This window comes from Tissierella sp. (assembly GCF_032104385.1).
GTDB lineage: Bacteria > Bacillota > Clostridia > Tissierellales > Tissierellaceae > Tissierella.
This window is the reverse complement of sequence record NZ_DAMCHJ010000001.1, coordinates 294,130-407,217: the sequence shown is the minus strand read 5'-3', so window position 1 is coordinate 407,217 and position 113,088 is coordinate 294,130. Positions and strand designations below refer to the sequence as shown.

The following is a 113,088-nucleotide window of genomic DNA, read 5'->3' as shown; positions in this document are numbered from 1 at the left end:
GGCTACATAAAATTAATAAAAAGCTCTATTACGTTGGTCGTAGTAGGGCTTTTTTTATGACCTATAAACTATGTTATATTTTAAATAAAGTTAGATTTATATAATATAATGGTATAATTATATTAGAATATAAATAGGAGTGGGCAATAATGTCTAAGAACGGGGTAAATTTATATAATCTAGCTAATTCTTTTAAAATAGGAATTTTAGTAGTAGATAAATATTGTAATATAAGTTTTTTTAATAATGAAGTTTTAAATATATTAGAATTATTTGATGAAAACAATCTAAACAGAAACCTATCTAATGTCCTATCTAATTTTAATATTAAATCCTTTTTAAATTCTAATAAAAAACATGAATCCCAGAAATTAAAATATAATGGCAAAGATATTATTGTAATAAAAAAGGCAATTTCTAACGATGATACTAAAGAAGGAGCTTATATAATTTTTCAGAAATTAGATACTTATAAAAAAATTATTAGACAGTTTGATGATGAGATAGAAGCATATTCTTTATTAAATACGGTGATGGAAGCTACAAATGATGCTATAGTATATGTAAATAAAGATGGATATATAGAAATGTTGAGTAATCCTTATGCAGAGTTTTTAGGAGTAGACAGAAAAAAAGCAATAGGAAAACATGTAAGGGAAGTTATAGAAAATACTAGGATGGATATTGTAATAAAAACAGGAATATCAGAAATAGCACAAGTTCAAGAAATAAAAGGTAGAAAAATGATAGCTACAAGAATCCCAGTGTTTGTAAATGGTAAAGTAATAGGTGCTGTAGGTAAAGTTTTATTTAAAGATGTAGATGAATTAAATTCATTATATATGAAAATAAATAAAATTGAGAAAGAATTAAATTTATATAAAGATGAATTTAAAAAAGTAAACAAAGCTAAATATGCTTTAGATAGTATTATAAGCATAAGCAAGCCGATGGAAAGTTTGAAAAATCTTACAAAGAGAGCAGCAAAGACTAACTCTAATATATTGATTTTAGGTGAATCAGGAACAGGAAAAGAACTATTTGCTCATGCAATTCATAATAACAGTAGACGTATAGATTCACCTTTTATAAAAGTAAATTGTGGTGCAATTCCTTATGAATTATTAGAATCAGAATTATTTGGTTATGAAGAAGGAGCCTTTACAGGTGCTAAAAAAGGTGGGAAGATTGGTAAGTTTAAGGCAGCAGATGGAGGAACTATATTCTTAGATGAAATTGGGGATTTACCTATGAATATGCAAGTAAAATTATTGAGGGTACTTCAAGATAAAGAAATAGAAAGAATAGGTTCTAATTTTTCAGAAAAAATTGATGTTAGAGTCATAGCAGCAACTAATAAGGATTTAGAAAAAATGGTATCTGAAGGTATGTTTAGATTAGATTTGTATTATAGATTAAATGTGGTTAGCATAAAAATTCCTCCCCTAAGAGAGAGAAAAGAAGATATACCCATTCTTTCTAGATATTTAGTAGATAAGATATCTAAAAGTGAAAATATAAGAGTAGATAATATATTAGATAATACATTAGAGTATTTAAAGAACTATGATTGGCCTGGTAATGTAAGGGAATTAGAAAATATTTTAGAAAGAGCTATAAATTTTCTAGAAGAAGAAACTATAATAAAACCAGAACATTTACCTTCTAAGATTACAGGGATGACACGAAATAAGCAGATGAAAAGCTTAAAGTCTATTTTAGAAGAAGTAGAAAAGCAATCTATCATAGATAGTTTAATAATTTCTAATGGAAATAAAACACTAGCTGCAAATGCTCTAGATATCAGCAGGACAAGTCTATATGAAAAGATTTCTAAATATAACATAGACATGTAATGTTATTTTTCTGACAATTCTTATAATTATCGGAAAAATTTACATCCAGATTAGATATAATAAAATAGTGTAAGGAAATATTTACACTTCATTAATTTAAAGTAAATTAATGTAAACGTAATCTTACATTAATCTAAAAAATTATAAATAAAAATAAAAGATTATCTAAAAACAAGTATATTATGATGGCAAATATACTTGTTTTTTTGTTTTAATCCAGATATTTAGATAAAAATCTAACATTAAAGTTAAATTCTAGTGGCACGAATTTTGCTATATTAATTATCGAATAAATTAAATTGAGGAGGTATAAAAATGTTAGGAAATAAAATATGTATCATAACAGGGGCGGCTAGTGGAATTGGATTAGCAGTTGCAGAAGCTTTTTCTAAAGATGGTGCTAAGGTAGTTATGGCTGATATTAATGAAGAAAGATTAAAAAATGAATCAGAAAGAATAAACGCAGATTATTTTAAGGTAGATTTAAGTACAAGACAAGGTTGTAAGAGTTTAGTTGATTATACTTTAGATAAATATTCAAAAGTAGATATTCTTATAAATGTTGCGGGAATTCAAACAGTATCTCCAATAGAAGATTTTCCAGAGGATAAATGGGATTTTATGATTAATTTGATGCTAACTGCTCCGTTTCTATTAACTAAATATGTATGGAATTCAATGAAGGAGCAAGGTTGGGGAAGAATAATAAATTTAAACTCAATTCATGGATTAGTAGCATCAGAATTCAAAGTAGCTTATGTTTCAGCAAAACATGGTCTTTCAGGACTAACAAAAACTGCTGCATTAGAGGGAGGCTCTTATGGAATAACTGTAAATTCAATTTGTCCTGCATATGTTAGAACCCCTTTAGTAGATAATCAAATTGATGCTCAGGCAGCATCCCATGGAATATCAAGGGAAGAAGTTATTGAAAAAGTAATGTTACAAAAAGCAGCAGTTAAAAAACTAATAGAGCCTGAAACTATTGCAGATGTGGCTAAATTCTTGTGTTCAAATGCAGGAGAACACATTACAGGATCAACCCTTACAATAGATGGTGGCTGGACAGCTGGCTAGAAATACTTTAGTTTAATAGAAAAACAAAAGATTAAATTATTAAAAACAAAAGATTAATAGAATATTGAGTAAAAGAAAAGGGGGAAATAAATTATGCTAGGTATTATTATTGGATTAGTGTTATTGATGTTCTTAGCTTACAGAGGATACTCTATAATCTGGGTAGCTCCACTATGTGCATTAGTAGTAGCTTTAACAGGTAAACTTGAGTTACTTCCAGCATATAAGGATACTTATATGACTGGTTTTGTAGGTTTTACAAAATCTTGGTTTCCTGTATTTATGTTAGGAGCAATATTTGGTCATTTAATGGATTATACTGGTGCTGCTAGATCCATAGCTCAATGGTTAACTAAAGTATTTGGTGCAAAAAGAGCAATTTTAGGCGTGGTTATTGGTTGTGCAGTATTAACCTATGGAGGTATTAGTTTGTTTGTAGTTGTATTTGCAATGTATCCTTTAGCAGTAGCTTTATTTAGAGAAGCTAACATTTCTAGAAAACTTATACCTGGAGCAATAGCTCTTGGATCTTTTACTTTTACTATGACGGCAGTACCTGGAACACCTCAAATACAAAACCTTATTCCAATGGATTATTTTCATACAACACCTACTGCAGCCCCTATAATGGGAACTGTAGCAGCTTTATTTATGTTTGGATTAGGTTATTCATATCTTATATGGAGAGAGAAAAAACTTTTCACAAAAGGTGATGTATTTACTGAACCCCCAAAAAAACAAGAAAATAATGAAGAGGTATTAGTGAATTTACCAAATCCATTTATATCAGTTTTACCTTTGCTTTCAGTAATATTGACACTAAACTTATTAAATTGGGATATTGTTCTTGCATTAATTTCAGGTATAATACTATCAATGCTAACTAATGTTAAACTTTATAAAGGATTTACTAAAACCATTAGTGCTGGGGCAACAGGCTCTATTACAGCTATTATCAATACATCTGCTGCAGTTGGTTTTGGTGCAATAGTAAGAGCAGTACCTGGTTTTCAAACTTTAACTGATTTAGTTCTTGGAATCAAAGGTAGTCCACTTATTTCTGAAGCTGTAGCAGTTAATATTTTAGCTGGAGCAACTGGCTCAGCTTCAGGAGGAATGGGAATAGCATTAGCAGCCTTAGGAGATAAATACTATCAATTAGCATTAGAAACAGGGATAAGTCCTCAGGCTTTTCATAGAATAGCATCTTTAGCATCTGGAGGTCTTGATACCCTTCCTCATAATGGTGCAGTATTAACACTATTAGCTATAACTGGTATGACTCATAAAGAATCTTATATAGATATTTTTATTACTTCTCTAGTATTACCTGTACTATCATCTATACCAGCTATAATTATTGCAAATTTAGGAATTTATTAAAAGATAAATAAGAGATAATTCCCTTCCTAATCTTTATAAGGTAGGAGTTATTAATCAAAGGAGGGTATAAAATGAATTTGGAAAAGATTAAAAAAATAGGTATAGCAGGAGCAGGTACTATGGGTTCTGGTATAGCTCAGATATTTGCACGAAAGGGATATGAAGTAGTAGTAACTGATGTTAAAGAAGAATTTCTAGAAAACTCTAAAAAATTAGTATCTATATTTAATAGAAGTCTAATTGAAGAAGGACTTATGGGAGAGTCAGAAGTTAAAAATACAATAAAAAATATAAAATATAATGTAGATAAAAAAGTATTTTCAGATTGCGATTTAATAATTGAAGCTATCATAGAAAAAATGGATATAAAACAGGATTTTTGGAAGGAAGTTGAAGGAATAGCTAGGGCTGATGTTATATTTGCAACAAATACATCTGGCCTTAGTATTACAGAAATATCTGAGAAGGTAGAGAATAAAGGTAGATTTATAGGAATGCATTTTTGGAATCCACCTCATATTATACCATTAGTTGAATTAATTAAAGGAGATGGAACTAAGGATGAAATTATAAATATACTATTGGAATTATTAAAGAAAATAGATAAGGAACCAGTAGTAGTTCAAAAAGATGTCCCAGGATTTATAGGTAATAGAATACAATTTGCTGTATTTAGAGAGGCATTAAATATAGTGGAAAAAGGAATAGCTACATTTGAAGATGTAGATAGAGCTATGAAATATGGTCCTGGTTTTAGATATCCAATAATAGGACCTTTAGAAACAGCAGATTTAGGCGGATTAGATACATTTTACTATATATCTTCATATCTATTTAATGATTTATCTGATGTAAAAGAACCACAAGAAATATTGAAAAAATTAATGAATAACAAAGAATTAGGTGTTAAATCAAAGAAAGGTTTCTATGATTATTCATACGGTAAAGATGAGGAAGCAATAAAGAGAAGAGATAAAATGTTCTTCAAGATGTTAAAACATATACACAATGTATAAAAGAAGTTCTACTCTTAATTAAGAGTAGAACTTCTTTTATACTAAATTGTTATAGGATAAGCCCTATTCTAATATTATTAAATATTGGAAGGGGGAAGATGATGAAAAAGATCAATAATAGATGGATGAAAATAGCATCAATATATGTAGGTACAGTTATAGGGGCAGGTTTTGCTTCAGGGAGAGAAATTATAGAATTTTTTGGAGTATATGGGGTAAAGGGAATTTTTGGTATAATCATATCAGGAATATTATTTTCTTTAATAGGAGGATTACTCCTTTTAAAGATATACAATAATAGAATAAATGGATTTGAAGAATTAATATGTAAATTATTTGGAAAAAAATTTGGATTAATATTAAATGGTGTAATGACAATTTTCTTATATACAGGATTTAGTGTTATGGTTGCAGGTAGTGGTGCAATATTTAAGGAAGAATTAGATATATCCTTTGACTTTGGGATTATTGTAATGTTAGTTATGTCATTTATAGTATTTTTATTTAGTTTGGAAGGACTTTCTTTTATTAACTCCTTGTTAGTACCTTTACTTGTTATAGGCATTATATTTACATCTATATATCTAAATATAAAAGAGGGATATCATTTATCTAATATAAATGGAGTAGATTTAACGCTGAAAGGAAATTTTTTGACATCTTCTCTTTTATATCTAGGTTCTAACTCACTAATTATTATTACAGTATTTTCTTCTTTATTACCATTGATAGATAGCAAAAAAACAGCTATTCTAGGAGGTATATCAGGAGGAATAATATTACTTATTCTTGGTTTATCTATATTAAGTTCCATGCTTGTTTATTATGATGAAGTGGCTGTTTTAGATATTCCAATGTTGAGAATATGCAATTATATAGGAAATGGATATAGAAAATTTTATTCAATTATATTATGGGTTGCAATGTTTACCACTGCATTGGCTAATGGTTTTAGTTTTATGAATAAAGTATCTAAAAATAAGTATAAGAATCTTATAATAACTTTATTCTGTTTGTTATCTATTCCTCTAGCCAAATTTGGATTTTCTAATTTAGTAGCAATATTATATCCAATTTCTGGAGTAATAGGATTTGTCATTTTACTTTTTATTTTGATAGTCTTATAAATGTAGAACATGGTCTTTAAAATTCCTTAAATGATATATAATTATTAATGAAAAGCAATTAGGATGTGATATTTATGAGTTTCTTTATTACAAGTGATAATGTAAATATATATTATGAAATTAAAGGAGAAGGTTTTCCAATAATTTTTATTCATGGATTTACAGAAAATCATAATTGTTTTAGGATACAGCAAAGAGTATTATCTAAGAAATACAAAGTGATTACTTATGATTTAAGAGGTCATGGTATATCAGAAAAGGTAGACTACGGATTAAATCTAGAAAGATTTGCATTAGATTTAAGAGAACTTATAGACTATCTAGAATTAGAAGGAGTAATGTTAGTTGGCTGGTCTATGGGAGTATCTATTATATTTGAATATATAAATTTATTTGATTTAGAAAATATATCTAAAATATGTATTATTGATAAAAGTCCTAAGGTTATAAATGATAGTAATTGGAATTTAGGTTTATATCATGGAAGATATAGTATGGAAGATGCTTTAAAGGATTTAAAACTAATAAAAAACAATTGGATGGATTTTGCAGAAAACTTTATAAAGATAATGGTTCCATATTTGAATGAAAATCAGTTTAATATTGCAATGGATAAGATGAATAAAAATTCACCTCATGTAATGTACTCTATGTGGAAATCAATGATAGAAAAAGATTATAGAGCTATTTTAGCCAAAATAAATGTACCAACTTTAATAATATTTGGTGAAAAAAGTACTTTTTATTCAATTGATACTGCGAGTTATATTTGCTCAAATATATGCAAATCTAAAATTGTAGTCTTTGAAAATTGTACTCATTTGCTAGTAAATGAAAATCCTATTAAGTTCAATAGTATCATTGAAGAATTCATTCAACATGGAATTGATAAATCTTAGATTTAAGTCAAATGAGGGATTTATCAATAGAAAAAACTCCTTATTTAAGGAGTTTTTTAATAATAAAAATCATATTCTTTAATTAAAAATCTTTCTACTATGGATTTAATATAATCCATAGTATTATTTCTTGCGTCATCATAGGAAATTTTGTTCATTAATACTCTTTTTAGCATACCTTCAAAGATTAAAAGTGTCATATCATTTAATTTATTTGCATCTTCGGGACGAATATAACCTTCATCTACACATCCAATTACAGTGGTTTCACCTCTTTTATTAATATCCCTTTTTAAGAGCATAGTAGAAATATTTTCATCACTACTAACCATATCTTCGGGAAAAAGCTTATAATACTCAGCCACATAATCTTCGAAAGGTTTTTCCAAATTAGGGAAGAAAATGGCATTATATATTTCTGGCTTATCATAGGCATAGTCACAAAAACATTCCCAGACCTTTAAAAAGACATCCATTGAATTTTTTGCATCAATTAAATATGTATTTAAAGCAAGAGCATAGTCCTTTATATTTCTCATAGCCGCATAGAAAAGTAAGTGATCTAAATTTTCAAAATAATTATATAAAGTTGCACTATTATAGCCAGCTCTGTCAGCCACTTTTCTTAAAGTTATTCCATTGATTCCTTCTTCGTATATTAATTCATCAGTTGCGTTAATAAAATATGACATCATTCTTTTTCTTTGTATTTCTTTATTTGTCATTATATCACCAAATTTAATTATTTTTCTAAAGATATATTAGCATAAAAAAGGATATTGTACAAATTAATTATAACTATTAACTTAATATAAGTATTTAAAATAAAAGATATATAAATAACTCTATGAAGGAACATACTAGTTAAGTATTAAGTTTATCTATATTATTAAAAATATTTTAAAAATTATCTATAATTATGATTGAAATATAATCATGATTATGATAACATGATGTTTAACAAACATAATCATGATTAATTTAAAAGGAGTGAAGAGATGAAACTAGAAATTGGTAATTTCCAAGTAAAAGATGTTGTTTTTGGAGAGAAAACCATGTTTAATAATGGAATTCTTTCCATAAATAAGGAAGAAGCTATGGCTTTTATCAAAGAAGATGAACACATTATAGATCTCGACATAGTAATAGCCAAGCCAGGTGAGAGTACAAGAATAGTTCCAGTTAAAGAGGCTGTAGAACCAAGAATTCGTCCAGATGGTAGACCAGTATTTCCCGGAGTTACAGGAGATGTTGAAGCCACAGGTAATGGAAGAGTACATGCATTGAAAGGATGCAGTGTTCTAGGCGTAGGCATGCACTATGGCAGCTTTGGTGATGGATTAATCGATATGGGTGGAGAAGGAGCTAAGTATACTCTATTTTCTGAGTTAATAAATATCTGTATAGTAGCGGACACAGATGAGGAGTTTGAAAGATTTGAGCAACAAAAGAAAAATAGAGCAATTAGATGGGCATCCCATAGATTTGCAGAATATTTAGGAAATACAGTGAAAGATTTAAAACCGGAAGAAATTGAAACATTTGAGTTAGAGCCAATAACTAAAAGATCAGAAGAAATAAACAAGCTTCCATCAGTTGTATTAGTGATGCAACCTCAATCTCAAATGGAGGAATTGGGATATAATGACTTAGTATATGGATGGGATATGAATAAATATGTTCCTTCTTTTATGAATCCAAACGAAGTATTAGATGGAGCATTGATATCTGGTAGTTTCATGCCAGCATCATCAAAATGGGCAACTTATGACTTCCAAAATTTCCCTACTATTAAAGAATTATATAAAGAACATGGAAAATCCATTAACTTCTTAGGTGTTATCATGTCAAACTTAAACGTATCCTTAGAACAAAAGAAACGTTCAGCTATATTTGTAGCTCAGATGGCAAAATCTTTAGGAGCTGATGGAGCTATAGTTACTGAAGAAGGATATGGAAATCCTGATGCAGATTATATTTTATGTCTTGCTGCATTAGAAGATGTAGGTGTAAAGACAGTAGGTATAAGTAATGAATGTACAGGTAGAGATGGAGCTTCCCAACCACTTGTTACATTAGATGAAAAAGCAAATGCACTGGTGTCTACAGGAAACGTTTCTCAATTAATTGAACTTCCTCCAGCTGATAAAGTAATAGGTGAATTACAAGCTTTAGCCAGAGATGGATTATCTGGAGGATGGGCATATGACGAAATATTAGGAGCTTCTGTTAGAGAAGATGGCTCAATTATTATGGAAAATAATGCAATGTTCTGTGGAGATAGAATAGCAGGTTGGTCAACTAAGACTATGAAAGAATTTTAGGAGGTGGAGAGATGAAAAAAGCAATTCATTATATAAATCAATTCTTTGCAGGTATTGGTGGAGAAGATACTGCTGATTATAAACCAGAGATTAGAGAAGGATTAGTAGGACCATCTCTTGCTCTAAATAGTATGCTTGAGGCAGAAGTTACTCATACTATTATCTGTGGAGATAACTTTATGGGTTCTAATACAGATGAAGCAGTTGAAACTATATTAGGATTTTTAGAAGGTAAAGAATTTGATATATTTGTTGCTGGTCCAGCATTTCAAGCAGGTAGATATGGAGTGGCATGTGGGACTATCTGTAAAGCTGTTAAAGAAAAATTTAATGTTCCAGTTGTCACATCTATGAATGAGGAAAATCCTGGAGTAGAGATGTTTAAAAAAGATATATATATATTCAAAGGTGGAAAATCAGCAGCAAAATTAAGAGATGATGTAAAGGTAATAGCTAACTTTGCAAATAAAATATTAAAAGGTGAGAAAACAGGCTCAGCCGATGAAGAAGGATTTTTCCCAAGGGGAATTAGAGCTCAAATGTGGTTGGAATCAGGGAAGACTGCTGCAGAAAGAGGCGTAGATATGTTGATTAAAAAATTAAACAATAAGCTTTTTGAAACAGAACTTCCAATACCAAAACAAGATAGAGTTCCTATAGCAGCACCAATTAAGGATTTATCTAAAGCAAATATTGCAATGGTAACAACTGGTGGAATAGTGCCAGTAGATAATCCAGATAGAATTCAATCTGCTTCCGCTACACGTTGGGGAAGATATGATATATCTAAGGATGAAAGATTAGAATCAGGAGTATATAAAACCATTCACGCTGGATTTGACCCTGCAGCAGCAGATGCAGATCCGAATGTTATAATGCCAATAGACGCAATGAGGACATATCTAAAGGAAGGAAAAATAGGTAAACTTCATGATTATTTCTATAGCACTGTAGGAACTGGAACGACTCAAGCTGAAGCAGCTAGAATGGGTAAAGAAATAGTTGAAAAATTAAAAGAAGATAATGTAGATGGAGTTATTATGACTTCAACCTGAGGTACTTGTACGCGTTGCGGTGCAACAATGGTAAAAGAAATTGAAAGAGCAGGTATACCAGTAGTTCAAATGTGTAACCTAATACCTGTAGCAACAACAGTAGGCTCAAATAAGATAGTACCTACAATATCTATTCCATATCCACTAGGAGACCCATCAACATCTAAAGAACAACAATGGAAATTAAGATACCATAGAGTTGGAGTAGCTTTAGATTCTTTAACTGAAGATATTAAAGAGCAAACAGTATTTAAGGTAAAAATTTAAATAAACAGTAGGGGTGTATAAACACCCCTATAAATTCACCTCTAGATTACTCTAAAATGGGAGGAATTATAATGAATAAAACAAAGCAAAAAGATAATACGGTTTTTTATATATCTCTTGCACTATCTATAGCTATAGTTTTATGGGGAATAGTTGCACAGGAGAATTTCTCAAATTTTGCAAACTCATTACTTAATTTCCTAACAACTAATTTTGGATGGTCTTATTTAATATCTATGTTTATCTTTGTTATATTTGCCATTATATTAGCATTTAGTAAATATGGAGACATTAAATTAGGACCAGATGATTCAAAGCCAGAATATAGTACGACTTCTTGGTTTGGAATGTTATTTGGAGCAGGGATGGGTATAGGTCTTGTATTTTGGGGTGTAGCTGAACCTATATCACATTTTGTAAATCCGGCTCCAGGAATTGAATCAGGAACCTTACAAGCAGCAAATTTTGCGATGAAATCATCCTTTATGCACTGGGGATTCCATCCTTGGGCTAATTACAGTATTATAGGTCTTGCCCTAGCATATTTTCAATTTAGAAAAAATAAGCCAGGTTTAATTAGTAGTATTTTTATACCACTATTGGGTGAAGAAAGAGTTAATGGTCCAATAGGTAAACTAATAGATATACTTGCAGTATTTGCAACAGTAGCAGGAGTAGCTACATCCCTTGGACTTGGAACTTTACAAATCAATAGTGGATTGAATTATCTATTTAATATTCCAGAGACTAAATTAGTTCAGATAGGTATAATTGTAGTAATTACAATTCTATATATTTGGACAGCAGTTAGTGGAATAGATAAAGGTATAAAACTATTAGGAGATATAAATTTAGTGTTGGCATTTGGACTTCTTATACTTACTATCATAATAGGACCTACACTAAAGGTAATAAATTCGTTCACTAATGGATTAGGTCAATATATTAATGGCTTTATAAGCGACAGTCTTCATGTTGAAGCATTTGGTGATAATAGTTGGCTAAATTCATGGACAATATTTTATTGGGCATGGTGGATAGCATGGGCTCCATTTGTAGGTACCTTTATCGCACGTATTTCAAAAGGCAGAACCATTAGGGAATTCATAGGAGGAGTTATACTTGCACCTGCTGTAGTATCAGTTGTTTGGTTTGCAGCATTTGGCTCAATGGGGATAAATTTAGTTGATAAAATTGGAGTTGAAGGATTGGCTGCAGCAGCAAGTAATCCATCTACAGCGTTATTCCAAGTATTTAGCAATTATCCTTTAAGTACAGTGTTATCATTAATTACAGTAGTATTATTATGTACATTTTTTATTACATCTGCAAACTCAGCTACCTTTGTACTAGGAATGTTATCTTCCCAAGGAGATTTAAATCCTACATCCAAAAAACAATTTGTTTGGGGAGTAGTTCAAGCTTTATTAGCCACATCTTTATTACTTTCAGGAGGACTTCAAGCATTACAAACTGCTTCAGTAGCAGCAGCATTTCCTTTTATATTTGTAATGTTAATAGCAACAGTATCATTGATGAAGGCATTGAAGGAAGAGAAATAAAAGATATATGAGGTGATATTATAGTAAGACTATGGACTAGACAAGATAAAAGGAGTTTAGAAGCCATAGAAAAATATGGTGTATATAGGGTTAAGAGAGATTATATTATAGAACAATTTGGAGATATCGCCTATCATTATATTGAATTGTATAAATGGTTTGTAAGAATTGCAGGTGGAAGAGTATGCAAGCCAGAAGGAGTAGATTTTCCTATATGGTGTGCAATATCCAAAGAAAGTATGTATGTACCTACACAGGATACAGTTGTTTATGAACTGGAGATTGATGAGTCAGAAGTAATATATTTTGATGGAAGAAAGTGGGATTTTGTATTAAATCATCATTATATTCCAGTTGATAAAGATGATGAGGAAAAATACTTCAAAGATATAGAAAGGTTAGGGTTAATAGATAGTTATTCATTCTTTGAAGGAAAGTATGCTAATTTTTACCCCTTAGAAAAAAGAAGAATAATAAATAGCTGGGTTAGAATATTTGATATTGAGGATTGGAATGTCTTTGGAGTACAGGCAAATATATGGGAAATACGAAAAAACATGATCAAAAAAATAATAGAATTAAAAGAACAATAAATCTAGGAACTCAATTGGAAGCTGTAGCAAATTAAAATTTGCTACAGCTTCCAATTTCCTATATAAATGGTAAATAATTATTATTCTTATTCTTAAATGGTCTAGATATTATATTTTCCAATATACGAAGACCTTCAACTATATCATTATCATCTACTGCTCCAAAACTAAGCCTAATATAATTAGAGTAAATAGATTCATCAACAAAAAAGACCTTTCCAGGTACAATTGCTAGGTTATTTTCCGCACATTGATTATAAAGTTCAACAGAATCTATTTCCTTAGGTAATTTAAGCCAAATACTAAGACCACCATTAGGTTTTACATAGGATATTCCATAATTGTTTAATTTATCTAACTCTCTAGTCATAATATTATATTTTTCGGAATAAACTTTTTTAATTTTTTCTATATGTGATTTCCAATAACCCTTTCTTAAATATAAATCAAAGGCTCTTTGAAGATATCCTGATGAGGATACATCAGTAGTATGTTTAGCTTTTATAATTTCTCTAAATAATTTATTAGGTAATGTAATAAAACCCATGCGAACTCCAGGCATAAATATCTTTGAAAAGGATTTAATGAAAATGGTTTGGTTGAATTTATCCATGGATTTTAGGATGGGATTTTTATCATTATCATTAAAAGACAAATCTGTTAAAAAATCATCTTCTATTATATAAAAATCATTTTCTTTTGATAGAGATATGAGTTCTTTCTTTTTATCATTGCTATAGGAGTAGGTAGTAGGGCTTTGATAATTAGTCATCAAATATAGAAATTTTGGTCTATATCTTTTAGAATAAGTTTTTAATAATTCAGTATCTATACCATCTTCATTCATTGGTATCCCAATAATCTTGGCACCTCTAGATTTAAATACAGCTAATGCACCAGAATATGTTGGATTTTCAACAAATATACAGTCTCCAGGATTTATTAAGGTTTTTGATATTATGTCTAAACCTTGTTGTCCCCCAGATGTAATTAGAATTTCATCTTTATCTACTCTTGTATTGTAATTTTCAATTAGAAACTTAGATATGGACTCTCTAAGTGGTTCGTATCCTGTAATTTCAGGATATAAAAAAGCCTGTCCTCCATCTCTATCTAATACTTCTACCAATGCCTGTTTAAACTTTTCTATTGGAAATAAATCAGGAGTAGGAGACATAGAGGCAAAATTAATACTATCTTTTGATATTGGAAGTATACCAGATACCATTAATTCCATAGTACCTTCTTCTAAATAGGGCATATCTTCAGAGATAGGTGATTTTTTTATATAAGTTCCACTACCTTTAATTGAATAAACATAACCTTCCTTCTCTAAAAGTTTATAAGCACTAACTACGGTCACATTATTTACTCCTAGGGATTTTGCAAGACTACGGATAGAAGGTAACTTTTCCTTTTCAAATTTGTTTTCCTCTATTAATATTTTAAAATTTTCATAGAGTTGGATATATAAAGGTGTATCTATATCCTTATTTAAGATAAATTTATTCATACTTATCCTCCTTAAATGTATGGATACATTTATTATAACAGATTCCATATAAGAATAAACACAAAAGGAAAAATTTGATAATATATATTTATAAGATTGAAATATATAATCTTAAATCAAGGGAAATATTAGTCATTGAATCTAATATCAAGAAAATATGAAAATTCAATACAGAAAATAGATATAATATACTTTATAATAGAATAATCCCACAATTGTGGGATTATTCTATTATAACTTCAACCTTAGTTCCGTTTTCACTATCTACTTCAACAATTTTACCAGTTTCTCCATTTTTGATAGCTGTCAATATTTCTTCTATGTCATTTTCAGTTAGTCCAGCTTCTTTAAACTCAGGGGAAAACTTAGAAGCAAACTTAACTCCTATATTAATAAGTGAGATAGGTAAAGTTACATTAACCTTAGTGGCGTCTTCTGGATCGAAGACTTTTACCTTTAGCCACTTAGGTTTAGTACTCATATTAGTATTATTTGGAGAGTTTGTGTTATTAAGAGCATCTAATAGTTGAACACCTTCTTCAGTTGAGATTTTTCCCTCTTTAACCATTGTCAAGATTTGCATTTTTTCGTCTGCTTGCATTTGACCCACTCCTTAATATATATTTATTGAACCATTTGATGTAGAGACAATAAATTTTATATTCTCTTTATCTTCATCAAAATAAATACTATGGGCTACTATTTTTTTGAAGCCTAAGTTTGCTTGATTATTAATTTTATATACGAGATTAGGGATTTCGAGAGAGATATTACCCATGGAAGTTTCTAAATCAAAATAACTATCTCTGTTGGTTCCATAAACTTTAGAGCTAATTGAGCCATTGGAAGTCATTAATCTTACTTCTTTTGCCCTATTCATATCTATATCATTACAGATAATTTTTCCATTAGAAGTAGTTAGATGAATCATATCACAATTAATATCCTCTGTTTCAATTAATGCATTAGAGGTTTTCAATATTATTTTTTGGGCATCAATATCACTAACAACTATTTTACCATTTGCTGTTTTAGCTTCAATTTCTAAACTGCGTAAATCTGTTAGAAATATACTGGAATTTGTAGTGAATGATTTAATAATATTTGAACTTATATCTTTACATTCAATTTTTCCGTTTTTAGTTGTTAAATCAATTTCTTTGCTATTTAGTTTTACTATATTAATAGATGAATTAGTAGTTATACATTTTAAGATATCAGTATTTAATTCTTGGATATCTATTTTTCCATTACTAGAATTTAGTATTATTTCGTCATAATGCTTTCTAGGTAATGAAACATCTAATTTAATTGATATATTGCTATTGTATTTTGGATTAAATGTAATTATATTTTCATTTGCACTAAAATCAAAATATGGTTCATCTGGGGAAAATAATCCCTTTTTATATTGGCAGGTAACTTTGATAAATAGATTATCATTGATGGTTGGCTTCAGAAGTATAGATCCATTAACAGTCTTTAAATCTAACTTTGGAAGATTCATATCCGATATATCTAAGTTTAGATCTGTGGTAATAGTCTCATAATTATTTCTAAATATAAATGAATTACCTACATCCTTTAAACCATCAAACATATTTGATAATACATTACTAATATCTGAACCGATGTCTTCAAGAGTATTAAATATAGGTTTTGAAGATTTTTCCTCTTGAGAATCATCATATGTTTCTTCCTTGCTTTTATTATGATTTTTAGGTGTTTCCATGTCTTCTAAAGCTTCCATAAGTTTTATAGCATCTTCAGCAGTTATTTTACCTTCTTCAAGCATTGATAAGATCATCATTTTCTCTTCTTTCACTTTGACCCCTCCTATTCTTCACCTTGAAGGAGCCTAAGAGCCTCTTCAGATGTTATTTCACCATTATTTAACTTATTCAGAACTTCTTTTTTATCAATTGTGGGCTCTGTATATTTAGGACTATATCCTAGAGCCTCAATTACATTTTCAAGTCTTCCTCTAACAGTTGGATAGGATATACCTAATTCTTTTTCTATTTCTTTTATATTTCCTCTGCTTTTTATAAAGATTTCAACAAAATTTTTCTGCTCATCATTAAGTTTACAAAATTTACAAAGTGTAAAATCACCTTCTATATGTGTATGACATTTATGACAGCTAAGTTTTGTTACATAAAGTTCTTCACCACATATGGGGCATTTACCTAATACCTCTTTTCTCATATCATCATCCTTTCTCTATTTAACCTATGGAAATCTTAACTATTGTTCCATCACCAGTAGATATATCAACTAAATCGAATTTGCCATATGATTTTAATTCATAAATTACATTTTTTATCATCTTATTGTCCAATTGTTTTAAGAAAAACTTTATATCATCATCTGGATAATCTACATCTCTTATGGCTATATTCTTGAATTTTAATGTTATATGAGATAAGAAAGTAATTAACCAAAAAGGAATACTAGGTATCCACAATTTAAAATTACTATTTTTATCTACGATTTTAATTTTAATTTTAGATGCCAGTTTAAACACCTCCAAGTTTTAAATATATATTTTATATTTGAAAACTCATTTGTTAATATCATAATATTATCAAATATTAAAAATGTCAATATAAATATTAATATTTTTAATAAATAAATTAAAGATATTAATATTTATATTAAAATTATGAAATTAATACAGTTAAAACTAATAGAATCTTAAAATAAAATATCAATAACCATTAAATTGTTATAGTGTTTGAGTATATGATATAATAAATTAAGATAATTCTAAGAGGTGGTTATGTGGAAGAAAATAAAAAGTTTGGATCTAAAGGTTTTAAAATATTTATAATAATATTTCTGACGTTGAGTATGTTTTTATTAAAAGAGGAAAATCAAAACAAACTAATTAACTTTATAAATTCTGTTTCAGGTAAGGAAAAGGTTTTAGAATTAGTAAATTCTTTTAAAAATAATGGAGATATACAAAATATCAATATATATGATAAAACAATAGTAAAATGGAGTAATAATAAAATATCATTTATGAAAATAGATGGTACACCTATTTTAGAAAAGGAATTTAATTTTACAGAGCCGTATATTTCTTATGGAGATAAATATATATATGTAGCGGACAAGTCCACAGGAGATATTTATTGTTTAGATAAGAATGGGGAAACTAAGGATAGATTACAATTAAATAAAGAAATATTTAATTTAAAGGAGAGTCACGAAAATCTAATTTATCATATAAAATCTCCTGATACGGAAAATATAAAGATAATAGATAAAGATGGTGCATTAATATTAAATCAATCTTATGAAGGTGAAAATATTCTTACATATAATACAAATAATCAAGGAAATTTATCAGCAATATCTTCACTGAGTTTAAATGGAGAGATATTAAAGTCTAAAATAGATTGTTATGGGGAAAATAATGAAAAATTAAATTCAATAGACATTGATAGTGAAATAATCATATATCTTGATTTTACAGCAAAAGATGATATTATTGCCTTAAGTGATAGCTCTCTTTATTTTATTAAGGAAGGAAAGACAATTTGGGAGAAACAATTTGATTTAATAAAGGATATATATCTTGGAAAAGATAAGGTATATATTTTATATAGTAATTATTTAGAAATCATTGGCTTTGATGGTAAAAGTGAAAATAAAATTAGTTTTACAGATGATTATAAGAAGATACTACCATTTCAAGGAGGATTTCTAATTTATGGAGATAACAAAGTAGTTATAATAGAAGGAAATAAGGAGATATTAAAACATGAGGATAATATAATTAGAATACTTACAAATAAAGACCAGATATTATTATGGGGACCAGAAGAAATAAAAGTATATAGAATATCAAGTAAAAATAAAGTGAAAAATGTCTAATTATGGGTATATCTATTAATGTAATAAATAATTAAGTAGGAGGGAAAATATGAAAAAAGCAAACTATTCTTTAGGTGTAGTATTGATACTTATAGGTTTGATGTTTTTACTTATGAATTTAAATGTACTTACTTTCGATTGGCTATTATTTATATTAGCAATAGGACTGATAGTATGGGATTTGAAAAGTGGAAATACAGTCTATTTAATAGCAGGTTTACTCCTACTTGGGATATCATCTGTAGCTCTTATAGATGAGTATTTATTTACAACTATTAGTGTAAAATCCTTTATATATCAATTAATTTTTGGTATTATATCCTTAGTGATGTACAAAAGACATGGTAATAAAGGTTTTCTAGTATTAGGAACCTTGTTATCAGCCATAAGCTTCTATGGTCTAATTGAAGAGATAGTAAAAGCTGATGTAAGTTGGATAAGATTTTTACTGTTTTCAATTGCTTTCTTTGTTATATATACTATAGGATATAAAAGAGAAGATATAGATTGGCCTAAAAATATATCTATTATAATGTTAATTACTTCAGCAATATCTCTAGTAGGATCAAAGGATTTATTAAGGGTAGGTCTTTGGAAATTTATTTCTTATTTAATTCCTATTGTTATAATATTATTGGGAATTAAAATAATATCCAATGGAATAAGAGACTCAAAATAATTGAATTTCTTCTTGTTATTAATTATATCTATATTAAATATATATATATAACATTTATTAATAGCTTTATCTATGCTATATAAAATTAGTATAATATAATTAATTGAAAATATAGGAGGAATAATAATGAGAATAGAAGTAGACGCAAGAGGACAATTATGTCCAAAACCAGTTATAATGACAAAAAAAGAATTAGATAATTTAACAAATGGAATAGTGACTACTATTGTTGATAATGAAGTAGCTAAGGATAATGTCTCAAAACTAGCGGCATCCTATGGATACAGCTTTATAATTGATAAAGGTAAAGAAAATGAATATTATATTCATATAACTAAGGGTGGCATAGGAGAAGAATTAAATTTAAATGTATGTATTCCAGATACATTTAAAGATTTAACTATTGCTATTGGCTCAGATAAAATGGGTGTAGGAGGAGAAGAATTAGGTAAAATTCTAATGAAGAGTTTTATATATACAGTAAAAGAAACTACACCTTGGCCTGCTACTATGGTATTTTTTAATGCAGGAGTTTATTTAACATGTGAAGGCTCTGAAGTTTTAGAAGATTTAAAAGCATTGGCAGATGAAGGAGTTGAAATTATTTCTTGTGGAACTTGTTTAGATTATTATAATATAAAGGATAAACTTCAAGTTGGAGAAATAGGTAATATGTACAGTATATATGAAAAAATGCGAAATGCAAATAACACCATAAATATAGGATAGGAGACAAAGATGAATAAAGAGATTTATGGAGTAGCAACATATAAATCTACTCACCATACTATACAAGCAGAAGGAGTATTTAAGGAAAAAGGGATAAATTTTAGAACCATACCCACACCTAGAGAAATTACAGTTAGCTGTGGTTTAGCAATTATTTTTCCACTAGATGATCTCCCAAAAGTAGAAGAAATAATAGACAGTAATGAAATAAATATAGATAGCATATATAAATATACTAAGACTGGTTCAAATAATAAGGCTGAAAAGCTAAGATAATATCGAGGTTAATTCTATGGAAACAACGGAAAACATAATAAATAATATTAAGTATTTTGCTGATGATTATCTAAAAAATAATAATGGAGAATTAAATTTTTTAGGTAAACTATTAAAGATACTACTAATAGTAATAACTATAAAAGTAATTATTTCCTTAACTAATAAGCTCATAGATAGAACTTTAAAGCATAAAAAAGGTATGAATTTTTTTGTGAATAATAGAAGGGCTACTACAATTGGCGAGGTATTAAAAAAAATTGTAAAATATATCTTATATTTTATAGGCATAGTAATGATTTTAGATATGTTTAATATAAATACTACATCCATATTGGCTACAGCAGGAATAGGTGGACTTGCCATAGGTTTTGGTGCTCAGTCCTTAGTTAAGGATATAATTACAGGTTTTTTTATTTTATTTGAAGATCAATATGCTGTGGGAGATTATGTAAAAATAGAATCTCTAGAAGGCACTGTAGAAGAATTGGGCCTAAGAGTTACAAAACTAAGAGATTTCTCTGGAGATTTGCATATAATTCCAAATGGAAGAGTTCAAGTTGTAACTAATAAAACTAGAGGAGCTATGAGGGCATTAGTTAAAGTATCTATAGCTTATGAAGAAAACATTGATGATGCTATTAGAGTGTTAGAAAAAGTTTGTAAAGGAATTAAGTCCAGTAATGATAATATACTGGATGGCCCTACTATATTAGGAGTTACAGATTTAGGAGATTTTGATGTATCTATTTCAATAGTTGCAAAAACTAAACCAATGGAGCAGTGGGCAGTGGAAAGAGAAATCAGGAAAAAGGTAAAAGAAGCCTTTGATAGAGAAAATATAGAAATACCTTATCCAAAAAGAGTAATATTTGGGGGGAAAGAACAATGATATTAAATTATGAAGTTGGGGATATTATAACTCTAAAGAAGGGGCATCCTTGTGGAGAGAATAAATGGGAAATATTAAGGACTGGCGCAGATATAAAGATAAAATGTTTAGGATGTGACAGACAAATTTGGATACCTAGAATAGACTTTGATAAGAGAATTAGAAAGATATTAGTCGATGAAAAATGGATTAGTATAATTCATCATAAAGGTAAAGAAAATTAAGTGTTTAAACAAGAAGTATATAGATATTCATTCTATATTTAGAACTGGGGATTATATTTTTAATTAAAAGGATATCCTTGTTTATCAGTAAATGGTTTATTAAACTTATTTTATATGAATAGAGACTATATTATTCTTGCAGATTTTCTATTTAATAAATTAGAAGTGATTTTTAGTGTAAAGAATAATTTATTCTAATTTAGAAAGTAAAAATAAAAAAAGTATTAAGAAAAAAGTAGAAAAAGATAATTTATTGATTTATTAAAGATTAAATTAATAAAGTAATTATTTATAATAGATAGTGAATATTTTAATAGAAATATAAATATAAATCTAAATGCAAAAAAGAGATAAATAGAATGAATATTATTGGTAATATAAAAAATATATGAGTAATATGTAAAAATAGATATTTTAAATCTATAAAATACTTTAAAAATTATAGGTTCTATAACCCTGTGAAATCCTTTCTATTGGTGATTTCGTGGGGTTTTTTTAATACAAATTTTAATGTAAAAAACTCTTGATAAATTGTATACAATAGTATATGATTGTATACAATAGATAATATTTCCAATTATCTAAAAAATCAAGGGGGTCAGGTCATGATTAAAGTAAATGAAAAAAGCTTTAAAAACTTTAAGATGTTCGGAATTCCAGTACCGTTATTCTTGGTATTTGCTATTGTAGCTTGGGTTGCAGCGGCTACTGGTGTACTGCCCAAAGATATCACAGGTGCATTAGCAATTATGTTTTTCTTAGGAATCATTTTCGGAGAAATAGGAGATCGTATCCCTATTTGGAATGAGTATGTAGGTGGCGGTGCAATTTTAGCATTTTTAGGCTCTGCGTATTTACTCTATGCAGGAATATTACCTGAAAGGGCTGCTGAGAGTATTAAGATCTTTATGGACGAATCAGACTTTCTTAATTTATTTATTTCAGTTCTTATTACAGGGAGTATTCTTTCTGTAAATAGGAAGCTTCTAATGAGAGCTTTAACTGGTTATATTCCAGCCATATTAGCAGGTATTGTAGGCGCATTTATATTCGGAATAATGGGTGGATTATTATTTGGAGTATCACCAGCAGAAATATCAATGAAATATGTATTACCAATTATGGGTGGAGGAACTGGAGCAGGTGCAATTCCTATGTCAGAAATTTTCACTTCTATTACTGGAAAAGATCCATCGGAATATTTGTCTTTTGCATTTCCTATATTAACTATTGCAAATATTATTTGTATAATGGTTGGAGCATTATTACACAAATTAGGGGAGAAAAAACCTAAACTAACTGGAAATGGTAAGCTAGTAAAGGGAGATAATTTTGATGCAGAAGATAAAGACCATGAATTTAAAATAACAGCTACAGAAATAGCAGCTGGATTGGTTTTAGCAACTGGTTTCTATGTATTAGGTAATTTAATGGCAAAGAAAATATTACCATCAATAGGTGGAGTTAAGATTCATGCTTTTGCATATATGGTAATATTTGTTTCCTTATTTAATATTTTAAACTTTATACCAGAGCCATTAAAGCAAGGTACTAAGAAATTACAATCCTTCTTCTCATCCAAGTTTTTATGGGTTATTATGATAGGGGTAGGTGTAACTTTTACAGATTTAGGGGAAATAATTGCTGCAATAACTTTTAGTAATGTTATTATAGCAGGATTTATAGTTTTAGGAGCAGTATTGGGTACAGCAGGACTTGGATATCTTGTAGGTTTTTATCCAATTGAATCGGCTATAACTGCAGGATTATGCATGGCTAATAGAGGTGGATCTGGAGATATTGCTGTATTAGGAGCAGCAAAGAGAATGGAATTAATATCCTTTGCACAAATTTCCTCGAGAATTGGTGGAGGAATAATGCTTATAATAGCATCTATAGTGTTTAATATGTTTACTTAGAATAAGTAAATTGATGCATTGCTTAAATTAATTAAGCAATGCATCAATCCTTAATATAAATGGTGGGGAGTTATAAAAATGATAAGCGAAGATATTCATATAAGGACGATTTATTTGAATAATCCAAGGGAGAAGGCTCAAGTTGAGGAATTTCTATTGTCTCAAGGTCTTAATCTAGAAACAGATGTAGAATATACAGTAGCTCTTTATGAAGATGATAAGATTGTCGGCACAGGTTCACTGTCAGGGAGAGTACTAAAATGCATTGCAGTAGATACGGATTATCTTGGAATGGGATTTTCCAATAAGATAGTATCTTTATTAGTAAGTGAAGAGTATCATAGAGGAAATACTCATCTATTTATATTTACAAAACCAAGTAATATTAATATGTTTAAGGATATGGGGTTTTATGAAATAGCACAAGTGGAAGAACAAGTAGTTTTATTAGAAAATGACCCCCAAGGGATAAAAAGGTATACAAAAAAACTTAATAAATATAAAAAAGATGGTAAAATCATTTCATCTATAGTCATGAATTGTAATCCTTTTACTTTAGGGCATCAGTTTCTAATAGAAAAGGCATCTTTAAGTAGTGATCTTGTACATGTATTTATAGTCTGGGAGGATAGGTCACTTTTTCCCCCTAGTGTACGATTTAATCTAGTAAAAGAGGGAACAAAACATTTATCTAATATAATTATTCATAAGGGTGAGGATTATATTATTTCTAACTCTACTTTCCCTTCATATTTTATGAAAGAATCATCTGATATTGTTAAAACTCATGCATTATTAGATTTAAAAATCTTTGCTTCTTATATTGCTCCTTCTCTCGGAATAAATAGAAGATATATAGGGGAAGAACCATATTGTCTTGTAACTAAAGAATATAATGAAATCATGAAAAGGATATTACCTAATTATGAGATAGAAGTTACAGAAGTACCTAGAATTATGAAAGACGAAAGTGTAATAAGTGCTTCTAAGGTAAGAGAATATATTAAAAATAATGATTTAGAGTCTATAAAGAAAATTGTACCATCAACAACGTATGAGTACTTGATTTCTGATGAAGCAAATCCAATAATAGATAAAATTAGAAATACTAACTCTAGACATTAAGCCAAGATTGAAATTAATTGAGAACTTAAGTTTTTTTAATATATATAAATTTAAAAAGGGGGTTTCAACATATGGAAATTAATAAAGTAGGGATTGCTGGAACTATGGAATCCAGTGATATAACAATTACTATTCAGCCAAGAGATAGTCAAGGTATTGAAGTAATATTACAAAGCTCAGTGAAAAAACAATTCGGAAAACAGATTGTAAAGGTGATTAAGGATACTATAAAAAGTTATGGAGTGGAAAATGCATTAGTTAATGCTGTAGACAAAGGTGCAATAGATTATGTTATTAAGGCAAGAACAGAAGCTGCTCTATATAGAGCTACAGGAAGTTCAAATTATAACTGGGGGGAGTGATATAGATGGCTAGATTAAGAAGAACTATGATGTTTATACCAGGTAACAATCCTTCAATGATAACAGATGGACATATTTATGGTTCTGACTCAATTATGTTTGATTTAGAAGATGCAGTTTCATTGAAGGAGAAGGATTCAGCTAGATTTTTAGTATATAATGCTTTAAAAACAATAGATTATAGAGGCACTGAAACTGTTGTAAGAGTAAATGGCTTAGATACTCCTTTTGGCAGGGATGATTTTGAGGCTATGGTTAGAGCAAAACCTGATATTATTAGGTTACCAAAAACTGATACACCTGAAGATGTAATTGAAGCTGATAAACTTATAACAGAAATAGAAGAAAAGATAAATATTGAAGTGGGAACAATAAAATTAATGGCCGCAATAGAGAGTCCTTTAGGAATAATGAATGCATATAAAATTGCTACGGCTAGTAAGAGATTAGTTGCTATGGCAATTGGGGCAGAAGATTTTGTTACTAATATGAAGACTACAAGATCCTCTGGTGGTGTAGAATTATTAAGTGCTAGAGGTCAATTGCTTTTAGCAGCAAGAGCAGCAGGAATATATGCCCTTGATACTGTATATTCAGATGTTAATAATGATGAGGGTTTTATAGAGGAAGTTAAGTTAATTAAACAGATGGGATTTGACGGAAAATCAGTTATACATCCTAGACAAATAGGTTTAACACATAAAATATATGAACCTACAGAAAAAGAAATACAACATGCAATTAGGGTTTTATATGGGATTAAAGAAGCAGAAAGCAAAGGTTCGGGAGTAATTGCTGTTGATGGAAAAATGGTTGACGGACCAATAGTAGATAGAGCTTATAGGGTTATTGAACTAGCTAAAGCTACAGGTGTATATAAGGAGGATGATTTCATTGGTTAAAAACAGTGTTGGAAGGGATATACCAGAATACATTGAAGGGATTGGGCATTTGAGACCATATGAAAAGCCATTCAGTGTTGTACCAGAAGGAATCAAAGCTGGTTCCAAGTTAAAAAGACCATTACCTCATAAAAGTAAATTAATTAAGAACATAGAAGAAGCAGTGAAGGCTACAGGATTAAAGGATGGTATGACAATCTCATTTCATCATCATTTTAGAAATGGGGACTATATAGTTAATATGGTTGTAGATGTAATTGCAAAGATGGGGATAAAGAATTTAAGATTAGCACCTAGTTCCTTGGGGACATGTCATGGGTCATTAATAGAACATATAAAAAATGGAGTCATTACTAAGATTGAATCCAGTGGAATTAGAGAGCCTCTTGGTACAGCAATTTCTGAGGGAATAATGGATTATCCAGTAATAATCAGATCTCATGGTGGAAGAGCAAGAGCTATTGAATCTGGAGAATTAAAAATAGATGTTGCTTTTTTAGGTGCTCCTTCCTGTGATGAATATGGAAATGCTAATGGATTTAATGGTAAATCTTTATGTGGCTCCTTGGGATATGCAATGGTAGATGCTAAATATGCAGATCAAGTAGTTTTGATAACTGATAATTTAGTTGAATATCCTTGTTTACCTGCAAGCATTAATCAAACTCAAGTTGATTATGTAGTTGTTGTAGATTCAATAGGAAATCCAAAGGGTATAGTTTCAGGAGTAATAAGGCATGATAAAAATCCAAGAGATATTCTAATTGCTGAAAATGCAGTAAAAGCTATTGAAGCATCTGGTTATTTTAAAAACGGTTTTTCATATCAAACAGGGGCATCAGGTGCTTCCTTAGCTGTTACATCCTTGCTAAGAGATAAGATGATAGAAAAAAATATAGTAGGAGGCTTTGGTCTTGGTGGAATTACAGCTCAATTAGTCCAACTACATGAAGAAGGTTTATTTAGAGGGTTATTTGATACTCAATGTTTTGACTTAGTTGCTGCGGAGTCCATAGGAAAGAATCCAAAGCATTTTGAAATAGATGCATCTTTTTATGCCAATCCTCATAACTCAGGACCAGCAGTAAATAACTTGGATATAGTTATGCTTGGAGCTTTAGAAATAGATACAGATTTCAATGTAAATGTCATTGCTGGATCAGATGGAGTAATTAGTCAAGCTTCAGGGGGACATCCAGATACTGCTGCTGGAGCAAAGATGTCTGTAATATTAGCTCCACTAATTAGAGGGAGACTACCTATAGTAGTAGACAGAGTTACAACAGTTGTTACACCTGGGGAAACTGTAGATGTACTTGTGACTGATTATGGAATAGCAGTAAATCCTCTAAGGCAAGATTTAATAGATAATTTTAGGAAAGCTAAGTTACCTTTATATACAATAGATGAACTGCAAAAAATGGCAGAAAAGTTAACGGGAAAGCCAGAAACCATTGAATTTGGTGAAAAAATAGTAGGTATTGTTCAGTACAGAGATGGAACTGTAATTGACATAATTAGACAGGTGAAATAATATATAGTAAGAATCTTAACTGCCTATATGAAATCATATAGGCAGAATTATATTAAATTAAGGAGCCATAAAATGACTAATCATGAATTTAGTATTTATATAAGTAGATTAGCTACTAAATCTATGTTATTTGAAGTATCAGCAACTCCTAAACCAGGTCTTGTAGATAGAGAAAATTCGGGTTCTCATAATGATATGGATTTTTTTACATTTTTAAGCAGTAGTATAGTTTTATCACCTTATTTCTATGAATGTTCTATGGCTGGAATGAAATTTGAAGAAGATGATTATAAGTTTTTATTAAATAATATAAGACCTATTGGCATAGAAGCAGAAAAAAAGATGTTTTACACAACTAATGGTGTAAATACACATAAAGGTTTAATATTTTCTCTTGGAATAATTGCTACTGCTGCAGGAAATTTATTTAAAAAGAAAAACACTGAGTACTTAGAATCAAGAGAGATATGTACCTTAATAAAATTAATGGCTGAGGATTTAACTGAAGAGTTATATCATCTTGATCGAAAAGATAAATTAACCTATGGAGAACAGTTATATAAAAAATATGGAGTAAAGGGCATTAGGGGAGAAGTAGAGTCAGGGTTTGCCACAGTAACAAAATATTCTTTACCTGTTTTTAAAGAATTAATGAGGGAGAACAAATATCATATAAACCATATTTTAGTACAGGTTTTACTTCATTTAATAAGTAATACGGAAGACTGTAATATATTAGGCAGGAATAATATGGAGACTCTCAAGTATGCTCAAGAAAAAGCAAAAGAAGCTATAGAGGTTGGTGGTTATTTAACACCACAAGGGAAAAGATTTGTGAAGCAAATGGATAGAGATTTTGTAGAAAAAAATATTAGTCCAGGTGGTGCAGCAGATTTACTTGCAGTTACTTTAATGTTATATTATTTAGAGAATGGGGATTAATATGATAGATAAAAAAATTTTGATGGAAATATTAAAGTCAAGAGAAGATAGAGAAATAAAACAAAAAGAAATAATTCACAAATATAAAAATAGTATAATATCTTTTACATTAAATATACCTGGATCCAATAAGGATAGCATAGAATATAGGAAAATACATGAGGTAGGTATGAAAACAATTATAAATAATTTAAAAGACAAAGGATATAAAATAGATTATATTGAAGATATATATAAAATTACAGGACCAGAAGGGTATATTTCCTTATGTATTGATCCAATTGAATTAAAGAGGATTACAACAACAATAGAAGAAACTCATAAATTAGGAAGATTATTTGATATAGATGTTTTTGATTCTAATCACAATCAGATAAGCCGAAGAGGTCTGGGATATAATCCAAGGAAATGCTTATTATGTGATAAAGATGCAAAAGTTTGTAGTAGATCAAGTTCTCATTCATTAGAAGAGTTAATTTATAAGGTTAATCAAATATATTGTTCTTATTTTTCAGTACAATAATCATTTTGTAAATAATATTTTGGTTTTTTCAACTAAATTGCTATAATAATAGATACTATATTAGATTTGCATGATTGGAGAGAAAAATATGTCTACTATAAAACTAAAAAAACCAATATCTGAAGAAGTATATGGAAAGTTAAAGTTAAATATCCTTAAAAATCAGCTAAAGCCTGGTGAAAGACTTGTAGAAAGTGATATAGCAAAGAAACTAAAAGTAAGTCGAACTCCAGTTAGAGAGGCATTAAAACAGCTAGAGCAGGACGGTTTAGTAACATACTTTCCAAGAAGAGGTTCAATAGTAAGTGAAATATCTATTGGTGATGCTTTAGAATTATATGAGGTGAGAGAATATCTTGAGGGATTGACGATACGACTTATATGTACAAATATACGCAGAAGTGATGTAAAACTTCTTGAAGAAATAGTCCAAGATATGGAGAATAGTATAAAAGCAAAGAACTATGATAATTTACTTAGTTTACACGCTAAGTGGACTGAAACTATTATTGACTTAACAACCAATAAACAACTTAAAAACCAAATGATAGTTTTAAACGAAAATTTAGGTAGACTTAGAAAAATATCTTTATATAACCTAAACCATACAATAGCAGCTTACCATGAAACGAGAGATATACTTGGAGCAATAATTAATGGAGATGAAGATGAAAGTGAGAGATTGGCTAGATTACATGTAAGAAATGCTAGACAAAGATTTATAGCTAATGCTATGGACAAGGAAGATGAAGGAAGTAAGATTTAATCTTATTTCCTTTTTTGTGTTAGTTACGGATAAAGGTCATAATAAGAGATTAGTCACAAATAACCTTTAAATCTAAAGTCTACATAACCAGCTATTGAGGTATGAGAGAAATTTACTATATAAGTTATTAAATTATAAATAGATTATTTTCAAAATATTCCAAATAGATAAACTTTAAATATTATGATATAAATTGTATTAAATCATTAGACAATTAAATATATTAATAGTAAACTATAGATAAGGTTATAGGGAAACCTAAATTAAATGGAGGTGCGTGTGATGTCATTAAATTATGCAAAGCGTATGGACAACATCAAGGCTTCAGAAATTAGAGAATTATTAAAGTTGACACAACAACCCAATATTATTTCATTTGCTGGTGGTATGCCAGCACCAGAATCTTTTCCAATAGAGGAATTAGTTAAGATTGGAAAAGATGTTTTAGAAAACACAGGAACTCAAGCATTACAATATGGTCCAACAGAAGGATATCAGCCACTTAGAGATGCCATAGCAAAGAGAATGGCAAAGGTAAAAGTAGATGTTAAAGCTGAAAACATATTAGTGACAAGTGGATCACAACAAGGACTTGACTTTGCAGCTAAGATATTTATAAATCCAGGAGATATTATAGTTTGCGAGAGCCCTACATATCTAGGTGCTATCAATGCATTTAAGGCCTATGAACCAAAGTTTATAGAAGTATCTACTGATAAAGATGGTATGAATATGGAAGAATTAGAAGATGTATTAAAGAATAATGAAAACATTAAATTTATATATGTTATTCCAGACTTCCAAAATCCATCAGGTAAGACTTGGTCAGTAGAAAGAAGAATTAGATTAGTAGAATTAGCAAATAAGTATAATATAGGTATAATTGAAGATAATCCGTATGGTGAATTAAGATTTGAAGGTGAAGTATTACCAGCTGTTAAACATTTTGATACAGAAGGAAGAGTAGCTTTCTTAGGGACTTTTTCTAAAATATTATGTCCAGGTTTAAGACTTGGTTGGGTAGCAGCTGATAAAGAATTTTTAAGTAAATTTGTACTTGTAAAACAAGGTGCAGACCTTCAATCAAGTACTATTTCACAAATGGAAGTAGCAAAATTCCTAGAAAAATATAATATAGATGAACATATTCAAAGAATAATTGATATATACAAGGTAAGAAGAGATGTAATGATAAAGACTATGGAGGAAGAGTTCCCAGAAGGAGTAAGCTTTACTTATCCAGAGGGTGGTCTGTTTACATGGGTAGTACTACCTGAATATATGAATGCCAGAGAATTAGCAGTAAAAGCATTAGAACAAAATGTTGCATATGTACCAGGTGGCTCTTTCTTCCCTAATGGAGGAAATGAAAATACCTTTAGATTAAATTATTCAAATATGAATGAAGAAAAAATAGTAGAAGGTATTAAGAGGCTTGGGAAAGTAATAAAAGAATCTATGAGATAGTTATTAATTATAAATTAGAAGATCAAGAGATTAATAAATAAAAAGATCTTTATATTATGATATGCTCCCCTTATAGCAGACAGTTAAAATAATAAACTGTGGGCTATGAGGAGGAGCCTATTTTTATGGGAAGAAAAAGATTTTTTGAATTAATAATTAGCGTTAGCTTTAGGTAATCTTACTTCTATAGTAGTGCCCTTACCTTCAATACTTGAAAGAGATACTTTGCCACCATGATGCTCCACAGTGTGTTTTACTATAGATAGACCAAGACCTGTACCATTTACTTTTTTTGAACGAGATTTATCCACCCTATAAAATCGCTCAAAGACTCTGTCTTGTTTTTCAGAAGGAATACCAACACCAGTATCCATAACTTTAAGAATACCCCAGTTATCAATAGAATATATTTCTAGATCAACTTTCCCATTAAGTTTATTATATTTTATAGCATTATCTACTAAATTAAATATTAAATCTTCAATCATTCTTTGATTTCCTTTTATAATTGTACTTTTTCCAGTTATATTTAGGGAGATATTTTTTTCCCTTGCATTAATTTCCAGATTTGAGCATACAAATTGTGTTATAGAAAGTAAATCTATTGAAGAAAATTCTCTATTAATAGACAAATCATCAAGTTGTGATAGTTTGATAATGGAATCTATAAGACTTAAAAGCCTCTTACCTTCTTTTTGGATAATAGAAGCAGCTCTTTTAATATCATCATCGTTAGACATTCCAGTTTCTATCATTTCGGCAAATCCATTTATAGAGGTTAGAGGAGTTTTTAGTTCATGACTTACATTTGCAGTAAATTCTCTTCTTATTTTTTCTGTCTTTTTTAAAGATTCAATATAATTTTCAATTTGCTTTTTCTGTATTTCAATAGTTCTAATAAATGGTTGAAGTTCTTCATACACTGTGCTATCTGCAACATCTCCACCAGATAATATACTTTCAATATTATAGGAAGCTATTTCTATAGGTTTAATTATCTTTGATGTTAAAATGGAGGAAATAATGTATAAAAATATTAAGATAAAGACTAATAGTCCAGCCATGGCAGGTAATATTCCTATGAAAGTATGTTTTATATCCTGAATAGGCTTAGATATCCTTACTACTTTATCATCTATCTTTAAATCATAAGAAGATAGCTCTTTTTCTTGGGGTAGATTATTAATATCATAGATGTTGATATTAATATCATCTATAATATCTTTTGGATTATAATATTCATAGAATAAAAAAACTAGGACTATAGAAGTAATAATAGCAGTTATAGTAGCTATTACTGCAAGATTATAATATATCTTTCTTTCCAAACTTTACCCTCCTATCTTATAACCCACATTTCTTATGGTTTGAATGATTTTACCAGTATCACCAAGCTTTAATCTTAGGGTTCTTATATGAACATCTACAGTTCTGCTTTCTCCTTCAAAATCAGTTTCCCATACTTCGCTCATTATTTTATCTCGAGATAAAACGATATTTTTATTTTTCAATAGGTAATGTAATAGTTCAAATTCTTTAAAGGTCAAATTAATTTCTTTTTCATCTACAGTTACAACTCGTCTTTTTTCGTCTAAACATAAGTTATCTATACATAATAAACTTTGTGTATCTTCTAATTTAATACTACGGCGAAGGACAGCATTGACTCTAGATATTAGTTCCATTACTCCAAAGGGTTTTGAGATATAATCATCTGCTCCCATATCAAGACCTTTTACCTTATCATATTCACTAGTTTTTGCAGTAAGCATAATTATGGATGCATCTTTAGTGATGCTGTTTTTTCTTATATTACTGAGTATTTTATAGCCATCATCTCCAGGTAACATTATATCTAGTAAAATCAAATCTGGAACTTTAACTTTAATTTCATTATAGAGTTCATCAGCATTTTCAAAGCCTTTAACTTCAAACCCATTATTTTTTAATGCGTAAAGGACTAATTCTCTAATACTTTCATCATCTTCAACATAGTAAATTGTTTTCATAAAACCACCTTCCTATGAGTTAATAGACACAGGTTGCTTATAAAGCTGTCAATTTAAACCATTAATATATTTGATTTAATTATATCATTAAAAGTATATTATAAAACCAAAGAAGAATGAAAATCCTCTTTGGTCTATTTTTAAATTTTATAATTTCCTTCATAATGTTCCCCTGTAATAGAGTAATAAACCCATTCTGCTATATTCTGTGCATGATCTCCGATTCTTTCAAAATATTTAGCTATCATTATGAGGTCTATTGCCTGTTCACCATAAGAAGCACTTTCCCTGATTAACTCAATTAATTCATCTTTAATTATATTAAATAAATTATCTACAACATCATCATATTCAATAACAGATTTTACAAGTTCTAAATCTTTTCTAACATAAGCGTCGATACTATCTTTTACCATTTTTATAGTAGCTTCTGCCATTTGAGGTATATGAATAAGCTGTTTTATATATTCTTGACCAGCAAGCCATATAGTTATCTCCGAAATATCAGAAGCCTGGTCACCAATTCTTTCCATATCAGTAATCATCTTTAATGCTGATGATATCATCCTTAAATCACTGGCTACAGGTTGTTGATGTAATAATAACTTTAGACATCTTCTCTCTATACTTTTTTCTATATCATTTACTTCTTTATCACCTTCCACAACTCGTTTTGCAAGCTCTATATTTTGTTCAATTAAGGCAGTAACAGCGGCCTCTATGGAACTTTCAATAATATTTCCCATTTCTATAAGTTCTTCATTTAATAATTCTAATTCTTTATCAAATCTATTTCTCATACAAATCAATCCTTCCTATCCAAATCTTCCTGTTATATAGTCTTCCGTACGTTTATCCCTTGGCTTAGAGAATATAAGGTCAGTATCTTCAAATTCTATTAATTCTCCATTTAAGAAAAATGCAGTTTTATCTGAAATACGAGTTGCTTGTTGCATATTATGAGTTACCATAACAACTGTATAATTATCTTTTAATTCCTGTACTAAGTCTTCGATTTTGGCAGTGGATATAGGGTCAAGAGCAGATGTAGGCTCATCTAAAAGTAATACTTCTGGGTCAACAGCTAAGGCTCTTGCTATACAAATCCTCTGTTGCTGTCCACCAGATAATTCAAGGGCATTTTTCTTTAATCTATCCTTTACTTCATCCCATATAGCAGCATTATGAAGACTTTTTTCTACAATATCATCAAGAGTACTTTTTGATTTTATGCCATGAGTACGAGGACCAAAGGCAATATTATCATATATGCTCATTGGGAAAGGGTTTGGTTTTTGAAAAACCATGCCTACACGTTTTCTTAAAAGGTTTACATCAATATTGCCATTACCATTTCCATTACTATATATATTTTTCCCATCTAACAAAATACTTCCTTCTATTCTACATCCTTCAACTAAATCATTCATTCTATTAAGTGTTTTAAGAAATGTTGATTTACCACAGCCTGACGGACCAATAAAGGCAGTTATTAGATTTTTTTCTATATTAATATTTATATCTTTAAGAGCTTGAAAGCTACCATAATATAAATTTAAATTTTCAACTATAATTTTATTCATTTAAATCCCCCTTAGATAATCTTTTAGCTATTAATGAAGATGCTCCATTAATTCCAATTACAACAATTAAAAGTACTACAGCAGTTGCATAAGCTTCATTAGTATATAGTCCTTCACTAGAAAGGGAGTACATATGAATTGCTAAGGTTCTGCCTGATGAAAATAAATTTTTAGGTATTTGTGGTACTGTACCAGCAGTATATATAAGTGCTGCAGTTTCACCTACAATTCGTCCTATTGCAAGAATAACTCCAGCCAATATTCCAGGCATAGCAGTAGGTAAAACTATTTTAAATATAGTTCGTAGTTTACCAGCACCTAATCCAAAGCTAGCCTCTCTAAGAGTATCTGGGACTGCTAGGAGAGCTTCTTCAGTTGCTCTAATTATGAGGGGGAGAATCATAATTGCAAGAGTACAAGCTCCAGCAGCCATTGAAAAACTCCAACCTAAATATGTTACAAAGAATAATAATCCAAATAATCCATATACAATAGATGGAATTCCCGATAATGTCTCAGTTGTTAATCTTATTATTTCAACTAATTTATTGTCACTCTTTGCATATTCAATAAGATAGAATCCAGTGAATATTCCAATAGGGGATGCAATTATTAAAGCTAAAAAAGTCATTATAAGAGTAGTAATTATTGCAGGAAGCAAAGAAACATTTTCTGTAGTGTATTCTAAAGCAAATAATGAAGGCTTTAGATATGGGATTCCTTTAATTAATATATATCCAATTATAGCGAATAAAGTAAAGAAGGTTGCAAAGGCTGAAAATATAACAAGCCCTTTAATTAATTTACTAAGTTTATTCAATTATGCCACCTTCCTTTTTAAAATAGAAAATAGTCCATTTAAAAGCAGTATAAATATAAATAATACTACTCCTGTTGCAATCAATGCTTCTCTATGGAGATCGGCTGCATATCCCATTTCTATTACAATATTAGCAGTTAAAGTACGTATTCCCTTTAATAAACCCTTAGGCATACGAGCTTGATTTCCAGCTACCATAATTACTGCCATGGTTTCCCCTATGGCTCTACCGATTCCAAGCACTATAGACGAAAGGATTCCTGATTTTGCTGCAGGTAACATTGCAAAGAATACTGAATATTCATGGGTTGCACCTAAGGCAATAGCTCCTTCATAATAGCTGCTAGGTACTGACTTAATAGCTGCTTCTGAAAGTCCTATTATGGTGGGTAAAATCATTATTCCAAGAAGTATGGAAGCTGTCAATATACTAGAACCTGTACCACTAAATAATTTTCTAATCAAAGGTACTAATACAACAAGACCAAAAAATCCATATATAATAGAAGGAATTCCAGCCATTAGGTTTACTGCAGGTTTTAAAATTTTATATAGCTTTTCAGGGCAGAACTTAGCTAGAAATATAGCAGTTAAAATGCCAATAGGTACTCCGAGAATTATAGCACCAGCAGTTACATAAATGCTTCCCACAATCATAGGAAATATTCCAAAAGATGGGGGGATGTTTGAAGGTGACCAATCCTTACCTAGTAAAAAATTAAATACTCCAATTTTCCCAATAGCAGGTATTCCATTGGAAAACATAAAATAACATATTAAAATTACTGATATTATAGAGAAAGAAGCGGAGATAAAGAATATTATCTCCATTAATTTCTCAAAGAAATTTGATTTCATTTAATCACCTGCTTTTCTATTTAATGTCGCTCCAATTAATAAGTTCACCTATGAATATGTTTTTTATATTTTCTAAAGATATATCCGTTAAAGTATTTTCTGGATGAGTAATTACTGCAATACCATCTAATGCTATAGCTATATCTTTAAGTTCTGATTTTTCGCTATCCTTTAAAGCTCTTGAAGCCATGCCTATATCACAAGTTCCATCTATAGCAGCTTGCATACCAGCTGATGAGTCTGATTGTTGTACTTCTATTTGAGCATTTGGATTAATTTTAATATATGCTTCCCTAAGTTTTTCCATAACAGGTGTAACAGAGGAAGAACCTGCTACTACAATTTTGCCAGTTGGTTTAGAACCATTGTAAGGTTCTGCATTATCATCTACAGCTATATAGCTTTTAGAAACAACTTCTTGCCCTTCTTTACTCATTATAAAATCTATAAAGTCCTTAGCTATTTCAGAGATATCACCTTTTGTTGCTATGTTAAAAGGTCTAGCTATTTTATAACTGCCATTTTTAATATTTTCAGTTGTAGGGGCTATGCCATCTACATTTAATGCTTTTACTGTATTATTAAGGGAACCTGTTGATACATAACCTATTGCATATTCATTTCCAGCAACTGTTGTAAGTACAGTATCTGTTTTCATTTGGGTTATAGCTTCTTTTGTAGTTCTATCAATTTTTTTTCCAGTACCATCTTTTTCTTCTACTCCTGTTAACTCTACAAAAGCACCTCTTGTACCAGAGCCTTCTTCTCTAGTAACTACTACAATTTCTTCTGAAAGATTAAAATCATTTTTAGCATCCTTATTTTCTTTAACATTTGTGTTCGTTACATTTTCTTTACCTTGATTATTTGATTTACACCCTATAAGAAGTGATGCTACTAAAATAAAAGATAATAATAAAGTAATTATTTTTTTCAATTTAATTCCTCCCTTTAATTTCATTGTTTGTTTTTAGTATATAGAATAAATGTTAAATCCATTGTTATGGCAATGTTAAATCTATGTAAAATATATAGATTTTTTCTTCTTCAACAAACTATAAAGATTGATTAATCGGATTTTAAGAGGGTAAAAACAGGTCGAAGGAAAAGAAAGTTGGCTGCTAGAATTAAGTATAAAAACATTTATTAAATTGTTTTAATTATTAGGAGGCGTATATATGTTTTTTAAAACTACAGAGCAACATGAGAATTTGAGAGCAATAATCAGACAGTTTGCCGAAGAAGAAGTTAAACCTATTGCATTTATATTGGATCAAGAAAATAAATTTCCTTCGGAAGCAATTAAAAAATTAGGAGATATGGGTATGATGGGAATACCATATTCCAATGAATATGGTGGAGCAGGCCTTGATGTAATTAGCTATGCAATAGCCGTTGAAGAACTATCAAGAGTAGATGGTGGTACAGGTGTAATCCTTTCTGCTCATACATCCTTAGGTGCATATCCGATTTCTGCCTATGGAACAGAAGAGCAGAAACAAAAATATTTAATTCCCTTAGCAAGGGGAGAAAAGATTGGAGCCTTTGGTCTTACTGAGGAAAATGCAGGTAGTGATGCGGGAGGTACAGAAACAACAGCGGTATTAGAAGGTGACTATTATATATTAAATGGAGAAAAGATTTATATTACCAATGGAGGTGAAGCAGATACTTATATAGTTTTTGCAGTTACAACACCAGATATAGGAACTCGTGGTATTAGTGCATTTATTGTTGAAAAGGGATGGGAAGGATTTACCTTTGGTAAACACTATGATAAGATGGGTATTCGTTCTTCTGCCACTTCAGAGCTTATTTTTAACAATGTAAAAGTTCCTAAGGAAAACTTATTAGGTAAAGAGGGTCAAGGTTTTAAGATTGCAATGTCAACCTTAGATGGAGGTCGTATTGGTATTGCAGCTCAGGCACTTGGTATTGCTCAAGGTGCTTATGAAAATGCATTGGAATATTCAAAGGAAAGAGTTCAATTTGGAAAACCTATCTGTCAACAGCAGGTTATTTCCTTTAAATTAGCTGATATGGCAACAAAGCTTAGAGCGGCTAGATTTTTAGTTTATAGTGCAGCGGAGTTAAAGGAAAATAATGAGCCTTATGGTGCTGAAGCTGCTATGGCAAAAATGTATGCTTCAGAAATTTGCCTTGATGTTGTAAACGATGCTCTTCAAATATTTGGTGGAAGTGGCTATCTAAAAGGTATGGATATTGAGCGTGCTTATAGGGATGCTAAGATTTGTACAATATATGAAGGAACTAATGAAATCCAACGTATTGTTATAGCTGCTAATATTATAGGTAAAATGCCAAAGACAGACAATGGAGGTAAAGCTCCTAAGATTGGTCCAGCTACAGGTTATCGTAAGAAGATTATTTTTAACAGTGGTACTCCTAAGGAGAGGGTCGATGAACTTGTAAAGGCTCTTAAAGCGGAGGGTTATGATTTTACCGTTGGTATACCTATTGATACTCCAATAATTAAAGCAGATAGAGTAGTAAGTGTGGGTCTGGGAATAGGAGCAAAGGAAAATATGAAACTTATAGAGGATTTGGCAATTCAAGCTGGGGCAGCTATAGGTTCATCTCGTCCAGTAGCTGAAGATCTTAAATATGTACCATTAAATCGCTATATTGGTCTATCAGGTCAAAAATTTAATGGCAATCTTTATATAGCCTGTGGTATTTCAGGAGCAGGTCAACATTTAAAAGGTATAAAGGATGCTACAACAATTGTTGCAATAAATATAGATCCTAATGCAAAAATATTTAAGAATTCAGATTATGGTATTGTTGGTGATGTAATGGAGGTATTACCACTACTTATTGAAGCTTTAGATAATGGGGAGCCTAAAAAAGAAGCACCACCTATGAAGAAGATGAAAAAAGCTATTCCAAAGAAGGTTTCTCCAACTTGGAAATATCATGTATGTAATGGATGTGGTTATGAATATAATCCAGCAGTAGGTGATCCAGAGGGTGAAATAAGTCCAGGTACAACCTTTGAGAAATTACCTGAAGAGTGGACCTGTCCTTCCTGTGGTGAAGAAAAGGATATGTTTATAGAGGCATAATAAATATAAATATTAATAAGATATTTTAATTATAAAGGGGGATTATTATATGCATTGCGTTAGAAGTATAACTGATGATCTTTATTGGATTGGTGGTAATGATCGCCGTCTTGCTTTATTTGAAAACATTCATCCAATAGAGAAAGGTGTATCCTATAACTCTTATTTATTATTAGATGAAAAAACAGTATTATTTGATACTGTTGACTGGGCAATTTGTCGTCAGTTTCTTGAAAATATTAAGGCTGTATTAGGTGATAGAACTTTGGATTATATGGTGATCAATCATATGGAGCCAGACCATGCAGCTTGTATTGAAGAGATTATTCTCCGTTATCCAAATATAAAGATTATATGTACGGAAAAGGCTTCTTTATTTATGCATCAATTTGGATTTAGTATTGATGATAAGGTGATAAAAGTAAAAGACGGAGATAGTATGTCCTTTGGAAAACATAATCTTGTATTTGTTACAGCTCCAATGGTTCATTGGCCAGAGGTAATGGTAACCTATGATACCACTAATGGTGTGCTATTTTCTGCTGATGCCTTTGGTTCATTTGGTGCTTTAGATGGTAAGCTATTTAACGATGAGGTAAATTTTGATAGAGATTGGATTGATGAAGCTAGAAGATATTATACTAATATTGTAGGAAAATATGGTCCTCATGTTCAATCTCTTCTAAAAAAAGCAGGAAATCTTGATATAAAGATTATCTGTCCGTTACATGGACCTGTTTGGCGTAGGGATTTGGGGTATTTTATAGATAAGCATGATAAATGGAGCCGCTATGAGCCAGAAGAAAAGGGGGTAATGATAGTTTATGGAACTATGTATGGAAATACAGAAGCTTCTGCTAATTATTTAGCAACAAAATTAGTTGAAAAGGGAATGAAAAATGTAGTTATGTATGATGTTTCAAAAACTCATGTATCCTATTTAATTGCTGAAACATTTAAATACAGTCATGTAGTTCTTGCCTCTGTAACCTACAATTTAAAGATTTATCCACCAATGTTAAACTATATAATGGATATGAAGGCATTAAATCTTCAAAAGCGTACTTTTGCCATTATAGAAAATGGGTCTTGGACTCCTCAATCAGGGAAATTAATCCGTGAACTTTTAAATGAAATGAAGGAGATGACTATTTTAGATAATGATATAACATTAACTTCTAGTATGAAAGTAGAAGATTGTGACTCAATGGATTCTATGGCTGACAGTATTATTGAATCTATGAAATAATTACCTTGCATACTTTATGTATTAATGATATAATATTTTGGTAAATCCTTGCTCTATCTTTAGGATAGAGCCGATAGTCCATAGGGAGGTGAAAGGCATGAGAAAGTATGAAGCGGTGTTTATCTTTTTACCAAGTGAAGAGGAAAAGAGAGTTCAAATCCTTGAAAGATTCAAGGGTATAATTGAAGCAAATGGAACTATTATAAACATTGATGAGTGGGGTATTAGAAAACTTGCATATCTAATTGATGATATTGGTGAAGGATACTATGTACTTATAAATTTTGAAAGTACACCAGAAGTTATCAAAGAATTAGATAGGGTTGCTAGAATTTCTGACAGCATTATGAGACATATGATCATTAGAGAAGATGAATAATCTAAGGGTAGGTGAGAATATTGAATAATGTTGTATTAATAGGAAGGTTAACAAGAGACCCAGAATTAAGGTATATACCTGGTAGTGGTGCTGCTGTTGCAAGATTTGGAATAGCAGTTGATAAGGGGCTTTCCAGAGAAAAAAAGCAGGAAATGGAATCTAGAAATCAGCCAACGGCAGATTTTATAAATATAACCGTATGGGGTAAACCGGCGGAAAACTGTGCTAATTACTTAGTAAAAGGTAGGTTAGTAGGTATCCAAGGTAGAATTCAAACTGGCTCCTATGAAAAAGATGGAGTTAAAGTATATACAACGGAAGTTGTAGCTAATAATGTTGAATTCTTAGAATGGGGAGATAAAAATAAATCCTCAGATTTTAATGATTCTGGCCTAGATTTTGGTGGTATAGAAGGCTTCCATCCCACTGATAATGATGACATTCCATTCTAGAAGGAGGGTAAGAAGATGCAAAGAAGATTTAAACCAAGAAAAAGAGTTTGTAGCTTTTGTGTAGATAAATCAAATCATATAGATTATAAAGATATAAATAAGCTTAAAAAATATATAACAGAAAGAGGAAAAATTCTTCCTAGAAGAATTTCTGGAAACTGTTCAAAACATCAAAGAGAGCTTACAATAGCTATAAAAAGAGCAAGACAAGTAGCATTATTACCATATAGTGCAGAATAAGAGAGGATACCCTCTCTTATTTTTTTAAAGACTTTTCAATTGACTTATTTCCCTATACTTTGTATTATTTTAATAAGGTAAAATATAAAATTAAAGGATGGGAATGAGATGAAAAATAAAGATATAGATATTATAAAAAATATGAAAACTGTAGAATGGCTTAAGGCTCAGTTACTTAATACTGTAGCTAACCTATATTCTACTTTGGCAGATGGAGAAGAGAGTACAAAGGAAAACCTTGAGGACATTATTTCAAATCTTATATTAGAATCCTTACTTTTGGGTAAAAGATTAGGGCTAGATTATGAAAATATAGAATCTGCATTAAGGGATAATATCAAGCTCAACCTAATAGAAGAACATAAAATAGAAAAATGGTATGGAGATTTAAGTATATTGCTGGAATTTATTGATAAACATAAAGATTAGGGGTGAAATTTTTGAAGAATAATGATAAGATAAAGAAAAGTACCATAGAGAGCATAATAGTAATATCAATAATGGCCTTATATATAGTATATGGTATTCATGTTGTGCCTTTGTTAATGTTATTTATTCCAATACCCTTTGCAATATTAGGTATAAGAAATGGGATATATATAAATGTAATAAGTATAACGGCAACATCGCTAATAATAGGAGTACTTCTTGGATTTATATCAGGAGTTTCAATTATTCTTATATTTGCACCGCTAAGTCTTGCATTAAATTATTGTATTAGCAAAAGAAAAAGTAGTATGGAAACAATATTGATTACTACCATTGCATTTTTCATTTCTTTTTTAGTCCTAATAGGATTAGAGGCAAATATATCAGACTTAAATTTAACTAAGCAATTGGAAAATAATTTCACACAGTTATTAACCATGCAAATAGATATGTTAAATGAAATGGGAATGTCAAAATATGAAGTTCTTAGAACAACAGATTTACTAGAAAATGCATATAAGACCATTATCATACTTATACCATCTTTAATATCAATTTTCTCTTTAGTTGTAAGTTATGTTAATCTACTCTTTTCATCTATTATACTTAGAAAAATGGGATACGGAATTACAAATTATAAAAAGTTTTCTAAATTTAAACTACCTAATAATATTATTCCTGGAATTGGAATAATGCTTTTTACAGCTTTTATAATAAAGACATTGAAAATACAATATCATGAAGCATTATTAATTAATATTACATTTTTAATTAGCTTTGTATTTTTCCTTCAGGGATTAGCAGTTTTAGATTTTCTTTTAATTAAATCTAAACTCCATTTAGTATTTAGAATTTTAATTATTTCTTTAAATATTATATTTATACCTATGAGTAGTATTTTGTTTTTTATAGGTATTTTGGATTCAATCTTTGATATAAGAAAAATAAGAAGGCGAAAATCCTTATAGGAGGATATTATGAAAAATAAAAAGATACTATTATGGCAGGATAGTTATATCTACCTTATAGCAATAGGGGTATTAGTTATTATTCTATCCCTTTATCAACCTATATTGTCTGTATTAGGTATAGTTCTAATAGCTTATTTAATAATTTACAATATAAAAAGTGCTAACAAGAAAGAAAAGGAATTTCAAAGATATATAGAAGGATTGGGAGATGAGTTTGAATCTGCAACTAAACATGCAATATTTAATATGCCCTTTCCTTTGGTTATATTAGATGAGAATAGTAATATATCTTGGTATAATACACCATTTTTAAAGTTAATGGGGGAAATTGAGTTATTAAACGAAAAACTATCTGATTTAATACCAGGAATTAATTTGGATAGGATATTTAAAGAAAATGATATGAAACCATTAGATATAAAGTATGGAAATAGGGATTACAAAGTATATCCAAATTTAGTTGATACAAAAAAGACTAATAGTACCAATAATATGATAGTTATGCTTTATTGGGTGGATAATACGAATTTGGTAAATTTAGAGCAAAAATATAATAAAGAAAAGTTAGTAGTTGCATTGGCATATGTAGATAATTATGATGATGTAAAAAGTAGTACTCCAGAGGTAAATAGACCATTAGTAATGGCAGAGATAGATAAAAATATTAACTCTTATTTTACTAAATATAATGGGGTTGTAAGAAAATATGAGAATGATAAATATTTTATTATTATAGAAAATAGCGGATTTAAAAATGTTGAAAGTAAAAAATTTGATATATTAGATCAAATAAGAGAATTAGATTTAGGAAATACAATACCTATTACATTAAGTATGGGAGTTGGAGCAGGAGGTAGTAATCCCTTTGAAGCCTATGAAAAAGCAAGAGCGGCAATAGATATTGCATTAGGTAGGGGAGGAGATCAAGCTGTAGTTCAAGTTAGAAGTCAACTAAGCTTCTATGGTGGAAAAACAAAAGCTATAGAAAAGCGAAACAAAGTAAAGGCTAGGGTAATTGGATACGCTTTAAGACAACTTATAGACCAAGCAGATAAAGTGTTTGTAATGGGACATAAAAATCCAGATATGGACTCCTTTGGTGCAGGCGTAGGAGTATTACGTGCGGTGAAGGACAGGAATAAAGAAGGTTATTTAATTTTAAGTGGAGAAAATCCTTCTATTAAAAATATTTATGATAGAATGTTAAAAGAACAACCTGAACTTCTAGAGCAAATTGTAACACCGGAGAAAGGACTAGAATTAGCAAATGATAGTTCTTTAATGGTAGTAGTAGATAATCATAAGCCAAGCTTTACAGAGGCACCAGAACTTCTAGACCTTATATCTAAGGTAGTAGTTATAGATCACCATAGACGGGGAGTAGAATTTATAAAGGATCCTGTACTAACTTATTTAGAGCCATATGCATCTTCTACCTGTGAGTTAGTTACAGAAGTATTGTCTTATATGAGTGATAAAATAAATTTAACAAAATTTGAAGCTGAGGCTTTAATGGCAGGTATTACTGTAGATACAAAGAATTTTAGTTTTCAAACAGGAGTAAGGACATTTGAAGCAGCATCTACATTAAAGCGAGCAGGAGCCGATACTACAGTAGTAAGGCAACTATTTAGGGATGATTATAATACATTTATATATAAAGCAGAAGTAGTAAAATCTTCAAAAATTATATTTGATAAAATCGCCATAGGCAGGCTTGAAACTCAAATGGAAGATTCACTTTTAATAGCTGCCCAAGCGGCAAATGAATTACTTAATATTAATGGAGTTGAAGCCTCTTTTGTAATGACCTATGTAAACCATAAGCTTCATATTAGTGGAAGGTCTTTAGGAAATATATCTGTACAATTAATACTTGAAAGTCTTGGAGGCGGTGGTCATCTAACTAGTGCCGGGACTCAGCTGGATAATGTAACCATGGATGAAGCAGAGATTATACTTACAGAAACCATAGATAAATTTTTAAAGGAAGGTGAAGAAGAATGAAATTAATATTATTGAAAGATGTGAAGGGATTAGGTAAAGAGGGAGATTTAGTAAATGCGAAGGACGGCTATGCTAGAAACTTTTTATTACCAAAGGGCGATGCTGTAGAGGCAACACCAGCTAATCTAAAGAAATGGAAGGAAGAGAAGGCAAAAGAAGAAGAAAGAAAGAAAAATGAATATAATGAGGCCTTAAAACTTAAAGAAAAAATAGATTCTATTACAGTAACAATTCAAGGGAAAGCCGGAGAAGGTGGAAGACTATTTGGTTCTATTACATCAAAAGATATAGCTGATGCATTAAAATCACAACATAAGATAGATGTGGATAAGAGAAAAATAGAATTAAAGGATAATATAAAGTCCCTTGGTAATACTCAAGTTGATGTAAGAGTGTATGCAGAGGTAGTAGCCAAGCTAAATGTTAATATAAAAGAACAATAATGAGGTGGGAAAAGTGGAAAGTGGATTGATTGGACGCATTCCTCCCCATAGTCTAGAGGCAGAGCAATCAGTTCTTGGGGCTATGATTTTAGATAAAGAAGCTATAAACACTGCAATTGAAATAATCAGACCAGATGATTTCTATAAGGAAGCTAATAAAGAGATATTTGAAGCAATATTGATATTATTTAATAAAAATGAACCAGTAGATTTAATTACTTTATCAGAAGAACTTAAAAGACGGGGAACATTGGAAAATACAGGAGGAGTTACTTATCTTGCAAATCTATCCAGTGGAGTAGCAACCACTGCTAATGTTAAATACTATTGTAAAATAGTAGAGGAAAAATCAATACTTAGGAGATTGATTAAGTCATGTGATGATGTAATAGTTAAATCCTATGAAAATTCAGATGAAGTAAATGCGATAATAGAAAATGCAGAAAAGGCCATATTTGATATAACCCAAGGAAGACATAGAGAAGGTTTCTCTCCTCTTAATGAAGTATTATTATCTAGTTTTTCTCAGATAGAAGAAAGAGCTGCAAACCAAGGAACTTTGACAGGTTTAACTACTGGGTTTATAGATTTAGATAATAAATTATCTGGATTACAAAAATCAGATTTAATATTATTAGCAGCTAGACCATCTATGGGAAAGACTGCTATTTCTGTAAATATTGTAACAAATGCTGCTTTAAAGGCTAATGCAAAGGTAGCTGTATTTTCTTTAGAGATGTCCAAGGAACAGTTAGTACAAAGAATGATATCAGCCACTGCCCATGTAGACCTTCAAAAGATAATTTCAGGTAGATTGTCTGAAGAAGAATGGATACAAGTTATAAATGCTATGGGTCCATTATCTCAAGCAGAGATATTCATAGATGATACAGCTGGGATTTCTTTAATGGAAATGAAAGCAAAATGTAGGAGATTGAAGATAGAAAAAGGTTTAGACCTTGTAATGATAGATTATTTGCAGTTAATGCAATTAGATGGACGTCAAGAAAGTAGACAACAAGAAATTTCAGCTATTTCTAGAGGATTGAAAGCTTTAGCCAAAGAAATGGAATGTCCTGTAATAGCTTTATCTCAGCTTAGTCGTGCACCTGAACTTAGGACGGATCATAGACCAATACTATCGGACTTAAGGGAGTCTGGTGCAATAGAACAGGATGCTGACGTTGTACTATTCTTATATAGGGATGAATATTATCATGAAGACTCAGAAAAGAAAAATATTGGAGAAGTAATTATAGCAAAGCACAGAAATGGACCAACGGGAAGTTTGGAATTGGTGTTTAAGAAGGAATTTACTAAATTTGTTAATATGGCAAGGGAATAACAATTAACGATTAGCAATTAACAAAGAATAATTATTAAGATCTAAAGAGACTAAGGATTACAATAGACTTTTTTCATTGTAATCCTGTTTATTATTTACTTATAGGAATTTTTATTCTTAAGGCAATAATCTGATTAGTTAAAAGATATTTAATAATAAGTTTAAAACTGTTAATCGTTAATTGTAAATTGATCGACGGGGTGATTACTTTGGAGATTAAGGGTAAAAGAATTATCATAAAAGATTTACAACTTGAAGACGTATATGAAATGAGGAATTGGGGAAGTCATGAGAATCCTTTGATAGAGGATTATAATTTTCCTCCAATGAATAATAAGGAAATAAAGATTTGGTATGGAATGAAAGCAAGGAAGTTATTTAATAAATATTATGGTATACGGAATGAAGAAGGATATTTAATAGGATATATGGGAATAAAGGATATAAGAATAATTAGGAGAGAGTCTACATTAGGTATAGTTTTAGATCCTAACCATGTAGATAAGGGATACGGGACGGAAATTTTAGATACATTTTTAAGATATTATTTTACTAAAATGAATATGAGAAAAATGTTCTTAGAAGTTGCAGAGTTTAACAAGAGAGCATATAGGGTTTATGAAAAGATAGGTTTTAAGCCAGTGGCATATTATCTTGATGAATTTTTTGATTCAGGATTAGATTTGTCTAATATGTATTATTTGGAACAAAAATCTTCTTTTGTAATAGGGGATAAAAAGATATATAATTATATTTATAAAATGGTTTTGACTAAGAAAAGATTTTTTGAAATTAGGAAATAATTGATATAAATATTGGAGTTGATAATATGAGTTTCACCCTTGAAACTACAGATATGGATTTAGGTGATACCCCTATAGAAAATATTTTTATAAATGATTTTATGCCCATGGCAAATGGAACTTATGTCAAAGTATATTTACTAGGGTATAAATATGCTCATGATAGAGATGAAAAAATAGAGGTAAATAATAAAACCATAGCAAAACACTTAGAAATACCTTTGGAAGATGTATTAAGGGCTTGGGATTTTTGGGAAAGCAAAGGAATAATAAAAAAGATTCCTAGAGAGGAAGATAATAAATATAACTATAAAGTAAAATTTTTAAATTTAAAGCAATTATACATAAAAAATAACCTTAGCCTATTTAATAGTAGAGAAGAAATCATTAAAAAACCAAAATCCATTACTCCTCAAGAATTAATTGATGCAAATCAAATACCTGCTATAAATAAAATGTTTAATCAGATAGATTATATAATGCGAAGGCAGACAGTAACTACTGAAAAACAAAAAGTATTATCTTGGATAGAAAATTATAATATGAATCCAGATGTAATAGAGAAAGCTTTTTTTTATGGAGTAGAAAGAAAAGGACAAAGAAATGTAAATTATATAGAGGGTATTATAAGGAATTGGTATGATAGTGGACTTACAAACATGGATGCAATAATAGAACATTTTAAGAACCAAGATGAAAAATTTTATAGATATCAAAAAGTTATGAGAGCTTTAGGGTTTGATAATAGAAGCATTACACAGGGTGAGATGAAAGTAATTGATAAGTGGTTTGAAGAATATAAATTCCCATTGGAGATAGTACTTAAAGGATGTGAAGCTTCATCTAAGGTTTCAAATCCTAGTGTCAATTATATTGACGGAGTCCTTAAATCATGGTATGAAAAAGATATTAAGACTTTAGAAGATATTGAGGTAAAGGACAAACCTAAAGAGAAAAAAGAATATAGAGTAGTAAAACCTGCTCAGGGAAAGGGTACACCACTTAAGACAAGATTTCATAATTTTGAGCAAAGAACAGATAAGTATACATCTGAGGAATTGGAAACCATTGCAAGAAGGAAGAGGGAAGCTTATAACCAGAAGGTAAAAGGAGAAGTATAAATATGTATAAAGATATATTGAAAGAACTTTCAATTGAGTATGAGAGAAAAAGAGATAAACAATTACATGAACAGAGAATAAGAAAAGAAAAGGTGTATAGAAAGATACCTGCAATTAAAAGGATAGATGAGGATATTCTTAAAACAGGTCTTTCCATGTCCAAATATATAATAGGTAATCCACATAAATATAAAGAAAGTATAGAAAATGCAAAAAAGATAATTGAAAAGCTAAAAATGGAGAAAGCTTATTTAATGACCGAATCCAATATTCCGGTGGACTATATGGATATTAAATATGACTGTGAGAGTTGTAAAGATACAGGGTATCTGGATACTGGTAATCAATGCAATTGTTTGAAACAAGCCTTAGTATCTCGTGCATATAAAATGTCTAACATAGAAAATGTTCTTCAAAAAGAAAATTTTAAATCTTTTAATATTAATATATTTAAAGATGAGCCCTTTGAAAATGAAAGAATGACACCTAGGGAAAACATGATAGATATAGTAGGTATAGCAGAGGGTTTTATTAGCAACTTTACTGAAAACAATGGAGAAAATTTGTTGCTTTATGGTACTACAGGTTTAGGCAAAACATTTTTATGTAATTGTATAGCTAAATCTCTCTTAGATAAAAACAAAATAGTAATATATCAAACTGCATTTACAATACTTGAAATAATAGAAAAACATAGATTTGGAAAAGACACTAGAAATTACAATGACTATCAATACAATTTATTATTTGAAGCAGATTTACTTATTATAGATGATTTAGGCACAGAAGTAGCTAATACATTTACTAATGCGGAGATATTTAATATTGTAAATACTAGAATAATAGCAGGTAAAAAAACTATAATATCAACTAATCTAACACCGAAGGAAATATCCGATACATATACGGATAGGGTGTTTTCTAGGATATTGGATAAATTTATTCCTCTTAAGTTTTATGGACATGATCTTAGATGGGAATGATTATGACCTAACCCGATTTGTGCTTTTGCAAATCGTAGGTAGGTCAAACGCAATGAGCACCAAACTTGTACCAATGTAATGAGTGAACAAATTTCAGTCTCGAAACTGGGAGTAAATTGTTAATTCACAATTGAATGAAGGGGTGAATTCTATGAATGCAAATGAAAGAAGACAGGAAATATTAAATATTTTAAGTAAATCAGAGGAACCAGTTAAAGGAATAGATATATCAGAGCAACTAGATGTTAGTAGGCAGGTAATAGTTCAAGATATTGCAATATTACGGGCCAGAGGAGAAAATATACTTGCTACTCCTCAGGGATATTTAATAATTAAAATTCATGAAAAAAGAAAAACAACGAAGACCATAGTTTGCACCCATAAAAATAATAAAGAGTTGGAAGAAGAATTGAGAACAATCATCGATTTAGGTGGGAAGATTGTAGATGTAATAGTAGAGCATCCTTTGTACGGAGAAATAAGATCCCAATTACAAATAGGTTCTAGACATGATTTAAGTTTATTTATAGATAACTTAAAAGCAACTAAAGCAGAGCCCTTATCTTCTTTAACAGATGGTATTCATTTACATACTATAGAAGCAGATGATGAAAACACCTTAAGAAGAATAAAAGAGGCTCTTTTAGAAAAAAAATACTTGATAAAAGAGGATTAGGATGTTATATTTATAATTACAGGTGACAAGACAGCTGTAATTATAAGCGAGTGAGGAGATGATTGAAATAAAACAATCAAAAGGTGGCATACAAAACTATTTTGTTAAAGTATTAAATGGTATGGCTTGGGGACTTTTTTCATCTTTACTTATTGGACTAATAATTAAACAAATAGGAACATTATTTAGTATTCAAGAGCTTATTAACTTTGGATCCATAGCACAAAAATTAATGGGACCAGCAATAGGTGCGGGAGTAGCATATAGTGTAGGAGCTCCACCTTTAGGTATTTTTGCTTCAGTTGTAGTAGGAGCAATAGGTGCAGGAAGTATTAATTTTGAAGGTAGTACAGCAATTATAAACACAGGAGAGCCTGTGGGAGCTTTTATTGCAGCTTTAGTAGGAGCAGAATTTTCAAAGCTAATTAGTGGGAAAACTAAAGTTGATATAGTGTTAGTTCCATTAGCTACTATTATAATAGGTGGATTTGTTGGACAGTACATAGCTCCATATATGGCTATGATAATGAATTTTTTGGGAGAGATTATTAACAAGGCAACAGAAATGCATCCTATACCAATGGGAATAATAGTATCAGTAATAATGGGAATAGTTCTTACACTTCCCATAAGTTCAGCAGCTCTTGCCATATCCTTAGGATTATCAGGTCTTGCAGCAGGGGCAAGTACAGTAGGATGTGCAGCTAATATGATAGGATTTGCAGTAGCATCCTATAGGGAAAATGGATTTGGAGGGTTTATTGCTCAAGGTATAGGTACATCAATGTTACAAATATCAAATATAGTAAAAAATCCCTTGGTTTGGCTTCCAGCCATAGTTTCATCTGCTATATTAGGACCTATATCTACTTATATACTTAAAATGGAAGGTACTAAAATAGGTGCAGGAATGGGAACCAGCGGATTAGTAGGTCAATTTTCTACCATAGATGCAATGGGTGCTACACCTAAAACATTAATTTTAATTATTATGATGCATTTTATTTTACCTGGAATAATATCTTTTGGTATTTCAGAATGGATGCGAGAAAAGGGATTTATAAAATTAGGGGATATGAAATTATAAGGCTTAAAAATAAAAATCAATGTTTTAACATACGATTGGGGGGTATAAAAGAAATGGGAGCATAAGTCTTCCCATACAAAAGATAAAATATTATAAATAGCAAAAGATGAAAATATCCATTAAAAGTTTAAACTATTTAATGGATATTTTATTTTTACTCCTTGACAATTATAAATTTTATGCTATAATATCTATAATTAAATACCTAGCAGAGAAGGGAAATAGTAAATATCTAACTTTTTTAGAGAGTCAATGGATGGTGGAAATTGATAAGGTGAAATATTGAATCCAACCCTGAGCTAATAAATTTCGAGTGAGCCTTTTTGGCTAACTAGGGTGGCAACGCGGGAATACTCTCGTCCCTACTATTATGTGGGGATCGAGAGTTTTTTTATGACCTAACTTAGCCGAATGATAGGTCCTAACGGACACCACCGAATTATGCCCTACGGGGTAGAATAAGGTTGTGAGCTTTAGTAGGTCAAACGCAATGAGCACCAACCTTAATGTAGAATTTATCATTGGGAGTACCCGTTAGGGTCAAATCTATATGAGCGTAGCGAATAAATAGATTTGAGTTGCGAAACTTTGAAAAATTTAAGGAGGTTATATATATGTTAGATATTAGAAGAATTAGATCAAATTCAGATGAAGTAATAAAGGCTTTACAGAAAAGAAAAGGAGATTTTCCGATTAATAAAGTTCTTGAATTAGATGAGAAAAGAAGAGCTATTCTTGTAGAAGTGGAAGAAATGAAAGCAAAGCAAAACCTTGCATCAAAAGAAGTTCCCAAACTTAAAAAGGAGGGGAAAGATGCTTCCCATATATTTGCTGAAATGAAGGAGTTATCAGAAAAGGTAAAGGAATTGGATGTTAAAGTAAAGGAAATAGATGAAGAACTAAGGAATACTCTACTTCAAATACCAAATGCGCCCCATGAATCTGTAGTAGAAGGAAAAGATGATACTAATAATGTAGAAATAAGAAAATTTGGAGAACCAAAGAAATTTGAATTTGAAGCAAAAGCTCATTGGGATATAGGTACAGACTTAAATATACTAGATTTTGAAAATGCTACGAAGATTACAGGAGCTCGATTCACAGTATTTAGGGGATTAGGAGCAAGATTAGAAAGAGCTATTACGCAGTTTATGCTTAATTTACACACTGAGAATCATGGATACACTGAGATGGCAACTCCCTTTATGGTAAATAGGAATAGTATGATAGGTACAGGTCAACTACCAAAGTTTGAAGAAGATATGTTTCATTTACCTAGTAAAGACTATTTTCTTGTACCAACAGCTGAAGTTCCACTTACTAACTTAGAAAGAGATAATATATTAAGTGAAAAGAGTCTACCTATATATTATACAGCTTATACACCTTGTTTTAGACAAGAAGCAGGAGCAGCAGGTAGAGATACTAGAGGGCTTATAAGAAATCATCAGTTTGATAAAGTAGAATTAGTTAAATTTGTAGCTCCTGAAAGTTCATATGATGAGTTAGAGAAATTAACCAATAATGCGGAAGAAGTTCTGAAACAATTAGGATTGCCATATAGAGTAGTATCTCTTTGCAGTGGAGATTTAGGCTTTTCATCTGCAAAAACCTATGATATAGAAGTATGGATGCCATCCTATGGTAGATATGTAGAGATTTCAAGCTGTAGTAATTTCGAAGATTTCCAAGCTAGACGTGCAAATATTAGATATAGAAAGGAAGATACAGGAAAGGTTGAATTTGTCCATACTTTAAATGGTTCAGGTTTAGCAGTAGGCAGAACCTTTGCTGCCATACTTGAAAACTACCAAGAAGAAGATGGCACAGTAGTTATTCCAGAAGTGTTAAGACCATATATGGGCGGACTGGAGAAGCTAACACCAATTTCAAATTGTTAATTGTGAATTTAAAATTAAAGAGATATTTATAAAAATCAGGATGTTTTTTAAAATATCCTGATTTTTATTGATAATTTATTTGGATATAGTTAATATTAATATATGGGGAGGAGGAATATAGTGAAAAAGATTAAGCTATTTATAATTATATTGTTAATTATCGTACTATCTTTAGCAGGTTGTAAACAGGGGAAAACTATAAATGCAGATGCACTTATAGTTAAAAATCTTAATGGACTTGATGAGTCTAAAATAAATGAATATAGGATTGATGTAAATTTAGATACTGAAAATATGACATATAAGGGAAAGCAGACAGTATCCTATGTAAATAATACAGATATAGATTTAGAAGATATATATTTTCATCTATATCCAAATGCTTTTAAATCTTTAGAAAAAGCACCAATATTATTTAATATAGGTGATGAAATGAATCCTTCAAGCTATAAACCTGGATATATAGAAATTGAAAAGGTAAAGATAGGAGATAAGGATTTACAATGGATTATAGATGAAGATAAAGATACGATACTTAATATAAAACTTGAAAAACCGCTGGAAAGAGGTAAAAGAATAGATCTGTATCTGGAATACATGGTAAAGTTACCAACGACTAAGGATAGATTTGGATATCATGATAAAGGCATAAATTTAGGTAACTGGTATCCTATAGCTTGTGTATATGATAAAAATGGTTGGAATTTAGATCCCTACTATAAGGTTGGTGATCCTTTTTATAGTGAAGTTGCCAACTACAAAGTTTCTATAACAACTCCTAAAGAAATTATAGTAGCTGCCAGTGGGAAGATTATATCAGAAAGGGAAGATGGAGATAAAAAGACTTATAAGATTGAAGGACAGCTAATAAGAGATTTTGCTTGGGCTGCTAGTAAGGATTTCGTAGTCAAAGAAAAAAAGGTAGAAGATACTATAATTAAAGTTTATTCAATAAATAATGATTCTAAACTTATAAATGAAAGTCTAAAAATAGGAGAAAATTCCATTAAAATATTTAATAAGATTTTTGGTAAATATCCTTATGGATGGTATTCCATAGTTAATACAGAGTTTCCCTCAGGTATGGAGTATCCTGGTATAGTATTTATATCCAATGATTATTTTCATAAATATTTAATAGATATATTAGAGAAGGTAATAGTACATGAAACAGCTCATCAATGGTGGTATGGAATTGTAGGAAACAATCAAGTAGATGAAGCTTGGCTTGATGAAGGTTTAGCCACATATTCAGAGGTAATATATATAAATGAAATCCAAGGAAAGAAAGAAGCAAGAAAATATTATGATGAAAATATAAAATTAGGATATGAATATGCTGTACACTATCTAAGTGAGAATGATGTAGTAAATAAACCATTATCTGAATTTGCAGGATGGGAGGATTATGGTCCCTTAGTATATTCCAGGGCTGCAATGTTTATAGATAAGATAAAAGAGGATTTTGGTGAAGAAGTATTATATGATATATTGAATAATTACTATAATAAGTATAAATTTCGCATAGCTACAACAGAAGACTTTATTACATTATGTGAGGAAATAACTAATACATCTTTTAATGAGTTGATTAATGAATATTTAAATGGTAACTAAAGAAAATAAAAGCAGGGAATTTATAAATTCCCTGCTTTTATTTATCTTCTACAACCGAAATTAAAACCCCCACAGAATAGAATTACTAAAAGTAAAAAGAAGAATAATAGACTAGAATCGTCTCCACAACAACCTCTACGTTCACCCATTTTAATCCCCCTTATAAAAATGTATTAGGTATTCCAGCAAGATTTCTTGGAATATCTAATACATTATATAAATAAGGTAATATATTTGTTACAATATAATAGGAGGGATTTATTTGAAAAGGATATTATCTATATTGATAATGGTAATGATTATTATAACCAGTCCAATATCCTATGGAGAGGATATTGGGGTTAATAACCTTAATATAGAAAGGAATTTAAAATCATATATACTAGCAGATTTTGAAACTGGTGAGATATTGGAGGAATATAATATAGATGAGGTAGTTGAAATTGCAAGTATTTCAAAATTAATGTCTTATTTAGTAATTATGGATGAAATAACCAAAAAAAATCTTTCTTTAAATGATATTCTAACTATAGATGAGGATATTACCAAAATAAAGGGGTCTAGTTTTAACTTAAAAACAGGAGAAAGATTTACAGTAAAAGAGCTTTTAGAAGCCTCCATAGTAGTGTCTGGCAACGATGCTACATATGCATTAGCAAAATATGCTGGAGGAAGTGAAGACAATTTTGTAAAAAAGATGAATCAAAGAGCAAAAAAATTGGGACTTCAAAATGCAATATTTTATAATTCTACAGGACTTCCAATAAGGGGAAAGGATATGCAGAATAAAATGAGTACTAGGGAAATATTCAAGTTAACTCAGTATATAATAAGAAATTATCCAGAAGTTTTGGAAACAGCTAAAATTAAATCAATAGAAGTAATTAACAGGAATTATTTTCAAAGAAATACAAATCCATTACTTAATGAAATAAAAGAAATAGATGGCTTAAAAACAGGTTTCACAAATAAGGCAGGGTATTGCTATGTATCTACATTCAATATAAGAGGCGAAAATATAGAAACAAAGGATTTGCGTCTTATAGCTGTAGTAATGGGTGCTAAGTCATTAGAAAAAAGAAATGTATTAAGTAAGATTTTAGTTGAACATGGAATTAGCAATTATTCTAATAGAATATTTTTAAATGAAGCTATACCTCTACAAACTATAGAATTTCCAAAGGCAGATATAAAAGAAGTAGAAGTTTTTGCTGAAAAAGGATTTTCCAAATTAATAAAAAATGATGAAAATATTGGGGTCAACATAGATATTGATGAAGCTATAGGTCTGCCAATAAAGAAGAATACTAAAATAGGTAAGGCTACAGTGGAAAAAGAAGGAGAAGTAATTTTTGAGTCAGATATTTTGGTAAAGGAAGATGTGAATAAGGCTAAGTGGTATGTATTAATTGGTAGATTTTTTAATAGAATATTTAATGCAATAGGAGGATTTTTTACTGGAGAAAGGGTATAAGTTTAATCTTTGAATTATTGGTTTTAGAAATTTTTATTTTGGATGATTTATATATTATAGTTTGAAAATTACTTTTATGAGAAATACTTTAATATTTAGAACTTATAGTGTTATATACCACCACTATTTTATGATAGTGGTGGTATAATTTATGAAGTTTTATTTCCGTAAATCTGTATATTTATGGGAATTACACCTAGTACATTTAAAATATCAATAGAGATATATTTATTATAAAATAGTTCGATTTTAATATTTTTATAATAGGCTATATAATGATTATAGGCTAAAATTGTGAATTAAATATCAATAATTATTTTGCATTTAGGAAGGAGATTTAATTGAGAAAAGAAGAAATGACTCCAAGAGAAAGAATGAATGCTTTTGCTAAGGGAGAGGAAATTGATCGTGTAATCTGTGTTCCAGATATGGGAGCTACGATGGTTCCTTTTATTGGTGTAAAAGTAAGTGATTATTATCACTCAGCAGAACTTATGTCAGAATTAGAAATAGCTTTATTTGAAAGATTCCAACATGATAGTGTGGGAATATCTACAAGTCTTAGAGGGGTTGCTGAGGCAATGGGGGCTAAGGTAGCTTATCCTGATTACAACATTTCTTATTTATTAGAGCCAGCTATTAAATCAGTAGATGAAATAGAATCTCTTAAGGTTGCCAATCCATTAAAGGATGGCATTTTACCAATTTTGATTAAGGCCATAAAACTTACAAGAGATGCTCTTATAGATAAAGTAGATGTAAGTGCTGCTATGTCAGGACCTTTTAGTGTGGCTGCGTCTGTTGTAGGAACAGAGAATTTACTAAAATGGATGATAAAATGTCCTAAAAAGGTTCATACATTAATGGAAATAGTAGCAGAATCTAATAATAGATATATAGAGGAGGTGGCAAAGTTAGGTATATCCATTGGTTTTGCTGATCCAGTTTCATCTACAAGCCTTATAAGTCCAAAACAATTTAGAGAATTTTCCTTACCAGCTCTCCAAAAAAATGTAGATAAGATAAGGGAAAAGACTGGAAGTGCTCCAGGTATCCATATATGTGGGACAAGTAAAGAAATTTGGGAAGATGTTGTTAATACTGGTATTTCTAATTTTAGTATAGATAATGTAGAGGACTTAGAAGAAGCTAAAGAAATAATGGGAGATAGAGTCATAATTATGGGAAATGTTCCGCCTGTTGATGTAATTTATGCTGGGAATAGGGAGTCTATTTTTAAATCCGTTAAAGAATGTATTAGAAAAGGATATGATTCAAAAATGGGTTATATTTTAAGTACAGGATGTCAAATTCCAATGCATACGCCTATGGAGAACATTGAGATATTTATGGAAGCAGGCAGGAAATATGGGAAATATCCAATTGATTTAGAGTTATTAATGAAAAATTAATTTAAATAAAGGAGATATTAAAATGGAGAAGTTAAATGAAAAAAAGGGGAATTGGGCAGCTTTATTGCCTTTTCTTATCTTTGTACTTGTATATTTAATTTCAGATATTATATATTTATTAGCAGGAGGTTTTTCTACAGTTTTTAGTGCTATGGGTGGTGTTGAATCTATAGTAAATTTAGGACTTACTTTAATACCAGCTAAATTTATTACAGTAGGAGTATTTATAATAGCTGCATTTATTTCTATTTCAACAAGTATATTCAGGATTTACAGGAATGATTGATATCTTTTTATTACTTTATTAACTGGTGGTTTGGTTAATATGGTATCTAATGGTGAAGGATTTGATTGGCTATTGTATAGAATAAATAAAAGAGTAAAAGGCAAAAAAATCTGCCGAATTAGGTATAAGTGCATTAGTATCTCTTATAGATGCCTACTGCTAACAATACGGTTTCTATAATTGTAAGTGGTAAATTAGCAAAGGAAATTTCCAAAGAATATAATGTGGATCCAAGGAAAACAGCTTCATTTTTAGATGCCTTCAAGAAATCCTTGGGACTTTGTAAATAATAAACCAGTAAAGGAAATATGAAGAAACAATATAAAACATAGAATGTAAAAATAATGAGGTTATGTCTTTAATAGGATATAGTTTTATTATTTTATTATATTTCTATACAAATTATGAGAAAATTTATTATAGGGAAATTCACGATAACTACTATTAATATAGCAGAGTAAGTAAATAATTTTAACAATATATGGAAAGGAATAAAGAAGTATTAGATAAATTAGAGGATATACTCATAGGTTAAGTTTAAAGAATTCTAATTTGACATTACTATTAAAATAGTGTAAACTATATTGGTAAACTATGCACTCGTAGCTCAGTAGGATAGAGCGGCGCCCTCCTAAGGCGTAGGCCGGGGGTTCGATTCCTCTCGAGTGCACCAAGGTGATAATAATGGATATTTTATATATGAGAGAAGCTTTAAGAGAAGCTAAGAAAGCTTATAGCACCTACGAAGTTCCAGTAGGTGCTATTGTTGTTTACAATGGTGAGATAATAGGCAGAGGGTATAATCAACGGGAAACTTTGAAGGATCCGACAGCCCATGCTGAAATACTTGCTATCAAGGAGGCGAGCAAGTATCTTGATGCTTGGAGATTGATTAATTGCACTATGTATGTAACTTTAGAACCATGTGCCATGTGTGCCGGAGCTATAGTCAATTCCAGGATCCATAGGTTGGTTATTGGAACTAGAGATCCTAAAAGAGGCTGTTGCGGTACCATAGAAGATTTAACAAATCATCCTAAGTTTAATCATAGGTTAGAAGTGGAATTTGGGGTATTGGAAGATCAATGCAGTAGTATAATTTCAGACTTTTTTAAGGAGCTTAGGGAAGATAAATGATACCTTAAATAAAAAATTCAAGACCTTATTAATCTTGAATTTTTTTATTTATCATCACTATTGAATTATTTCTTATAATACAAAGATATGTAACTCTAAAGGACTACTAATCAAGTCCTGCTAAATATATTAATGGAGCTGGCGAGAGGAATTGAACCCCCAACCTACTGATTACAAGTCAGTTGCTCTGCCGATTGAGCTACGCCAGCATAATGGTGACCCCACCGGGATTCGAACCCGGGTTACCGCCGTGAAAGGGCGATGTCTTAACCGCTTGACCATGGGGCCATACTTGAATCAAAAAACAACCTTTTTAATTATACTACGGTTTATTAGATTTGTCAATGAAAAGAATAAATATCTTTAGACGCTTATCTCTTGCCATAGGCTATATAAGTAAGAATGAAAAAGAATCAATTAAAAGAAAAATTTATGATACTTAATAAAGATTATATGTTATAATATTAAAGTGATTAGTCAAGGAGAGGTGTCCGAGAGGTTGAAGGTGGCGGTCTCGAAAACCGTTGTGCAAGTAAACTTGCACCGTGGGTTCAAATCCCACTCTCTCCGCCAGAAATATTGTATTTTTAGGATTACAGTACTATTTGTTAAATCTCATTGTTTTTTACTCTTATAATTAGATCTTCAACCTTTTTCTTTATTATATCCCTAGTTTCTCTATAATCTTTTATAGGTCCCCCAGATGGATCTGTTAGACCCCAATCCTCATTATTACTATTGGAAACAAAAGGGCAAACTACATTACACCCCATAGTTATAAGAATATCTACTTCTTCAGGTATATCAGATAATAGCTTAGGATAATGATAACTCATATCTACTCCTGCTTCTTCCATTACTCTTACTGCTAATGGTTTTACTTCAGGATAATTTTCAGTTCCTGCTGAATATACATCTAATACATCACTACCTAATCTTTTTGTCCAACCCTCTGCCATTTGAGAACGACATGAATTATGAACACATATAAAGGCAACTTTCTTTTTCATTTAACATTCCTCCAATAAAGATTATTTAGCTTTATTAAACCATCCTCTAGTACTATTTTCTATCCTTACAAGAGTAAGCATTACTGGAACTTCCACTTAGAATTGCTAACGGTATAGAGACATTAGCATATTCAAACTTACTTAAAAATTCAGGTATATCTGGAAGATAGATTCCTATGCTATAACCATTTCACCTTTCATAATAATATTTATTTACAACCACATTTACTTATATCCTTACATATACAGTCTTCAGTATCAGTTATAATATTCATTAAAAATAAAATAATTTTGTTGCATTCTATTAAATTTAATGAATAATAACTCCATAGACCATCTTTTCTAAGGGTTACTAAATTAGAATCCATTAGAACCTTCATATGATGTGAAAGTGTAGGTTGAGAAAAATCGAAATGCTCTAATATATCACAGGCGCACATCTCGCCGCAAGATAATATATCAAGTATTTGAAGTCTATTCGGATCCGATAATGCTTTAATAATTTTTGAGTTTTCTTCATAATTGAGTTTCATTTAGTCACCTCCTATATAGGTGATCACCTATATAGGAAATTATATGCACTTACTTAAATATTGTCAATGAGGTGGATAAATACAATTATAATAATTTTTGATAGACAATTATCTATATATTAAATTAATCTATATCTTAATAATTGTTAGGAAAAACAAAAACCAACCCAGGAATTGATTTTTACAGGATTGTTTTGTCTGCTTGTATTTTTTTAGATACTAATTCAATATATTTTTTATTTTTTATGACTTAAAAGCTTAGAAAGGGACATTTGACTTATAAATAAACGTTAGGTACAATCGAATAGAAAAATAATAATTTAACAAGGAGATGGTTTTAATGAAAAGCAAAAAATGTTTTTTACTATTACTAGTTTTTGTTTTAACATTTTCAATGGCAGCTTGTAATAGTCAACAAACCGCTAAAAATCCTGCTGAAAATGAAAAAGAAGTAAAGGTATCTAAATTTAGAGGTAAGTATATCGTAGATGCAAATTATGTAAAAGAACATTATAAAGATGATAATTTTATCTTACTTGATGCTAGAGGAGAAGAAGCAGCAAAAAAAGGTACTATAGAAGGAGCGATAACAACTAAATGGCAAAATCTATCTAATATTGAGAGCGCAAAAAAAGGAGATTATGACTGGGGAATAATTCTTGATCCAGAATCATTATCTAAAAAACTTGGTGAGTTAGGATTATCGAAAGATAAGGAAATAATTATGTTTGCAGAAGGACCTAAGGGTTGGGGGGAAGATGGTAGAATTCTATGGACACTTAGAGCAGCAGGTTATGAAAATATCAAGATGGTTGATGGTGGCTTAAAAGCTTTACAGGACGTTGGCTTACCTAAATCCAAAGATGTTAAAAAGCTTAAGCCAGTAGAAGTAAAAGTAGATAAATTAGACTATGAACATGTTATTAATACTAAAGAATTGGAGGACTCATATAAAGCTTATGTGATTGTTGATGTTCGTGAAGATAAAGAATTTAACGGTGAAGTTCTTTATGGGGAAGCGAAAGGTGGACGTTTACCTGGGGCGATTCAAGTAAGATTTACAGATTTATTTGATTCAGATGGATATTTAAAATCTAATGAAGAGATCACTTCATTATTTGAAAATGCAGATATTAAAAAGACAGATAAAGTAATTACGTATTGTACATCCGGAATTAGATCAGCTTATTCACAATTAATATTGGAAATGTTAGACTACGAAGTTACAAAAAATTATGAGGGTTCTTATAATACATGGTGTGTTCACAATGAAGTAGAGAAATAATTATATGGTATTATAGATGAAAAGTGTGATAAGAATTAATAAAAAATATTTATATCTGAGTATCTTATTATTAACAGTATTATTATATATTGCATACAAGCCATTTAAATCTATTATTAGCGAAATTGCTTTGTTATTTACATCAAATAGTTCAGAATCAATAGTAGGATACTTAAATTCTTATGATATCATTAGACCAATAGTTTCTATTGGCTTAATGATATTGCAGGCGTTAATTATTCCATTTAAGTATGAAATTATGATTTTTGCTAACATAAAAGTATTTGGGGCATTAATTGGGATTATTTTAAGTCTTATAGGTAGGATTATTGGTGCTTATGTATGCTTTGATATTGGTAAAACATTAATATCTAATGGAATAAATTTATTGATGAAAAAGATAAATATAAATAATGATATAATAATTAATGATATAAGAAATAGTAGCTTAGTGCATATATTTGTTAGGATTTTACCATTGAATTTTGACCTTATCAGTTATATAATGGGGATTTTGCAACTAGATTTAAAAAAATATATGATAAATTCTATTATTTGGATTACTATTACAACTATAGCCTATTCATTAAAGAAAGGTTATTATAGCTATAGTTATGAGATTGGAATTATATTTATAAGACTTGCCTTGTCAGTCGTTGTATTTGCTATTGCTACAAAGAAACACTATAAAAAGTATTAGGAGGAAGAAAATGAATAAAATAAAAAAGTCCGGAATTATAAAATTTTTAGTTTTAATTGTAGTTATACTATCATTTGTCTTTATTAAACCGTTAAATGATGGTTTGAAAAATATGATTTCTGCATTTAAAGATGTGGAATCTGTAAAGGAATATATCAGGTCATTTGGAGCATGGGCTGTAGGGATTTCATTTATAATGATGATATTACAAGCTATTGCTGCTCCAATACCAGCATTTTTTATAACTTTTGCAAATGCAGCTATTTGGGGATGGTGGAAAGGGGCCATACTTTCATGGTCTAGTGCTATGGCTGGTGCTGCTGTATGCTTTGGGATCTCAAGGATTTATGGTAGAGGAGTTGCCGAGAAATTTGCTAGTAAAATGGCTCTTAATGATGTAGAAGTTTTTTTTGAGAAATATGGAAAGAATACCATACTTATAGCAAGACTTTTACCATTTGTACCCTTTGACCCTATTAGTTATGCAGCGGGACTCACATCTATGGGATTTGGAGGATTTATTCTAGCTACTGGTATTGGTCAGTTACCAGCAACTATTGTTTATTCATATGCTTCGGCTAAATCATCTGACCCATCTACTTTTGTAAAGGGGTTATTGCTATTATTTGGAATTAGTGCATTAGTATATACCATAAGAAAGATTTGGGTTGAAAAGCAGAAAAAGGACGATAATATCAATTTGTAAATTAAAACAGATTTCCTTTAAACATAAAAAGGAAATCTGTTTTAATTTATATAATTATTGACAAAAGTAATGAGGAGGAGTAATATAAAATCATAGACATATACCCATATAGGCATATAGGTATATAATAATCTTTAAGGAGGAATTTATTATGGAAAATAAAACAAAATTATATTTGCTTACAGGTTTTTTAGGTGCAGGGAAAACTACTTTCTTAACTAATGTTCTTAATGATTTAGAAGGTAAGAAAGTAGCAGTTATAATGAATGAATTTGGTAAGGTAGGAATAGACGGAACCATAATTCAAAAAGAAGGTATGGAGCTTGTAGAAATAAATAGAGGTTCAATATTTTGCTCTTGTTTACAACTTTCTTTTGTATCTGCTTTAACAGAAATGGCAGATAGAAATATGGAATATGTTATTGTTGAAAGTTCAGGTCTTGCTGACCCATCTAATATAGGGGAATTCTTAGAAGCTGTGAAGGTTGCAAAAGGTGATGTGTATGATTATAGTGGGGCTATTTGTATAGTAGATGGTTTGAATTTCTTGGAGCAAGTAAAAGATATAGAAACGGTAGAAAGGCAGCTTAAATTTGCCCATCTAGTGATTTTATCTAAGGTAGACTTGATAGATGATAGTAAGCTTAATGAAGTTAAAGCAAAGATTAGAGAGATAAATGAAAGAGTAGATATTGTAGAATCTATAAATGGAAAGATAGACTATAACTTTTTAGAAAATGATCTATTAGAAGAAGATTGGCTTGGTGTAGAAGACACTACTAATACTCCTGAAAACAAACCAAAGACTCTAACTTTAACCTATGAAGGAGAAGTAACAAAAGAAAAACTTACTCAGTTTCTAGATATTATAAAGAAAGATAGTTATAGAATAAAAGGATTCTTTAAGTTAGAAGATGGATGGAATCAAGTAGATGTAGTAAATAAAACTATAGACTATAAGCCAACAGACAAGGGTGAAAATACATCTGAATTAGTAATCATATCTAAAATAGGACCACAGATAATTAGGTGTATATTCAATACTTGGGAAGAAGTAGTAGGAGAAGAAATGAAGTTAAGATAGAGAAAGGAATGACTATATGGATAAATTATTGAATTATTTTAAATTGCTTTCTGATGAAACAAGGCTTAGAATAATGGTGCTTTTATTTCACAATGAGTTTTGTGTATGCCAGATTTGTGGAATTACTGGTATATCTCAACCTAATGTTTCAAAACACCTTGCTAGACTTAGAGATATAGGTTTAGTAAAAGATAAAAGAAAGGAGCAATATACTTTCTATTCTTTAAATATAGAAGATAGGTTGCTGGAAAATATATTACAGGAGATAGTAGACAATATAGGAGAATATCCAATCTTAAAATTGGATATAGAGAAAAGTAAAGCAGCAGCAAAATATATTGAATTGACAAATATGAATAAGCAAAGATAAAAAAGGATCATAGGTAAAGGAGAATATAAAATGATAATAAAAGTATTAGGTGCTGGTTGTTCAAAATGTGATGAAGTAGAAAAAAATTTAAAAATTGCTATTGAAGAATTGAAAATTGATGCTCAAATAGAAAAGGTAGAGGATTTAATAGAGATTGTTAAATATGGTGTTATGACAACACCTACTCTAGTAATAGATGGACAAATTAAAGCCATGGGTAAAGTCCCATCAGTAAAGGAGATTAAAAAATTATTGACTGAACAATAATATTTCACTAAAAGATAAAATTGAAAGACCTAGTAGAGGAGGATTAATCTTTACTAGGCCTTTTAAATTCAAAAATGTTTTTCTATCAACTAGGTAATTAAATAAATAAATATGCAAAGATATTAAAAGTATATCCTATGATAATAATTCCTAAAGATACAATACCAACAAAAATCCATAAAAGTTTTCTCTTAACTACTTTTGAAAGCATGATTATCGAAGGAAGTGAAAGGGCTGTTACTCCCATCATAAAAGACAAAGCTGTTCCTAAACCTACTCCTTTCATTACTAGTGCTTCTGCAATAGGTAATGTGCCGAATATATCTGCGTACATTGGTATACTTATAAATGTAGCTACTAAAACAGAGTACCATTTGTCTTGACCTAGTATTGCTGATATTATTTTTTCTGGAATATAGTTATGAATAGCTGCACCAATTCCAACACCAATTAGGATATATAACCATACCTTTTTTACAATATCTAATACTTGCTCTTTTGCGAAATCGACTCTATCTTTAGATGTTAGCTTTTCTTGATCCATTTCAAGTACTGGATTGTTAAAAACAAAAGGCTCTACATATTTTTCTAGCTTTAGATTACTAATGAGGGTTCCACCAACTACAGCAAGAACTACACCAACTACAACATATGCTATAGCTATTTTCCAATTAAATATACTAGCTAATAAAATAACAGATGCCAAATCTACCAGGGGTGATGAAATTAAAAAAGAAAAAGTAGTTCCAATTGGTAGTCCCGCACTAGTAAATCCAATGAACAATGGTATAGAAGAACAGGAGCAAAATGGTGTAACTGTACCAAGTAAAGCAGCAAAGGTATTAGCTGTAATTCCCCTATATCGACCTAGTATTTTTCTAGTTCTTTCTGGTGGGAAGAAAGATTGAATATAAGAGATTCCAAAAATTAATACTGAAAGTAAAATAAATATCTTAATTACATCATAGATAAAGAAATGAATACTTCCGCCTAACCTACTGTCTATGCTTAGGCCAAAGATGTTTTCCACAAGAAGCTTAATTAAATTAAAAAGCCATTCCATTTTAAGTAATTGTGCATTTAACCATTTTAAAATAATCATAGATATCACCATCCTTAAATATTATTTGGTTTGTTGCTAGATTTCTCTATATGCTCATCTATATCCTTAAATAATTCCTTTAATAATTCTAATGAATCCTTATTAATGGAATATTTCATCCATATACCATCCTTTCTTCCATTAACAAGTCCGGATTCACATAATGTTTTCATATGATAAGAAAGAGTAGGCTGTGTAATGTGGAATTCTTCCAATAGATTACAGGCACATAGTTCTCCTTGAGAGAGCATGTGAAATATTTGAATTCTTGTTTCATCTCCCAATGCCTTTAAAAGCAATGCATAATCTGTATAAGATTTAATCATGTTTTCACTTCCCTTCTTTATTTACAACATATAGATATTTATCTATATGTTCATTATATTACTACATATAGATAAATGTCAATGTATTAAAAAGATTTAATAATATAAAAGATATCTATCTATAGATAAAATCTATAGATAAACTTAATTTCATTTAAATTATTGTATATGTTAAAATTTAATCGGTGTTAATATCTGAAAGTAATCTTTTCATTGTTCAAATGGGGAGGTGTCATAAATGAAAATATCATCTCAAACTATGAAAATAATAAGTAAAGAAGAAGAAAAATGTATTGGCTGTAAGGCTTGTATGAAAGGCTGTCCTATGTTAGATAAGTTTTGTAATTCTCCAAAAAATCTACTAAAGGAATTATTAGATAATGAAAGATTTGAATATACCCTACCCTACTCATGTATGCTATGTGGATATTGCACTAAAGTATGTCCAAAGGAAGTAGATTTAAAGAGCTTATTTCTAGATATGAGAAGAGATGTAGTTAAAGAAAATAATGGTAAATTACCTAAGGAGCTCAATGGTGGTGGAGTAGAACTACATCAAAACCTAAGCTTTTCTAAATTGTTTACATCTGATATTCAAAATCTACAATCAGATACTATATTTTTCCCAGGATGTGGGCTTCTTTCTTATAGTCCAAAAATAGTAGAAAATACATATGAATATCTTAGAAGTAAAATAGATGGCATAGGAATATATACCAAATGCTGTGGTAAGCCTACAGCTTTCATGGGAAAAGATGAGAAGTTTAGAGAATACTATTCTATACTTGAAAGAGAATTTAAAAATAAAAATGTTAAAAGGATAATCACTGGATGTCAAAATTGTTTTATGACCATAGGAAATAATAGCAAGGATATTGAAGTAATTTCTCTATGGGAAGTACTGGCTAATGTAGGAATTCCAAATGGCAGAAAAGGTATTGGTAAAACCATAGAACTAGAGTTTACCATACATGATCCATGTCCAACTAGGGATGTAGATATAATCCATAGTTCTATTAGAAATATAGTAGATGATTTAGGATTTAAAACTGAAGAAATGAAGTATAACAAGGGAAGAACTCTTTGCTGCGGCTCTGGTGGCATGGTGTCCGTTACCCAAAGTAAAATAGCCAATTCCCATACTAGGAGAAGGGCTCAGGAGGCAAAAACAGAATATATTATTACCTATTGTCAAGAGTGTGTAGAGTCTATGCGTAGAGGTGGCAAGAAATCTTACCATATATTGGATTTACTATTCAATGAGGATTTTCAGCATATGGATCAGAAGAACCAAGGATTAGTTATAAAGTGGGTTAATAGGTATAGAGGAAAGAATATGGGGAAGTGAGAATATGAAGGATAAAAATTCTTTATTAAAATTCATATTAACAACTGGATTAATAATAGCTATAGCTTTATTAATCAATAAATTTAATATTTTTAAAGGCTATGGACCAAAAGAGATTAAGGAGTTTATTCAAGGTAAAGGTGTAATGGCTCCAATGATTTATGTGGCTTTATTATCTTCTCTACCTTTATTATTATTTCCAGATTCTGTATTAGTAATTGCAGGTGGTATGATATTTGGATTGTTTTGGGGAACTGTACTTACTACAGTAGGCTCATTAATTGGAGCAGCAATATCATTCTATATATCTAGGAAACTAGGTCAGCAAGTAGTAAAGAAACTTATAAAGAAGGATTTAGTTTTATTTGATAAAAAGAACAGTGGATTTTTTCTAATTTTGATGTTGAGATTAATTCCCTTATTTCCTTTTAAGATAGTTAGTTATAGTGCAGGATTATCAGATGTAAGGTTCAAAGATTTTGCATTAGCTACAACTATTGGTTCATTACCAGGAATAATAGTATATACAAACCTTGGAGATAAGACTACAGTATTTGGAAGTAAAGATTTTTATCTTTCCATAGGATTACTAATAGGATTGTTTATAATTTCTTTTATAATGAAAAAGATATTTCAAGAAAAAGGAGAGAAGATTAATGAATAGGAAAATATTATTACTTATATTATCAGGACTCTTAATATTTAACTTAGTTGGATGTAGTACAAATAAAGCTGAACAAGGAGTAGTGGAACAGGAACAAGTTAATGAAGTAAATGTACTTGATAAGGATTTTGAAGAGCTGCTTGAATCTGCAAGAGGAACTACTGTTACTTTTTATGGATGGGGCGGTAGTCAACAAACTAACTCATGGATAGATGGCTATCTATCAGAAAATGTAAAAAAAGACTATGATATTACAGTAAAAAGAGTTGGAATGAATATAGATGAAATACTTAATAGTCTTTTAAATGAAAAACAATTAAATGTAGAAAATGGAAATATAGATGTAGTATGGATTAATGGAGAAAATTTTTTTACTGCTAAGAAAAACAATTTATTATTTGGACCTTTTAGTGATAAATTACCAAATTTCAATCAATACATAGATAAGGATTCACCAGATGTAAAATATGATTTTGGTTATCCAGTTGAAGGATATGAAGCACCCTATGGCAAAGCTCAAATGGTAATGGTATATGATAGTGAAAAGATAGACAAGACTCCAGTAGTTCATAAGGAATTATTAGAATGGGCAAAGAAAAATCCAGGGAAATTTACTTATCCAGCATTACCGGATTTTACAGGCTCTGCATTTGTTAGAAATATAATATGTGATATTGTAGGATATGAGCAATTTATGAATATGGAAGCAGATGAAGAAACTGTAAGAAAGGCTATAGAACCAGCTATTGAATATTTAAAGGAGCTAAAGCCTTATCTATGGAAAGAAGGTAAGACTTATCCAGGAGATGCACCACTTCTTGACAATATGTATGCAGACGGAGAAGTATGGATGACTATGAGTTATAATCCAAATGCAGCATCAGGAAAAATTGTAACAGGAGAATACAAAGACTCAACTAGAACTTTTGTATTTGACAAAGGGACAATAGGTAATACTCATTTTCTAGCTATACCATTTAATGCTCCAAATAAGGCAGGGGCTATGGCATTGATTAATTATATATTAAATGTAGAATCTCAAGCTACAAAATATGAGCCAGCAACATGGGGAGATTTACCAGTATTAGACAATGATAAATTGAGTCAAGAGGAAAAAGCTCGATTTGAATCTATAGAATTAGGTATTGCAACTTTACCACAAGATATATTATTAGAACATAGAATTCCAGAAATGCCAGCAGATTTAGTTCCAATAATTGAGAAAATATGGATAGAAGAAATACCAGGTGAAGGTGAGTAATTTGAGAGAAAAATTAAAACCATATTTATTGCTATCTCCAATATTATTTATATTAATTACCATTTTTGTTTCAGGAATAATAATGGGATTTATACAAAGTTTAGGATATTTTAAGGCGATTGGTTTAACTAAAATTACATTGAAATATTATAAAGAGGTACTGACCAGTAAAAGATTTTTGGAATCTTTAGGCTTTAGTCTTTATACTTCCTTTATTTCATCTATTATAGCAATAATTTGTGGTGTTTTACTTTCCTATGCAATTCTTCAAGTAAAAGGAAAAAAAGAGATAATAGAATCTATATACAGAGTACCTATAATAGTACCCCATATAGTTTCTGTACTTCTTATATATAATATTTTATCCCAAACTGGGATAATTCCACGAATTTTATATGAAACTGGCTTACTTACTGAAGGGAGCCAGTTTCCCTCTATTCTATATGAGAAAAATGGCATAGGTATAATAATAACATACTTATGGAAGGAAATACCTTTTGTCACCCTTACAACATATACTATATTGGGAAAAATTAGCAATAAATTATCCTATGCAGCAGCCAATTTAGGAGCAAACAAAATGCAAGTGTTTTTTTATGTGCTTTTACCTCTTATTATGCCTTCAGTTTTTTCATCCTTTATTATTATCTTTGCATTTTCCTTTGGAGCATATGAAGTACCATTACTACTAGGACCAACACAACCTAAGGCTCTTCCTGTACAGGCTTTTATTGAATATAATAATCCAATACTTGCAAATAGACCCTATGCCATGGTATATAATATACTAATTACTATAATAGCTTTGATTCTTACAGGGCTTTATTATAAGACCTTTGAAAAAATATATAAATACGATAGGTGATGAGATGGAGGATAAAACGAAATTGAGATATAAAATAATAGTAGGACTATTTCTAAGTTTTTTATTATTGCCTTTGATAGTTATATTTATATGGAGTTTTGCAAAGAATTGGCCATGGCCAAAATTATTTCCAGAGAACTTTGGGTTAAGAGGATGGATATATTTTTTTACCCCGTCATCTAATAGTATACCTATTTTGTTATTTAGTATATTTCTATCTCTTACAGTTACGATAATTGCTTTGATGATAACCATACCTGCAGCAAAAGCATTGGCTCTTTATAAGTTTAAGGGGAAAAGATTAATAGAGTTATTAATATTTGCACCAGTTATAGTACCTACTGTAACAGTTGCTATGGGTATACATCTTCAATTTATTAAACTGGGACTTGCTAATACCTTTTTAGGAGTAGTGCTGATACATATTATACCTTGTATTCCATATGGCGTTAGAATACTTAAGAGTGTTTTTGAAATAATAGGTGAAGAAATGGAAGAACAGGCTAAAGTATTAGGGGCTAATGGTTTCCAAGTATTTTATCATATAACTTTTCCCATGCTCCTTCCTGGAATAATTTCTGCTGGTAGCATGGTCTTTATAGTATCCTTTAGCCAATATTTTCTTACATTTCTAATAGGGGGAGGACGTATAATAACTTTTTCAATGCTGATGTTTCCTTATATTCAAAGTGGTGATAGGATGATGGGTTCTGTTTATAGTATAGTGTTTATACTTACTACTTTAATATTTTTAATTATCCTAGAAAAGATTACAAAAAAATTTTATAAGGCTCAGTTAAAGGGGTATAGATATGTCTAAAATTATCTTGAAAAATATAGAAAAATCCTTTAATAAAATAAAGGTCTTAAATAATATTAATTTTGAAGTAGAAGAAGGGAAAGTAGTTTCATTACTTGGATCTTCTGGCTGTGGTAAAACTACTACCTTAAAGATAATAGCAGGATTAATTAAACCTGATAGTGGAGAAATACTTCTTGGAGAAGATAATATAACAAATAGTCCTGTGGAAAAGAGGGGGACAGTAATGGTTTTTCAAGATTATCTATTATTTCCTCATTTAAATGTGGAAGAGAATATAGGGTTCGGTCTTAAAATGTCAAGGGTATCAAAGAAGGATATAGGTATTCAAGTAGAAAAGATGCTAGAACTAGTACAACTAAAGGGATATAATAAAAAATATCCAAATGAACTTTCAGGAGGACAACAGCAGAGGGTAGCATTAGCAAGAGCCTTAGCCATAGAGCCAAAGGTACTTTTACTTGATGAGCCTTTCTCTAGTTTAGATACAAAACTTAGGGAGGATATGAGAGAATTTACTTTAGAAATACAAAGAAAGCTAAATATAACAACGATTTTAGTTACCCATGATAAGGAAGAAGCTTTAATGTCATCTGATAAAATAGCTATTATGCTAAATGGAGAGATTAAACAATTTGGTACTCCAGAAGAATTATATGAAAGACCAAATTCAATAGAAGTGGCAGATTTCTTTGGTGATAAAAACTATATTTGCTGTAAGATAACAAATGGTATATTTGTTTCTGATCTACTTAGTTTCTCCATAGAAATGGAAGATTTAGAAAACTCAAAGGCAATGATAAAACCAGAGGATATCAAAATTTATCCAAAAGGAACAACTGAACTAGAAGGAATAATATTATCTAGGAAATATGCAGGAGAAAGAGTTTATTATACAATCTTAGTGAGAGGAATGGAGTTAAAGGTAATATCTCAAACCTCTAAAATATATAAAGTAGGGGACAAGATATCAATAGATATAGACATTGAAGGTATAAAGATATTTAAAGGGAAGTGAAACCATGATATCCATAATAGTACCTGTGTTGAATGAAGAAAAGACTATAAAGGAAAACTTAGAAAATTTAATTAAGTTAAATGGAGATAAAGAAATAATAGTAGTAGACGGTGGAAGTACTGATAAAACTGTGAATATTGCAAAAGAATATGCTATAGTCATAAATAGTCCAAAGGGTAGAGCAAGACAGATGAATACAGGTGCAAAGATGGCAAAAGGTGAGATATTATGGTTTATTCATTCGGATTCTAAACTAGATGAAAATAGTATAGTAGAAATAGAAAAGACTATAGAAAAAGGATATATAGGGGGATGTTTTAAGCTATATTTCTATGATCTACATACAAGATTTATGAAATATGTAGCAAATTCATCTAATGGAAGAGCTAGATATCTAAAATTGATATTTGGTGATCAAGGCATATTTATGAGAAAAGATATATTTGAAAAATTAAATGGATATAAGGATATGGAACTTATGGAGGATTGGGAATTTTCCTGTAGAATTCATAAACTTGGAAAGATGAAGGTTCTAGATAAGAAAATAGGAACTTCGGCTAGAAGATTTAAAAAAGGTGGGCAACTAAGGACATTGCTGTTGATGCATAAAATAAAGATACTATATATATTAGGTACCCCAACAGATAAATTAGCGAAAATATATAAGCAGGTGAGATAATGAATAATGCATTAATACTTATGACAAGGATTCCCATAGCAGGACAAACTAAAACAAGATTAATGGATATTATGTCTGGAGATGAATGTGCCAGGCTACATATGGCTTTTTTAAAGGATTTATTTAATACATTTGAATCATTAAAAAAAGATATGGATATATATCTTACATATACTCCTGAAAATTCATTAGACATTATAGAGGATATAATTCCTAATGATATTAAGACTTTTTCTCAAAGGGGAGAAGATTTAGGGAATAAGATGTCTAATGCAATAAATGATATATTATTATTAGGATATGAGAAAGTAATATTAATAGGTTCAGATATACCCCATATTAGGTATAGAGATATACTTCATGCCTTTCATATACTTGGTAAAAATGATATAGTCTTAGGACCATCCTATGATGGAGGATATTATTTAATTGGAATGAAAAAACCAAATGAGGTTTTATTCAATATAGGAAAAAGATGGGGAGGAAAGTCAGTCCTAGAATCTACCATAGATGTGGCTAATAATCAAAGCTTATCTATAGGACTTGCTGCTAAATATATGGATATAGATACAAAAGAAGATTTATTTACATTTATGAATATTTATGAAAATCAAGAAGTCGCTTTAAAAACAGTAGAATTTATTAAAGATTGGAGGGAAAAGTTTGCTAAGGAACAAATTGATAGAACAGATAAAACAATATATTAATAATAATAGGAAAACAATACTAAAGGAACTTAATTTAACCGGAGATTTTGAAGTGAAATTTCTAGCTCAAGGTGAATATAATATTAATTTTATAATAGAGTCTTTTCCCAATAAATATGTGTTTAGAGTAAATACTGGAAGTCAATTGCAGATTGATAATCAAATAGGGTATGAATTTAACTCTTTAAAATACCTAGAAAGCTCATCTGTAACTCCCAAGGTGTTTTTTGTAGATAGCTCAAAGATGTTTTTTGATTATGGGATACTTATTATGGAGTTCTTAGAAGGAGTACCTCTTGATTATGGAAAGGATTTAAATAAGGCGGCAAAGATATTTTCTAAGATTCATTCCTTAGAGATTAAGCCAGATAATCATTTTATAATAGAGGAAAATATATTCAGTGCTCGGATAAATGAGGGAGAACGGCTTCTTGCCAATATATGGGACAGTACCATAGTAGATAAAAAAATTAAATCTTTCTTTTATCAGTTTCTAGATTGGGCAAAGATTAACAAAGATAAAGAAAAATATTTTATAGATAATCCCTGGTATGTAATAAATAATACGGAAGTCAATTCACATAATTTTATTATAGGAGAAGAAAACTCTTATTTAATAGATTGGGAGAAGCCAGTTATTAGTGACCCTGCTCAAGATTTAACTCAGTTTCTTTCGCCTACTACTACATTGTGGAAAACAAATTATATATTAAGTAATGGTGAGAAAGAAGAATTTTTTAGAAACTATATTAATGGATTAAAGGGTGAGGATAAGGATATTAGAGATAGAGTACATCTATATACACCTTATCTATATCTAAGGGCACTAGGGTGGTGTGCCTATGCTTATGTGGAATATCATGACCCTAAGAAAGAAATAAAAAATAGGGATACCTTTGAGAAGATAAAGGAGTATTTGAATATAGATTTTATGGAGGAACTATTGAAGTCATATAATATCATAAGAGTAAATAATTCATATTATTAAAAAAAACAATAGTAATTAAGTTGCTATTGTTTTTTTTAATAATACTTTAATATATTATATTCATAGATTATTATATGTATATCATTGACAATATTAGACAATCTTAGATCAATAATGAAAGGATGGTGATTATGAACAAAGAAAAAAATAATTTTGTACTTATTACAAGGATATTAATTATTGTTTTATTTCTATCTTTCTGGGAAATAGCTGCTAGACTTAAATTTTATAATGCTATTTTTACAAGCTATCCTAGCCAGATCATTTTAGATTTAAAGCAATTTTTTTTAAGTGGAGATTTAATAAAGCATACATCTATAACTCTGCGAGAAGCTCTTGCTGGATTATTTTATGGTACAATTATAGGAATTTCTGTTGGACTATTATTTGGACAAGTACAATCCTTAGGCAAAATTTTTTTACCCATAATTACAGCTATTCATGGTGTACCCCAACTTACATTAGCACCAGTATATATATTGTGGTTTGGACTAGGTTTAACATCAAAGATATTTCTTGCATCATTAATGGTATTTTTCAATGTTTTTTTCTCTACTTATGCAGGCATTCAAAATGTAGAACCTAAGCTTATTGAATCCGCAAATTTACTAGGAGCTGGTACAATACAAACACTATACCATGTTGTATTGCCATCTAGTATGCCTTGGATAATAGCTGGTATTCGTAATGGTGTAGGAGCTTCTTTAATTGGTGCAATCATTGGAGAATTTATGGGTGCTTCAGCAGGATTTGGATGGATGATTGCCTATGCATCATCATATTTTAAAATTGCTCGTGTTATGTCATGTATTTTTATTTTGTTAATAGTGGGTATTATTCTCAATCTTATTCTTGATAAAATTGAGGCATATTTACTCCGTTGGAGAGCAGTTACAAGATTATCTTTACACCATGAAAGAAATACATAAAATCTAATTAAATAAGGAGGCAAAAAATGAAAAAATCAATACTTATTGTGCTTATGGTTTGTTTAGTTGCTGGAATGTTTACTGGATGTACATCAAAGAATACTTCTAAGGATTCTGATCTTACTAAAGTTGTAATATCTGAAATGAGAGGTGAATCTTGGATTCCTGTATACGCAGCTGAAATGTTAGGGTATTTTAAGGAAGAGGGATTAGATACTGAATGGGTTGTTTTTAAAGATGGTCCAATAGCTTTTCAAGGTATGCATGCAGGAGATTCACAATTCTGTATGCTGTCTACTGAACCAGTACTTCGTGCCTTTGAAGAAGGACTAGAATCTAAAATTATTATTTCAACAGTTAAGAATAAGCAGTATATTTTTGCTGGAAGTTCTGAAATCACAAGTGTGGAACAGTTAAAAGGGAAGGCAATTTTTGCTGGTATGCCGGGATCTGCTCCCTATTCATTTGTTCTTTCTGCACTAGAAGAAGCTGGACTTTCTGAAAATGATGTTGAATGGATTAATATGGAATATGGAGCTGCTTTAGCTGCACTTGAGCAAGGAAGTATAGCAGCATCGTTTTTTGATGGAATTCATATTAATGAGCTAAAAAATATAGACGCTAATATTTTGATTAATACATCTGATCCTGTACAACATGAGGCACTTTATGGTTCTAAATACTATGAATCACAAATGGTTACAGTTACCAAAGAATTTGCAGAAAAAAATCCTGAAACAATTCAAAAATTTGTAAATGCTGTTATAAAAGCTATGGCTTGGCAGGCAGAACATACTGATGAGGAACTTGCAAAATTAGTTTCTCCTATGTTTGAGGATAGGGATTTAGTTGAAATTGTTGGCATATTGAGAGGGTCACTTTCTAATGATGGTTTCTTTTCAGAAGAAGGATATAATGCAATTGAAAGTTTTTGCTTAGATCAAGGAATTATTAACAATCCTATTGGATATGAAAATATTATTGATATGTCTTATGTAAATAATGCAAGAAAATCATTAGAGAAATAGGATTCTTAAAAATATATTATAACGGTTAATTTCTAAGAAAAGTATATTAAAACTTAGATTAACTTTAATTTATTGTTTATAGATGATTTAAGTAAATTAAGGAGATAAATATGGCTTATATTGTTTTTGAAAATATAGAAAAATACTATGGTGAAAATCATGTTCTTAAAAATACCAATCTTTCAATTCAGAAGGGAGAATTTGTTACATTGCTAGGTTCCTCTGGTTGTGGAAAAAGTACGCTTCTTCGGTGTCTTGCAGGATTAGAAGGGGTAACAAGTGGAAAGATATTTCTAGATGGGGAAGATATTACCTTTAGAAATCCTAAGGAAAGAAATATTGGAATGATATTTCAACAATATAGCCTTTTTCCCAATATGGATGTATATAATAATATTTCATTTGGTCTTAGGATGAAGAAGGTTAAAAAGGATATCATTGATGATTTAGTGAAAAATGCGTTAAAAATGGTTGATCTTCAAGGCTATGAAAAGAGGTATCCATATCAGCTTTCAGGTGGAGAGCAGCAAAGAGTAGCATTGGCAAGATGTATTGTTACTAAACCTAAGGTATTATTATTAGATGAACCTTTGAGTGCAGTAGATGCAAAGCTTCGTAAATCTTTACAATCTAGAATAAAGGAGATACACAAGGAGCTTAATATGACTTCTATATTTGTGACCCATGATCAAGATGAAGCAATGACTATGTCAGATACAATTCATATAATGAGGGATGGAGTTATAGAACAATCAGGAAGTCCCTTTGAAATATATAGTAATCCCAAAAGTATTTTTACGGCAAGCTTTGTTGGCAATTACAATATATTGGAAAGGAATCAATTTTCAAAGCTAATAAATCAAGAATACTCAGCTTATTCAAGAATTGTAATTAGACCAGAGACTATTGAAATATCTCCTATTGAAATGGAAAATTGTAAAGATTCATATTTTATTTTCGGTAAAATTATTGATATACTTCCTCAAGGTAATATTATAAGATATACAGTTGATATTAATTCTATTTTTTTGAAAGTCGATGTGCTATTTAATGATTTAGAACTTTATGCTTTGGGACAAGAGGTATATTTAAAATTAAAGAAAAGGCATTGTATTGGTCTATAACTAATTAATGGTTAGGGAGGATAGTAAATTGAAAAGAAATAAAAAGATAATATTAATTTGTCACTGTATAATTAATGCTAATTCCAAAGTTGAAGGGCTTAGCCAATATGGAGGAATTTTTAAGGAGTTTATAGATATTATTGGGGAGAAAGATATTGGTATTATTCAACTTCCATGTCCGGAAATGATTATATATGGAATAAAAAGATGGGGTCATGTAAAGGAACAATTTGATACTTTATTTTATAGACAACAATGTAGAGAAATGCTTAGACCAATAGTTCAACAGACTAAAAGTTATATGGATGCAGGATATGAAATTTTAGGAGTTGTGGGAATAGATGGTAGCCCAAGTTGTGGAGTTAACTATACTTGCTCCGGAGATTTTAGAGGAGAAATGTCAAACAATAGTGAATTGGAAAATATTCTTGAGACTTTAAAGGAGATTAAAGAGTCAGGTGTATTCATTGAAGAATTAAAAGATTATCTGGAGGAAGTTGGAATAGAAATACCTTTTATAGCAATTAATGAAAATGATGTATATAGTTCTTTAGATAAAATAATAGAGTTTATATAAGTAAATAACAAAGGGGATAATCCCCTTTGTTATTTTATTCTTCTTATAATAAATTTATCGATTATTAATACCAAAATAATTAAAATTATACTTCTTATAAAAAACTGACTTTGTTTGATTTCACCCTATAATTATATTTTCCCAAGCCTCAAAAATCAATTCATTAAATAATTCTATATCCTTTATCACTGTAGGGATATTTATTTTACTTCCTTTTTTATTTCCTTCATCTATTCTCAAGAATCCAGTTTTTAAATCCTCTACAGTTGAAACTATGGATTTAAAATTATCGTTGAATAGTTCAGGATTTGTTATATATACAGCTGAAACTATATCCCAATTGAAAAAACCTTCCGTATTAAATAATTCCCTAAAATACTCAAACCAAGCATAGGAATTCTCTTTAATATATATATAAGACTGTATATCTTTATTATTCATCAATCTTTTATATTCTTCTTTTTTAAATTCTGCTTGCAAACATATATGACCTGTCATAGTCGTTACTTTTGCCCCGGAGTATAGAACATTGTAACTCGCTTCATTATCAACAGAGAAGTTTAATTCATTTAATTTTTTACCATTGATTATAAGTGGCTGAGTAAGCCCTCCCATCAATACGATTTCTTTAACCTTTTTATAGAAATCACTATCAAGAAGATATGCACCATATAGATTGGATAAGGAACCTGTTGCTAATATAATGATTTCATTAGGATATTTATTGACCATATCTACGAGAAACTTAGATGCTTCACTTCTTCTATCACAGTTCTGTGCTGATCCCTTATTTAATGGAATATTTGTAATGTTTAAATCCCTAAATAATTTAGTTGTAGCCGCAAATACATCTTCTATATTACTATTGCCAAAGGTATTAGTTACACCAACTAGCTCTATGGCTCTACTACCTAATAGATACATTAAAGTTAAACCATCATCAACATCTTTATTTGGCAATCCCATAGTATTATCACAATCGAATATTACCTTAATCAAAATATCATCTCCTATTATACCATTTTGCTTTCTTCCCAATTATATACTAACATAATCAACAGCTTTATGTTAAAATATAATGTAGAGAAAGGTAAAAAAATTTGGAACCGTCCCCCTAGGATATTTTACAAAAGAGGAGAGAGTTAATTGATAATTGAACATTTTTTAGAAATGATAATCCCATATATAACAGGTTCACTAGAATCTATTGGGGTGTTTATAATTACAATAGCAGCTTTAAGGGGAATATTTCAGTTTATAAAAAATGGATTTAATTTTAAGGATGATGATGTAGCTATTGATTTTGCTAAGGCAATGGCTCTTAGTTTAGAGTTTAAATTAGCAGCAGAAATTATAAAGACAGTAGTAATAAGAACAATAGATGAATTTATTATACTTGCAGCAGTAGCAATACTTAGGGTAGTATTAACATTTGTATTACATTGGGAGTTAAAGAGTGGGGCGAAGACAATAGAGCATTCAGAGAAATAATTAATGTCTGGGGGGATACTTATGATCAGACCAATTATTATAGATTGTGATCCAGGATTAGATGATGCAATGGCATTGATATTAGCTAATAAAATAGAGGATATAGAAGTGGTAGGCGTAACAACTGTAGCTGGAAATGCTAGTTTAGAAAATACTAGTAAAAATGCATTAAATTTACTATATACAATAGATTGGGAATTACCCGTTGTAATTGGCTCAGAACATCCTTTAATTAGAGAGAGAAGCCTATCCAATAAAAAAACTGGTATAGGAGAATTAGTATTACAAAAATCTAATAGGGAATTTTGTAAAATAGATGTATCTGACTTTATATATAAAGAAGCTAAAAAATATTATGGTAATCTAGAAATTCTTGCTTTAGCGCCTATGACTAATATTGCAAAAACAATAATAAAACATCCTGATATAATACCACTAATTAAGTCTATAACTTTCATGGGTGGAACAATGGGAAGAGGAAATATTACACCATCAGCTGAATTTAATATTTATGTAGATCCTCATGCAGCAGATATAGTCTTTAAATCAGGAATACCTATAACCATGGTAGGACTAGATATAACTAGAAAGGCTTTTTTAACTATTGAAGATATAGATTATTTTAAAAGAACTAATAATATTCATAGCAGATTAATAGAAGAACTTCTTCTTTCAATACATAATAGAGAATGTCTTTGTGCTGAGAAAGTCATTGAAATTCATGATGTAGTAGCCCTTGCAGCTATGGCTTTGCCAGAATTGGTTAATAAGACAAAATTTGGTGTATCTATAGAATTAAATAATAACCAAAATTTAGGTATGCTGTTATTAGAATATAGGAATATTTCTGATGATGAAAAGAATATAGATATAGTAACTGATATAGATATTAATATGTTTAAAAATTGGATTAAAAGATTGAATTGTTAAAATATTTACCTGAAATTAAAAAACTTAGTACAATTAAAAGTATATTTGATATAATGTAGTTGTACTATATTTGATAGGAGGGATTCCATGAAGAAACTTTTAACAGGTAATGAAGCTATCGCAAGAGGAGCTTATGAAGCAGGATGTTTAGTAGCAGCAGCATATCCAGGTACACCAAGCACTGAAATTCTTGAAAATATTTCTAGTTATGATGAAATATATTCAGAATGGTCTACAAATGAAAAAGTTGCTTTAGAGGTTGGTTCAGGTGCATCTATTGCAGGAGCCAGATCATTAGTTGCAATGAAACATGTAGGCTTAAATGTAGCAGCGGATCCATTATTCACCATTGCATATGAAGGTGTAAATGGAGGACTTATAGTAGTTACAGCTGATGAACCAGGTATGCATAGTTCTCAAAATGAGCAGGATAACAGACTCTTTGCACCTCATGCAAAAGTAGCTATGGTAGAGCCATCAGATAGTCAAGAATGTAAAGATTTTGTAAAACACGCTTTTGAAATATCCGAAACCTATGATACTCCAGTATTATTTAAGGTGACTACTAGAGTCTGTCATAGTAAGGGTGTAGTAGAATTAGGAGAAAGAATTGACGTAGGTATAAGAGAGTATGAAAAGAACCCTAGGAAATACATAATGGTACCAGCAAATTCTAAGGCTAAGCATATAGAAATGGAAACAGATAGAATTCCAAAACTTAGGGAATACTCAAACAATAGCCCATTAAATAGAATTGAATGGAATGATAAGAAAATAGGTATTATAACATCTGGTGCATCTTATCTTCATGCAAAAGAAGTATTTGGAGATACAGTTTCTTATCTAAAGGTAGGATTTAGTTGGCCATTACCAGACAAATTATTTAAAGAGTTTGCAGATGGTGTGGACAAACTATATGTAATAGAAGAAAATGAGCCTTATATGGAGCAATTCATTAAAGCTATGGGAATAGAGTGTATTGGTAAAGAAATATTTTCTGTATGTGGAGAAATAAATCCACAGATTATAAGACAAGCAATTTTAGGTGAAAAAATGGAAGAGGGACATAAATTAGAACTAGAAGTACCTTCAAGACCACCTGCATTATGTGCAGGATGTCCACATAGAGGAATATTTTATGCGTTGTCTAAGCATAAAAACAAAGTAATAGTTACCTCTGATATAGGATGTTATACACTAGGTTCTGCACCTCCATTAGGCGTAGGAGATACGGTAATCTGTATGGGTGCTGGAATTACTGCAGGTATTGGTTTTGATAAGGTTAATCAAATGGCAGAAAGAGAAAAGAAAGTATTTGGATTCGTAGGGGATTCAACATTCTTCCATTCTGGTATGACAGGATTAGTTAATGCAGTATATAATAAGAGTAATATGGTAGTTGTAATACTTGATAATAGAATTACAGCTATGACAGGACATCAGGAAAACCCAGGTACAGGCAAGAATATATCTGGTATTGAAGCACCACAGATTGACATAGAAGGATTAGTAAAAGCCATAGGGGTAAAAGAAAGCAATATAAGAGTTATAGATCCATATAATATGGAGGAAAATACAAATGCCATAAAGGATGCCTTGGAAGCTACTGAACCATTTGTAATTATTACAAAGCAACCTTGTGCACTTATTAAAGATGTACAAAAGAGAAGAGCAAATTTATATAGTCAAGTAAATCAAGAAAAATGCAGAAAATGTAAGACCTGCTTGAGAATAGGCTGCCCAGCCATATCTATGAAGGACAATGTAGTTAGCATAGATACTGCAATGTGTAATGGCTGTACCGTATGTCTGCAAGTATGTCCATTTAATGCTATAGAATCTTTTGGGGAAGAGGTGATTTAATTGACAAAATCTTTACTTTTAGTAGGTGTTGGAGGACAGGGTACGATTTTAGTATCTAAAATATTATCAGAAGGACTATTGGAAGAAGGCTATGATGTAAAAATGTCAGAAATCCATGGTATGTCTCAAAGGGGAGGTAGTGTTACTACTCAAATCAGATTTGGAGATAAGGTATATTCACCAACTATAAACCTAGGAGAAGCAGATGTTTTGGTATCCTTTGAAAAATTAGAAGCAGCAAGATATATACCTCAATTAAAGAAAGATGGAAGATTGATAGTTAATGAAGAGGAAATGTGGCCTTTGCCAGTATTAGCAGGGCTTGAAAAATATCCTGAAGGAATAATGGAAGAGCTAATATCCAAAGTAGATAATATAATATCCATAAATGCAAGGGAAATAGCAGAAGAACTTGGTGAGCCAAGATCACAAAATATAGTGATGCTAGGACTTATAGTTAAGGCATTAGGATTAGAAAATATAGATTGGAAGAGTAAAATCAAAAAGTTCCTTCCAGAAAGAGTACATGAAGTAAATATTAAAGCATTTGAACGAGGAATAAGCTTATAAAAATAGTGGACACATATAAAAATGTGTCCACTATTTTTATTTAAAAGTTATTAAATTTTTGTAATAAATATAAAAAAACAAGATAGATAAAGGAATCATTTGAAAATAAAAGAAAAACAAAGATAGATTTATTATTGGTAACTAATATATACATTATCTTCATTCTTATTAATCATAAAGAAGAATATTTAAGTTTACATAAGATATTAGAGGAGTATAATAGTTTAGTCAAGGAGTGATGAGCCATGGATGAGATTGTCAATAAGATAATAAATATTGATAAAGAAACAGTTAGGATGAAGCATAAAACTGAGGAGATTATAAGGGATAAAGAAAAAGTATTAAGAGAAACTCTTCAAAAAATTGAAAGAGAATATGCGGAAGAAGGTAGATTAGAGGGAGAAAGGATTTATAAAGAAATAATGGAAGACGGTGAAACGGAAATAAGAAGTTTACAATCTCAGGATATGGAGATGTTAAAAGCTATAGATAAGGAATATAAAAATAATAAAGATAAACTAATCAATATCCTATGGAATTCCCTAATTAAAGGAAAAGAATAGAGGTAAGGCTATGGGCAATGTAAGAATATTTTCAGCTATAAATACAAAGATAAGAGTCCTAAGGGGAAATCTACTAGATAGGAAAGATTATATAAGTCTAATGGAAAAAGAAAATACAGAGGAACAAATAAATTATCTTAAGGAGAATACCATTTATAAAGAAGAATTACACAGTATAGGGGATTTGAATGATATACAAAAAGTAGAGATAGAATTAAAACATCATTTAATATCTGAATTTGAAAAGATAATGAAATACTTTACAGACGAATATAAAAAATTCTTCAGGACTTTAATGTTAAGGCACGAGATAGAAGATTTGAAATTATATTTAAGAGCATTTGAGAGAAAAGAAGAACTCTCTAAAATAGAAAATCTAAGGGTACTAAAAGAAAAATACTATAGTTTTGACATTAGGAAGATAAAGAATTCCTCTAATTTAGAAGATTTTATTGAAAATTTAAAAGGCACAATTTATTATAATGCTCTTAACCCATATAAAGATGAAGGACAGACCAAAATTATATTTTATATGGAAATGAATTTAGATAGGTTATATTTTAATCAATTAAAATTTCAATCTCAAAACTTAAAAAAGGAAGATAAAGTTATATTTGAAAATCTCCTAGGAATAAACGAGGACTTATTAAATATTGAATGGATTTATAGAGGTATTAAGTTTTATAAATTACTTCCAGAAGAGTTGATAAACTTTACACTACCCCATGGATATGAATTTAACTATAAGAAATTAAAAGAAATGTGTTATTCCAATGAAGAGAAATTAAGAAAAATAGTGTTAGATACTGATTATGATTTTTTATTTGATACTGAAAAAGATGTTGATTTATATATGGAGAGAAGAATTCAGAGATATCTATATTATAAATTCTTAAATGTTTTTAAAAAAGGGAAATTGGACATAGACTTATCTATAGCATATATCCATCTTTTAGAGTATGAAATAAGGGATATTATCTCTATATTGGAAGCTAAGAAATACCAATTGACCTTACATGAAACAAAGGATTATTTAGTAAGGAAAGTAGAAGGAAGTGATAAATAATGGCTGTTGAGAAGATGACTATGATGAATATCATTGGAAATATATCAGATGTAGATAATGTATTAAAGGATATAATTTTATCTGGCAAGGTAAATTTAGTATCTGCATTATCACAAATAGAAGATAATAGTTTTGTTTTTAATGTAAAGGATGAAAACTTGGAAAAAGTTATAGATTTAAACTATATTACATCCTTTTCCAGGGACAAAGGCTATGAAGAGCTTTTAAAAAAAGGAGAAGAATTAGAAGAAGTCTTAAATATAGAATCTAATTATTTGAACCTTAATCTTAAAGACAATATGGATATAGATGAAATCTCTCAAATTATAGACAATATATATAAAGAAGTAAAAGAACCCAGTGAAATTTTAAAATCAACTAAAGAAGAACTAGAAAAAATAGAAAATTTCTATAAGAATTTTTCTGAAATTAGGGATATAAATACTCCTATAGAGAGCTTACGGGAACTTTCATACTTCGATTTTAGATTTGGAATTTTATCTAAAGAGGATAGAATAAAACTTAAGAAGAACTATGACAATATTTTGGCTGTTATTCTTCATACTGGAACAGGCAAGGAAGGAGAAGTATATTTAGTTTTATATCCTTCCAATATAAGAGAAGAAATGAATAGAATTTTAAAATCCCTTAATTTCAAGGAAATTCAAGTACAAGATGAGTATAAGGGAACACCTATTGAGATGATAGAGTATTTAAGAGATAAAAAAGAGAGACTGAAAAAAGATATAGATTCTTTAGAAAAAACATTATGGAATTTAAGAGAAGTTCACAAAGATACTATAATATCTTTAGTAAATCAATTGAGAACAAAGGAAAAGATTGAAGATATCAAGGAAGAATTGGCTAGATCCAATAAATTTTTCTACCTTTCAGGTTGGGTGTCTAAGAAGGATAAGGAAATAATAGGAGAAATGTTGAAGGAATATAAGGATATATTGGTAATATTTAAAGATGAAACTGATTTAACACCCCCTACGAAACTTAGGAATATTTGGATATTTAAACCCTTTGAGTCTTTAGTTAAGATGTATGGAATGCCATCATATAATGAGTTGGATCCTACTCCATTTTTATCTCTTTCATATATGTTTTTATTTGGAGCCATGTTTGGAGATTTGGGACAAGGAGCCATATTATTACTAGGAGGTATGGTATTAAGTCGCAAAAATAAGATGTTCGGTGGATTGTTAAGCAGGTTAGGAGCTAGCTCTATGATATTTGGTATTTTATATGGGGCAGTATTTGGAATAGAAACTATTATACCAGCATTACTTATCAAACCCTTTGAAAATATTAATACGATTTTAGTATCAGCCATATTCGTAGGTATAGCACTTATACTTATATCTTATATCTATGGGATGATTAATAGTATTAAAAGAAAAGATATGGAAGATGGATTATTTGGAAAAGAAGGTTTAGCAGGTTTTTTATTCTATTTATGTTTACTTATTTTAATAGGTGGAAATCTTTTGAAAAAACCTATACTTTCCATGGAACTGGGTGCAGTAATCATTATATTATGTATGGCAGTTATGATATTTAAACAGCCGTTGACTCATTTAATAAAGGGGAAACGTCCGTTACATGGTGAAGATATTACGGGATACTATATAGAATCTGTATTTTCTATTATAGAAACTTTACTTAGTATGTTAAGTGGTACAGTTTCTTTTATTAGGGTGGGAGCCTTTGCTTTAACCCATGTTGGCTTATTTATAGCCTTTGAAACCATAGGACATATGATAGGAACCCCTGCTGGAAATATTATAGTACTCATTATAGGTAATATTGTTATCATAGGTATGGAAGGACTGATAGTATTTATTCAAGGTCTAAGACTTCAATACTATGAACTATTTAGTAGATATTATAAGGGTGAAGGTAAAGAATTTAAACCTGTGAATATTAAATAATTAGGAGGAATGAAAATGGAATTTATATTAATATCAACAACTTTAATGGTTTTAATGACCATTGGAACTGGAATTTTTATGATTTATAAGAATGTAGAAGGTAATAGAAAAACTCTTAAAAAGGTTTTAAGGACAAATTTATATGTGTTTTTACCAATACTTGTTGCAACTATAATAACTTTAGTACCAGGAATAATCAACGCTGAAACAGCTAGCACATCATCAGTATCAGGATTTGGCTTTATTGCAGCAGCATTATCAACAGGTTTAGCAACAGTAGGTGCTGGATATGCAGTTGCTGTAGTGGGTTCTTCAGCTCTTGGAGCTGTTTCTGAGGACCCTAGTATATTAGGTAAGACTTTAATTTTTGTAGGTCTTGCAGAAGGTATCGCCATCTATGGTCTAATAGTATCTATTTTAATCCTTGGAAGGTTATAATATGAAATCCTTTCTAATTAGTGATAACAAGGATACAATCATAGGTCTAAGATTAGCTGGAATAGAGGGAGCTTTGGCAGAAACAAAAGAAGATGTTGAGTTTTATTTTTCTAAGGCTGTTCATGATCCAAATGTTGGTATTATCATTATAACGGAGAAGATATTTGAAGAAATGAAAGAAAAGGTATTAGATCTTAAAAGAACTGGAAACTCTCAAATCATAGCTACTATTCCAGATAGAACTGGTCTAAGGGATAAGAACTTTATAATGAGACATATAAAGGAATCTATAGGTATAAAAATTTAGGTGGTGATTGGATGATTACTCTCGAGGATAAGTTAGATATATTTTATAAAGTAGTATTTAAAGAAGAAGAGACAAAATGTAAGAAACTATTAGAAGAGCTAGAGTTTAAGAATAACTCTATACTAGAGGAGAAAAAAATAGAGTTAGAAAAGAAGAAAAAAGAAATAATTGAAAGAAAGAGAATTTTAGCAGAAATCCAAAAAAATGAGATGGTTTCAAAGGCTGTGGGGGAAAGTAGAGGGAAAATTCTTGAAAAAAGAGAAGAAGTTTTAAGAGATTTAATCTCTTCTTTAGAAGATAGAGCAAGAAAATTTGTTTTATCCAGTGATTATGAAGGTTATCTTCTTAATAAAATTGTACAAATAATAAGAGAAGTATCTGAAAAAGAAATTATTATAAGTATTACAGAGATGGATAAGGAAAGATTTGAAGATTTTATTCTTGATATAGGCAAGGAGAATAATAAAGATATATCCTTAAACCTTATTTCACCAGATATAATAGGAGGATTCACATTATCAGATAAGGATAGATCCTATAATTTAGATAATAGCTTTAAAACTATTATTGAAGAAAATAAATACCTAATAGGTAAGAGATTATATTCATCTCTAGAAAAGACAGGTGGTTTAAATGGATAATTTAATGGGGAAAATAGCTATGATAAATGGTCCAGTAATACTTGGTGAAAATATGACTGGATTTAAGATGAGGGAAATGGTATTAGTAGGACATAAGAAGTTAATCGGTGAAATTATATCCATAGATGGTGATTATGGTACAGTACAAGTATATGAGGAAACAGAGGGATTAAAGAGAGGAGAGCTTATAGTATCAACAGGTAAACCGCTTTCTTTAAAATTAGGACCAGGTATGCTTGGTAATATGTTTGATGGAATCCAAAGACCACTAAAGAAAATAAGAGATGATTTTGGCAGCTTTATACCTGAGGGGATAGGTCTTATATCTATAGATGAGAAAAAACTATGGGAAGTAAAATTAAATGTAAAGGTTGGAGATTATTTAAAAGAAGGTCAAACATTTGGAACTGTACAGGAAACTTCTTTAATTACTCATAGACTTCTAGTTCCTATGGGATTGGAAGGTAAGGTTGTTAAGGTAGTTAAAGATGGAGAATATAATATTGAAGAAGAATTAGTTGAATTAGAAGATAGTTTTGGAAATAAACAATTCCTTAAAATGTATCAAGAGTGGCCCGTTAGAATTCCAAGACCTGTTAAGGAGAGATTACCCATAGATAAACTTTTAGTCACAGGACAAAGGGTATTAGATATATTTTTTCCTATAGCGAAGGGTGGAACAGCTGCAATCCCTGGTGGCTTTGGTACAGGAAAGACTATGACTCAACACCAACTAGCAAAATGGTCAGATGCAGATATTATTGTCTATATTGGCTGTGGTGAAAGAGGAAATGAAATGACAGAAGTACTAGAGGATTTCCCAGAGCTTATAGACCCGAAAACTGGCAAACCTATAATGGAAAGAACTGTTCTTATAGCTAATACATCTAATATGCCAGTAGCCGCAAGGGAGGCTAGTATATATACAGGAATTACCATGGCAGAGTATTTTAGAGATATGGGTTATCATGTAGCTATAATGGCAGACTCTACTTCCCGTTGGGCAGAGGCTTTAAGGGAGATATCGGGAAGATTAGAAGAAATGCCTGCAGAAGAAGGATATCCAGCATATCTTCCTTCAAGACTTGCTCAGTTCTATGAAAGGGCAGGATATGTAAAGGCTTTATCTGGAAGTGAAGGTTCTGTAACTATTATAGGAGCAGTTTCTCCAGCAGGGGGAGACTTTTCTGAACCAGTTACAGAAAATACTAAGAGGTTTGTCAATGTATTCTTGGGATTAGATAGGGAATTAGCTTATTCAAGACATTATCCAGCTATTAATTGGCTAAATAGTTATAGTGGATATACTGAAATGTTGAGAAACTTCTATGAAATGGAATTAAATGAAGAAGTAGAAAGTCTTCGTGGAAAGATGTTAAAGCTTTTATTCGAGGAAAGCAGACTTCTTGAAATAGTTCTTCTAGTTGGAGAAGATGTTCTACCAGATGACCAAAGATTAATCTTAGAGATTGCAAGGGTAATTAAAATAGGGTTCTTGCAACAAAACGCTTTTCATAAGGAAGATACCTATGTACCATTGAAGAAACAATTAGAGATGTTAAAGACTATAGACTTATTATATGAAAGAGGTCTACAAGCTATAAAAAAGGGTATCCCTATTTCTCAAGTTAGAAATGGAGAAGTCTATGGTGAGATTATAAAGATGAAATACTCTATACCTAATGATAATATTAGTAAAATAGAGGAGTTAAACAATATGATAAATGATTTTTACAATAAATTAGAATTAGATTATTCTAAATAGTAGGTGAAGCTATGAAAAAAGAATATTTAGTATTAGATAAAGTAGAAGGGGCATTGATTGAGCTATCAAAGGTTCATGCAGTTGGATACGGAGAAATAGTTCAAGTAGAAAATAATCTCGGTGAAAAGAAACTAGGAAGAGTTATTAAAATAGATGGAGATAAAGTAGTAGTACAGGTCTTTGGTTCTACCTTGGGACATTCTGTAGAGAATACTAAGGTAAGCTTTGAAGGAAGACCATTTGAAATCCCTTTATCTAGGGATATATTAGGAAGAACGTTCAATGGTATAGGTATGCCTATAGATAAGGGTGGAGATATATACTCAGATAATTTTTATAATGTAAATGGTAGACCTATAAATCCAGTATCTAGAGAATATCCAAGGGACTATATTCAAACAGGAATATCTTCTATAGATGGACTTATTACATTAATTAGGGGGCAAAAGTTACCTATATTTTCAGGTTCAGGGCTTCCTCATAATGAATTGGCTGCTCAAATAGTCAGACAAGCAAAGATTAAAGTAAAGGGAGAAGAAAGAAATAATTTTTCCATAGTATTTGCAGCCATAGGTGTAAAACATGATGAAGCATTTTTCTTTAAAGAAGCTTTTAAGAAGGCAGGAGTTCAAAATAAAGTAGTCATGTATATTAATTATGCAGACGATCCAATAATGGAAAGAATAATAGCCCCAAGAGCAGCACTAACAGCAGCTGAGTATCTTGCCTTTGAAGAAAATCAGCACGTTTTAGTTATAATGACAGATATAACTAGCTATGGTGAAGCATTGAGGGAGGTCTCTTCTTTAAGAGAAGAAGTACCTAGTAGAAGGGGTTATCCAGGATACCTTTACTCAGACTTAGCATCCCTTTATGAAAGAGCTGGTATGTTAAAGGACAGGGAAGGTTCTGTAACATTAATACCTATTTTAACAATGCCCAATGATGATATAACTCATCCTATACCAGATTTAACTGGTTATATAACAGAGGGGCAGATTGTATTATCAAGGGAATTACATCAAAAGAACATTTATCCACCTATAAATGTACTTCCTTCCTTGTCAAGGCTTATGAAAGATGGTATAGGAGAAGGATATACAAGGGAAGATCATCCAGATATATCTAACCAATTATTTTCTGCATATTCAAAGGTTCAAGATATAAGGGCATTGGCACAAATAGTTGGGGAAGATGATTTGTCCGATAGAGATAAAAGATATATGAAATTTGGAGACGCCTTTGAGGCAAATTTTGTTACTCAAAGTTATAATGAAAATAGAGATATAGACAATACATTAGATTTATCTTGGAAAATTCTTTCTTTATTATCACAGGAAGAATTAGATAGATTGAAACCAGACTTAATGGAAAAGTATATGAAATTAGGTGATTAGATGGCAGTATATAAATTGACACCTACAAAGGCAAATTTAATAAAATCTAAAAATTCCCTTCAGTTTGCAAAGAAAGGATATGAATTATTAGATAGAAAGAGAACAGTTCTCATAAGAGAAATGATGTCTTTAATAGATAAAGCTAGGGATTTACAGGAAAGAATAGATATAGAATTTAAAGAAGCTTATGAAGCTTTAAAACTAGCTAATATAACTGTGGGTACTGAAGCAGTGGAGGAAATAGCCATATCTATTGAGAAGGAAAAGGATTTTCATATATTATTTAAATCAGTCATGGGTGTAGAAGTTCCAGTTATAAAAGGGGAAGATACTACATTTACCACAGAATATGGATTTTTTAGAACAAATCCAGCCTTTGATAAGGCTGTATTACAGTTTAATGATATAAAAAAACTTATCTATGAATTAGCAGAGTTAGAAAATTCAGTATATAAACTAGCAATGGAAATAAAAAAGACACAAAAAAGGGCTAATGCCCTAGAAAAAATTCAAATCCCTAAATACACTTCAACTATTAAGTATATTGAGGAAGTATTAGAAGAAAAGGAAAGAGAAGATTTCTTTAGACTTAAAAAAGTTAAGGGGAAATAAGACAAAATAAAGATACCAGAAGGATGGAAAGTTCTTCTGGTATTTTGTTTTATAAGTATCCGTTTAATCCAAAAAATGACCACTTAGTCCAAATTTAAACTATTTTAAGTTATACTTGTTATAATTAGTATAAGGGAAATGGTATGAGACAGGCATTATAAAAAGGATATATGGTTTATTAGCTTGACTTTAGTAATAATATGTTATGTATTAACAGCAATGGAATTAGTAGATAAAATTAATTGCTTTTTGTCGTAGAAGTTTTTTTGATGGTAGTTGAATTAAGTATTAATATTAAAACTAGAGATGAGGGATAGAGGTAAAAAGGTTTTAATCAGGGGGATTAAGAAAATGGGCGGAGTAGGAAAAAAGATTGCATTTGAAAATGTTTTTTATTTAATAACTAAATTGTATTAAGTAGGTGCAGTAATAATATCTCTACTTGGTACAGGTGGTGATTTCAGTCTCTTGGATTTTGTAGATATATTAGTACTTATTAAAGATGCTGGGGGACATTACGTAGCAAAGAAAGCTGGTGAAGCGGCAACATGTTTAGTTGAGAATTCGCAAACGAAATATGTAAGAATTAATAACGGAACATATTTTAATGCAGGTATTACTGGAAAATGGTCTGTTTTACTAGGTCCAGAAGAAGGAAAGTATAAGGCTAGATCATATGTAAAATCTGCTGATTATGACAAGAGCAATGACTATTTCTTAGATAGGGCATTGGAAAGTTTTATATAAAACTAGAACCTAAAATATTTTCAAAGATGCTACTCTTAAAGTGGATGAAAATGAAATAATTGTAGTAAAGATTGTAAGAGAGAAAGACTTACACATGTCAATTTTAAATATGAAACGGTTATATACAATGGAATTTGTTAAAGATGATAAAGTTATCAGAACAATTAAGGTAATGACACCAAGAACTCAAAGAAAAGTTAAATTGATTAATAAAAAAAGAAAAGAAGACCTAGATTATGATGAATGGCAAACATTAGATGGAAAGTATGTAGTTTTAATGGACAAGCATAGATATATTTCATTTGGGGATATGTTCTTCAGTGAATTAGGTAGGCTTATTAAATAAAGTAAGATTTAGAAAAATCTATTGTGTGGTCTGGTTTTAGTTATTTATAGTTTAGTATTAGATTAACTTTCTTTCAATGTATATTATAAAATATAAAGACATGCTTTTAGATGATTATATGGGCAATAAGCCAATAAATTAATTTCAAAGGAAGCAATGGTTACCATTATAGGTAACCTATTGCTTTTCGTTGTTTAAATTTTTAATATATTATTTTTTTATATAATGTAGAAATCATCAATTTCACTGGAGGATTGAAGTATGATAATTCATGAAATAATTAGATTGATTACAAAATTAAATTTAAAAGTAGATGGAGTAGCTATTGTATTAGTAGCTATAGCTTGTTATATATTTTATAGAAAATCTAAGAGAACTAGAATATTAATAGAAGAGAAAAATCTATTGAAAAAACAAATGCTTGTAATTTTTATTACCTTTTCTTATATAATTCTAATTTTTGATGTTACTCTTTTAAATAGAGGAATATACGTTGATAAACATGCTAATTTTAATTTGTTTAGTTCCTATAGACAGATCTGTGATACTTTCAATAAATCAAGTCTGCAGCATATAATATTAAATATATTAATGACTGTACCATTAGGGATACTGTTGCCACTTCTACATAATAAGTTTTATAAAGTAAAATGGACAATGGCAGCAGGTATAATATTTATATTAGCAATTGAATTTACACAATTAAAAACAAATTCGGGAGTTTTTGATGTAGATGACATTTTTAATAACAGTATTGGAATATTGATAGGGTATTGTACTATAATGTCAGTTTTGAATATAAGAAAGGGACAAAAAAACCGATTTTCAAAAGCATTAAAATATACACTTCCGCTTTTCATTATGACAATTATATTTGCAGGAATGGTTATATATTACAATACTAAGGAGTTTGGCATTTTAAAATTACCAGGGTACATAAAAATGAATACTAAAAATGTAGATATTAAGTTTGAAACTGGATTAGACAGTGGGGAATACATGATTCCTATATACAAAGCTCCTGATTTTAATAGTAATAAAACAAAAATCTTTGCTGAAAGTTTTTTTAAAAATATAAACACTGAGGGTATAGAGTTAGAAGAAGATTTATATACTAATTTAGTTTATTATTGGTTAAAGACTAACAATAATAACTATGTATTGATGATAAAATTTTTAGATGGAAGCTATGATTATACAAATTTTTTAAAGCATGAGGAAACTGAATATATAAATATGGATGAAAAGATATTGCTAGAAGAATTAAGTTATTTTAATATAAAAATTCCGGAAGGAGCAATATTTAGCTCACAAAATGACAACACCTATACATGGAAAATAGACAAGCACATATATGGAGATTTATTAACGGATGGACAGCTGGAGTGTATATGTTATGATGATGGAACAATCGAAACAATCAAAAATAATATAATTACTTATACCAAGGTAAAAGATGTTCTTATTATAAGTGAGAAAGAGGCAGCTGAGAAAATACTGAAAGGAAATGCATGGATATTCTTTTCAGCTGAGGAGATTAATTCCATTAAGGTTTTGGATGTGTATATGGACTATAAATTGGATTCAAAGGGATTCTACCGACCAGTATATATTTTTAATTGTAAAGGTGATGGACAGAAATTTGAAATTGTTGTAGACATATTGAAATAAGGATATTCTTTTCAGCTATGTAAATCTAAAACTCATGAATCTGGAATATGAAATAAAATAAATATATTTTCTGGTAATTTCTTTGAAGTAGAAGGATTAATAAGATGAAAAAGATATATCATTATATTTGTATTATTAGCAGTAACGATTTTAAGAATATTTTTCATATAGTTTAGCCTAGGCTGAGAGTATAATTTAAATAGTAAGTAATTATAAATATTTCAATATATAACTAAATTAATTCCATAATTATATATAGTTACACATTTCACTGTATATGTTTGTATAATAGTATCATAATTAGATATGTAAAAGTTAAAGGAGGATTATTTTGTGAAAAAGAACATTTCTAAAATTTTAATAATTATTATCTTTATAAGTATATGTTCAATTCTTTATACAAAAAGGGTGAAAACAGATATTGTTGACATAAGAGGAAATAATGATTTTTGGAAAGCATCTCTAAACATAAATCCAAGGTATAATTGTGAATTAGTAATTTCACCAGCTACAGATGAATTTGAACTGCCTTCTGAAATAAATGTTGATGTTTTAGTGAAGAATAAAAGTATATATACTGATAAGTTAAGAATAATAAAAAACAAGAATTTTTCAAAATTTGGTGTATATAAGTCTACTTTTGACTCAAATAAATATTTAGAAAGAAACTACAAAGATGTATATGTAGTTATAAACTTTAATGATGAAACTAGCGAAATTCCATTAACATTAATAAAATATCCTTAGAAGACTATATATAAACTAGGGATATAAGAAATGATTATCTTTTATTCTTAATTTAATTAAAGTATAATAGGTAAAAATTTCCCCATATAAGTTTTTTAAAATCTTTTATTAACTACTAATATTTTAATATAAGAGAAAACCTTCTTTATATCTTTCTAGTTTGCAAAATTCATGATGTAAAATTATAATATCTATAACCTAGTTTAGTATTAGATTAACTTTCTTTCAATTCATATTATAAAATATAAAGATATGCTTTTAGATGTTGAATTTGGAAATCCCTTAAGATATTTTCCAGTAGAAGAGTTATTTAATTATTTGGCATATACAATTATTTTATAAATAGTTTATGAAACAACTTTTATATTATATGATATTCATTGTATAAATAATTATAATAATATATAATTATTATTAAGTTATAATTGAAATGAGATGAAGGAGGTCTTAGAAAATGACTAACGAGGAATTTCAAAGGATAGTACTTGAGAAATTAGGTAATATTGAAGACAGGATAGGTGGTCTTGAAGAGGGTCAGATGAATCTTAAAGAGAGGCAGATGAATCTTGAAAAGGGTCAGATGAATCTTGAAAAAGGTCAAGAGGAAATTAGAAGAGATCAAGAACAAATTAGAAGAGACCAAGAAGAAATCAAGAGAGATATAAAAGCTATAATTGAGCAAACAGCTGAACTAACTGAATTTAGATATGAAATTAATGATAAAATAGATAAATTAGCAGAGGAATTTTATACGATGGAAATAGTCACATCAAAGAATTGGAACGACATAGCAAAGTTAAAAGCAGCTAGATAATACTAAGAACTCATTGGAGTTCTTTTTTTGCCTCTGTTATATAATTATAATATAAAAATAATTTTTACAAATATAAGGATATTATGATTTCAGGAATTTAATATATAAGATGGAAGTAGATTTGTGGATATAAATAATACAGAATGGGATTTATGAATTACATGTAAAATGTAAGAAATCTTAAATAAAGAAGATATATAATATTATTCCACAAACAAGTAAGTCATTGGAATTATGGGTTTGTATACACTAAATAAATTACTATTAGCAATAAACTTAATAACAATTGTGAAACGATTAAAGGAACTATGATTATTGGATGAAGTAGCAAAGGATTTAAGGGTTCATTTCCTTTATTAGGAGTAGACAAGCAATGAAACTTATCTATTAGTATGAGAGGGGTGAAATATTAATGAAAAAAATAAAAAAATAGGTTTTTCTTTAATTATTTTTCTTATAGCTATAATAATAGGGAAAATATATGCAATATATTCACAAATGAACAGAATTGAGTCCTTATTATTGTTGATATTTGCTGTGAATTGTATGATTTTACTTTTGTTAGCTGTTGATGGATAATAAAGAATAGAATTCATTTTGAAACTATTTAATATTTAATAAATAAGATATAAAAACCTAAACTAGGATTGTTGAAAGAAATTAAGAACTTTAATTCAAAAGAAATATAGCAAGGTTATAAGCCATGTAGCACCATACTTATTTATAATACCTTTTATTATACTAAGACCATATCCAGAAGAGATATAATGGTTTTTGTTAAAATAAAAATTTTTAACAGGAGCATAACTATTTTTAATCTTATAACATAAGAAGTTTCCATCTGGATATAACTCTAAATAAATATATTTATTTCCCACTATAATTTAGACAAGTTCCTATTGCATTATCTATAGTATTAAACGATATGGAACTTAAGTCCATATCATCAATGTCTATTTCAAGAAGAACTATTTCTTTTATATCAAAGCATATATCTTTCATAGTTCTTTCTGAATATTTATTGTTTAATATTATTAAGTATCCCATTCAATTTAATCCAAGCTTTAGCAATAAATCAATTATATCTGTTATACTTATTGTAAATTAATCATTGATAGTAGCTATTTGATGATAATGGAATTAAAAATGCTACTGTTTCTAATATTTCTACTATATTAATTGCTATATTTACGCTAAGGGTACTGCTACTATGTATAGTGATTGGGATAGTAAGCGAATTACATGATACTAATCTTAAGAGGTTTTATTATAATGGTCGTCGATATAGAAATTATAAAGGAGATAGGGGTAGAGAATCTATATGGGCATCTGAATATATAGATAATATGGTAGATGAATTTGATTTTTATTGGGACGATTATGATTTGTAATTTATAATAAACAGACAGTGGCTTTATATAAAGCCACTGTTTGTTTATTATAAAAGGTTTATTTATCTTTAAAATTAAAATATATAAAAATTTAAATTTAAAGATAAGGTGAATAATTTTTCAAGAAAAATTTTGATTAAGAAAATTTTAGGCTAGGATGTATTTAATTTTTTAAATAATCTGTCATATAATCTATACATAATGCAATAAGTCTAAAGAAAAAAAGGTAGACTAAGAAATATTTGTTTCCAGAAAGATTATAGACATAAACAAGTAAAGCTATCATTAAAATGTTAATAAAATTTAATTCTAATCTTTTCGTAAAAAAATCTTTTACAAAATTCTTCATAAATACCTCCTTTATTTTGTACCAAATTCTATAATTATTATAACAAACAAAACTAAAGACCATTTAAATTTGGACTAAGTGGTTATTTCTTGGACTGATTGGTTATTTAAATGAAGAACAATAGTAACTGAATACTCTTTATCATCTTTATTTATATCCATGTATCCATCATACTTATTTACAATATCTTTTATTATACTAAGCCCATATCCAGAAGAAATATATTGTTTTTTGTTAAAGTAAAAATTTTTAACAGAGGTATTTTTAATAGGAGTATATGTGTTTTTAATTTTATAGCATAAGAAGTTTCCATCTGGATATAACTCTAAATAAATATATTTATTCTTCCCACTATAATTTAGACAAGCTTCTATTGCATTATCTATAGTATTAAACAATATAGAACTTAAGTCCATATCATCAATGTCTATTTCAGGAGGAGCTATTGCTTTTATATCAAAGTCTATACCTTTCATAATACCTTCTGAATACTTATCATTCAATATTATATCTATTAATTTATTTCCAGTATTTATGGTATTGGGAATTGATTTAAGTCTATTTTTTATTGAATTAATATATTCAATATCAGTATTATTTTCTATTTTGTTCATTTTTTCTAAGATTTTAATATGGTTTCCTATATCATGCCATATTTTAGCTAAAGAGTCATTTCTCAGTTCAGCATTAGCTATAAACTTTTCGTATGACTTATCATAAATTTTTTTAGTAGTTTCTTTTTGTAAATCAATATAAAAATCGTTTGCATAAAAATAAATTATCAAGATGCCTATGCTAGTAAATAAGGTAAATAAACAAACAAGAAATAAAATAAATTGAATACTTTTAGAATGCGAATTTAAATTAGAATAAAATAATAAAACCATTGAGATTATGGATAATGATAAAATTAATGTAATAATATAATTTAAGATTACTGGAAGTATAATTTTATTATTAGCAAATTTTCTTTTAACTAATGAAAGAATTAATATAGCTAGAAACTTACTAATTATTCCTAAGAAGAAAAAAGAATAATTGTACTTTCCAATATTATCTATATTTATTTGCAAAATATTTGAGGCTAGCAAAGTAATCAATAATTCAGATATAATTAATACAAAATAATATAATACAATAACTAAAATTCGTTGATAAGACTTAAGTTCATATAAAAATGTTGTTAAAAATAGTAGTATAGATATAAGAAGTATTTTAATATACGGGGTAATTCCAAATTGAGTAAATAAGGACGTAATAATAGATATTATGATAACTATAAGACTATCAATAATATGGTAATTTTCTTTATGATTTCTAAATTTAGATAATATACTTATAAAAAGTATATTATCTATTATAGAAAATAAAAAACTCAATATAATATTTGGTTTTGTCATGATTATCACTCTCTTTTAGATGAAATATATTTATAGAACTCTTCTTTAAATCCATTGAGTCTTCTTCTTGCTATATAAACTATATCTCCATTAGAAAGGATAATTTTATTATCTATAAAGTCCTTTACATGATTGAGATTAACCATAATCCCTCGATATACTTCATAAAAATGTTTTTTTGTTAAATCGAATGAAATATCTTTTAAGGAACGATAGGTTGAAGTATATAGATTTTCTTTAGTATGTATAATTAATTGTCTATTTAATATTTCAAGATATAAAACATCATAGAGTCTAAAATAAACATTATCTTCCCCTATGGGAAAGGCATATTTTTCAGTTAAATAGTCAAGCTTTTTTATTAATGAATCAAGAATTAAATTAATTTCCTTTTGAAAATGACTTTTTCTAATAAAATGAAAAATTGTTAAATCTAAAGCTTCATATACTTTTTCATCTAGATATGTGATAAATATAAATATGGTATCATCATATAATTCCCTAATTTTTCGTGCTACTTCTATTCCATTTAACTTTGGTAGCTCTATATCAAAAAATATAATATCATACCTTTCCTTTGCATTTAGAATACCTTCAAGAGTGTCTTCTCCCGAATAAAAGCAATTTATTTCAGATTCTAAATTGTACTGAGTAAATTTTCTTTCAATAATTGACTTCAATTCTAATGAAAAAATTTTATTATCTTCACAAATCCCAATTTTGAACATAACTATCCTCCTAAAAACCGTTCAGCCCAAAAAAAGACCACTTACTCCAAGTTTTAACTATTTAAAATCTCACCTGCTATTATTATTATAAGGGAAAGAGTATGGGATAAGCAATGCAAAAAGGATATATGGCTTATTATCTTAGTTCTAACAGTAATGGGATTAATGGATGAAATTTAATCACTTCTTTTCCATTAGCAGTTCTTTGATGATATTAAAACTAAAGGGGAGGATAGGGGAAATATAGATATGTAAAGAATTAAATATACTTAGGTAGCTTATAAGTTAGGGATAATCATATTATATGAGGAGATGATTTAATGGAAAAGCTTATGATAAAACCAAATGTATTGAAAAAAAGCTATTATAATTTTTTTATACCTAAAGAGGACGGCACATATTTAGTTTATAATTCTCTTTCTGGTGCAGTAATTTATATTTATTCAGAAATAAATGTGAGAAAATTGAGAGAGATAATGGAAAAAGATACAATTATTTATGATAACTCTGATGAGATGATATTGACTTTTTATGAAAAAGGGATTCTAGTTCCTAAAGATAGAAGAGAATATGAATTTGCCAGGTATTGTTATGAAAGGGATGTTGTAAGAGATACTACCTTAGTACTGACTTTAATTGTAACAAGGCAATGTAATCTCAGATGTATTTATTGCTATGAAGAACATGAGAATAAAGCTATGACAGAAGAACTTTATAACAGTATATTGAAGTATATAGATAATTCTCTAAGAAATAAATTATATACAGGTGTTGCTATATCACTTTTTGGTGGAGAACCATTTGTAGAATATGATAAAGTTGTAACCTTTTTAGGAAAAGTAAAATCATTATGTGAAGAGTATGGAGTTCCTTATAGTGCAAGTGCAACAACAAATGGTGCGCTGATATATCCAGAAAGGTTTGAAGTTCTTTCTTCTTTAAACTGTAGATATTATCAAATTACAGTAGATGGATTTAAAGAAACTCATGATAAGTATAGGGCTAGTGCTGATGATAGAGGTAGTTGGGATAGGATAATGGAAAATTTGAAATATATGGCTAGCACGGATTATAATTTTAAAGTAACAATACGCACTAATTTTAATGATGAAGTATTTTTACGGGCAGAAGAATTTTATAAATATATAAAAGAAAATTTTGATAATAGGTTTAGTATATATTATGAAGGTATAAAAAGACTTGGTGGCTGTAATGATGATAAATTAGACATACTAGATAAATTAGATGTTGCCAAATCCTCTGTAAATATTGCTAAAGTAATAAAACAGTTAAACATAAACAATGATGTGGTGGATGTTATGACACGACCTTATAGTAGGGTATGTTATGCTTCTAAACACAATAATTTGATAATTGATTATGATGGTTCGATTTTAAAATGTACCTTATCATTAGATGATGATCTTAATAAAATTGGATACATATCAGAAGATGGTTCAATGAATTTAGCTGAAGATAAACATTCTAGGTGGGTTAGTAATAAGGTTGACTTGCAAGATGAGTGCAAGGAGTGTAGGGTATTACCAATTTGTTTTGGCGGTAGATGTGTAAATGGACGCGTTCATGGGGAAAAATATTTTTGTGATCCCAAAATTGAAGAAAGCGAATTAGAAAATCTAATAAGTACTTATAGGTAATATGCTTAAATTCTTTGGTTTTAAGCACATGAATATAGAATAATAAATAATATATTAATGTGGAGGTGATAATGTGGATATAATTAGAGATGAAAAAAATAATGGTATATCAATTATGGCTAGTGGGGCAGGTTGTGGCTGCGGATGTGGATGTGGTTGCGGTTGTGGGGCTAAAGCATAATTCAAAGTATGTAATTTTTAAGGAATTGATTAGTATTTATTAATATGAAGATTGTATATAAAGATATCGAGATTTTAAAAATATAAATATATTTAATTATGAATATAGCAATCTAGTTTGTTGAAGACAATATTTTATTAATTCATGGGCTTAAAATATATTAATAATATATTTTAGAAAAGAGGTGATATTCCATGGAGATAGTTAGAAATTCATGCTTTAATGGTAATGATAATCCTGGTATGGGTTGTGGCTGTGGTTGCCAAAATGGTTATGGCTGTGGCTGTACAGGCTTTCTGCCAGGGAATGGCGGGGATTATCCTGGCTATGGTTGTGGTTGTAATTGTTCTGGTGAAGGTGGCGGTAATACCTGCCCTCCAAATGGAATGGGCTGTGGCTGCGGCTGCGGATTGACTGCAAATTAGTTAAATATCAGTTGGCTGGTACTTAAATTGTTATTTATTTAAATACCAGCCCCTTGATGTTTATATTATCAATAAAAAAGGAGCTTATATGGACTCTAAAAAAAATTATAAAAACAATATAAAGAATAATTTTTATTTTTTCAAGTACGTTTTTGAGTTTAGTAAATCCTATGTCATATCCCAAGGAATAATTTCAATTATAGAAGGTTTAATTCCATTAATATATATAATAATACCAAAACTAATAATTGATGGATTAATTAACCGTAAGAATTTTAGTGAAATAGTAAACTATATTTTAATTTATATTTTAATTCAATTGACAGCATCACTAATTACTGCGATTTTGACTGAAAAGTATGTGAATCTTAATGGACACCTTTATGCAATGCATTTTTTATTAATTATTAATAAAAAGGTCGTATCATTAGATATGGCACAATTAGACTTACCGGAAACTCATCAAAAATTAGCTTTAGCCCAAGATATAATCTATAAAGGAATAGGTATCAATTTAATAAATAGTTTATTTCATTCTTTATCAAGTATAGTATTAATTATATCTACTACCATTATAATAATCTCTGCAGATATTAATTTAATTTTCGTTATAATACTTTTTTCATTTTTTTCTGTTTATCTAAATTTAAAATCGGAGAATTGGAAAATCTCACAAAGAGATGAAAATATATATTTAACACGTATTCTTAACTATTATATAAGGATTATGGGGGAGAGTAGTTCTGCAAAAGAAATGAAGATGTTTGGATTTGTTGACTGGATTATGAACAAATATTTGACTACTCTAAGCTTTTTAAGAATTAGATTGAAAAAATTATACAATACTAGTATGAATATTAAAATAGTAAGTATAATAGGAGAAAATTTAAAAAGTAACGGCATTTATTTATATTTAGCATGGAAAACTTTTATTGGCAATATAACTGTGGGACAATTTTCTCAATATTTTACTGCTACAAGTCAGCTTTCAAATGCTATATTAAACTTTGTAGGATTTATAACTCAATTAAATATAAATGGAAAGTATATAGAATCTTTTAGAGAATTTATGGAGTTAGAAAGTGATATTAAGAGAAATAATGATATCTTATTAAAAAATGGAGAAATAAAAACAATAGAGAGTATATTAAAAGGTGATGATTTAACAATACGTTTAGAGAATGTATATTTTGCCTATCCAGGAACGGATAAATATGTTCTGGAAAATATAAATTATGTTTTTGAATATGGTAAAGTCTACGTTATTGTTGGAGAAAATGGAGCAGGAAAGAGTACCTTAATTAATTTAATAAGCGGATTATATGAACCAACTTCAGGAACTATATACTTGAATGATATTCCAATAAATCAAATAGATTATATGGATTATAGAAATATATTTAGCATAGTTTTTCAAGATTTTAAATACTTTTCTTTTACAATTGCTGAGAATATAGGTTTAAATAAATCCAATGATAGTAATGAATTTAAGATTGCTTCATATCTTCAAGAAGTTGGATTAGGTGGTAAGATTAAAACTTTACCTAAAGGCATACATACAAATCTTGATAAGATTTTTTATGAAGACGGAGTAATTCTTTCAGGAGGAGAAAATCAAAAGCTTGCATTGGCTAGGGCTTTGTTTAGAGAAACACCAGTAATAATGCTGGACGAGCCGTCATCTGCATTAGACCCAATATCTGAAGATGATTTATTAAGCAAATTCAAGAATTTAGCTGCGGATAAACTTGTTATTTATATTTCTCATAGAATGACTTGTGCATCAACTGCTGATCAAATTATTTTTATAAAGAATAAGACTATATTTGAACAGGGCTCTCATAGAGAACTTATAGATAAAAATGGAGATTATGCCAAATATTATCAAACTCAGGCGAAATACTATGTTTAAAATGAAGACATCTCTAATTCCTATGATATGAGTAATTACTTGGCTGGCTTGGTGGAAAAAGGAAACCACAACATCTACCTGTATTATTACCCCATGGGAATAGTGATATATATTATATGAGAGGAGGAATCAGATTATGGAAATTTTAAGAGATGAAAGAAATATAAGAGATTTAATAGTTGCAGGCTGTGGTGCAGGTTGTGTACAAGGATGTTCCTGCGGACGTGGTTGTAGTTCTGGGAGTGGCTGTGGATGTGGTTGTGGTTGTAATTGTGGTGGAGTACCATGTTTAGTTGAATAACTGATTATCGAGGGTTAAACAGCCCTCTTTTTTTCTAATATATTTTCTAATATAAGCAGATGTATATATGAGTACTCATATGGAGTTATGTATGTACCTTATTTTATTCATAACTATATTGAGAATATCACTCTTAAATAACCGTTCAATCCAAAAAAAGACCACTTACTCCAAGTTTTAACTATTTAAAAATTTACTTGCTATAATTATTGTAAGAGAAAGGGGTTAGGATTGAAAGTGATAAATCAGTTTATTAGATATTGTTTTTCACAATCCACAATGGATGAAGATGAAGCTGAAATAATATTTTATGGAATGAAAATAATAGGAACTAGTATCTTAACATCTCTAATTGTTATATTGATTGGAATTATTATGGGACAAGCAGTGTCTGCTGTTATTTACTTAGGTACACTGATTTTACTTAGGAGAAATGTTGGAGGCTATCATAGTAAGACATATTTAGGATGTTTATTTATTACAAGTTTAAATTTTATGATTATAGTTTTTTTAGAAAAATGGTTAAGTAATAATTTAAAAGAAATTATAGGAATAATATTTATTATTTATGCTACTATAAAAATTTATCTATCTAAACCTATAGTACATAAAAATAGAATTGTAAATCAAGAGATTATAAATAAAAGCAATACGAAAAAGGATGAATGGTTAAGTGTTATCTTGGCTTTAGCGACCATATGCCATATATTAACAGTACTAGGCTTAGTAAATGAAATTAATTACTTCTTTGCCATTAGTAGTTCTTTAATGATAGTGGCATTAAGTATTAATAATAAAACTAAAGGGGAGGAAGATGGGTATGAAGAAAGTTTTAAGTAAGGGAATAGAAAAAATGGGGAAGGTGGCAAAAAAAATTGCAGAGGAATCCCCAAATACAATTTCTACCTTTTTATATTATGAACCTAAGGCACCTAAGGCTCTAAAGAAATAAGACAAGAGTTTTGGAAAGATTACTTTTTAATATCAAACATAATTAATTTCTACAGATTTGCATTAACAATATAACAAAGGTTAATAATTTGACTTTTTCAATGAAAACCTAGTAGCCAGATTATTTAATCTGTTCAAATCCATTAAATCGAAAAACACTGGCTTTCAGAACTAATCTGAAAATCAGTGTTTTTAATTTTTATTTTATTATTAAGATGCAATTGTTAAAGTGGTGATTTTTTAAAGTTATATATCCTATATTATAATATTTTTTATTAATGGCATTGAGGTTCTCAAGCATTATATTTAATTAATATAAAAACGGATCTAAAATTAATATCTTTTGAACTCATATTAAATAACTTCTAACAATGTAGAATGAACTTAAAGATAAAATATTGTTTCTTCCTATTCTATTGATTTAGCAAAAAAGAGGTGTATGTTTTGGATCGTATCAATGAAAATTTGAGATATATTTTTGTATTATTTATTATCTTATTCATATGGATGTCTATTATATATAAAGCTAGTAGTAAATATTTATTTTCAACTCCTCCCATAAAATATGAAGATGTAGCTTTGGATATTGAATTAAAAGAGGGGAGATCTATAGAAATAAAGGAATCTATTTTTGATGATCATGATAAAAAATACCTATATGTAGTTTACTCTATAAAGGATTCAAATGAGATCGGGTTAGTTATATATGAAAAAGTATTTATAAATAAGTATATTAGACTTGCAGCAAATAAAGCTTCTCCATATTTATTTAATATTTATTATATCACTGATGCTTGTAAGGATGGGGATCAATTATATATTGTTTATGGGAAAAATAATAATAGGAAAATTTCACATTTTGAATTAGATTTTGGGGATATTGTGAAAGATGAAGATATATCTCAAAAAGATTATTATTTGATTATAAATAGGTTTACAGATAAGAATATGGAATTTCCCAAAACTACTTTTTTTGATAGTAAAAATATTGATATAACTAGATATATTTTAGAAAAACAATAAGTGCTATTTTGTCTCTTATACTCAAAATAGCACTTATTTATGCTTATTTATGTTTCTTTAATAATTCATCTTTAATATTCCATAGTTTCTGAGATAAGTCTACGAAATATCTATGGGGTCTTTCAAATCTTTTGACTTCATCCCACATTAAATCTAATTGTTCTTTGCAGTATGATTTTATTTCATGGATATTTGGATTTTCATAAATACAATGTCCATCTTCAAAGATCTTCACTAATAGTTTCTTAGCATAAAAATTTTCTAAAGTTTTTCTCTTCCATGTATATAAAGGATGGAAGATTTCATAGGGTTTAGTATCATCGATGATTTCGTCATGTAAGGTGATAACATCAGCAATAGCCTTGTTTGTTGCTTTATCAAACAATCTATAAACTTGTTTAAATCCTGGAGTAGTTATTTTGCCTACATTTTCACTAACCTTAATTGTTGGTATAAGTTCCCCGTTTTTTTCTATTGTAGTCAATTTATACACTCCACCAAAAACGGGCTGAGATTTTGCAGTTATAAGTCTTTCGCCAACACCAAAAGAATCAATTTGTGCACCTTGGATTAATAAATCCCTTATAACATATTCATCTAAACTTGATGATGCTACAATCATACAATCAGAAAACCCAGCTTCATCAAGCAGTTTACGGGCTTCTTTAGATAGATAAGCAATATCTCCGCTATCTATTCTAATGCCTTTTGGTCTAAAACCTAATGGTACAATTTCCTCATTAAATACTGTTATTGCATTTGGAATACCTTCTTTTAAGGTATTGTAAGTATCGACTAGAAGAGTACAGTTATCTGGATAAATCTTAGCATATGCTCTAAAAGCATCTAATTCAGTAGGAAACATTTGTACCCAGCTATGGGCCATGGTTCCCAATGCTGGAATATCAAAATCCCTATCCACTATGGTATTGGCAGTTCCGATACACCCGCCAATATAAGCAGCTCTAGCGCCAAGGATAGCACCTTCATAGCCCTGAGCACGTCTAGAACCAAATTCCATTACAGTTCTTCCATTTGCTGCTCTAACTATTCTATTAGCTTTAGTAGCAATTAAACTTTGATGATTTATAGTTAGAAGAACCATGGTCTCTATAAGTTGAGCTTGAACTACAGGTCCTTTTACAATTACTATAGGTTCTTGAGGAAATATGGGAGTACCTTCTGGAATTGCCCATACATCACATTTAAACTTAAAATTTCTTAAATAGTTTAAAAACTTTTCTCCAAAGATTTTTTTGGATTCAAAATATGAAATATCTTCCTCATTGAACTTAAGATTTCTTAGATATTCTATTAATTGTTCAACACCGGCCATAATAGCAAACCCACCATCATCTGGTATGCTCCTAAAAAACATGTCAAAATATCCAATCTGATTTTCCATGTTATTTTCTAGATATCCGTTGGCCATAGTGAATTCATAGAAATCTGCTAACATAGTAAGATTCTTTCTCTCTTTCCAATCTAAGCTTATCATCGGTAGTCTCCTTTTTATATATTGTTACTCTAATTATAGACCTATAGCAAAGAAAGTTCAACAAAGGAAATAAACAAAAAATAAATAGGTAGTCTCTAATATTTCTAGAAACTACCTATTATTTAAAATAAAACTTTTTACAACCCTTCCAACCCAATGGATTTAATCTAACTACTAAATTCAATCTTCTGATACACTCCTTACGTTGATTTAATGAGGGTTTAAAAGGTTTCAACATTTACTACACAGAATACTTTTCTTAATTATACTACTAACTAACTATTGTCTTTCCTAATCCTTACTAATAAAACAAACTACTAAATTTTTTAAATCTTTAGGCTGGAAAAGTTAAAGTTTTATTTGAATTAATTATATATCACTTTAGCAAGTTAGTCAAGTGAAATCTTAAAAGTTTACAATAAATTATATTAGTTTTTTAACAACTTCATTCCCTTATCTGTTAAACTAATAGTCTTTATTGGTACTGCATTACAAAAAGCTTTCATTGAGCATCCACTGCATTTTGTTTCACAAGTAGGGGAACCCATATCCTCTATAATGTATTCCATTCTAGATAATTCTTTTACTGCATCCTCAACTAAAGTTTCAGATATATTTAATTTTTTTGCTATCAAAGAAATAGAGAATACCTTAGCATTAGATATTTCATTTAAGACGTCTTTAAGCATTAAATTCCCTCCTAAAAACCTAATAATCTACCAACTTGGTAAACAAGGACAGAGGATATCCAACCTATTATAAAAGGATAAACTGTCATAAATACTGCCCATTTAGTAGAATTAGTTTCTTTTTTTACAGTGCCTATTACTGCGGCACAAGGTGTGTATAAAAGTACCATTACCATAAATGATATAGCAGTAAGTGGAGTAAATACATTTTGTAGAGCACTAACTAGCTGAGAGCCTTCAGATACACCAGCATAAACCATGCCTAGAACAGCTACCACAGCTTCCTTAGCTGCTATACCTGCGAATAAACTAACGGTAGCTTGCCAAGTACCAAATCCGGCAGGTATAAATATAGGAGCTAAAATAGTACCTATTCTACCTAAAATACTTTCTTGACTATAGGGTTCCACTCCAAATGGTAATACAGATAAAACCCAAAGTAGAGAGACTACAACAAATATAATGGTTCCAGCTCTATACAAGAAATCCCATACCTTATCCCACATATCCCTTATAACGTATCTGAATATAGGTAATCTATAAGGAGGTAATTCCATAATAAAATGTGAAGATTCACCTTTAAATAATGTTTTTGAAAATATTTTACCAATTAATAAAGCCATTATAATACCTAGGGTATAAAGAGAAAACAATACTATTCCACCGTGTTTAGGGAAAAATGCAGCAATAAACACTAAATAAATAGGTAACCTTGCTCCGCAGGACATAAATGGATTAATAAGGATGGCAATCATTTTATCTTTTTTATTATCTAAGGTTCTAGCAGACATTATTCCAGGGACATTGCAGCCAAAACCTACTATCATGGAAATAAAAGTCTTACCATGAAGACCAAGGGCTCTCATCAAGCCGTCCATTACATAAGCAGCTCGAGCCATATAACCTGTATCCTCTAATATACCTATGAAAAAATATAATACTGTAATAAGAGGAACAAATTCAAATACAGCACCAACTCCTGCAAAGATACCTTGAGAAATAAAAGATTGCACCCATTCTGGAGCATTTATCATAATTAATAGATTAACTACATATTCTCCAATGATTTCTACAATAGTTGCTACATATCCACCAAGGATATCTTGACCAAGAATAAATGTAAGCTGAAATATGGCAAACATAATTAAAGCAAATATAGGAAGCCCTAAATATTTATGAGTAATGATCTTATCTATTTTATCAGTCCGAGTTTCTACTATATCAGATGGTTTTTTCACAGTCTTATTTACAATTGTACCTATAAAGTCATATCTTTTATCTACGATTTGTAATTCATATTCTGTGGCTTTTTCTCCTAATGATATCACTCTTTCTTTAATAGGTGCAGTGCCTTTATTCTCTATAAGTCTATAGACTTCTTTATCACCTTCTAATAGCTTTATGGCTACCCATTTACCAGGATATTCTAAATCAGAATTACTAAGCATGGAGTTTATATCTTCAATTTCTTTATCAATGTCCTCTCCATAACTAAATTTCAAATTAGGATTTTCTTTATTTTCCGCATATTGAATAGATTTTTCTATTAGCATATCTAAACCCTTAGATTTAGAAGCTACAGTAGGGATTATTGGAACCCCTAGCTCTTTAGATAGTTTTTCTAAATCTATTTCAATATTTTTTTGTTTAGCTTCATCCATCATATTAAGTGCTATAATAACCTTTGCACCCATTTCGATTAATTGTGTTGTTAAATATAAATTTCTTTCTATATTGGTAGCATCAACTACATTAATTACAATATCTGGATTTCCTTTAAGTATATAGTCACGAGCAACTACTTCATCTTCTGAATAAGCTCCAAGGCTATAAGTTCCCGGCAAATCGACGACATTATAGTGATTTCCTTTATATTTAAATTTTCCTTCTTTTTTTTCAACAGTAACTCCGGGCCAATTGCCAACATGCTGATTGGAACCAGTTAGAGCATTGAACAATGTAGTTTTTCCACTATTAGGATTACCTACAAGAGCAATGGTATTCAAAAAAATTCCCCCTTTATAAATGATAGCCATTATCAACTAATAGCAAAAAATTAACGCTCAACTATAATATGACAGGCTAACCCGCGACCTAGAGCCAATTTATTACCGGATAAACTAATGATTAGAGGACCAAAATCATTTTTTATAACTTTAACATAGGCATTTTTATGGAGACCAAGCTCATATAACCTTTTTTTAGCCTTGCAGCATCCTGAAATTTCCTTAATTCTTCCACATTCATTAGGCTTTAAAGAAACTAAAGATAAAGTGCTCATAAATATCATCCTTCCATTTTATACAAAATAAGCCATAATGATAACGATTATCAACGTTATAAGTATAATATATTTCTCAGATAAATGCAATAAATTTATTATAGACAGGCAACTTATATATAAGCTACTTGTCTATTATTTCAGGAACCTATATTTCCAGTTCTTTGAGTTTTCTATATAAAGTTCTAATACTAATTCCTAATTCTTTTGATGCTTTTTGTTTTCCTTCTAAATCCCAACCGTGTTTATTTAGGACATTTATAATTAAATCTGCTTCTTTCTGTGCAATTAGCTCTTTGAAATCGTTTTTTCCATTAGCTTTTTTTCTTATTCTATGGGGAAGGCTTTCAATCTGAATAATTTCTGTATCTTCCATATTAATTGCATATTCTATAGTGTTTTCAAGTTCTCTTACATTTCCTGGCCATGAATATGATTTCATAAGTTCCAAGGCTTCTTTGGAAATATTATTAATGTTTTTCATTAGTTTTCTATTATATTTTTCTATAAAATGGGTTGAGAGTATGTCTATATCCGATAATCTTTGATTTAATGGAGGCAAATAAATAGGTATAACATTTAATCTATAGAATAAATCAGCTCTAAATTTATTTTCATTTACCATTGACTCTAAATCTTGATTAGTAGCTGCTATTATTCTAATATCCACTGGGATATTTGTGATACTACCTAATCTTTGTATAGCATTTTCTTGAAGAACTCTAAGCAATTTGGCTTGTAGGTAAATTGGTAATTCACCAATTTCATCTAAAAAGATGGAGCCGCCATTAGCCAATTCAAATAAACCTAATTTACCACCTTTTTTTGCGCCAGTGAAAGCACCTTCCTCATAGCCAAAAAGTTCGGATTCAAAGAGAGAGTCTGGTATATTGGCACAGTTAATTGGAATAAAAGGATTATTAGCTCTGCTGCTTGTATAATGAATAGCCCTTGCTACTATTTCCTTTCCTGTACCTGTATCACCAGTTATTAGAACTGAAGAAGATGAATTAGAGATTTTTTTTATTTTTGATTTGATATTTTCTATTTGATAATTATTGGAGATAATCGCATCTAAATAATCCTCTTTAATAGATGGATTTGAATTGTTTTTATCTTTTTCTAATTTTAAGATATAAGCAACTATGTCTTCTCCTACTTTTAAGGGGTTAGAATATAAGATTCCTTTAAATCCTTCTATAATACAGTATTTTTTCTCTTGTTTTACTTCATTAAATATCCAATTGGTAATATCTTTAGGAAACATAAGGTCGATAGTTTGTGTGTATAAATCGCAATAAGAAAACAGTTCTTCAATACCTTTAGTCCAATGAATTAAAAGACCTTTATTGTCTACTATAAGATAGTTATCTTCTGTTTCTTCAATAATGGTACTAATTATTTCATGTAAGACTTGAGTATCCTTTTTTGAACTTTCATTAAATGCAAACATAGATATTAAATTTGAAATATCTTCTAACATATCTGTATAGATTTGAATATTTTCTTCAATCATATTATGTCCTTCTTGAGAGAATGATGTAAGGCTTACTACACCTATAGGTTCTCCATTTAATTTTATACAGGATAGAATTTCTATAGTTGAAGGACAGTTATTAACAAATCTGCATCCAATACATGATTTCATAAGCCCGGGTTTGTTTACAATTACATTTCCTTGATTTAAAACTTCTTCTATGGATGCTAAATGTACCTTTAGACCTTTCCTTTGTAAATAGA

General features: G+C 29.6%; 119 protein-coding genes and 4 tRNA genes (1 of these 123 only partly in view). 94 read left to right on the top strand and 29 right to left on the bottom strand.

Annotated features, from left to right (window positions below; translation table 11 throughout):
- Positions 1–149 precede the first annotated feature (149 nt).
- The 6 genes from RT714_RS01970 to RT714_RS01945 all read left to right on the top strand — a co-directional run bounded on the left by RT714_RS01970 (position 150) and on the right by RT714_RS01945 (position 7,358).
- Positions 150–1,856 (top strand): sigma 54-interacting transcriptional regulator, encoded by a 1,707-nt coding sequence (locus tag RT714_RS01970; RefSeq protein ID WP_313755926.1) that lies wholly within the window; start codon positions 150–152, stop codon positions 1,854–1,856.
- A 315-nt stretch (positions 1,857–2,171) separates the two neighbouring features.
- The gene (locus RT714_RS01965) at positions 2,172–2,933 is read left to right on the top strand and encodes a 3-hydroxybutyrate dehydrogenase (RefSeq protein WP_313755925.1); all 762 of its coding nucleotides are present in this window, start codon (positions 2,172–2,174) and stop codon (positions 2,931–2,933) included.
- A gap of 93 nt (positions 2,934–3,026) precedes the next feature.
- A complete protein-coding gene (locus tag RT714_RS01960; RefSeq protein WP_313755924.1) occupies positions 3,027–4,316 on the top strand; it encodes a GntP family permease in 1,290 nt (429 codons plus the stop codon).
- Between the two features lie 71 nt (positions 4,317–4,387).
- Positions 4,388–5,332, top strand: a complete 945-nt coding sequence (locus RT714_RS01955) for a 3-hydroxyacyl-CoA dehydrogenase family protein (protein ID WP_313755923.1) — start codon at positions 4,388–4,390, stop codon at positions 5,330–5,332.
- 101 nt (positions 5,333–5,433) lie between these two features.
- Positions 5,434–6,459: a hypothetical protein gene (locus tag RT714_RS01950; RefSeq protein WP_313755922.1), complete on the top strand. Its 1,026-nt coding sequence runs from the start codon at positions 5,434–5,436 to the stop codon at positions 6,457–6,459.
- A gap of 74 nt (positions 6,460–6,533) precedes the next feature.
- Positions 6,534–7,358 carry an alpha/beta hydrolase gene (locus RT714_RS01945; protein WP_313755921.1) on the top strand — a complete coding sequence of 275 codons (825 nt, stop codon included), beginning with the start codon at positions 6,534–6,536 and terminating at the stop codon, positions 7,356–7,358.
- A 56-nt stretch (positions 7,359–7,414) separates the two neighbouring features.
- Here RT714_RS01945 and RT714_RS01940 read toward each other — a convergent pair whose 3' ends face one another.
- Positions 7,415–8,083, bottom strand: coding sequence for a TetR/AcrR family transcriptional regulator (locus tag RT714_RS01940; protein WP_313755920.1), 669 nt, complete (start codon positions 8,081–8,083; stop codon positions 7,415–7,417).
- 273 nt (positions 8,084–8,356) lie between these two features.
- Here RT714_RS01940 and RT714_RS01935 point away from each other — a divergent pair, with 273 nt between their 5' ends.
- The 4 genes from RT714_RS01935 (at position 8,357) to RT714_RS01920 (ending at position 13,159) form a co-directional block, all read left to right on the top strand.
- Positions 8,357–9,682, top strand: coding sequence for a glycine/sarcosine/betaine reductase component B subunit (locus RT714_RS01935; protein ID WP_313755919.1), 1,326 nt, complete (start codon positions 8,357–8,359; stop codon positions 9,680–9,682).
- A gap of 11 nt (positions 9,683–9,693) precedes the next feature.
- Positions 9,694–11,004 carry a betaine reductase selenoprotein B gene (grdH, locus tag RT714_RS01930; protein ID WP_313755918.1) on the top strand — a complete coding sequence of 437 codons (1,311 nt, stop codon included), beginning with the start codon at positions 9,694–9,696 and terminating at the stop codon, positions 11,002–11,004.
- 71 nt (positions 11,005–11,075) lie between these two features.
- The gene (locus tag RT714_RS01925) at positions 11,076–12,566 is read left to right on the top strand and encodes a BCCT family transporter (protein ID WP_313755917.1); all 1,491 of its coding nucleotides are present in this window, start codon (positions 11,076–11,078) and stop codon (positions 12,564–12,566) included.
- Positions 12,567–12,583: 17 nt separating this feature from the next.
- Positions 12,584–13,159: a DUF3841 domain-containing protein gene (locus RT714_RS01920; RefSeq protein ID WP_313755937.1), complete on the top strand. Its 576-nt coding sequence runs from the start codon at positions 12,584–12,586 to the stop codon at positions 13,157–13,159.
- Positions 13,160–13,217: 58 nt separating this feature from the next.
- Here RT714_RS01920 and RT714_RS01915 read toward each other — a convergent pair whose 3' ends face one another.
- From RT714_RS01915 to RT714_RS01895, 5 genes are all read right to left on the bottom strand, one after another.
- On the bottom strand, positions 13,218–14,672 hold the full coding sequence (locus RT714_RS01915) for a PLP-dependent aminotransferase family protein (protein ID WP_313755916.1): 1,455 nt from the start codon (positions 14,670–14,672) through the stop codon (positions 13,218–13,220).
- Between the two features lie 223 nt (positions 14,673–14,895).
- Entirely contained in the window at positions 14,896–15,273 is a 378-nt protein-coding gene (locus RT714_RS01910) for an SHOCT-like domain-containing protein (protein WP_313755915.1), read from the bottom strand.
- Positions 15,274–15,285: 12 nt separating this feature from the next.
- Positions 15,286–16,497 (bottom strand): DUF4097 family beta strand repeat-containing protein, encoded by a 1,212-nt coding sequence (locus tag RT714_RS01905; protein WP_313755914.1) that lies wholly within the window; start codon positions 16,495–16,497, stop codon positions 15,286–15,288.
- Between the two features lie 11 nt (positions 16,498–16,508).
- Complete coding sequence (locus RT714_RS01900; RefSeq protein ID WP_313755913.1) at positions 16,509–16,880, bottom strand: DUF2089 domain-containing protein; 372 nt, start codon at positions 16,878–16,880, stop codon at positions 16,509–16,511.
- 19 nt (positions 16,881–16,899) lie between these two features.
- Entirely contained in the window at positions 16,900–17,205 is a 306-nt protein-coding gene (locus RT714_RS01895) for a hypothetical protein (protein WP_313755912.1), read from the bottom strand.
- A 251-nt stretch (positions 17,206–17,456) separates the two neighbouring features.
- On the opposite strand from RT714_RS01895, the gene RT714_RS01890 reads away from it, so the two are divergent.
- The 15 genes from RT714_RS01890 to RT714_RS01820 all read left to right on the top strand — a co-directional run bounded on the left by RT714_RS01890 (position 17,457) and on the right by RT714_RS01820 (position 30,897).
- Positions 17,457–18,557, top strand: a complete 1,101-nt coding sequence (locus tag RT714_RS01890) for a DUF5711 family protein (protein ID WP_313755911.1) — start codon at positions 17,457–17,459, stop codon at positions 18,555–18,557.
- 49 nt (positions 18,558–18,606) lie between these two features.
- Entirely contained in the window at positions 18,607–19,236 is a 630-nt protein-coding gene (locus tag RT714_RS01885; RefSeq protein WP_313755910.1) for a hypothetical protein, read from the top strand.
- A gap of 126 nt (positions 19,237–19,362) precedes the next feature.
- Positions 19,363–19,965, top strand: coding sequence for a sulfurtransferase-like selenium metabolism protein YedF (gene yedF, locus RT714_RS01880; RefSeq protein ID WP_313755909.1), 603 nt, complete (start codon positions 19,363–19,365; stop codon positions 19,963–19,965).
- Between the two features lie 9 nt (positions 19,966–19,974).
- Positions 19,975–20,241 (top strand): DUF3343 domain-containing protein, encoded by a 267-nt coding sequence (locus tag RT714_RS01875; RefSeq protein WP_313755908.1) that lies wholly within the window; start codon positions 19,975–19,977, stop codon positions 20,239–20,241.
- A 16-nt stretch (positions 20,242–20,257) separates the two neighbouring features.
- Positions 20,258–21,133, top strand: a complete 876-nt coding sequence (locus RT714_RS01870) for a mechanosensitive ion channel family protein (RefSeq protein ID WP_313755907.1) — start codon at positions 20,258–20,260, stop codon at positions 21,131–21,133.
- Positions 21,130–21,357 carry a DUF951 domain-containing protein gene (locus tag RT714_RS01865; RefSeq protein WP_399325629.1) on the top strand — a complete coding sequence of 76 codons (228 nt, stop codon included), beginning with the start codon at positions 21,130–21,132 and terminating at the stop codon, positions 21,355–21,357. Before RT714_RS01870 ends, RT714_RS01865 begins: the two co-directional genes overlap by 4 nt.
- 605 nt (positions 21,358–21,962) lie before the next feature.
- Complete coding sequence (locus RT714_RS01860; RefSeq protein ID WP_313755906.1) at positions 21,963–23,276, top strand: 2-hydroxycarboxylate transporter family protein; 1,314 nt, start codon at positions 21,963–21,965, stop codon at positions 23,274–23,276.
- Between the two features lie 78 nt (positions 23,277–23,354).
- Positions 23,355–24,401, top strand: coding sequence for a [citrate (pro-3S)-lyase] ligase (citC, locus tag RT714_RS01855; protein ID WP_313755905.1), 1,047 nt, complete (start codon positions 23,355–23,357; stop codon positions 24,399–24,401).
- A 71-nt stretch (positions 24,402–24,472) separates the two neighbouring features.
- On the top strand, positions 24,473–24,763 hold the full coding sequence (gene citD, locus RT714_RS01850; protein WP_313755904.1) for a citrate lyase acyl carrier protein: 291 nt from the start codon (positions 24,473–24,475) through the stop codon (positions 24,761–24,763).
- 5 nt (positions 24,764–24,768) lie between these two features.
- Positions 24,769–25,665: a citrate (pro-3S)-lyase subunit beta gene (gene citE / locus RT714_RS01845; RefSeq protein WP_313755903.1), complete on the top strand. Its 897-nt coding sequence runs from the start codon at positions 24,769–24,771 to the stop codon at positions 25,663–25,665.
- Complete coding sequence (gene citF, locus RT714_RS01840; RefSeq protein WP_313755902.1) at positions 25,649–27,199, top strand: citrate lyase subunit alpha; 1,551 nt, start codon at positions 25,649–25,651, stop codon at positions 27,197–27,199. Before citE ends, citF begins: the two co-directional genes overlap by 17 nt.
- A gap of 72 nt (positions 27,200–27,271) precedes the next feature.
- Positions 27,272–28,141, top strand: coding sequence for a triphosphoribosyl-dephospho-CoA synthase CitG (gene citG, locus RT714_RS01835; protein WP_313755901.1), 870 nt, complete (start codon positions 27,272–27,274; stop codon positions 28,139–28,141).
- Position 28,142: 1 nt separating this feature from the next.
- Positions 28,143–28,664: a citrate lyase holo-[acyl-carrier protein] synthase gene (gene citX, locus RT714_RS01830; RefSeq protein WP_313755900.1), complete on the top strand. Its 522-nt coding sequence runs from the start codon at positions 28,143–28,145 to the stop codon at positions 28,662–28,664.
- A gap of 88 nt (positions 28,665–28,752) precedes the next feature.
- Positions 28,753–29,430, top strand: a complete 678-nt coding sequence (locus tag RT714_RS01825; protein ID WP_313755899.1) for a GntR family transcriptional regulator — start codon at positions 28,753–28,755, stop codon at positions 29,428–29,430.
- 282 nt (positions 29,431–29,712) lie between these two features.
- Positions 29,713–30,897 carry a PLP-dependent aminotransferase family protein gene (locus RT714_RS01820; protein WP_313755898.1) on the top strand — a complete coding sequence of 395 codons (1,185 nt, stop codon included), beginning with the start codon at positions 29,713–29,715 and terminating at the stop codon, positions 30,895–30,897.
- A gap of 149 nt (positions 30,898–31,046) precedes the next feature.
- Here RT714_RS01820 and RT714_RS01815 read toward each other — a convergent pair whose 3' ends face one another.
- From RT714_RS01815 to RT714_RS01785, 7 genes are all read right to left on the bottom strand, one after another.
- Positions 31,047–32,225, bottom strand: a complete 1,179-nt coding sequence (locus RT714_RS01815) for an ATP-binding protein (protein ID WP_313755897.1) — start codon at positions 32,223–32,225, stop codon at positions 31,047–31,049.
- Positions 32,226–32,228: 3 nt separating this feature from the next.
- Positions 32,229–32,906, bottom strand: coding sequence for a response regulator transcription factor (locus RT714_RS01810; protein ID WP_313755896.1), 678 nt, complete (start codon positions 32,904–32,906; stop codon positions 32,229–32,231).
- A gap of 140 nt (positions 32,907–33,046) precedes the next feature.
- Positions 33,047–33,706, bottom strand: a complete 660-nt coding sequence (gene phoU, locus RT714_RS01805) for a phosphate signaling complex protein PhoU (RefSeq protein ID WP_313755895.1) — start codon at positions 33,704–33,706, stop codon at positions 33,047–33,049.
- A gap of 15 nt (positions 33,707–33,721) precedes the next feature.
- On the bottom strand, positions 33,722–34,489 hold the full coding sequence (gene pstB, locus RT714_RS01800) for a phosphate ABC transporter ATP-binding protein PstB (protein ID WP_313755894.1): 768 nt from the start codon (positions 34,487–34,489) through the stop codon (positions 33,722–33,724).
- The gene (gene pstA, locus RT714_RS01795) at positions 34,482–35,309 is read right to left on the bottom strand and encodes a phosphate ABC transporter permease PstA (protein WP_313755893.1); all 828 of its coding nucleotides are present in this window, start codon (positions 35,307–35,309) and stop codon (positions 34,482–34,484) included. The genes pstB and pstA overlap by 8 nt, the downstream gene beginning before the upstream one ends.
- A complete protein-coding gene (pstC, locus tag RT714_RS01790) occupies positions 35,310–36,167 on the bottom strand; it encodes a phosphate ABC transporter permease subunit PstC (RefSeq protein WP_313755892.1) in 858 nt (285 codons plus the stop codon).
- A 16-nt stretch (positions 36,168–36,183) separates the two neighbouring features.
- Positions 36,184–37,104, bottom strand: coding sequence for a substrate-binding domain-containing protein (locus RT714_RS01785; protein ID WP_313755891.1), 921 nt, complete (start codon positions 37,102–37,104; stop codon positions 36,184–36,186).
- A 241-nt stretch (positions 37,105–37,345) separates the two neighbouring features.
- Between RT714_RS01785 and RT714_RS01780 the strand changes: the two genes are divergently transcribed.
- From RT714_RS01780 to tadA, 23 genes are all read left to right on the top strand, one after another.
- The gene (locus RT714_RS01780) at positions 37,346–39,253 is read left to right on the top strand and encodes an acyl-CoA dehydrogenase family protein (protein ID WP_313755890.1); all 1,908 of its coding nucleotides are present in this window, start codon (positions 37,346–37,348) and stop codon (positions 39,251–39,253) included.
- Positions 39,254–39,302: 49 nt separating this feature from the next.
- Positions 39,303–40,502, top strand: coding sequence for an FprA family A-type flavoprotein (locus tag RT714_RS01775; RefSeq protein WP_313755889.1), 1,200 nt, complete (start codon positions 39,303–39,305; stop codon positions 40,500–40,502).
- Between the two features lie 97 nt (positions 40,503–40,599).
- Complete coding sequence (rpsF, locus tag RT714_RS01770; RefSeq protein ID WP_072976765.1) at positions 40,600–40,881, top strand: 30S ribosomal protein S6; 282 nt, start codon at positions 40,600–40,602, stop codon at positions 40,879–40,881.
- A 20-nt stretch (positions 40,882–40,901) separates the two neighbouring features.
- A complete protein-coding gene (locus tag RT714_RS01765) occupies positions 40,902–41,333 on the top strand; it encodes a single-stranded DNA-binding protein (protein ID WP_313755888.1) in 432 nt (143 codons plus the stop codon).
- A gap of 15 nt (positions 41,334–41,348) precedes the next feature.
- A complete protein-coding gene (gene rpsR, locus RT714_RS01760) occupies positions 41,349–41,573 on the top strand; it encodes a 30S ribosomal protein S18 (protein WP_072976760.1) in 225 nt (74 codons plus the stop codon).
- Between the two features lie 108 nt (positions 41,574–41,681).
- A complete protein-coding gene (locus RT714_RS01755; protein WP_313755887.1) occupies positions 41,682–42,002 on the top strand; it encodes a MazG-like family protein in 321 nt (106 codons plus the stop codon).
- An 11-nt stretch (positions 42,003–42,013) separates the two neighbouring features.
- On the top strand, positions 42,014–42,970 hold the full coding sequence (locus RT714_RS01750) for a DUF2232 domain-containing protein (RefSeq protein WP_313755886.1): 957 nt from the start codon (positions 42,014–42,016) through the stop codon (positions 42,968–42,970).
- A gap of 9 nt (positions 42,971–42,979) precedes the next feature.
- A complete protein-coding gene (locus tag RT714_RS01745) occupies positions 42,980–44,980 on the top strand; it encodes a DHH family phosphoesterase (RefSeq protein ID WP_313755885.1) in 2,001 nt (666 codons plus the stop codon).
- On the top strand, positions 44,977–45,423 hold the full coding sequence (gene rplI / locus RT714_RS01740) for a 50S ribosomal protein L9 (RefSeq protein WP_313755884.1): 447 nt from the start codon (positions 44,977–44,979) through the stop codon (positions 45,421–45,423). The genes RT714_RS01745 and rplI overlap by 4 nt, the downstream gene beginning before the upstream one ends.
- Positions 45,424–45,436: 13 nt before the next feature.
- Positions 45,437–46,768, top strand: a complete 1,332-nt coding sequence (dnaB, locus tag RT714_RS01735) for a replicative DNA helicase (protein WP_313755883.1) — start codon at positions 45,437–45,439, stop codon at positions 46,766–46,768.
- A 209-nt stretch (positions 46,769–46,977) separates the two neighbouring features.
- Positions 46,978–47,571: a GNAT family protein gene (locus RT714_RS01730; RefSeq protein WP_313755882.1), complete on the top strand. Its 594-nt coding sequence runs from the start codon at positions 46,978–46,980 to the stop codon at positions 47,569–47,571.
- Between the two features lie 26 nt (positions 47,572–47,597).
- Positions 47,598–48,692 (top strand): DnaD domain protein, encoded by a 1,095-nt coding sequence (locus RT714_RS01725; RefSeq protein ID WP_313755881.1) that lies wholly within the window; start codon positions 47,598–47,600, stop codon positions 48,690–48,692.
- A gap of 2 nt (positions 48,693–48,694) precedes the next feature.
- Positions 48,695–49,675: an ATP-binding protein gene (locus RT714_RS01720; protein WP_313755880.1), complete on the top strand. Its 981-nt coding sequence runs from the start codon at positions 48,695–48,697 to the stop codon at positions 49,673–49,675.
- A 151-nt stretch (positions 49,676–49,826) separates the two neighbouring features.
- Positions 49,827–50,351 carry a transcription repressor NadR gene (locus RT714_RS01715; protein WP_313755879.1) on the top strand — a complete coding sequence of 175 codons (525 nt, stop codon included), beginning with the start codon at positions 49,827–49,829 and terminating at the stop codon, positions 50,349–50,351.
- Between the two features lie 58 nt (positions 50,352–50,409).
- Positions 50,410–51,438, top strand: a complete 1,029-nt coding sequence (locus tag RT714_RS01710; protein WP_313755878.1) for a PTS sugar transporter subunit IIC — start codon at positions 50,410–50,412, stop codon at positions 51,436–51,438.
- Positions 51,439–52,052: 614 nt separating this feature from the next.
- Complete coding sequence (gene serS / locus RT714_RS01705) at positions 52,053–53,339, top strand: serine--tRNA ligase (protein WP_313755877.1); 1,287 nt, start codon at positions 52,053–52,055, stop codon at positions 53,337–53,339.
- A gap of 120 nt (positions 53,340–53,459) precedes the next feature.
- Entirely contained in the window at positions 53,460–54,956 is a 1,497-nt protein-coding gene (locus tag RT714_RS01700; RefSeq protein ID WP_313755876.1) for a M1 family metallopeptidase, read from the top strand.
- 262 nt (positions 54,957–55,218) lie between these two features.
- Positions 55,219–56,430, top strand: coding sequence for a D-alanyl-D-alanine carboxypeptidase family protein (locus RT714_RS01695; RefSeq protein ID WP_313755875.1), 1,212 nt, complete (start codon positions 55,219–55,221; stop codon positions 56,428–56,430).
- Positions 56,431–56,771: 341 nt separating this feature from the next.
- A complete protein-coding gene (locus RT714_RS01690; RefSeq protein WP_313755874.1) occupies positions 56,772–57,842 on the top strand; it encodes a uroporphyrinogen decarboxylase family protein in 1,071 nt (356 codons plus the stop codon).
- A gap of 22 nt (positions 57,843–57,864) precedes the next feature.
- Entirely contained in the window at positions 57,865–58,128 is a 264-nt protein-coding gene (locus RT714_RS01685; protein ID WP_313755873.1) for a hypothetical protein, read from the top strand.
- Positions 58,129–58,277: 149 nt separating this feature from the next.
- Complete coding sequence (locus RT714_RS01680) at positions 58,278–58,418, top strand: hypothetical protein (RefSeq protein WP_313755872.1); 141 nt, start codon at positions 58,278–58,280, stop codon at positions 58,416–58,418.
- Positions 58,419–58,724: 306 nt separating this feature from the next.
- Positions 58,725–58,801, top strand: a tRNA-Arg gene (locus RT714_RS01675).
- An 11-nt stretch (positions 58,802–58,812) separates the two neighbouring features.
- Positions 58,813–59,265 (top strand): tRNA adenosine(34) deaminase TadA, encoded by a 453-nt coding sequence (gene tadA, locus RT714_RS01670; protein WP_313755871.1) that lies wholly within the window; start codon positions 58,813–58,815, stop codon positions 59,263–59,265.
- A 133-nt stretch (positions 59,266–59,398) separates the two neighbouring features.
- On the opposite strand, the gene RT714_RS01665 is transcribed toward tadA, so the two are convergent.
- Positions 59,399–59,474 (bottom strand) — tRNA-Thr (locus tag RT714_RS01665).
- A gap of 4 nt (positions 59,475–59,478) precedes the next feature.
- Positions 59,479–59,553, bottom strand: a tRNA-Glu gene (locus tag RT714_RS01660).
- Between the two features lie 193 nt (positions 59,554–59,746).
- Between RT714_RS01660 and RT714_RS01655 the strand changes: the two genes are divergently transcribed.
- Positions 59,747–59,838 (top strand) — tRNA-Ser (locus tag RT714_RS01655).
- A 35-nt stretch (positions 59,839–59,873) separates the two neighbouring features.
- On the opposite strand, the gene RT714_RS01650 is transcribed toward RT714_RS01655, so the two are convergent.
- Together RT714_RS01650 and RT714_RS01645 are read right to left on the bottom strand one after the other, a co-directional pair.
- The gene (locus RT714_RS01650; RefSeq protein WP_313755870.1) at positions 59,874–60,275 is read right to left on the bottom strand and encodes an arsenate reductase ArsC; all 402 of its coding nucleotides are present in this window, start codon (positions 60,273–60,275) and stop codon (positions 59,874–59,876) included.
- Between the two features lie 209 nt (positions 60,276–60,484).
- Entirely contained in the window at positions 60,485–60,808 is a 324-nt protein-coding gene (locus RT714_RS01645) for a metalloregulator ArsR/SmtB family transcription factor (RefSeq protein ID WP_313755869.1), read from the bottom strand.
- A gap of 340 nt (positions 60,809–61,148) precedes the next feature.
- On the opposite strand from RT714_RS01645, the gene RT714_RS01640 reads away from it, so the two are divergent.
- The 6 genes from RT714_RS01640 to RT714_RS01615 all read left to right on the top strand — a co-directional run bounded on the left by RT714_RS01640 (position 61,149) and on the right by RT714_RS01615 (position 65,220).
- Positions 61,149–62,093 carry a rhodanese-like domain-containing protein gene (locus RT714_RS01640; protein WP_313755868.1) on the top strand — a complete coding sequence of 315 codons (945 nt, stop codon included), beginning with the start codon at positions 61,149–61,151 and terminating at the stop codon, positions 62,091–62,093.
- A gap of 16 nt (positions 62,094–62,109) precedes the next feature.
- On the top strand, positions 62,110–62,793 hold the full coding sequence (locus RT714_RS01635; protein WP_313755867.1) for a VTT domain-containing protein: 684 nt from the start codon (positions 62,110–62,112) through the stop codon (positions 62,791–62,793).
- A 10-nt stretch (positions 62,794–62,803) separates the two neighbouring features.
- On the top strand, positions 62,804–63,499 hold the full coding sequence (locus RT714_RS01630) for a TVP38/TMEM64 family protein (protein ID WP_313755866.1): 696 nt from the start codon (positions 62,804–62,806) through the stop codon (positions 63,497–63,499).
- Positions 63,500–63,650: 151 nt separating this feature from the next.
- Positions 63,651–64,583 carry a GTP-binding protein gene (locus RT714_RS01625; protein WP_313755865.1) on the top strand — a complete coding sequence of 311 codons (933 nt, stop codon included), beginning with the start codon at positions 63,651–63,653 and terminating at the stop codon, positions 64,581–64,583.
- 16 nt (positions 64,584–64,599) lie between these two features.
- Complete coding sequence (locus RT714_RS01620) at positions 64,600–64,953, top strand: metalloregulator ArsR/SmtB family transcription factor (RefSeq protein WP_313755864.1); 354 nt, start codon at positions 64,600–64,602, stop codon at positions 64,951–64,953.
- A gap of 30 nt (positions 64,954–64,983) precedes the next feature.
- A complete protein-coding gene (locus RT714_RS01615) occupies positions 64,984–65,220 on the top strand; it encodes a thioredoxin family protein (protein WP_313755863.1) in 237 nt (78 codons plus the stop codon).
- A 97-nt stretch (positions 65,221–65,317) separates the two neighbouring features.
- Here RT714_RS01615 and RT714_RS01610 read toward each other — a convergent pair whose 3' ends face one another.
- Together RT714_RS01610 and RT714_RS01605 are read right to left on the bottom strand one after the other, a co-directional pair.
- The gene (locus tag RT714_RS01610; RefSeq protein WP_313755862.1) at positions 65,318–66,322 is read right to left on the bottom strand and encodes a permease; all 1,005 of its coding nucleotides are present in this window, start codon (positions 66,320–66,322) and stop codon (positions 65,318–65,320) included.
- A gap of 14 nt (positions 66,323–66,336) precedes the next feature.
- Positions 66,337–66,648, bottom strand: a complete 312-nt coding sequence (locus tag RT714_RS01605; protein WP_313755861.1) for a metalloregulator ArsR/SmtB family transcription factor — start codon at positions 66,646–66,648, stop codon at positions 66,337–66,339.
- Positions 66,649–66,886: 238 nt separating this feature from the next.
- Between RT714_RS01605 and RT714_RS01600 the strand changes: the two genes are divergently transcribed.
- The 13 genes from RT714_RS01600 (at position 66,887) to RT714_RS01540 (ending at position 78,656) form a co-directional block, all read left to right on the top strand.
- Positions 66,887–67,996 (top strand): (Fe-S)-binding protein, encoded by a 1,110-nt coding sequence (locus RT714_RS01600; protein WP_313755860.1) that lies wholly within the window; start codon positions 66,887–66,889, stop codon positions 67,994–67,996.
- Between the two features lie 4 nt (positions 67,997–68,000).
- Entirely contained in the window at positions 68,001–68,660 is a 660-nt protein-coding gene (locus RT714_RS01595) for a TVP38/TMEM64 family protein (RefSeq protein WP_313755859.1), read from the top strand.
- The gene (locus RT714_RS01590; protein ID WP_313755858.1) at positions 68,653–69,921 is read left to right on the top strand and encodes an ABC transporter substrate-binding protein; all 1,269 of its coding nucleotides are present in this window, start codon (positions 68,653–68,655) and stop codon (positions 69,919–69,921) included. Before RT714_RS01595 ends, RT714_RS01590 begins: the two co-directional genes overlap by 8 nt.
- A gap of 1 nt (position 69,922) precedes the next feature.
- Positions 69,923–70,786, top strand: a complete 864-nt coding sequence (locus tag RT714_RS01585) for an ABC transporter permease subunit (RefSeq protein ID WP_313755857.1) — start codon at positions 69,923–69,925, stop codon at positions 70,784–70,786.
- Positions 70,787–70,808: 22 nt separating this feature from the next.
- Positions 70,809–71,606 (top strand): ABC transporter permease subunit, encoded by a 798-nt coding sequence (locus RT714_RS01580; protein WP_313755856.1) that lies wholly within the window; start codon positions 70,809–70,811, stop codon positions 71,604–71,606.
- Entirely contained in the window at positions 71,599–72,624 is a 1,026-nt protein-coding gene (locus tag RT714_RS01575) for an ABC transporter ATP-binding protein (protein WP_313755855.1), read from the top strand. The genes RT714_RS01580 and RT714_RS01575 overlap by 8 nt, the downstream gene beginning before the upstream one ends.
- Before the next feature lie 4 nt (positions 72,625–72,628).
- Positions 72,629–73,303 carry a TIGR04283 family arsenosugar biosynthesis glycosyltransferase gene (locus RT714_RS01570; RefSeq protein WP_313755854.1) on the top strand — a complete coding sequence of 225 codons (675 nt, stop codon included), beginning with the start codon at positions 72,629–72,631 and terminating at the stop codon, positions 73,301–73,303.
- A complete protein-coding gene (locus RT714_RS01565; protein WP_313755853.1) occupies positions 73,303–74,010 on the top strand; it encodes a TIGR04282 family arsenosugar biosynthesis glycosyltransferase in 708 nt (235 codons plus the stop codon). The genes RT714_RS01570 and RT714_RS01565 overlap by 1 nt, the downstream gene beginning before the upstream one ends.
- Positions 73,967–74,998 (top strand): phosphotransferase, encoded by a 1,032-nt coding sequence (locus tag RT714_RS01560; protein ID WP_313755852.1) that lies wholly within the window; start codon positions 73,967–73,969, stop codon positions 74,996–74,998. The genes RT714_RS01565 and RT714_RS01560 overlap by 44 nt, the downstream gene beginning before the upstream one ends.
- 131 nt (positions 74,999–75,129) lie before the next feature.
- Positions 75,130–75,927, top strand: a complete 798-nt coding sequence (locus RT714_RS01555) for an ABC transporter permease (protein WP_313755851.1) — start codon at positions 75,130–75,132, stop codon at positions 75,925–75,927.
- Positions 75,928–75,953: 26 nt separating this feature from the next.
- Complete coding sequence (locus tag RT714_RS01550) at positions 75,954–76,955, top strand: ABC transporter substrate-binding protein (RefSeq protein WP_313755850.1); 1,002 nt, start codon at positions 75,954–75,956, stop codon at positions 76,953–76,955.
- Positions 76,956–77,065: 110 nt separating this feature from the next.
- On the top strand, positions 77,066–78,079 hold the full coding sequence (locus RT714_RS01545) for an ABC transporter ATP-binding protein (RefSeq protein ID WP_313755849.1): 1,014 nt from the start codon (positions 77,066–77,068) through the stop codon (positions 78,077–78,079).
- Between the two features lie 28 nt (positions 78,080–78,107).
- On the top strand, positions 78,108–78,656 hold the full coding sequence (locus tag RT714_RS01540) for a CD3072 family TudS-related putative desulfidase (protein ID WP_072975149.1): 549 nt from the start codon (positions 78,108–78,110) through the stop codon (positions 78,654–78,656).
- 120 nt (positions 78,657–78,776) lie between these two features.
- Here RT714_RS01540 and RT714_RS01535 read toward each other — a convergent pair whose 3' ends face one another.
- Positions 78,777–79,694, bottom strand: a complete 918-nt coding sequence (locus RT714_RS01535; protein ID WP_313755848.1) for a nucleoside hydrolase — start codon at positions 79,692–79,694, stop codon at positions 78,777–78,779.
- 108 nt (positions 79,695–79,802) lie between these two features.
- Here RT714_RS01535 and RT714_RS01530 point away from each other — a divergent pair, with 108 nt between their 5' ends.
- The 18 genes from RT714_RS01530 to RT714_RS01445 all read left to right on the top strand — a co-directional run bounded on the left by RT714_RS01530 (position 79,803) and on the right by RT714_RS01445 (position 96,561).
- A complete protein-coding gene (locus RT714_RS01530) occupies positions 79,803–80,147 on the top strand; it encodes a DUF1622 domain-containing protein (protein ID WP_313755847.1) in 345 nt (114 codons plus the stop codon).
- A gap of 21 nt (positions 80,148–80,168) precedes the next feature.
- Positions 80,169–81,077, top strand: coding sequence for a nucleoside hydrolase (locus RT714_RS01525; RefSeq protein WP_313755846.1), 909 nt, complete (start codon positions 80,169–80,171; stop codon positions 81,075–81,077).
- An 87-nt stretch (positions 81,078–81,164) separates the two neighbouring features.
- Positions 81,165–82,940: an indolepyruvate ferredoxin oxidoreductase subunit alpha gene (gene iorA, locus RT714_RS01520; protein WP_313755845.1), complete on the top strand. Its 1,776-nt coding sequence runs from the start codon at positions 81,165–81,167 to the stop codon at positions 82,938–82,940.
- Positions 82,941–83,510 carry an indolepyruvate oxidoreductase subunit beta gene (locus tag RT714_RS01515; protein ID WP_313755844.1) on the top strand — a complete coding sequence of 190 codons (570 nt, stop codon included), beginning with the start codon at positions 82,941–82,943 and terminating at the stop codon, positions 83,508–83,510.
- Between the two features lie 245 nt (positions 83,511–83,755).
- On the top strand, positions 83,756–84,073 hold the full coding sequence (locus RT714_RS01510) for a hypothetical protein (protein ID WP_313755843.1): 318 nt from the start codon (positions 83,756–83,758) through the stop codon (positions 84,071–84,073).
- 10 nt (positions 84,074–84,083) lie between these two features.
- Positions 84,084–85,139, top strand: a complete 1,056-nt coding sequence (locus RT714_RS01505; protein ID WP_313755842.1) for a V-type ATPase subunit — start codon at positions 84,084–84,086, stop codon at positions 85,137–85,139.
- Positions 85,139–87,076: a V-type ATPase 116kDa subunit family protein gene (locus RT714_RS01500; RefSeq protein ID WP_313755841.1), complete on the top strand. Its 1,938-nt coding sequence runs from the start codon at positions 85,139–85,141 to the stop codon at positions 87,074–87,076. The genes RT714_RS01505 and RT714_RS01500 overlap by 1 nt, the downstream gene beginning before the upstream one ends.
- 15 nt (positions 87,077–87,091) lie before the next feature.
- Positions 87,092–87,514 (top strand): ATP synthase subunit C, encoded by a 423-nt coding sequence (locus RT714_RS01495; protein ID WP_312667371.1) that lies wholly within the window; start codon positions 87,092–87,094, stop codon positions 87,512–87,514.
- A 1-nt stretch (position 87,515) separates the two neighbouring features.
- Positions 87,516–87,821, top strand: coding sequence for a V-type ATP synthase subunit F (locus RT714_RS01490; RefSeq protein ID WP_072975124.1), 306 nt, complete (start codon positions 87,516–87,518; stop codon positions 87,819–87,821).
- A gap of 11 nt (positions 87,822–87,832) precedes the next feature.
- Positions 87,833–88,462 carry a V-type ATP synthase subunit E gene (locus tag RT714_RS01485; protein ID WP_313755840.1) on the top strand — a complete coding sequence of 210 codons (630 nt, stop codon included), beginning with the start codon at positions 87,833–87,835 and terminating at the stop codon, positions 88,460–88,462.
- Positions 88,455–90,227: a V-type ATP synthase subunit A gene (locus RT714_RS01480; RefSeq protein WP_313755839.1), complete on the top strand. Its 1,773-nt coding sequence runs from the start codon at positions 88,455–88,457 to the stop codon at positions 90,225–90,227. Before RT714_RS01485 ends, RT714_RS01480 begins: the two co-directional genes overlap by 8 nt.
- 11 nt (positions 90,228–90,238) lie before the next feature.
- Positions 90,239–91,624, top strand: coding sequence for a V-type ATP synthase subunit B (locus RT714_RS01475; protein ID WP_313755838.1), 1,386 nt, complete (start codon positions 90,239–90,241; stop codon positions 91,622–91,624).
- Entirely contained in the window at positions 91,625–92,236 is a 612-nt protein-coding gene (locus RT714_RS01470; RefSeq protein ID WP_313755837.1) for a V-type ATP synthase subunit D, read from the top strand. It abuts the gene before it with no gap.
- Between the two features lie 468 nt (positions 92,237–92,704).
- Complete coding sequence (locus tag RT714_RS01465) at positions 92,705–92,983, top strand: hypothetical protein (protein ID WP_313755836.1); 279 nt, start codon at positions 92,705–92,707, stop codon at positions 92,981–92,983.
- Positions 92,984–93,023: 40 nt separating this feature from the next.
- Positions 93,024–93,329 carry a hypothetical protein gene (locus tag RT714_RS01460; protein WP_132983092.1) on the top strand — a complete coding sequence of 102 codons (306 nt, stop codon included), beginning with the start codon at positions 93,024–93,026 and terminating at the stop codon, positions 93,327–93,329.
- Positions 93,330–93,590: 261 nt separating this feature from the next.
- Positions 93,591–95,000, top strand: coding sequence for a VanZ family protein (locus tag RT714_RS01455; RefSeq protein ID WP_313755835.1), 1,410 nt, complete (start codon positions 93,591–93,593; stop codon positions 94,998–95,000).
- Between the two features lie 333 nt (positions 95,001–95,333).
- On the top strand, positions 95,334–95,747 hold the full coding sequence (locus tag RT714_RS01450; RefSeq protein ID WP_313755834.1) for a hypothetical protein: 414 nt from the start codon (positions 95,334–95,336) through the stop codon (positions 95,745–95,747).
- A gap of 454 nt (positions 95,748–96,201) precedes the next feature.
- The gene (locus RT714_RS01445) at positions 96,202–96,561 is read left to right on the top strand and encodes a hypothetical protein (RefSeq protein WP_313755833.1); all 360 of its coding nucleotides are present in this window, start codon (positions 96,202–96,204) and stop codon (positions 96,559–96,561) included.
- An 867-nt stretch (positions 96,562–97,428) separates the two neighbouring features.
- On the opposite strand, the gene RT714_RS01440 is transcribed toward RT714_RS01445, so the two are convergent.
- A complete protein-coding gene (locus RT714_RS01440) occupies positions 97,429–97,608 on the bottom strand; it encodes a hypothetical protein (RefSeq protein WP_313755832.1) in 180 nt (59 codons plus the stop codon).
- 170 nt (positions 97,609–97,778) lie between these two features.
- Between RT714_RS01440 and RT714_RS01435 the strand changes: the two genes are divergently transcribed.
- On the top strand, positions 97,779–97,952 hold the full coding sequence (locus RT714_RS01435; RefSeq protein WP_313755831.1) for a hypothetical protein: 174 nt from the start codon (positions 97,779–97,781) through the stop codon (positions 97,950–97,952).
- A 163-nt stretch (positions 97,953–98,115) separates the two neighbouring features.
- On the opposite strand, the gene RT714_RS01430 is transcribed toward RT714_RS01435, so the two are convergent.
- The 3 genes from RT714_RS01430 to RT714_RS01420 form a co-directional block, all read right to left on the bottom strand.
- Positions 98,116–98,301 carry a hypothetical protein gene (locus tag RT714_RS01430; RefSeq protein ID WP_313755830.1) on the bottom strand — a complete coding sequence of 62 codons (186 nt, stop codon included), beginning with the start codon at positions 98,299–98,301 and terminating at the stop codon, positions 98,116–98,118.
- A 74-nt stretch (positions 98,302–98,375) separates the two neighbouring features.
- Complete coding sequence (locus RT714_RS01425) at positions 98,376–99,701, bottom strand: GHKL domain-containing protein (RefSeq protein WP_313755829.1); 1,326 nt, start codon at positions 99,699–99,701, stop codon at positions 98,376–98,378.
- 5 nt (positions 99,702–99,706) lie between these two features.
- On the bottom strand, positions 99,707–100,429 hold the full coding sequence (locus RT714_RS01420) for a LytTR family DNA-binding domain-containing protein (RefSeq protein WP_313755828.1): 723 nt from the start codon (positions 100,427–100,429) through the stop codon (positions 99,707–99,709).
- 320 nt (positions 100,430–100,749) lie between these two features.
- Here RT714_RS01420 and RT714_RS01415 point away from each other — a divergent pair, with 320 nt between their 5' ends.
- From RT714_RS01415 to RT714_RS01385, 7 genes are all read left to right on the top strand, one after another.
- On the top strand, positions 100,750–102,087 hold the full coding sequence (locus tag RT714_RS01415; RefSeq protein ID WP_313755827.1) for a radical SAM/SPASM domain-containing protein: 1,338 nt from the start codon (positions 100,750–100,752) through the stop codon (positions 102,085–102,087).
- Positions 102,088–102,462: 375 nt separating this feature from the next.
- Positions 102,463–102,693 (top strand): hypothetical protein, encoded by a 231-nt coding sequence (locus RT714_RS01410; RefSeq protein ID WP_313755826.1) that lies wholly within the window; start codon positions 102,463–102,465, stop codon positions 102,691–102,693.
- A gap of 88 nt (positions 102,694–102,781) precedes the next feature.
- Positions 102,782–104,605 (top strand): ABC transporter ATP-binding protein, encoded by a 1,824-nt coding sequence (locus RT714_RS01405; protein WP_313755825.1) that lies wholly within the window; start codon positions 102,782–102,784, stop codon positions 104,603–104,605.
- Positions 104,606–104,741: 136 nt separating this feature from the next.
- Complete coding sequence (locus RT714_RS01400) at positions 104,742–104,906, top strand: hypothetical protein (RefSeq protein WP_313233970.1); 165 nt, start codon at positions 104,742–104,744, stop codon at positions 104,904–104,906.
- A 237-nt stretch (positions 104,907–105,143) separates the two neighbouring features.
- A complete protein-coding gene (locus RT714_RS01395; protein WP_313755935.1) occupies positions 105,144–105,746 on the top strand; it encodes an accessory gene regulator B family protein in 603 nt (200 codons plus the stop codon).
- Entirely contained in the window at positions 105,727–105,858 is a 132-nt protein-coding gene (locus RT714_RS01390; RefSeq protein WP_312667257.1) for a cyclic lactone autoinducer peptide, read from the top strand. The genes RT714_RS01395 and RT714_RS01390 overlap by 20 nt, the downstream gene beginning before the upstream one ends.
- A gap of 443 nt (positions 105,859–106,301) precedes the next feature.
- Positions 106,302–106,880: a hypothetical protein gene (locus RT714_RS01385; RefSeq protein ID WP_313755824.1), complete on the top strand. Its 579-nt coding sequence runs from the start codon at positions 106,302–106,304 to the stop codon at positions 106,878–106,880.
- Between the two features lie 43 nt (positions 106,881–106,923).
- Here RT714_RS01385 and RT714_RS01380 read toward each other — a convergent pair whose 3' ends face one another.
- From RT714_RS01380 to RT714_RS01360, 5 genes are all read right to left on the bottom strand, one after another.
- Positions 106,924–108,378, bottom strand: a complete 1,455-nt coding sequence (locus RT714_RS01380; protein ID WP_313755823.1) for a nicotinate phosphoribosyltransferase — start codon at positions 108,376–108,378, stop codon at positions 106,924–106,926.
- A gap of 428 nt (positions 108,379–108,806) precedes the next feature.
- Complete coding sequence (locus RT714_RS01375) at positions 108,807–109,067, bottom strand: hypothetical protein (RefSeq protein ID WP_313755822.1); 261 nt, start codon at positions 109,065–109,067, stop codon at positions 108,807–108,809.
- Between the two features lie 11 nt (positions 109,068–109,078).
- Positions 109,079–111,073, bottom strand: coding sequence for a ferrous iron transport protein B (gene feoB, locus RT714_RS01370; protein ID WP_313755821.1), 1,995 nt, complete (start codon positions 111,071–111,073; stop codon positions 109,079–109,081).
- Between the two features lie 50 nt (positions 111,074–111,123).
- Positions 111,124–111,348: a ferrous iron transport protein A gene (locus tag RT714_RS01365; RefSeq protein ID WP_072975059.1), complete on the bottom strand. Its 225-nt coding sequence runs from the start codon at positions 111,346–111,348 to the stop codon at positions 111,124–111,126.
- Between the two features lie 148 nt (positions 111,349–111,496).
- Positions 111,497–113,088 carry the 3' portion of a sigma 54-interacting transcriptional regulator gene (locus RT714_RS01360; RefSeq protein ID WP_313755820.1) on the bottom strand. 121 nt of this gene lie beyond the right edge of the window, so 1,592 of the gene's 1,713 nt are visible here — the last part of the coding sequence; its start codon lies beyond the right edge, outside the window; it ends in the stop codon at positions 111,497–111,499.

Coding starts and splice junctions, on each gene's coding strand:
- RT714_RS01630 (WP_313755866.1), top strand. CDS start 62,804: ATGAATAAAATAAAAAAGTCCGGAATTATAAAATTTTTAGTTTTAATT.
- RT714_RS01405 (WP_313755825.1), top strand. CDS start 102,782: ATGGACTCTAAAAAAAATTATAAAAACAATATAAAGAATAATTTTTAT.
- RT714_RS01590 (WP_313755858.1), top strand. CDS start 68,653: ATGAATAGGAAAATATTATTACTTATATTATCAGGACTCTTAATATTT.
- RT714_RS01565 (WP_313755853.1), top strand. CDS start 73,303: ATGAATAATGCATTAATACTTATGACAAGGATTCCCATAGCAGGACAA.
- RT714_RS01380 (WP_313755823.1), bottom strand. CDS start 108,378: ATGATAAGCTTAGATTGGAAAGAGAGAAAGAATCTTACTATGTTAGCA.
- RT714_RS01575 (WP_313755855.1), top strand. CDS start 71,599: ATGTCTAAAATTATCTTGAAAAATATAGAAAAATCCTTTAATAAAATA.
- RT714_RS01625 (WP_313755865.1), top strand. CDS start 63,651: ATGGAAAATAAAACAAAATTATATTTGCTTACAGGTTTTTTAGGTGCA.
- RT714_RS01470 (WP_313755837.1), top strand. CDS start 91,625: ATGGCAGTATATAAATTGACACCTACAAAGGCAAATTTAATAAAATCT.
- serS (WP_313755877.1), top strand. CDS start 52,053: ATGTTAGATATTAGAAGAATTAGATCAAATTCAGATGAAGTAATAAAG.
- RT714_RS01810 (WP_313755896.1), bottom strand. CDS start 32,906: ATGAAAACAATTTACTATGTTGAAGATGATGAAAGTATTAGAGAATTA.
- RT714_RS01755 (WP_313755887.1), top strand. CDS start 41,682: ATGAAAAATAAAGATATAGATATTATAAAAAATATGAAAACTGTAGAA.
- RT714_RS01485 (WP_313755840.1), top strand. CDS start 87,833: ATGATTACTCTCGAGGATAAGTTAGATATATTTTATAAAGTAGTATTT.
- citG (WP_313755901.1), top strand. CDS start 27,272: ATGACTAATCATGAATTTAGTATTTATATAAGTAGATTAGCTACTAAA.
- RT714_RS01610 (WP_313755862.1), bottom strand. CDS start 66,322: ATGATTATTTTAAAATGGTTAAATGCACAATTACTTAAAATGGAATGG.
- RT714_RS01425 (WP_313755829.1), bottom strand. CDS start 99,701: ATGACAAAACCAAATATTATATTGAGTTTTTTATTTTCTATAATAGAT.
- RT714_RS01595 (WP_313755859.1), top strand. CDS start 68,001: ATGAAGGATAAAAATTCTTTATTAAAATTCATATTAACAACTGGATTA.
- iorA (WP_313755845.1), top strand. CDS start 81,165: ATGAAGAAACTTTTAACAGGTAATGAAGCTATCGCAAGAGGAGCTTAT.
- RT714_RS01720 (WP_313755880.1), top strand. CDS start 48,695: ATGTATAAAGATATATTGAAAGAACTTTCAATTGAGTATGAGAGAAAA.
- RT714_RS01505 (WP_313755842.1), top strand. CDS start 84,084: ATGGGCAATGTAAGAATATTTTCAGCTATAAATACAAAGATAAGAGTC.
- RT714_RS01480 (WP_313755839.1), top strand. CDS start 88,455: ATGGATAATTTAATGGGGAAAATAGCTATGATAAATGGTCCAGTAATA.
- RT714_RS01605 (WP_313755861.1), bottom strand. CDS start 66,648: ATGATTAAATCTTATACAGATTATGCATTGCTTTTAAAGGCATTGGGA.
- RT714_RS01780 (WP_313755890.1), top strand. CDS start 37,346: ATGTTTTTTAAAACTACAGAGCAACATGAGAATTTGAGAGCAATAATC.
- RT714_RS01710 (WP_313755878.1), top strand. CDS start 50,410: ATGATTGAAATAAAACAATCAAAAGGTGGCATACAAAACTATTTTGTT.
- RT714_RS01400 (WP_313233970.1), top strand. CDS start 104,742: ATGGAAATTTTAAGAGATGAAAGAAATATAAGAGATTTAATAGTTGCA.
- RT714_RS01865 (WP_399325629.1), top strand. CDS start 21,130: ATGATATTAAATTATGAAGTTGGGGATATTATAACTCTAAAGAAGGGG.
- RT714_RS01415 (WP_313755827.1), top strand. CDS start 100,750: ATGGAAAAGCTTATGATAAAACCAAATGTATTGAAAAAAAGCTATTAT.
- RT714_RS01510 (WP_313755843.1), top strand. CDS start 83,756: ATGGATGAGATTGTCAATAAGATAATAAATATTGATAAAGAAACAGTT.
- phoU (WP_313755895.1), bottom strand. CDS start 33,706: ATGAGAAATAGATTTGATAAAGAATTAGAATTATTAAATGAAGAACTT.
- RT714_RS01870 (WP_313755907.1), top strand. CDS start 20,258: ATGGAAACAACGGAAAACATAATAAATAATATTAAGTATTTTGCTGAT.
- citF (WP_313755902.1), top strand. CDS start 25,649: ATGATTTCATTGGTTAAAAACAGTGTTGGAAGGGATATACCAGAATAC.
- RT714_RS01950 (WP_313755922.1), top strand. CDS start 5,434: ATGAAAAAGATCAATAATAGATGGATGAAAATAGCATCAATATATGTA.
- RT714_RS01910 (WP_313755915.1), bottom strand. CDS start 15,273: ATGCAAGCAGACGAAAAAATGCAAATCTTGACAATGGTTAAAGAGGGA.
- RT714_RS01715 (WP_313755879.1), top strand. CDS start 49,827: ATGAATGCAAATGAAAGAAGACAGGAAATATTAAATATTTTAAGTAAA.
- RT714_RS01860 (WP_313755906.1), top strand. CDS start 21,963: ATGATTAAAGTAAATGAAAAAAGCTTTAAAAACTTTAAGATGTTCGGA.
- RT714_RS01940 (WP_313755920.1), bottom strand. CDS start 8,083: ATGACAAATAAAGAAATACAAAGAAAAAGAATGATGTCATATTTTATT.
- RT714_RS01680 (WP_313755872.1), top strand. CDS start 58,278: ATGCCTACTGCTAACAATACGGTTTCTATAATTGTAAGTGGTAAATTA.
- RT714_RS01900 (WP_313755913.1), bottom strand. CDS start 16,880: ATGAGAAAAGAGGTATTAGGTAAATGCCCCATATGTGGTGAAGAACTT.
- RT714_RS01375 (WP_313755822.1), bottom strand. CDS start 109,067: ATGCTTAAAGACGTCTTAAATGAAATATCTAATGCTAAGGTATTCTCT.
- RT714_RS01645 (WP_313755869.1), bottom strand. CDS start 60,808: ATGAAACTCAATTATGAAGAAAACTCAAAAATTATTAAAGCATTATCG.
- RT714_RS01555 (WP_313755851.1), top strand. CDS start 75,130: ATGAACAAAGAAAAAAATAATTTTGTACTTATTACAAGGATATTAATT.
- RT714_RS01820 (WP_313755898.1), top strand. CDS start 29,713: ATGTCATTAAATTATGCAAAGCGTATGGACAACATCAAGGCTTCAGAA.
- RT714_RS01445 (WP_313755833.1), top strand. CDS start 96,202: ATGACTAACGAGGAATTTCAAAGGATAGTACTTGAGAAATTAGGTAAT.
- RT714_RS01390 (WP_312667257.1), top strand. CDS start 105,727: ATGAAGAAAGTTTTAAGTAAGGGAATAGAAAAAATGGGGAAGGTGGCA.
- RT714_RS01640 (WP_313755868.1), top strand. CDS start 61,149: ATGAAAAGCAAAAAATGTTTTTTACTATTACTAGTTTTTGTTTTAACA.
- RT714_RS01550 (WP_313755850.1), top strand. CDS start 75,954: ATGAAAAAATCAATACTTATTGTGCTTATGGTTTGTTTAGTTGCTGGA.
- RT714_RS01600 (WP_313755860.1), top strand. CDS start 66,887: ATGAAAATATCATCTCAAACTATGAAAATAATAAGTAAAGAAGAAGAA.
- RT714_RS01960 (WP_313755924.1), top strand. CDS start 3,027: ATGCTAGGTATTATTATTGGATTAGTGTTATTGATGTTCTTAGCTTAC.
- RT714_RS01955 (WP_313755923.1), top strand. CDS start 4,388: ATGAATTTGGAAAAGATTAAAAAAATAGGTATAGCAGGAGCAGGTACT.
- RT714_RS01525 (WP_313755846.1), top strand. CDS start 80,169: ATGATCAGACCAATTATTATAGATTGTGATCCAGGATTAGATGATGCA.
- RT714_RS01365 (WP_072975059.1), bottom strand. CDS start 111,348: ATGAGCACTTTATCTTTAGTTTCTTTAAAGCCTAATGAATGTGGAAGA.
- RT714_RS01650 (WP_313755870.1), bottom strand. CDS start 60,275: ATGAAAAAGAAAGTTGCCTTTATATGTGTTCATAATTCATGTCGTTCT.
- citE (WP_313755903.1), top strand. CDS start 24,769: ATGGCTAGATTAAGAAGAACTATGATGTTTATACCAGGTAACAATCCT.
- citD (WP_313755904.1), top strand. CDS start 24,473: ATGGAAATTAATAAAGTAGGGATTGCTGGAACTATGGAATCCAGTGAT.
- RT714_RS01935 (WP_313755919.1), top strand. CDS start 8,357: ATGAAACTAGAAATTGGTAATTTCCAAGTAAAAGATGTTGTTTTTGGA.
- yedF (WP_313755909.1), top strand. CDS start 19,363: ATGAGAATAGAAGTAGACGCAAGAGGACAATTATGTCCAAAACCAGTT.
- rpsF (WP_072976765.1), top strand. CDS start 40,600: ATGAGAAAGTATGAAGCGGTGTTTATCTTTTTACCAAGTGAAGAGGAA.
- RT714_RS01410 (WP_313755826.1), top strand. CDS start 102,463: ATGGAGATAGTTAGAAATTCATGCTTTAATGGTAATGATAATCCTGGT.
- RT714_RS01620 (WP_313755864.1), top strand. CDS start 64,600: ATGGATAAATTATTGAATTATTTTAAATTGCTTTCTGATGAAACAAGG.
- RT714_RS01965 (WP_313755925.1), top strand. CDS start 2,172: ATGTTAGGAAATAAAATATGTATCATAACAGGGGCGGCTAGTGGAATT.
- RT714_RS01635 (WP_313755867.1), top strand. CDS start 62,110: ATGAAAAGTGTGATAAGAATTAATAAAAAATATTTATATCTGAGTATC.
- pstC (WP_313755892.1), bottom strand. CDS start 36,167: ATGAAATCAAATTTCTTTGAGAAATTAATGGAGATAATATTCTTTATC.
- citX (WP_313755900.1), top strand. CDS start 28,143: ATGATAGATAAAAAAATTTTGATGGAAATATTAAAGTCAAGAGAAGAT.
- RT714_RS01725 (WP_313755881.1), top strand. CDS start 47,598: ATGAGTTTCACCCTTGAAACTACAGATATGGATTTAGGTGATACCCCT.
- rplI (WP_313755884.1), top strand. CDS start 44,977: ATGAAATTAATATTATTGAAAGATGTGAAGGGATTAGGTAAAGAGGGA.
- RT714_RS01685 (WP_313755873.1), top strand. CDS start 57,865: ATGGAGAAGTTAAATGAAAAAAAGGGGAATTGGGCAGCTTTATTGCCT.
- RT714_RS01475 (WP_313755838.1), top strand. CDS start 90,239: ATGAAAAAAGAATATTTAGTATTAGATAAAGTAGAAGGGGCATTGATT.
- RT714_RS01825 (WP_313755899.1), top strand. CDS start 28,753: ATGTCTACTATAAAACTAAAAAAACCAATATCTGAAGAAGTATATGGA.
- rpsR (WP_072976760.1), top strand. CDS start 41,349: ATGCAAAGAAGATTTAAACCAAGAAAAAGAGTTTGTAGCTTTTGTGTA.
- RT714_RS01440 (WP_313755832.1), bottom strand. CDS start 97,608: ATGGGATACTTAATAATATTAAACAATAAATATTCAGAAAGAACTATG.
- RT714_RS01915 (WP_313755916.1), bottom strand. CDS start 14,672: ATGAATAAATTTATCTTAAATAAGGATATAGATACACCTTTATATATC.
- RT714_RS01500 (WP_313755841.1), top strand. CDS start 85,139: ATGGCTGTTGAGAAGATGACTATGATGAATATCATTGGAAATATATCA.
- RT714_RS01875 (WP_313755908.1), top strand. CDS start 19,975: ATGAATAAAGAGATTTATGGAGTAGCAACATATAAATCTACTCACCAT.
- RT714_RS01455 (WP_313755835.1), top strand. CDS start 93,591: ATGATAATTCATGAAATAATTAGATTGATTACAAAATTAAATTTAAAA.
- RT714_RS01615 (WP_313755863.1), top strand. CDS start 64,984: ATGATAATAAAAGTATTAGGTGCTGGTTGTTCAAAATGTGATGAAGTA.
- RT714_RS01490 (WP_072975124.1), top strand. CDS start 87,516: ATGAAATCCTTTCTAATTAGTGATAACAAGGATACAATCATAGGTCTA.
- RT714_RS01885 (WP_313755910.1), top strand. CDS start 18,607: ATGAAAAAAGCAAACTATTCTTTAGGTGTAGTATTGATACTTATAGGT.
- RT714_RS01775 (WP_313755889.1), top strand. CDS start 39,303: ATGCATTGCGTTAGAAGTATAACTGATGATCTTTATTGGATTGGTGGT.
- RT714_RS01925 (WP_313755917.1), top strand. CDS start 11,076: ATGAATAAAACAAAGCAAAAAGATAATACGGTTTTTTATATATCTCTT.
- RT714_RS01745 (WP_313755885.1), top strand. CDS start 42,980: ATGAAAAATAAAAAGATACTATTATGGCAGGATAGTTATATCTACCTT.
- RT714_RS01420 (WP_313755828.1), bottom strand. CDS start 100,429: ATGTTCAAAATTGGGATTTGTGAAGATAATAAAATTTTTTCATTAGAA.
- RT714_RS01970 (WP_313755926.1), top strand. CDS start 150: ATGTCTAAGAACGGGGTAAATTTATATAATCTAGCTAATTCTTTTAAA.
- RT714_RS01570 (WP_313755854.1), top strand. CDS start 72,629: ATGATATCCATAATAGTACCTGTGTTGAATGAAGAAAAGACTATAAAG.
- RT714_RS01545 (WP_313755849.1), top strand. CDS start 77,066: ATGGCTTATATTGTTTTTGAAAATATAGAAAAATACTATGGTGAAAAT.
- RT714_RS01495 (WP_312667371.1), top strand. CDS start 87,092: ATGGAATTTATATTAATATCAACAACTTTAATGGTTTTAATGACCATT.
- citC (WP_313755905.1), top strand. CDS start 23,355: ATGATAAGCGAAGATATTCATATAAGGACGATTTATTTGAATAATCCA.
- pstB (WP_313755894.1), bottom strand. CDS start 34,489: ATGAATAAAATTATAGTTGAAAATTTAAATTTATATTATGGTAGCTTT.
- tadA (WP_313755871.1), top strand. CDS start 58,813: ATGGATATTTTATATATGAGAGAAGCTTTAAGAGAAGCTAAGAAAGCT.
- RT714_RS01945 (WP_313755921.1), top strand. CDS start 6,534: ATGAGTTTCTTTATTACAAGTGATAATGTAAATATATATTATGAAATT.
- RT714_RS01430 (WP_313755830.1), bottom strand. CDS start 98,301: ATGAAGAATTTTGTAAAAGATTTTTTTACGAAAAGATTAGAATTAAAT.